Raw genomic sequence first — 82,722 nt, 5'->3', positions numbered from 1 at the left:
CTCCAGCGCCTAGCCCCTCGAGACGTTTCGGTCCGCCCAATGAAGTCAAAGAGCGACTTCACCGGTCGGCCCTCCAACGCTTGTCGGGGCTGACCAAGGCGCTTCCGCTTTTCTTATTCACTTCTACTTTGAACATCTCTTAAATCTTGAATCCTCTTTTTTTCCTCTTCAAAAAACTGGACCAGGTCCCCGATCCTGTCAATGGAGTCCCAGCTCAAATGATGTTCGATGCCTTCAACATCTTCATATATATGTTCTTCCTTTACACCGATTACCCGAAGGAATTGCTCAAGCAGCTCATGTCTGTATACTAAGCGTTTTCCAACTTTATTTCCTTTTGGAGTCAGTACGAGCCCACGATATTTTTCATATACCAGGTAGTCATCTTTATCTAATTTCTGCACCATTTTTGTCACTGAGGAGGGATGTACCGTTAAAGCTTCAGCTATATCGGATACTCTTGCATACCCTTTATTCTCAATTAACAAGTAAATCTGTTCTAAATAGTCTTCCATGCTTGGTGTAGGCATTCTGCACCCTCCAAATTCCCATAAATATCAATAAAAGTTTACTATAAGAACAGGAGGAATACAACCCGGGACTGCGTATCACTGTCCGGTCAGCCTTCTTTGATTAAGAAATTTAGAAATCAAGCCGTACTTTGGTGATACCATCCATACGATAAAAAACACAATGCCGGCCGCCACTGCCATCGCACCTGAAATGGATACGTCGAAAATCTTTGCGCCATAATATCCAGCTACACTGTCAAAGATCCCAATGCCACCACTCAAGAGTAGCATTACCTTATATCTGTCTGTCAATAAATAAGCTGTAGCCCCCGGTGCAATCAACATGGCAACAACGAGAATCGCTCCCACGCTGTCGAATGCAGATACCGTCGTCACGGAAACCAATCCCATCAGGATATAATGAATGACTAAAACTGGAATGCCAATTGCGGCTGCCATGTCGGGATCGAATGACGTTAACTTAAATTCTTTGAATAAGAGAAGAATGACTGTCACATCTATAATCAGAATAGATCCAAGCATGACAACAGACTTAGGTATGGGTCCCAGGAAAGGCAATGAGAGCGTGTTCCAAGGGACAAAAGCAATTTCACCCATCAATGCATGCTCAACATCCAGATGAACATTTTTGGCAAACAAGGAAATGAGAATGACCCCCAATGCAAATAGTGAAGTAAAAACAACACCGATGGATGCATCTTCCTGGATACCGCTCGAATTTAACAGTTGAACGATAAAAGTCGTGAGTAATCCGGCCGCTGCTGCACCAATCAGCATGTAAAACCCATTCATGCTTTGACTGATGATAAAAGCCATTACCAGCCCGAGAAGGACGGTGTGACTAATGGCATCAGCTAACATGGACATTTTTCTCAGAATCAGAAAACAGCCGATCACCCCGCACGACAACCCTACCAGGCTGCCTGTAAAAAGTATCCAAAGTTCATAGCTCATATCTCCGCCCTCCTTTTCCGGCAGTTACTTTTATGTTTAAAAAAGGATTTTGAGTATAAATCTCTGACATTTTCGATTGAAGCTTTTTTAGTTGATCTTTAGATAAGGCTTCTTCTTCTTGCTTCTCGATCCAGGTGATGTCAAGCGAACCCAATTCACTTGGGTACATTTCTTTCAATTCCACCATTTCATCTACAAACCTGAATTGCTCAGCTTTCATAGTACCTGAATCGGTTATAGAAATGATCCCGTCAGACTTTAAGATATAACCGTGTTTCATCAGATGGTTAATGACACGCGTAAACCTTATTTTTGAAATATTCGTTTCCTGAAACAGAAATTCTTCGCTTATAGACTTATCTCTCCATACATGGACTTTCTTTAAAACGAAGCGTACGGCCAGACGATCATCATTCCTGGCTCTTCTCAGAATTATTGAAAATAATCCTCTTTTGGGAGAAAATAGCAGGGAGACGATGAAAATCACTGTTGCACTCAACACAATGAAAGGACCTGTCGATAAACCTTTTCCCAAGGTGCTGATCAACGTTCCCGCTGCTCCTGATAACCCGCCCACTATTCCTGATATTAATACCATCGTACGCAGTGAATCCGTCCAGTATCTGGCTGATACTGCAGGTGTGATCAGCAAGGCTGCCATTAAAATGACCCCTACTGCCTGAATACCGATGACGACAGTAATCACTAAAAGGGAAACGAAGAAAAAATTCAATAAGCCCACAGGGAGCCCAATTCCCCTTGCGAATTGAGGATCAAATGTGCTCACTTTAAATTCTTTAAATAGCAAAGTTGTAATCACAATTAATGCGGCTGCCGTCAGACCCATCAGCTGGACATCCCTTCCGACAAGGGAAGCTGCCTGACCAAAGATGAAGTCATCCAATCCGCTCTGGTTTCCTGTCGGCATCTGGGCAACTTTTGTCAGTAGGACAATACCCAAACCGAAAAAAACCGATAGTACTAAACAGATTGCTGTGTCTTCCTTGATCCTCGTTGTATTGGTTATTAATTGTATCGTATAGGCTGCCAGCAATCCGGTTGCAGCTGCACCAATTAATAACACGAAGAAATTCTTTTCACCAATGAACATAAAAGCAAAGCAAATACCGGGAAGCGCTGCATGGGCCACTGCATCGCCTATTAAACTTTGTTTTCTCAATAGCGCAAAACTCCCTAATACACCACTTGCTATCCCCAATAATAACGTACTGAGCAGCACCCATTGCGTGTTGCCGTCTGTCAAGATCGATTGCCATAAATGACTCACCTTACTCACCCCTTCCTTATGGTTGAATCAGCATTTTATCCTTTTCAAGGAAAGATAATTTCCCGCCGTAGGTCAGTTGTAAATTATCGACATTGAATACATCTGCAGTCGGGCCATATGCGATTGTCTTTCTGTTTAGCAGAAGCGTCCAGTCAAAATATTCTGTAACAGTCTGCAGGTCATGATGAACGACCAAAACAGTCTTTCCCTGTTCCTTCAATTCATTCAATAAAGAGATGATGGCTTTCTCTGTTGCAGCATCCACCCCTACAAAAGGTTCATCCATAAAATAAACTTCTGCTTCCTGAGCAAGTGCACGTGCAAGAAAGACTCTTTGCTGCTGCCCTCCTGAAAGCTGGCTTATTTGTCTTGATGCATATTGAGTCATCCCGACTTTATCCAAACATTCCATTGCAAACGCAACATCTTTTTTAGAGGGTCTCTTAAACCATCCTAAATGCCCATATCTACCCATTAAAACAACATCAAGAGCATTTGTTGGAAAATCCCAATCAACAGATCCCCGTTGAGGGACATACCCTACCGTTTTACTTTTTGGCGAATACGATTTATCAAATATTTTGACATCTCCAGATGATCGCGGAATCAATCCTAAAACCGCTTTTATCAATGTGGATTTACCAGCTCCGTTAGGACCGACGATTCCGATCAGCTTACCTTTGGGAACAGAAAATGCAACGTCTATCAGGACTGGTTTTCTATGATAAGCAACTGTTAAGCCTTTTATTTCTACTGAATTCATGATCTATCCTCCTCACCCTTACTTTAATGCCTCGACAATTGTATCGACATTATGCCGATACATTCCGATATACGTACCTTCCTCTGTTCCTTCTTTCCCCATGGCGTCTGAGAATAATTCTCCGCCGATACTCACTTCATGCCCTTTATCCTTTGCACCGGCTATAACGGCATTAATCGACTTTTCTGAAATGCTTGATTCCACAAAGACAGCTTTGATATTTCTGTCAACCAATGTATTTACCAGCGATTGTACGTCTGCAAGACCATACTCTGAATCCGTACTTAACCCTTGCAGTCCCATGACTTGAAGATCATATTTAGCACCAAAATAGTTAAACGCATCGTGCGCTGTAACAAGAACCCGCTGTTCATCCGGGATCATAGACATTTCTTTGGCAGCATATGCTTTCAATTCATCCAATTCAGCAAAGTATTTTTCAGTATTTTTGATGTAATCTTCTTTATTATCGGGGTCTTTCTCAATTAAGCCATCACGTACTTGCTCCAATGCTATTTTCCATAAATCAATGTCAAACCACACATGCGGATCCATTGCTGTGTTATCCGCTGCATCTTTTCTAAGTTTATCTTTAGGAATGCTGTCTGATATCGCGTATGTCGGCTTTTCCTTATTCATTTTTTCAAATATTTCAAGCATCTTCCCTTCTAAATGAAGACCACTGTAGAAAATAATATCTGCCTCTTGAAGTTTCCCTATATCTGATTGCTTAGCTTTATATAAGTGAGGGTCAACACCTGGTCCCATTAAACTGTGAACTTCTACATGATCCCCTCCGATATTCTTTACTGCGTCCCCGATTTGGCCGATTGTTGTGGTGACGACTATTTTATCATCCGCAGATTCACTCACGGTTGTTCCGCACCCCGAAAGGAACAATCCTCCTATTAAAATGATGACCATTCCGATAAGTGTCACTAACTTTTTGTTCATGTTTAATCTCCTCTCTCACTTTTTCTCATGTTTATTCGATCCACTACCTCTAAACTATTCAATAAGTTTTTATATGTTTCACCTTTTTTTACATAAGCAACTTATTTTAATTAAAGTTATAAATTTTCACTTATGCAACAAAAGTTTCCTTAGTGCAAATTTTATTTCCTTATTCAATTTATGTCAACCTTTCATACGTAAATATTTGAATATTTAACTATCCATTGTTATATGAATTGCTACTCTCTTATGGCGATATAAACTTTTTAAAAATTTCCTTAAAATAAATTTTGGTGATGTTGACTCTAAAATCTGCATATTGTATAGTAAAGACATCATTGAAGTGGGTCGATTTTTAGTGCTTAAGCAGTAAGAGTCAACATTTCGTGATAAATTTTCCAGAAGCACAATTTTTGTGCTTGAACGATTTAGGAGGATAAGAAGAATATGCAAAATGGTAAAGTAAAATGGTTTAACAATGAAAAAGGATTCGGGTTTATTGAAGTAGAAGGCGGAGACGATGTATTCGTACATTTCTCAGCAATCCAAGGCGATGGATTCAAATCTTTAGAGGAAGGTCAAGAAGTTTCTTTCGAAATTGTTGAAGGTAACCGTGGACCTCAAGCAGCTAACGTAGTGAAAATATAATCAAACCCATAAATAAAAAGCGGACGATTCACGAAATCGTCCGCTTTTTCCATTTATTAAGATACTTTTGCTGCAACTACTTCAGTTTATCTCCGTAGTACTTAAGCTGTTCCCCGACTGTACACTCTTCGATACAGAAACGATGGGCCCTTGATTTACCAAACTCCTTACGAAAATATGCTTTAAGCAAACAGTCGCTGCAATAGGTGTCAATTAACTCATCCACTTTATCAACTACTTGTCTGCGTTCCATTTCATCACCTCTAAACTTCATCCATCTTTCGTTTGTATTTATAGGATATATGATCCTGACTGAAATTATTCTATCCGTTTATGACTGTGCACCTCAGTCCCTGATAGAGCCTGGTTAGCGAGTTTATCCGCTTCCTTGTTATCATTTCGGTTCAAGATGTCTACCGTAATCTTCAATTTCAACATATCGATCACAAGTTCAATTCGATCGAGCCATCTGTTTAACCCGTCATCAAAACAAGGCCATTCCCCTTCAAGCTGCTTCAGTACAACTTGTGAATCTCCTTTGATCGTGCAAGGTGCATTCTTCACACCGATTTCTTCAAGAAGGAGAAGAGCATTATGCAGAGCCGCATACTCTGCTTCATTATTATTTTCCAGTCCTTCGAGTTTTTCATTTTTCCGTATCCTGAAGCGGTCATCACCTTTCTCGTAATAAACAACAATCCCGATCCCTGAAAGGGCTTGCTCTTTATCAAAGCCGCCATCGAAAAAGACAACGATATTATCTGGTTCTTTATCCAATTCCTGATTTAACTTGATGAATTCTTTACGGGTCCAGGAATTTTCCATTTCATCGATGATTTCAAGTTCCACGACCCTTCCCGTCTTCATTAAATCATCGACATGAATCATTGTTTCCTTTCTTGAAAACCAAGAGGATTCGAACCAAATATCACTGCTTGTTTTACTTGCATATTTGAACTTGAGTTTCATCTTCATCGTGATCACTCACTTCCATCTGGAGTCTTCATATTGTTCAAGCTTACATTTATTTGTATAATGGAGATTATTGTTCATGCAAGAGGAGGATTTCCATGTTTAATATATGGTTCGGTCTATTGTTTGTCCTCTGTACATTCACGCTGATGCTCATAATGTATAGATTATTTGGACGAACCGGATTATTTGTTTGGGTGGGCATTGCAACCATCCTTGCCAACCTGCAAGTTGTCAAAACCATCGAGATATTTGGCTTAACAGCCACTCTGGGTAATGCGATGTACGGATCTGCATTCTTGGTAACTGATATATTAAATGAAAGGTATGGAAAAAAGGAAGCCCAAAAAGCTGTTTGGTTAGGCTTTTTCACATTACTCATTATGACTATTATTATGCAGCTGGCCCTGCTTTTTCAACCCCATCCTGAAGATATTGCCCAAGAAGCATTATCCACCATTTTTGGTTTGATCCCCAGAATTGCACTGGGAAGCCTGGCTGCATACTTAGTAAGTCAATTTGCAGATGTATATATTTTTTCATATTTAAAGAAAAAATTCCCGACAGACGCTCAGTTTTGGATTCGTAACAACGGAAGTACTATGATCAGTCAGCTTTTGGATACGCTTGTATTTACAAGCATTGCCTTCTTAGGCACATTTCCATTGGAAATCTGGTTAGAGATATTCATCACAACTTATCTGTTAAAATGGATCATTTCTTTATTGGATACACCTTTTGGGTATCTGGCTAAACGATTCCCTGACACTATTGATTAAACCAACCATTTATTCGAGGTGAAACCGATGTTTGAAGTAAATATTGATGGGGCAAGTGCGGGTAACCCTGGTCCCAGCGGTGCTGGAATCGTATTAAAACAAAACGGGAAACTGGAACATTTTTCATTCCCGCTCGGTGAAATGGATAATCATCTGGCCGAATTCACTGCCTGTATGAAAGCGTTGGAAATATGTATTGAAAATCACGCTCAAACAGTCTGGATCCGCAGTGATTCTCAAGCCCTTGTACAAGCGGTGGAGAAAGAATTCGTAAAGAGTGCTGCCTATAAACCTGTGTTGCAGGAAATCTTGGCTCTTTCACAACAAATCCCACTGTTCTTCATAAAGTGGGTACCGAGTAAAGAAAACAAAATGGCTGATGAGCTGGCCAGAAAAGCCATTCATCTAAATTAACGGCTTTTCTTATAGCTTTATGCACTGAATACAAAAAGGAGGCCTGTCGGCACTCCTTTTTGATTTCCGGCTCCAGCGCCCGGCCCTTCAGACGTTTGGGTCCCCAAATGAAGTCAAATAGCGGCTTCACCGGCCATCCCAAGACTGAGCGCTTATCGTATTTATGAGAGTCCCTGATGGACCATCCATTTCAACGCTTCTTTCCTTGATGTAATCTTCTGGGAATGAAGCCTTTCCAATATAGACATATAAAAGCTTGAGTCAAACTGCTTTTGAGCTTTTAATGTGATTTCAATCGCACTGTTGACCAATTCATCCGATGCATCCGTGTATTTTTTTCCAAAATAGATAAACCCGATTGCATCTTCCTGAAATTTAAATCCCCTGTTTTCCAAATCAATGAGAAAATCTTCTGTTGTCTTTTTCACTTTTCTCCTCACCCTAATTACAGCATTGTCTTCTTCATCTTACAAAAAATCTTTTTCTTTGCCTATCTTTTTTTGAGATTAAAAATCCCAAAGCCCCCATGACCAGCCCAAAAAGAGCACCTCCTACAACCTCTTGAGGATGATGTCCGAGCATTTCTTTAAGTGCTTTAGGCTTTTTCTCTTCAAACTCCACCGATTCCTTATCGTGCGCTTTTCTAACAAGCTCATCCAGACTGTTCACTTTAAGTGTCAATTCACCTGTCTGCCTTCTAATCCCCTGGGCATCATACATGACGATCAAACCAAAGACAAAGGATAGAGCAAAATCAATCGTTTTGACTCCTTTTTTCAATGCAATGAAAGTAGTTAAAGAAGCAACCCCTGCACTGTGAGAGCTAGGCATACCCCCTGTCTGAAAAAACAGTTCGGGTTTCCATTCCTTCTTTTTTATATAATGAAGAGGGATCTTGAAACCTTGAGCCAAAAAAATACTTAATAAGGCTGTCAGTACACCTTTATTCAACCCTATACACCTCCCTTGCCAATAGTCTGTCCTAAAATACTTGTTTACATAGGATATTTTAAGGAACAGGACGCAAAATAATACTGTATGTATCTTGTATGGGAGGCGTTATCATGAGCAAAAATAATAATAAGAATAAAGGAAAAGCAGCTGGCAGTGTCACTCCACAAGGAAATGCAGCGGATACAGAATTTGCCCAGGAACCAAAGAGCAAGCTGGAAAACGCTGCAAAAAAGCGGAATACAAAATAGTCTGCTGACATCAGAATACCAAATGAAATAAAGAGCCAGGTTTTTACAGGAACCTGGCTCTTTATTTGTTTAACTAGATGCAATTAATGATTCGGCGCTCAATAAGAATCTTCTCAGTACTTTTAATTCAAGTTCTTCGATATAAGATATGGAAGAATGCGATACATGACTCCAAGCAGCATTTTCAATCGAGAGAGGTAACGGTACCTCACAATGAATCTCTGCTAATTTTCTTGAAATGTGCAGCATATCAAGGTCCGCTTCGATTTTCTTTTGTTGAGACGGTGTTATTTTATCGAGATTATTTAATATACCGGAAATATCACCGTATTCCTGTATCAATTTCACGGCTGTTTTTTCTCCGATTCCTTTCACTCCGGGATATCCGTCGCTCGTATCACCCATTAACGCTTTAACGTCAATAAACTGCTCTGGTGTGATTCCGCGTTCTTCGATAAACAGGTCCTTCGTATACGTTTGATAATTTCCGAACCCTTTTTTCAATAACATGATTTCTAAATTTTCATCAAGTAATTGAAGTAAATCCTGGTCCCCGCTCAGAACCGTCACCTTGCGATCCTTATGGTGTGCCTTAGCAAGAGTACCGATACAGTCGTCGGCTTCATAGCCGGGCACCCCTACATTTGCCAAATTGAACCCTTCTGCCACTTCCTTGGCCAGATCAAATTGTGGAATCAGCTCAACCGGAGGAGCATTCCGGTTCGATTTATACTCTGTGTATACCTCATTGCGAAACGTTTGGCTTCCCATGTCCCAGCACACCAGGATATGAGACGGTTTGACATGATCGACCGCCATCAGGAGGTGCTTCATGAATCCTTGGACGCCATTGGTCGGCAGCCCTTTGGAATTCATCATAAATTGACCTGTTACCGCTGTAGCAAAAAAGGACCGGAATAAGAGCGCCATCCCATCTATTAGTAATAAGTGTTCATCTTTTTTCATTTCATCCACTCCCGACAATTACAAATTAGCACGATGCTTACTTATGTTAAAAGCAATCCTCTAAAAGTATAACATATTTTCAATTTCTCCCCATTGGTAAAGAAAACAAGCCTGTGAGTATACAGGCTTGTTCAGTCATTACTGCTTGTCTACTTTATGATGTTCATAGGATACCCAATCACTGTAACTGCCGGCGTACAATTTCACATCCTTAAATCCCGCCTCCAATAAGGCAAGAATGTTAGGTGTGGCAGTTACGCCAGAGCCACAATAAACAACAATGCGATCATCTTTGTCAAAACTTGCAAACCGATGTTTCTGCCTATCCAAATCGAGAAATAACCCTTTGTCCACGCCTTCGGTCCAAGGAGTATTGACCGCATTAGGGATATGACCTGGAATACGGTCAATCGGCTCCTCTAAGCCCAAATAACGTTCTTTACTGCGGGAATCAAGTAAAATTGCCCGACTCTTACCTTCCGAAATTCGTTCCACTTCTTCTAACGAAGCAAGCATGTCTTCTTTGAATGAAGGAGTATAGCTCCTTTCCCCATAGTCAGGGATAGTGGTTTGAGTTTCGAGTCCTTTTTCCTTCCAGGCTTTAAATCCACCGTTCAATACGTAGACTTGCTCATGTCCCAAATAGCGAAACAACCACCAGCATCTGCTTGCAAAAGCACCTTCCCCCTGGTCGTATGCAATAATCATTGATTCATTGTCGATGCCTGCGTTTTCTATTTTTCTGAGGAAGTTTTTCATATTGGGAAGAGGATGACGGCCTCCATGTTCTTTTACATGCCCTGATAGGTCCTTTCCAAGATCGAAATATACCGCACCCGGAATATGCTCTTTTAAATATGACCTCTTACCGGCTGAAGAATCACCCAATGAAAAACTGCAGTCGATCACTTTCACATTTCTATCGTTCAGATGATTCTTTAACCAATCCACGTGTTTAACGAAATGCATTAAGATATCCCCCTCTTTTTCATCAAGTCTTTTACAGCTTCCTTCGGTTCCCAGCAGGAAAATTGATATGAAGTCTTTGTCTCATAACCCAAGCGGGAACAAAAATAGGTGGTCTTTGAGTTATAAAATGATTTACTGGCCCGGATGTGGATGCAGGTGGCACAGCAGTGAAATGGATTGCCTGTCAACATGATCACCCTCTCCCATGATTTAGGTTGATTCCTCAAGCCACTTAAGTTCATTGCGAAGCTTCTCAATATCCTGAACGGTGCTCAATGCTTCGATATTTGCATTAATTTGTTCAAAGGCTTGTGCTTTTGCTTCTTCTTTCAGTTTTGCGAATCTCTCTTTAATATCCTTTTGACTCCAATCATTTAATCTTTCTTTTTCATGCCTCAAGTAATCATCTGCAGGGCCATGGAGTTTCTTCTCCAGCGCTTCCTGTATTTCTTTTTTTCCACCTTTCTCAAGGAATTGTTTAGGGTTCTTGAAAGTAGAAAAGGCTTCTTTATATCTCTCCAGGCCGCTATGTTTAAACGCTTGTTCAAACTCGATGGTTTCTTCATTTTCAAGATCAGTAGAAGAAAGTATAATCTCTTTATCCTTTTCCATGATGATTGATTCGAACTCTTTCCACTGGGCATCAAGCTTATTCCCGATAAATTGCTGTACTCTTAGCGATGTGGCTCTCAACTCCTGTGATAAATCAAACCCGACACTTGAGATGAATTCCTTCAAACCTTTTTGCAAGGCCTTGGAAGGGTTTGATTCATTCAAGAACAGGCCTGAATGAAAAGCCTCTTTATAAAAATCGGAAATCCTGAAAAACACCCGTTGTTTCAAGTAATAGATCAACTCATCCAGTTCCTGTTTGACTTCGGATTCCATGGCAGCGGAAGTTCTTTCATCCAGCAACTCATCCACCACGGATTTCGTATCCCGCAGCTCAGTCATCCGATGCTGTTTACTCGATTGGTCGCTTGAAGCTGCCTCAATATAGTTCTTGAATCGTTTGAGGCCCTTCTCCCATTCGTTCATTGCTGAATCTACACTCATACTGACAAGTTCATGCTGAATAAAGGAATCAAATTCCCCTCTGAAGATTCCCATTCCATGCGAATGACTATCCTGATTTCCCAAAGCAAGTAATGAGGAAACCCCAAAGATCCTCGGGAAGCGAATCCCATATTGAATCAACTGATTTTGAACATATTCTATAACTTCATTCTTTTCTTCTTCATTTTTGGCGAGGTCGATCGCGTTTACGATAAAAAACATCTTATCGAGTTCAAACGTATCCTTTACCCTTCCTAATTGAATGAGAAATTCACGGTCTGCTTTTGCAAACGCATGATTATAGTAAGTGACAAATAGGATAGCGTCAGCATTTTTAATATATTCGAATGCCACTCCCGTATGACGTGCATTGATCGAATCAGCTCCGGGCGTATCAACCAGCGTTATTCCTTTTCTTGTTACATCACAGTCATAATATAAATCAATCGATTCAACAAAGCAGGATTTGGTTTCATCGGCTACATACCCTTTATAATCCTCTAAACTGACAGTGATTTTTTCACCTAAACTATTTTTGAAATCATTAAAACCTTTATAAAATGCTGTGAGAAATGAAAGATGAATTTTTTCTTTCGCATCCCCTTCCACTTCGTCCTGCAGCCTCGGAATGATGTTCAATGCGTCCTCTATATTCGTGATACTCTTATCAAAAAACGACAGAGAATGGGAAAGATCCTGAAAAAGCTGTTCATGAGATTTAATCTGTACATCTGCTGTTTCATGCTGATTTCTATCGGTCACAGGCTTTATCCGGTTAATTGAAGCCGTTGTTGGATTTGGGCTGACTGGTAATACCTTTTTACCAAGAAGGGCATTTGCAAAGGAAGATTTCCCTGCACTAAATGCTCCGAACAAGGCAATTGTAAATGTTTGATGGGCAAGCCTTTCCTTTTTACCCTCCAATATCTCCGCAATTTTATTAAATCCTTGCAGACCATTAAACACATGTGACATACGCTCCAGCCTTTCTATCACATGTTCGACGGACACCTGAGAGTTCTTTCTGTCATCTTCCTGAGCTGGTCTGTGATTCACTTTTATCAAGGTTTCTGAAACTGGTGCAGCTCCATGTTCATGTATGTCGGATGCTTCAATAAACTGATCCTTGTCTTTCCACTCCTTAACCCACCTTTGAATCTTTTCATCTTTCTTATCTGACTCTGTAACATTTCCCAATTTTTCTATTTGCTGCAGCTTTTCCTCCTCCAGAAGCTTCCACTTATGAACATAGACTGTTTTTTGACGAAGAGCCTGCAGCATATCTTGAATGTGATGCTGCTTACTTTCTGTGTCATATCTTAGAACTTTTAAGCTGCTTTCAAATAATTCATTCGTTTTTTTCCTTGCATTCTTCTTTAAATCTTCAGAGAGGTTATCGCAATATTGCAGGACGTAATCCCCTGTAACCTTGGCACCCGGCTTTATCAATCCAATTAAATAATTCTCATCCACTTTCAGTGATAGCTTCTCCCAATCTTCCAAGAGAGTCCGGGAAGATCCACGACTTTTCTTTAGTAAAGATTTCCCGAGTGTCTTTAAATGCCAATTCAGCTGTGTTTCTATTCTGCTGTTCACTTCTTCTTTAAATATTTGAGCTCTTCTGTGCTGTTCCTCTTCTGTTTTTTGCTTGGAGAACAAGAAGCCGACTTTAAAATCAGACTGCTGGCTTTCTAAAAATTCCTTTGCAAGATTCCTTGTCTCAAAAGGCATTAAATACGCGTTCTTAAGAATTTTACTTCTCTCATCTTCAAAGTCCTGCTGAACCTCGCTGCTGTCGTTCAAAGATATTTCGTCTAACATTTTTTCTTCTTCCAAAAGCAGACTGTCTTTATTTTCCCACTCTTCTTGAGTAAGATGTTCTTCGCTCGCTTCAATGACTTGGTGCTGCTGTTCTTCGTACCAGTTTTCATGTTCATGGACAAGCTGCGACATCCCTGAGCGGGCGGAAGCTTTTATTAAGTCTTCCTTTTCTGCTACCTGATCCTTAATCAATTCACGCAGTGCATCAGCTTCATTATTTTCATGTTCCATATTTTTTAGACTGGTATAAAAAATCCTATCCGGGACCACTCCCCAGGAAGCAAAAGAATCACTGACACCTTCTTTGAAACTTTCGAAAGATAACTCTTCCTCTTGATGCTTATCAATTTGATTCACAACAAGATACAGCTTTACGCCATGCCGCTTCAGTTCTTTGGTGAATTGAAAGTTTACTTGAGATTGAACGTGGTTATAATCCATCACATAATAAACAGCGTCCGCTAAATGGATAGCTGACTCTGTGGAAAGCCTGTGAGCGTCATCTGTACTATCGACACCCGGGGTATCCAGGACGGACACTCCTTCCGGCAAAGAAGTCTCACTTCTGCCGATTTCAACTGAGTAAACATCTTCCCCGTTTTTGCAGAAATCTTTGATCGCGGAATACTCAATTGGTGCTCGAAAGTAAACCGGCTTCCCTTTGTGATAATGAATTTTTGCATAGTCGTCATTGGCCTGATGCACTTTGACCAGGTTAGCACTGGTCGGGATCGGGCTTGATGGCAGAATTTCTTCCCCCATCAGGTAATTGATCATGGTGGATTTCCCTGCAGAGAAATGTCCGCAAAATGCCAATATAAACTCTTGCTTGTATATTTTTTCTGCCAATCTTTCAACTTTCCGGGAACGTTCTTCATCCCCTTTACTGCGAAAGATGTCATCGTATCCTGCCAGCTGGTGAAGGATTGTATGTAAGTAGGTACTCTTTTGGTCAATGCGGCTCATATTCTGGATCCTTTCTGTTTCAAAAGATGATAACGCTTTTATTTTATCGCATTTAAATGGATTTCTCTATGGTTTGATATTTATCTTTGAAGAGAATGAATGATCTCAACTATCATATTCAATTTTCCGGAAATGGAGAGGAGGGTATTCACCGCTATTGATTTCCATGCAAGACTTCGCTTTCCGCGGATGACCCGTGAGCCTCCTCGTCGCTCCGCTCCTGCGGGGTCTCACATTGGCCACTTCTCCCGCAGGAGTCTTCGTCTTGCACTCCAATCAATAGCTAGATCCAGTTAAATATCTACAACAAGCTTTAACAAATACCTTTAAGAAATAATTGACTGTATCCTTTTCCACTGGAGGAACTTCCATTATGGAGGTTATTGAGTATTCATGAAATGATGCCGGACAATAAAAAAAGCCTTCTTCAATGGAAGAAGACTAGCTTGATGATTCTGTTGTTGTAATAAGGTTAGATGGGACAAATGATCGGGAACTATTTTGATAAGATGCTTCTTTCTGAATAGGCTGTCTATCTTTCATCACATTCGACAGGACGTACTTCATTATAAAGCCATATGTAACCACCGTAAGCAAAATTAGAAACCATACCATTTCTTTCCCCACCTTTTTCTATATTTGGACGAGCAATTGAGAATAATTTTCATGTTCAATTACATGGTATCAAAAACGATAATCATTTTCAATAAGAAATTTATTTTTCTTTTCTGACTATCCCCAGCCACCCAGGTGTCCTTACATGTATACGACCGTAATCTGTTTCATTTTTAAGGGCACCTTCTTCGACCGGTATCCTTGTCAATAGGATCAGCTGGTTAAGAGCGGCAAAAACGAATAACGTCCAATAAGCATTGAATAATAAGGGAACAATGATCAATTCCATTGTAACGATTAGATAATTAGGATGTCTGAACAATTTATATGGTCCGGTAGCCACTACTTCTGCATCCGGGAGAACGATGATTTTTGTATTCCAGTACTTTCCAAGGGAAGAAATGACCCAGATCCTTCCTGCCTGAGTGATCAGGAACAAAGCCAGCAGGTACTCCCATAAAGGATGAATGCCCGAATGGTAGATACCTCCCTCTAATAACAAGGAAAGAAAAAAAGCGAAATGGATCATTACCATTACATGATAATGTTTTTGACCGAATTCTTTTGCTCCCCGATCTTTCATCCATTTTTCATTTTTCTTTGCGATTACAAGCTCTACTAACCGCTGAATGACCAATACGGTAAAGAATAGGATAAAAAATTTCATCATTCCCACCTCATTAATACCAATTCTGAGCTGAATCCAGGGCCTAATGCAGCCCCTAAGCCGATATCACCTATTTGACAACGATCTTCCAGGAATTCCTTCAACACATAGAAGATAGTCACCGATGACATATTGCCGTATTTCTTCAGCACTCTCATTGCATGACGGGTCATCCTGTCATCAAATCCCAATGATTCCTGATAGGCCTCAATCACTTTCTTTCCCCCTGGGTGCGCAACGAAATGATTAATCTCTTCCATTCTTATTCCCTGTGAATGTATGAATTCTTCCACATTCGGCCTCAGCCAATTTTTCACGAGTGTTGGAATATCTTTTGAAAAAACAACATATAGCCCTTCATTCTTTATTTTCCATCCCATCACATCAAGGGAGTTCTTTAAAGTGGTGGATTGAGTGGCAAAGATAGATGGAAGCGGGCTGCTTTTATCTTTGATCGTTTGACTATCATCTCCACATACAATGGTACATGCCACCCCATCAGCAAATAAGGATGTACCGACTAAATTACTCTTCGAACGGTCGCCGTGCTGAAACGTCAAGGAACATAATTCAACGGAAAGTATCAGAACGTTCGATTTGGGAAATGCCAGGCAGTACTCATATGCCCGTGATAATCCTGCAGCCCCTCCTGCACATCCCAGACCCCATATCGGTATGCGTTTTACATGTGGGGGAAATGGCAGTACATTCATAATCCTGGCTTCAATGCTGGGAGTCGCCAGTCCCGAAGTACAAACAGTGAAAATGGCTTCAATTTCTTCAAATTTAAGATCATTCTTCTTCAGACACTTCTCTATTACTTCGCTCCCCATTTGTACAGCGTAACGGATGAACAGATCATTTTTTTCTTGAAAAGAATGAGAAGTAGAAAACCAGTCAAGATCATTAACAAAATACCGGCTTTCAATTTCTCCATTTTCGAAAATAGGGAGCAGTCGGTCAATGTCCTTGAAGCTTTCTGAGAACAAATTCCGGGCAAACTCGGCTGCTTCCGATTGAGTGATTTTAAAAGGCGGGGTTTCTGTTTCGACGGCTAGAATTTTTGGCATAACCATTCTCCTTACACTTTTCCATGTAAGGATAGTATTACCATTATGTAAAGATACATGTATGAAACTTCCCGCGAAGTTATTTATTTTCTGAACCTCCGAATGATATGGGCTATAAAATTCACACCAACCCAAGATTACAAGACTTTCATCCTAGGAAATATGATATAATAATTTTGACAAATTTCCGGAGGATTCGACATGACGTTAACAAGCAGTGTCACGGATTTATTAGATAACTTTATCACATCTTTAAAAGGGGTGATTCCGTTAGTAGTGACTGTCTATGAGCCAGTTTCATTAAGGGAACCCTATAACAAGCATAATATTGGTGTTTTAATAGGGATGACCGGAGATACCAGGGGCAGATTCGTCATTGATGGAGATGAAGAAAGTTTCCAGGCTCTGGCAGCTTCAATGTTCGGAATGCCATTGGCGGGTGAAATGCTTCAATCATTTGCCGGTGAATTAGGGAATATGATCGTCGGGAACCTCGCCACCTCTATCGCCCAAAGCGGGCACAATGTGGATATCACTACACCGACAGTCATTGCAGGAGAATCGAAGTTATACGGTTTTCATCAAGCTATACAACTTCCTATGACCATCGAAAATGTTGGGGATTTTCTCATCCTCTTCATGATCGAAGCATGAATGATTTAGAAAAGCGGACACTCGGTGTGTCCGCTTTCTTTAGGTCTTGCTCTCATCCAATATTTTATGGCAGATTAAAACCCTTGTATGGTCATGCCTCCGTCGACGAACAGCGTCTGACCTGTTACATAGTTACCCGCATCCGAGGAAAGGAACACTGCCGGGCCTACCAGCTCATCTAGTTCACCAATTCTTTTTAAAGGGGTGACCGCTAATATATCGTCTACATATTCCTTGTTTTTAAGAAGTTCCTTTGTCAAAGGTGTTTTGAAATACCAGGGACCTATACTGTTTACATTTATATTGTACGTTCCCCATTCGAATGCTAAAACTTTAGTCATTTGAATCATGGCTGCCTTAGTCGCTGCATAAACAACCCCCGTCCGAAGAGCAACGTGACCTGCCACAGAAGCAATATTGATGATCTTACCCTTTCTATTCTCTTTCATATGATTTCCTATTTCCTGACTCATCATGAAGGCGGATTTCAAATTGGTATCCATTATGGTCTTCCATTCTTCATCTGTCACTTCAAACGCATTCGATCTGATATTCATACCAGCGTTATTAATTAATATATCGATTGTCAAACCTTGTTTTTCTATGTATCTTACAGCCTCTTGAATTTCCTCTCTGGAAGTTACATCAGTGGGCACGATATATGCGTTCCTTCCCAATGCATGTATGCTTGCTGCCGTCTCTTCCAAGTCTGCTTTAGTCCTTGACAGCAAGACCACATCTGCTCCTGCCTCTGCCAATCCGATACTTAAAGCTCGTCCTATTCCTCGGCCTGCACCAGTGATGACCGCTGTTTTATTATTGAGTGAAAAAGAAGGTAAATACATGAAAGATAAACACTCCTGACTTCTTTATTTATTCTTTCTTGCTTTGTTGAGAATGGACCTGTATATGAATCTTTGTTTCAACCAGTGTACCACAAAACGAACATCTTCTTTTCTCATTATATATTTGACAGCATTTATCACAGTAATACTTTTCCACTTCTTCACCCTCCCGACAATTTATTCAATACAGTTTATGCAGCTTCTATCTTCAATGGAACAGGAGAATTCTCCTCATTAACCCCATAGCTCCATTATTCGTGTGACAAACTTCACATTTATTTCACATTTAATCCCCTAAGGTGTGATATTTGTCACAGATGGACTACTGCTCAGGGAATTATGATTAGGGTAATCCAGAATATCACCTGAAAGGTGAAAGGAGTGAGCATTATGGCAAATCCTGAATTGAACAGAAAAACTCAAACCAAGGTGGAAGATTCGTCCAGCTTGAAAGGAACTTTAACTTCTGTATTACTGCTGGGAGGCTTCTTGGTTCTTTCGTGGATTGGAGTATTTTTACTATTTATTAATCGTTTTTAATGGAAGAAGGAGTGATTGAACATGCATATGCATCGTTATGAAAAATGGTGGTTGACTCTCGGAACCGGCTCTCTTATTATCTTTTTAATTATTTTAGGTATCAGTGCTTTTCACCAAGGTCATCAGCCTCCAAGTGCGAAGGCTTATATTAATCCGGAACAAGTGGATGCGATTGCACCTTTTGATGAGCCAGGGCTAAAAAAAGTGGAAGGTAAAGAGTGGGATTACGAATTGGTATTGGTGGCTTCCACTTTCTTATATAACCCAGGCGAAGTAGAAGTTCCTAAAGGAGCAACGTTAAAAATAATCGCTACTACCAAAGATGTGATTCATGGCTTTGAAGTAGCAGGTACAAACATAAACATGATGCTCGAGCCAGGCTACATCAGTGAATATACAACAACATTAGATAAGACTGGCGAATTTTTAGTAGTATGCAATGAATACTGTGGAGTTGGTCATCATACGATGAAATCCATGATTAAGGTGGTGGACTAAAATGTCTGAACGTATTATTAAAATTGACCGCAAAGACGGCAAGCTGGCAATGGCTCATATATATGTAGGGTTTATCGCCCTGGCTCTTGGAGGACTGGCAGGTTTACTGCAGGTGCTGGTCCGTTCAGGAAGTTTCACTTTACCTGCAGGAATCGGCTATTATCAGGTTCTCACTGTTCACGGGGTACTACTTGGTCTTGTTTTGACTACGTTTTTTATCTTAGGTTTTCAACATGCAGCCATTTCAAGAACATCAGGCACTTATTCTCGTACTTCCCGTTTATTCGGCTGGCTCGGCTTCTGGGTAATGCTGCTGGGGACAGTAATGGCAGCAGTCATGATTCTGTTAAACGAAGCAACTGTCCTTTATACTTTTTATGCACCGCTTAAAGCGCATTGGATCTTCTATCTCGGATTGACGTTCGTGGTGGTCGGGAGCTGGTTAGGCGGAGCAGGTATGATCATGAAATATGTAGAGTGGCGCAAACAACATCCTGGTGAATCCAGTCCGCTCTTAACATTCATGGCTATCATCAATACTGTTTTATGGATTGTTGCTACTTTAGGAGTCGCGGGAACTGTTCTATTCCAGCTGCTTCCATGGTCACTGGGACTGGTTGAAAGAGTTGATGTGCTTATCAGCAGGACTTTGTTCTGGTATTTCGGACATCCACTGGTTTACTTCTGGCTGCTGCCGGCTTATATGGCATGGTATGTAATCATACCGAAAATCATCGGAGCTAAAATCTTCTCTGATTCCCTTGCGAGATTATCATTTATTTTGTTTCTCTTATTCTCTATTCCTGTCGGCTTCCACCATCAGCTTGTAGAACCGGGTATTGATGCATTTTGGAAGTTCTTGCAGGTAGTGCTTACATTTATGGTTGTCATCCCTTCGTTAATGACTGCTTTCTCTTTGTTTGCCACTTTTGAAATGTACGGACGCTCAAAGGGTGGTACAGGTTTGTTTGGCTGGTTTAAGAAGCTGCCTTGGGGCGATGCCCGTTTCACTGTACCGTTTATCGGGATGGTTGCTTTTATTCCCGCAGGTGCCGGCGGATTGATCAATGCTTCCAATCAGATGAACCAGGTTGTCCACAATACGATCTGGGTAACAGGTCATTTTCACTTGACACTCGCCACTTCAGTGGTGTTGACGTTCTTCGGGATTTCTTACTGGCTCGTCCCCCATTTGACAGGGCGTGTCTTAACGAAAGCAATGAATAAGATGGCGATCGTGCAGGCGATCGTATGGACAGTTGGAATGGGTATCATGTCCGGTGCTATGCATGCTGTAGGTTTATTAGGTGCCCCAAGACGTTCTTCCTTCTCTACTTATGGTGACGCACAGCAGGCACTTGACTGGATTCCATATCAGGTTGCTCAAGCAATCGGAGGTACAATTCTCTTTATCGGCATCATATTGGTCCTGTATATCTTTATTAATCTCGCTTTCTTCGCTCCAAAAGGAGAAGAAGAATTTCCGGTTGGAGAACAAGCGGAAGGTTCAGAAAAAACCCCTATGGTTCTTGAAAATTGGAAGATTTGGCTTACAGTCCTTGCGGCTCTCATTCTTGTAGCCTATACTGTACCGTTCATGGATATGTTCCAGAATGGCCCGCCACCTTCAAAAGGGTTCAAGGTCTGGTAGAAAGAAAAGCGCAGACGGCTTTGCACAATGCCGCCAATCATAAAAAAAGATCTCTAAAAGAATTAAACTTCTTTTAGAGATTTTTTATTGTTTGAAAATCGGTAGTTTGCACTTAAATTTGCGACTTCACACTTAGTTAGACAAAGATAGACCGCTCCCATACCCGGAGCGGTCTATCTATTATTTTTTCTTCACCGGAACATATAACTCCAACTTCCGTTTATCTTCAGTAAGATTGATCTCCCGGTCCTGCTCTAAATATTTTTCGATACTCAAGCGGGAATAATCTTTTTCATAACCATTTTCTTTAATCCAGTTAAAAATGGAAAAATAAGCTTCTTCCAACTCACTAGAACTGCCTTCATAAAGGGAATGAGCATATTCTCCTGCTGGTAGTGACAGCTCAATCAAATCAGGGTGAATATTTTCGACCCTCTCGACTTCCACTGTACAGTAATACGTGAAATCAGTGGCTCTGTCATGAAATGGTGCAATGATCGAGGAGCCATTACTGAGATGTCTGATGGTCGGGATCATTTCTGCAAATCTTGCAAACAACTCAGGAATTTCGGATCCTCTTCCATAAGGTCCCGTCCACCCCATGCCTACAAGCAGCTTATCTTCTAATGAAACGGTACGAATCTTCATCTCCATTGCCTCCTCTATTGTATTACAGTGAATATACTTTGGTATACTTTTCGATTAAATAATCTGAAAGATGCGAAGCATTTAACCCTTCGCCCGTCACATCCTTCAGGATCTCCAGCGGCTGTTTCATTTTGCCCCATCTGTGGACATGGTCTGTCAACCACTCTTTGATAAGTGTAAGATCGCCTTTTTCCAGAAGCTCATCAAAGTCGGGAATGTCTTTTTGCATCGCTTTTCTGAATTGGGCTGCATACATATATCCCAGTGCATATGAAGGGAAATACCCAAAGCTGCCGCCTGCCCAGTGAACATCCTGAAGGACACCTTCACCATTATGAGAAGGCTTGACTCCAAGGTACTCTTCATACTTTTGATTCCAGATCCGAGGTAAGTCCTTTACCTCAATTTCGTCGTTGAACAAGCCTTTTTCAATTTCATAGCGGATGATGATATGTAACGCATAGGTTAGTTCATCTGCTTCAATCCTGATTAATGAAGGCTTTGACTCATTGATCGCTTTGTAAAAATGATCAATATCCACTGAATCAAACTGCCCGCCAGCATGTTGTTTAAGCAGATCGTAATTTTGTTTCCAGAAAGAATAATTTCTTCCCACAAAGTTCTCATAGAATAAAGATTGTGATTCATGAATGCCCATTGACGTTCCCGAGCATAAAGGGGTGCCGACGAGATCCTCCGAGATGTTCTGTTCATAAAGGGCATGTCCCCCTTCATGGATCGTCCCGAATACAGCCGTTCTCCAATCACTTTCATCATACTTGGTTGTTACCCTTACATCACCGGGGTTTAAACCTATCGCAAAAGGATGAACGGTTTCATCCAGCCTCCCTGAATTAAAATCATATCCCATTTGCTCAAGGATTTTTAAACTGAATTCTTTTTGTTTTTCTTTTGAAAAATGTTCGAACAGAAAGGCGGTATTAGGTTTGTTCTCAGACTCAGAAATTTTATGTACTACCGGTACAATCTTATCTCTCAATTCTCCGAATACTTTATCCAGTACGTCTACTGTCACACCAGGTTCATACATATCGAGAAGGGTATCATATTTATTCTTATCATATCCCCAATAATGGATGAATCTCTTAGTGTAAGATACCAACTTTTCTAAATAAGGCTGAAACATCTCGAAGTCTGCTTTGGACTTGGCTTCTTCCCAAACATTTTCCGCCTTTGATTGCAGTACTACGTATTCTCTATATTCAGAAGCAGGAATTTTTTTATTTCGGTCATATTCCTTCTGACATTCTTCAAGCAATCTTTGAGTTCGTTCATCAAACTGACCTTTCTCTGGAGAAAGCTTTGCAAGATATGCAGCCATTTCATTGGAAGTGGACATTGCAAATAAATCGGATGACAGCATGCCGATAACCTCTGATCGCTGTTCTACTCCATTTTTTGGAGCACCGGTCCTTAAATCCCAGAACATCAATCCAAGTGCTTCATTATAAGCAGTCATTTTTTTTACATAATCGAGAAAGCTGTTTCTCATTTCTACTAATTCTTCTTTCATCTTAAAGCCCCCTTAGTAAACATCCCCTTTATTTTATCATATTTTTCTGACAAATACTTCTATAATGGATGAGAGTGAGACTTCTATAACAAAACTTTGGAAGAATGGATATTTAACATTCACAAATAAAGCTTAGAAAACATTGTAAAAAAGAGCCGCCAATCAGGCGACTCTTCTCAACTTATACCTTCATTGTATCCACTTTGACAGGCAGTATTGATTTCAAAAGATCACTGTATGCAGATTCTTCTTGATTTAATAAAATGTGTACTTTACCGTGATCTTCGCTTGTCCGGATCAGGCGTCCGATTCCTTGTCTCATGCGGAGCAGCATGTATGGTATATCCACATCCTCTATTGAATTCCCTGCATGCTTTCGCTTTGCATCGAACACTGGGTCTTTTGGAGGGAACGGCAGGGATACGATCACCACCTGCGTAAGGGATTCCCCTGGTACATCAAGTCCCTCCCATAAATGATAAGAACATAACACAGAAGAGTGGTCATTCTGAAATTCTTCTACTGTATGACTGATTTCTTTATCCCCTTCGAAGATGACCTTCCATTCTTGATCAGAATCGCTTTGATAATGGTCTCTGAACGCGTTCATCTCTTCCTTTGAAGAAAACAGCAAAAGAGACTTACCATTATTCTGTTTGAGATGTTCCATCGCATAATGGAATTTCGCTTCATTGCCGGGAAGATTCTCAGGTACAAATACTGTCATCATATCGTCGTAGTCGTAAGGAGACTCCACCGAAAATTTTTCGAAGTTCTTTATCCCAAGTGACTGAGCTACGTATGAAAAATCGCGATTATACGATAAGGTAGCAGATGAGAAGATGAAAGGAATGTTTTGAGAAAACACCTTTGTCCGGAGTATTTCTTCCACCAGTCTTGGCATGACGACGAAAGTATGCTCGTCTTCAGATGCCTCTAGCCAGTAAATCCCTTTTTCATCTTCCAGGAATAGCTTCAGCGAGTACTGAATCTGTTCTAAATATTCCTCCACTACTTTTAATAAATAATCATCCATTACATACATTTCCGATTCAAACACAAGTTCATTCAAAAGGTTTTCAATGCTTTCAGTTAACAGTCGTCCCTGCTCTATAATCGCTGAAGAGCGGGAGATATACTGTCGAACCGTTCCGACTTCAGTCCTTGATTCTTTTTCTAATAACGAAAACCATTTCTCATTCGCGAGCATAATATCTTCAATCTGGTAAAGTGTGGTTTCCCTCATGTCAGAAGCGGATAATCTTTCAAGCAGTCCTTCCAGTGTTTCCATTCTCATGCGATAGGTCATTGCCTTCTGAGAGGCAAACTCCAATAAGTGCCCTTCATCAAAAACGACCGAACTTGCTTCCGGTAATAATGGAAGCTGCCCTTCCCTTTTACGCGAGTCCTTCGTCCAAATATGTTCCATATAAAAGTCATGAGAACAAACGATCAGGTCCGCAGAATTTCTGTAATGTTCTCTATGAAGTGTCTGGCCGCAGCGGTGACGGTAAACACATGACATGCAATCCTGGAGCGAGTCCCAGCCGATTTCATTCCATTCTTCATCTGGCAGCTGGGCATAATCCTTTCGATCACCGTAATGGGTGAATCTGTTCATTGAATTTGTTTCGTGAACGAATGCGGGCAGCCCTTCCCAAATGTCGTGGAAGCCTTCATTCATATGAAGTTTTTCTTCAAGCTTTTTAATACACAGATATTGTTCTCTTGATTTGGCCAATCTTACATCTATATTTAAATCAAGTGCTTGTTCAAGTTTTTGAATGTCCCCGTCTTTTTTCACAAGTTGTTCAATCAGCGTTTCATCTGCGCACGCGATGATAGCAGGCTTACCTGTATAACGTGCATAAGACAATGCATATAGCAGATACACGAATGTCTTACCTGTCCCGACGCCAGCTTCTGCAAACATGACTTGTTTCTGTTTGTACGCCTGGTTTAGTTGAAATGCCATAAAAACTTGCTCATCCCGAAGATCGAATCCCTTTTCGGGTAGGATATCGTAAAAGACATCTCCGACCCAATCTGAAAGTGCTTCATAAAAGGATTGATCTTTTGATAAATTGAAAGGTAATTTTCTTTTCATTTTGACCTCCTGCATCCCGCATTACTGTTAATCTATTAGATTTTTTGCAGCGTAAACTCCGCTGGTGATTTACGGACAAAAAAAAGAAACACCCTATACAAAGGGGATATAGCCATTTGTATGGAGTGTCCCTGGGTTTAGTCGTATATTCTGTTTTGTCTAAGCAGTTCATATTGAAATGCTTTGTCTAAATTGATCTTTGCATTCATCAAACTTTCCTGAATGGTCTCAGTTCCTTCATGTTCCATTGAAATTGATGATAAAGAACCTTCCAGCGCCTGATAAATCTTGTGATAATCCGTTAGAGAATGTTCCATCCCCTATTCACTCCCCTGAAAAATGATAGCACTATTTTACGCAGGGAGTATGGGGAATATTCTTCTTTCGGTTAAATTTTTCTTATCAATCTTCGCCCTTATCTTTTCTCGGAGGACGCGGTCCCCAATATTGATAATAATCCGTCCTGATGAATCCGTTAAAGAGCTTTCGTTTCTTCGTAGCGGATTTACCATAAAACTGTTCGAACTCTTCATGGGATGTCAACATATATACAGACCAAGTATCCAGTTTCTCGAATGCCTGTCCCATTTCTTTGTACATCTTTTCAACTTCCGGCCTTTCCCCGAGTCTTTCACCATATGGAGGATTGCCGACTACCACTCCGTATTCCAAATCCGTAACAAAGTCCCTTACTTGCATCTGTTTAAATTTCACAAGATCCCCGAGTCCAGCTTCTAAGGCATTCTCTTTGGAAACGTTGATCATCCTGTGGTCGATATCTGTCCCGAATATTTCGAGGGGCTGGTCGTAATCCGCCAGGTCCTCTGCCTCCATACGGGCCTTATCCCAAGTATCGCCTGAGATAAAAGACCAATTCTCTGATAGAAATTCCCGATTGAAACCGGGTGCAATGTTTTGTCCGATAAGTGCTGCTTCAATGGGAATCGTTCCTGAGCCGCAAAATGGATCAAGGAAAGGACGATCGGGATTCCAAGTCGTCAATTTTATTAGCGCAGCAGCAAGGGTTTCTTTAAGAGGAGCCTCTCCTTGGCCGATTCTGTATCCTCTTTTATGAAGGCCCTGGCCGCTTGTATCCAAGGTGATGCTGGCTGTATCTTTATGGATGGCAACTTCAATTTTGTACAATGGTCCTGTTTCCTCCAGCCATGAGGTTCTCTTGTACGCTTTTCTTAATCTTTCTACAATGGCTTTCTTCACGATTGCTTGACAATCAGGCACACTGTATAGCTTTGATTTGACAGACTTCCCCTGAACAGGGAATTCAGCATCTTCCGGAAGATAGCTTTCCCAAGGCAGTTTTTTTGTATTTTCAAACAGTTCATCAAAGGAATAGGCCTTGAATTCTCCCACCAGTATTTTGATGCGGTCAGCGGTACGAAGCCACATATTCGCTCTAGCGATAGCTGTTTCGTCTCCTTTGAAGATGACCTTCCCGTTATCCACCTGGCATTCATACCCTAAATCCTTCACTTCTCTTGCTACGATTGCCTCGAGCCCCATTGCTGCAGTTGCAATTAATGTATATGTACTCATATGTTACACCTCGTTCGTCTCTATTCTCTATCTTATTATAGTCAATTTTATGTTAAAAATAGGCCTTAAGAAAAGATCTTAAAAATAAAAAGGACTGATACCTAAGGTAATGTCTTACCTGAATGTATCAGTCACTTGTGCTTGTAGTCAAAGAATTATTGTCTTCTCCTGAAATAGCGCTCTGTAAGCCATGTTTTGTTCCTTTGTACTGCAAGCGACTTGTCATCTCGTACTCAGGTGGTAATCATCTATCTACAAAGGTAAAAACCTTTGTCCCTTCCTTCGTTCGTTTCCTCCGAAAGGGTTCCCCTACCAAATTTGGGTTTCTCGCTCGTGGGGTTTACCTCGTTCCACTCCTGCCATTTCTAACAGGACTTCGTCACTGTGGCACTTTCAAGGTAGTCATACCATATCCCAAGGGACTTAGGTATTTTCCCTGCCGTCAACTCATTATGAGCTGCCCTAGCTTATGAATTGGCTAGGCACGAACACTACGGGCATCTCAGCACCGTGCGAGCATGGACTTTCCTCTACAGCAAAAGCTGCAGCGATTACCCAAACGCTATTAAGGATCAGCAATAACTAATTATATAGTAATATCTTACTCAAATCAACTGGAAATAGATGTCATTATCGATAGGGATATCAATCGTAAAGCTTATTTCCAAACACATGCTTTTCAAGATTTGATAAACGTTTAAGGATATCAAAATTAGTTGTGCCTGATGCTTGCGGCTGTGCAGCAGGACGCTTGTTCGCACCTTCAACCTGCTTTTTCAAGCGCATGTTTTCCTGTTGAAGTTCTTCTATTTCCTGATGAAAGGTTTCATAGTCTTTAATAATTAAATCAAGGAATTTATCTACATCTTCAGACTTATAGCCTCTCATTCCGCTTTTGAATTCTTTTTCGAGAATATCTTTAGCTGTTAACTTCACTTTATCTGAGATCATCGCATTCACCTCTATATTTATCTTTTTCATTTTTTCAAATTACTTTCATTTTGTCAAATAATTTTAAGGGGGAGCAGGCAGCAAACACTATAATAAAGCTTCTGACGTTTTAATGACTACTCATTTTTCCATTGTTCTTCTTCCACTACCCATTGCAGATCATTAAATGAGATCCCCCGTATTTGAAAATGAGGGTTACGTTCTTGATATTTTCTTGCATCCTGATAAAAATATTTTGGAGACCCCTCTTTTTCCTCATCGTATAAAATGACAAGAAATTGACTTTTATTTAGAAATAAATGATTTCGGTTTTTAAACTGTTGAGGACTTTTATAAGGCTCTTTCGACACTGAGTCTACAAAATCAGCCTGAGCAAGTATCATCTCATAGTATTCCTTGTTGGTTTCATTCCAGTTCTCTTCCTGGTTGAGGAATGGTGTCAGTACCGCGAGCTTAAGGTCGGGATGTTCTTCCTGAAGTTCAAAAACCACTTCAGCTCCCCAAAGCTCTACACCAAGCTGACCACTTATTGTTACCCACTCCAGGTCCTCATCCAATAGAGAAAGCAATTCTTTTTTTAATGCCTGTTTTATGTAGTAAATGGCTTTATCATCTTGCTTGAATATTCCGAGCTCAAAGGATTTATAACCTGTTAAGCATGCAACCTTGCTCAAAAAGCAAAACTCCCTTACTAAGGATCGTGATAAGTAAGCTAAGTTATTTATAGTCTGCCCTATTCTTCATACTTATTGTAACATATTTTAAGCAAATGAGGAGGGTGACCTCATACATCCCTTTACCCCGTTCAGCTGCATTTCCACCATTTCTCATGAAAAAAAGCCTTTTTGAAGGAATCTTGAAGTCACCCGAAATTTGAATATTTACCTCTAATTCAACTGATTAGTATAGTCCGAAAGGCGGTCGGGGGCGCGGGCCAAATCCTTGGCCGCCGGGTCCTCCTGGGCCAAATCCCGGACCCGGACCTCCTCCGCAGTTAAACTGCTGGTTCGTGACACTGTCAACTGCAGATTGAGTTTGAGGGAAGTAGTGTTTGTGCTGATATTGGATATTGTTTACTGTAGTTGTATGCTGCGGGTGGATATGCGGCACCTCGTAGGTAGTGAAAGTCTGGTTTACACAATTTTGTGTAGGGTGCATAACTGCTGGAAGCACGTTACTTGGTCTTGGTCTTGGTCTACAAAACATAGTCATGTTCTCCTTTCATCATCATGATATAGTTACATTAATAGCCTATGAAAGGGGTAGAGAACATGTACTAATGAAAATACCTATTTTTTTTATTGCTTACATGGGGAATGTTAAAGACTTTGGAAAAGGTCAATCACTTATCCCCATTACATGAAGCTGTATAAAGTTTCAGAATAATTAGTAAAGAAAAACGCCGTTAAACCAATGACGACAAAGAATAAGATTAAAATCGCACGGTTCATTTTCATCATCCTATCTAAACATAAATAATTTCCACACAATTATTCATTTTACAACTACTTGTGAAAATTCTCAATATATAAATAAGAAGAATGGACCATAAATTTACGTTATTTTACTAGATTCAAGAAAGTGATTCAAATCAAGTCAATTTCTTCCTCTGGATTTTTAAACTTACACGGTGAATCCGGGTATAAAGTTGCTTTAGCTTCTGGGCTTTTGACCCATCTTGCATTTCAACTTCATTCATAATAAGCCCCTCGAGTTCCCCGCACTTCTCAAGTGCCTTATCATAATCCTTCATTTTATGTTCATAGATTTTCGCCAATTCCTCAAGAGCGATGACTTTTATTCTGAATGGACAATCACTGCCTATTCCTTCCCATAGTTGTGCGGCTTTATCGAAATCCTTTTCCTTTTTATACCTGAAAGCTAAATGGTGAATGGATTCATGGTGCTGGTCCCCTCGATCATTAACGATATGTTCAAACCGTTGTTTAGCCATGTCCCCGTTACCTGTATATTCCAGCCATCTGCCTGCTTCGAATGTTTCCTGCTCTGTAGATGACTCAGATACTTCAAGCAGTTGAAAGGTTAAATGTGTATATAAAGTAATCAATGAAAGAATATCCAGTTCATTATGTTGCATCACCCTTAAAATACCTTCCGGATCCCTTCTCTCAATGAAATCGAAATAGATCATAGGGGCAAGATAACCAGGCACATCATCCACCCTTTCAAATTCAAGGACTTTCCTTTCAACGTTAATCAGTTTCACAGACTCCATTTTGTGTTTAAAAAGCCTTCGGGACCCGTGATATAAATCAAAATGCCCGAATGCAGGAAGTTTCGGCACATGGTCTTTAATCAGGGTATGTCTTGTTTTAACCTGGGGCCAATCAAAGGCTTTGCCGTTATACGTGACTAGCGTATTATAATCAACTTTCTTCAAAAAACTGTGATAGAGGGGAATCTCACTTCCCGGCTGTGGAAGGAAGTGCTGTGTCACCACCACTTCATCTCCATCGATCCTTCCATGACCAAGCAAAAAGATCGTGTTGCCGACCCCTCCTCCAAGCCCCGTTGTTTCCGTATCGAAGAAAAACAAGTCTTCGGGGGACAAACCTTTAGAAGAGAGTGGATGAGTGCCTTTGAAATCCTGCCACGCGGCAACCGAGCTGACGAGATCCTTAAATCTATATTTTCCATGTTTATGGTCAAGAGGATATCTTTTTTCCCTTACCAGACAAAAATCATCATCGACAAAATATGTCGTGGTTCCATGGTTTTTCCACGTTTCTTTATGAGGAAGTTCAGTATCGGTAATATCAAATGTTTCCCCTGCATCCTTGACCTTCTCTGCTTCTTCTCTCACAATGTGTTTTTTCATTCTGTTCAGTTTATTTTTAAGAGACACTTTCTCCCCCCTTTTATTCATCAGTGAATGAATAATTCAAGCAATTTTAATGAATCAGCTTTTGCTGTTTTCATGGAATGCTCAGTTCCGATACATGAAGGACAGCCCGTTTGACACGGACAACCTTCAATCAATCTTTTCGCCTCAGAAAGAACCTGTTCAATCTGTTCATATACTTTTTCACTTAAGCCGATTCCGCCTGGATATCTGTCATAGATAAACACGGTCGGTTTATCATTATGGGCCGCTTTCACCTGAGGTACGACAAAGATATCACTCGGGTCGCACATCACATAAAGCGGGATAATGGACTTTAAGCTTTGAGCAGCACCGATCAGACCTTCTTCCAAGCGTTCTTGTGTGAAAGAGGAGCTGTCGTTAAGGGAAATCCAACTGGAGTTGGTATGAAGTTCTTCCTCGGGAAGATGGATGGGACCGGAACCGATGTTTTCATGTGTATCGAACTTGATTTTTTTAAAGATTGTGGCCATCGCCTGAACGGTTACATCGCCATAGGCAATTTCACATGAGCCCGCACTTCGTTGTTTGTCCGTCTCCAACACGCGCAGCTGAACGGCCAGATTGGCATCGGTAAAGTAATCGACATCCACCTCCCGGACAAAGGCTTTCTTTTCTTCCCAATCCAGTTTCTCCACCTGAAATTGAATGCCCTGGTGCAAATAGATGGCTTCATCATGAAGAAGTGTCATCGCAGAAAACCGGTCCATTTCCCCAATGACTTTAACAGCTGCAATATCGGTTTGATCAATAATGATTACATTTTCCTGGGAAGCGGAACGAAGACTGATATTGTGGGCCGGAAAAACATCATTCATCCAATACCATTTATCCCCGTTCTTATGAAGAAGCTTCTCTTCTGCCAGAAACTCAAGAATATCTTCTACCTCATGTGAACCGAATTGTTCCCCATCTTTGAAAGGAAGTTCATATGCAGCACATTTAAGGTGATCAATCAGGATGATTAAGTTATCAGGATTGATCCTGGCTGTTTCCGGTGTTTGCTCGAAGAAGTAGTCAGGATGATCAATAATGAATTGATCGAGCGGACTGGAGCTTGCCACCATGATGACAAGTGACTCACCATGTCTTCTCCCAGCTCTCCCTGCCTGCTGCCAGGCACTGGCAATGGTCCCTGGATACCCTGTCATGATGCACACCTGCAGCTGGCCTATATCCACACCTAATTCAAGCGCATTGGTGCTGACGACGCCATAAATTTCACCTGAACGCAGCCCTTTTTCTATTTCTCTTCTTTGGGTAGGAAGGTAGCCGCCCCTATACCCGCGAATCGATTTTGCTCCTAATTGACTCTTTACTAGTTCCTGTAAATAGGTGAGGATGATTTCCACCCTTACCCGGCTGCGGGCAAATACAATGGTCTGTATTTTATTCCTTAACAGTTCACCGGCAATCCTCCTCACTTCCAGTGTAGCACTTCTCCTTATGTTCAGAGGTTTGTTGACAATAGGGGGGTTATAGAAAACAAAATGCTTTTTGGCGCTTGGGGCTCCATTATTGTCGATAAGTTCCATTTCAGAACCAGTAAGATGTTCAGACAATTCTTTAGGGTTGGCGATTGTAGCGGATGTACAAATGAAAACTGGTGAAGCCCCATAAAACTCACATATTCGTTTCAGCCTTCTGATGACGTTGCTCACATGTGAACCAAATACCCCTCTATAAATATGAAGTTCATCAATGATCACATATTTAAGGTTTTCAAATAATGAAACCCATTTTGTATGGTGAGGCAGGATGGCTGAATGTAGCATGTCTGGATTTGTAATCACGATATGCCCCGCTTTTCTGACCTTCTGCCTGATATTGGCCGATGTATCCCCGTCGTATGTATAACTATTGATGGAGGCACCCGCTTCAGCGATGATTTCATTGAGTTCGCTCTTCTGGTCCTGTGCAAGAGCTTTTGTCGGAAAGATATACAGCGCCCTGGCATTTGGATCCTTCATGATCGTTTGTAAGACTGGAAGGTTATAGCACAATGTTTTACCTGATGCAGTAGGAGTCACAGCAGTAAAACTCTTTCCTTTCACTGCAAGCTGAAATGCATCGTGCTGATGGCTGTAAAGTTTTTCGATTCCTCTTCCTTGCAGAGCTTTTTTTATCCGTGCGTCAATCTCATCCGGAATATCTGTATACGTTGCAGGTTTTTCATCTATTGTTTGCCAATGTATAATTTGTTTACTGAATTGTTCGTCTTTTTTGAAATGTTCTATTATTTCTTGAAGGTTGTTTTTTCTAAACATCTTCTTCACCTCTAGATTCTATTTTATCGAATCTATGTTCGAATGTAAAAATAAAAAATCCGGCCATGGATTCGCCGGATTTTTTGTTATTTCTTGTTTACATCCAATTATCAACTCCGCTGTTGATTTCCGTGCAAGAATTAACTTTCCGAGGCGGTTGGTGAGCCTCCTCGTCGCTGCGCTCCTGCGGGTTAGAAAAGCGGAAGGGCTTTGCTCAGAGGCGGGTGGCATAAGGCGAATCGACCACGAAGGCGTTCTTTGCCTTCTTGGTCGATTTGACTTATGACATGTGCCTCTAAGCCCTGGAGCTGGACAGGTCTCACCTAACTCGCTTTTCCCGCCGGAGTCTTCGTCTTGCACTCCAATAAACAGCTAGATACGTTTATGACAATAATTACAATAATCAGCTATATCAGCGCCTGTTTATAAATTCTTTCAGTGTATAAGCAAGCTGTTCAGGTTCCTCGAATAATCCCATATGGCCCGAGTCTGTCAGTACTTTAGTATGTGTATGGGATGATTCTTCCTGGAAGACTTTTTCTTTCGGTATGATCTGGTCATGTTCACCGGCTACTAGAAGTACGGGGATTCTGCTGTTCTTTACTATATCGGAACGATCGATTCTGTTCCTCATTGCCTTAAGGGTTTCAATGGCTCCTACCGGGCTGGTTTCATATCCAATATTTTTCGTAAGCCGGATTTCATCTGTCAGTTCTTGCTTTTTTGCAGGGTTGAACAATTTTGGAGCGAGTTCATCCACAAATGTATTAAGTCCACTCCCTTTGATCAATTCAATCGATTTTAATCGGTTTTCTTTTGCTTCTTCACTGTCAGGCAGTGCCGTTGAATGAATAAGTCCGTACCCTTTTAATTTCTCTCCATATAAATCCGCCACTGCCAGAGTCACATACCCGCCTAGAGAATGGCCGAATAAATAAACATTTTCCAACTGTTTTTGATCCATAAAATAATGAATGTCTTTCGCCAAATCTTCTATGCTGAAAGCAGAATCGCTTATTCCGGATTCACCATGTCCTCTAAGGTCAATTGTGATCACTCGGGAGGAATCCAGTAAAGGAACTACTTCCTGCCAATATGCAGAGCTCCCGCAAAATCCATGAAGAAGTATGACCGTCTCTTCCCCTTCACCGCGATCTTGAAAAGCTAAATCAAATTCTCCTACATGCTGCTTTTCCATCATTTCTCCCCCTTTTTGATTTTGTTTATATTTTTCCTCCCCCACAGATTTTTAAACAAAAGTGAGATAGGCACAAATACAATAAGAGTTCATACATTAATATGAAAAGATCTGTCCCGAAAGGAGATACCACCTATGACCAGTCATTTTTCAAATGATCCTTCCAGGAAAAAAGGTTTTGGAGACCTGATGCAGTCAATGAATGAATTCTTCCATGAAAAACCAATGAGGGGAATGCTGCAGAGTATAGATGATTTTTTCACATCTGCCTCCAACCCTTTTAATTCCTTCCCCGTCGATTTAAAAGAACATGCTGAATATTACCTGATAACCGCTGAACTTCCAGGAGTGAAAAAAGACCAGATCAACCTTGAAGTATTTCCTAATTTCATTACCATTACCATTATCAATAAGGAGATTTATTCTGAGGAAAATGAAAAAAATCAAACAATCAGAAGAAAACAATCCTTGAACAAAAGCAGCCGGACGATTCCGTTTCCATCCATTGTAAATGATAAAGATGTGAAAGCATCTTATAAAGACGGGATATTACAAGTAAAAGTGGAGAAACAATCCGGCAAGAAAATCAGTATTGAATAAAGACTTCTCCGGTTGACGTTTCAACAAGTCCCCAGCAAAAAGAGCAGCTTGATTCAGCTGCTCTTTTCTTATAGCTTAAACATTCCGCCAAGCCCTTTCACGAGTGAAGAGACCTGATTTACTGCACCCATCATTTGCCCTGCCGTGTTCATCACTTTATTGAAGTCAAATGAACCATCCTGGGATTTAAATGAGTTCATGATGCTTCCCATTCCCGAGTTAGTAGGTTTTGCCATGAACGATGCTTTTGGATAAGGATTTGCGTAGGACTGCTGCTGCATCGCCTTCATTTGATAAGGATTATATTCTTCGTGCTGAAGAGGATTTTCAAAATATGGATTCGTGTATCCTGCTTGATTTATTTGACTGTTTGGGCGAACGGGTGTCTGAGAATATTGGTATGGCGGCGGAAAATGCTGACCGTTTCCATGCATTGGGTAATTTTCCATTTGACCCATATTACTTTGGTGGTAGGGATTTGGATAAGGATAATAATTTTGATAGCGTTGACGATAATGACGTGAATTCATACTAAGCCCCCTTACTTTATTACGGTTACTACAAAGTATGAAATACTGGTTCATATGGTGAAAGGACCCAAAAAGCTTTTTCGACAAACCCTCAGAAATTGTCGGAAGTTACATTTTTCTAACAACTTAGAGAAAGGGCTTTCTATGGTAGGATAATCAGTAGAAGGTTGCCTTAGAATTAATGTATGAGGAGGAATTAGTATGAACTTTAGTGAATTGTTGAAAAAGTACGAGAATCAGAAGCAGTGCCAAGCCACCGACGGACCGGAACTTCTAATGTTAACAAAAAAACTATACATTTCAAATGAAATTTCTCTGCAAAACTATAAAGAACTTGTAAGGCAAATTAACCTCAGCGATAAGAGTACAGTTCCAACACTATAAGAATGAAATTTGAAGGGCTTCCCGAGGGAAGCCCTTTATTTAATCTTTTAACTCTTCGAGCAGAGTGCGAAGCACATATTGAACAGATTGGTGATGACTGATAAAGCGGTTATAACTCGACTCCGGGAAGAAGCAATGGACAGAAAGCATTTCAATATTATCATAAGTATTCATGACCTGTGGTAAGTGAAGATGTTTTGGACGCTCGGTTTTTATCCAATCGAGAGAAAGTTCTTTCCACTTGTCATTCATTTCTTTGATTCGATCTGCAAAAGGCTTTACTTCTTGATAAAAATCACCTTTTGCACCCGTTTCCCGTCTTTTTTTATATTCATTCATCATTATTTCCACCGATGCAGATAACTCTTCAGTCACATATATTAATTGTTCCAAATAAAAACCCCCAGGACAATGTTAGCCCAAAATAAAAAGTAGCAAAAATGCTACTTATAATAGTAAGTTTATGACGTCTTATATGATAATTCAAGCTTTTGGACAAGATAGGAATGTTCTCTTCTATTGATGATTGCTTCTGCCCTGCTTTCCACTATAGAGAGTCTATCTTCAAGCTCTTCAATTTTTCCAGAGAGTTTTGAACCCTCGACCTTTTCCTCCATTGAAATCCGATCATATACACTCTGTTCGAGCTGATTCAAACTTTCTTCAATTTCGGCTAACTTTAACATAATATCTTGTTTTGGAAGCATTCTTCTTCCTCCCGGCTTTTTTTGGATTTATATTAGGTATTCTATTTGAAAAATCCTTTCCCTTCCCTCCTGACAAAACTAGAAGTGTTTCGTCAAAGAAAGTGCATTTAGGACAACTACCCTATTATTTTTCGACAGCAGCCGAATAAAACAGGTCAAACCTCAAATAATAGTAGCGGAGGTGTCCATATGAAAAAACAAAACAACAAAAACTCAAAACAACCAACTGAATCAAACCAGCATCAAACAAAAGCATCAAAAGGCAACCCAAAACTAGAAGGCGAAAACAGACCTGCCACTTAACAAAAGCGGAGGCGGCTTGGGCAGGCCCGACAAGCATAAGACGAGTCTGCCGGAAAGGCGTTTTTTGCCTTTTAGGCAGACTTGGCTTATGACCTCGAGGGCCTAGCCGCCGGAGCTGGATGATAACAAAAGCGGAGGCGGCTTGGGCAGGCCCGACAAGCATAAGACGAAAGGAAAGAACTGCCGGCTTTCAATTGCCGGCAGTTCTTTCTTTATTTTTTATGACCATCGATTTCAACCACGCAACCTTCTTCAACTGTTTCTGTTTATGGAAAAACCACTTTGTCATACAAGGATCTTCCGGCAGTGAGGGTTTGTGATACCATGCTTTCTTTACATTGGTGTGATGAGACCAATCCTCTTCCAGCTCCCAATGATGATCCACTTTATCGTAAACACTAGTGAGTGATGGCGTGTTGGTCCTTGTAAGAGAAGACGCGCAAAAGCCTTCATAATCATTCCTTGATCCGGTAGGCTTTACCTTCCGGGCAAAATCATAAAATGACGGATAGTAATCATTGTGAAACAATATTTGATAAAGAATATTCCCTAGTTTGATGCGGTCATCCAATTTTCTGAAGTCGTGGACACTTGCTCCGATAAGTTCCCCATTCTGGGAAGGGAATACAACGGAACAAAAATGGAGATGATCCTCTATAAAAAATAATCCCGAACGGAATACCTTCTTTTTATAAACTGGATGATCAATCACCGGTTTCTGTATCAAGTTCTGCTCATTAATAATCTGGGATTGCACTAATCTATCCTCATTTCTATGCTCCCAAAAAAGATTCCATTCTTCCTGCATAAAAGAAGAAACCTGAAAATCCTTGAGCAGGTGAAACATTTCCTCCTTATATAACGTCGAATAGTGATAGATAAGAAGTTGAGGAAAAGCATCTTGAAATATGGACCAATTTGCTCTTTCATAGGTCATGAATAGATTCTTTCTGGTCTCGGAGGTTAACAAATTCCTGAAGGTTTCTCCTTCTAAATCAGTCATGTTCCAGCCTGCGTTTCTCGAAACCATCGATGCAAGAAACGACCATTTAATTTCCGGATGTAGAAGGTAAAAACTTTGATAAGCAATGGTTCTTGTAATATTATCTTGATTGTGATGACATACAATACGGTAAAGAAAATCGATCCAATCCCGTTTATGTTGTTTAAAGTCTGGTATATAGGGTAAAAAGCGATAGGTATTAGTGAATTCATCCATCGAATCCCCTTCTCTCTTTTATTCATATCTTAAGGAATTTGTAATGAATTATTCACACAAAATGGAGCGGTTTCTGTTATTATATAGTTTAGTCTGCGAGGTGTATTACCATGAAATTCCATTATCCCAATGGAAAACAGTATATGGAAACGAAATCATCTTCTAAAAAAACGAAAGTCAAACAAGTCTCTTACAGTAACCGCGGGATGACTTTAGAAGAGGATATTAATGAAACCAACCAATATTATCTGGTACACAAAACAGCCGTTATCCATAAAAAACCGACTCCAGTCCAAATCGTGGATGTTCATTATCCAACCAGGAGTGCAGCTGTAATCAAGGAGGCTTACTTCAAGCAGCCATCCACCACTGACTATAACGGGGTATATAAAAGCCGATATATTGATTTTGAAGCGAAGGAAACAAAAAACAAAACCTCCTTTCCGCTTCAAAATTTTCATGAACATCAAATCAAACATATGGAGAGTGTTTTTATTCAGGAAGGCATCACTTTCGTCTTGCTCCGGTTCTCGCTGTCGGAAGAAGTATTTTTACTTCCATTCGAGGCACTGAAAATATATTGGGAGCGGATGATCAGCGGTGGAAGAAAATCAATCAGAAAAGAGGAAATCGAAGAAGCGGGCTTTAGGATACCTTTAGGACTCCATCCGAGGGTCGATTACTTAAAAATAGTCCATCAGTTATATTTTTAGATATTCAATAATGAGCTATTCTAGAGTTTATCTCATTATAAGTAGTATAAATCAGAACTTAGATAATACTAAAAAGACAGAAGATTGAAAGCGAGGAAACAATATGGCTGGTCAATATAAGTCAAGAGAAGAAAAGCGCCTGGCCCAGCAGAAGTCTAAAACCCCGAAAACAAAAAAGGGCTCTATGGTGAAACGTGTCATTATTTCATTATTTATTATAGGAATTATAGGTATGTTAGCTGGTGCTGGATTATTTGCATACTATGCATCAAGTGCTCCGAAGCTCGACGAAAAATTGCTGAAAGACCCAGTAGCGTCAGAGATTTATGATATGAATGGCGAACTGATTACAACCGTGGGGAAGGAAAATAGAGAGTATGCCAACTTCGATGAAATTCCTCAAACCATGCAGGACGCAGTCTTAGCTACCGAAGATAATCGGTTTTATAAGCATAATGGGATTGACTTAATCCGTCTGGGCGGGGCTGTTATTGCCAATATTACAGGCGGATTTGGTTCAGAAGGTGCCTCCACCATAACCCAGCAGGTAATCAAGGGGTCATTCCTCAGCCCTGATAAGACGCTTAAGAGGAAAGCCCAGGAAGCATGGCTGGCACTTAAACTTGAACAGGAATATACCAAAGAAGAGATTTTCGAAATGTATTTCAATAAAGTATATATGTCTGCAGGTATCCATGGGATGGCAACTGCAGCTGACTATTATTACGGCAAGGAAATTAAAGATATTGAACTTCACGAAGCAGCTTTGATAGCAGGACTGCCTCAAAGTCCAAACAACTATAACCCTTTTAAACATCCTGAAAGTGCCGAGAAGAGACGAAATATCGTCCTTTCGCTGATGGCACAGCATGGAAAAATCAGCGAAAAAGAAAAAGAAGAAGCTCAAAAGATCCCAATCAAGGAAGGGTTGGTTTCTGAAGAAGAGCTGGAAGCAGAAAACGGAAATAAATACCCTGCGTATGTGGACGCAGTAATCGATGAAGTAGAAAAAATGGGCGACTTCAATCTATTCTCGGATGGTTTGAAAGTTTATACTACCCTCGATACGAATGCACAGAAGCGTGTTGAACAAATCCTTGCAGGAGAAGCCACAAGCTTCACTTACCCTGACCAGGAAGGTGGCATCATGCAGGCAGGTATCACACTTATGGACACTCAAACCGGTGAGATCCGCGCTATCGGCGGAGGCAGAAATACCGAGGAAGAAGTTCAACGCGGTTTCAACTATGCCATAGATACGAAACGACATCCTGGTTCTACGATCAAGCCGCTTCTTGACTATGGTCCGGCGGTCGAGTATCTGAAATGGTCCACGTATCATATCCTGAAGGATGAGCCATATAAGTACACAGATGGACCGGAAATAAATAACTATGATATGGAGCACAAAGGCGATATTACAATGAGAGAGGCTATATGGGATTCACGGAACGTCACAGCTTTGAAGGCTTTCCAGGAAGTCGGCCCTGAAAAAGCTGAAGAATTCGTGAACCGCCTCGGACTTGATTTCGATCATTATTACGAATCCGCCTCAATCGGAGCGGTTTCACCAGGTATGAACTCTGTTCAAATGGCCGGTGCCTATGCCCCATTTGGGAATGAAGGGATTTACAATAAACCGCATACAGTGAAAAAAGTCGTCCTTCGTGATGGTGAAACAGAAATCAAAAACGATAACAAACCTGAGCCTGCAATGAAGGAATATACGGCTTATATGATTTCTGATATGCTCAAAAGCGTGATCGACCATCCAAGAGGAACAGGTGCCCGTGCAAAAGTCTCAGGGCTCCCGATGGCAGGAAAATCAGGGACAACGAATTATAACGAAGATACACGGGAAGCAAATGGTATCCCTAAATCTCATGCTCCCGATTCATGGTTTGTCGGATATACAACAAACTACACCGCTGCAGTATGGACGGGATATGATAAACAAAATCAATTCTCGTTAAGTCCTACGGATAGACACGTTGCACAATATATCGTCAAAGACTTGATGAGCTATGTGCATGAAGGCGTCGACACAGCTGACTTTAAGAAACCAGGAAGCGTGGTTGAAGTTGAAGTTGAAGAAGGAAGCAACCCGGCAAAACTGCCGAGTGACTACACTCCGGATGACAAGATCATCACTGAACTGTTTGTAAAAGGAACGGAACCGACAAAGGTTTCTAAAGAATTCGATAAACTCGATGCACCAAAAGGCCTTAAAGGGAAATTCAATAAAAAAGACAAAACTATCACCCTGGCATGGGATTATGGTAAAAAGGAAAAAGACGTTCAATTCGAAGTATCCGTTTCAATTAATGGTGAGAATAAACAAGTCCTCACCACCACGGATAAAAAAGGCCTTAACGTTGAAAATATTACGTCCACAGGTACATTCACCTTTGAAGTTGTGGCCATCAAGGATGATCAGCGAAGCGATCCTGCTGCTGTGAATGTAAATGTGAAAGGCAATGAAGATGACGATGAACAAGAAAATGAAGATGACCGGGGTAATGGAAACGGTCAAGGTAATGGAAACGGTAATGGTGAAGGCAACACCGAAGAAGAAGAAGGAGATAACCCACCTTCAGATGATGAAGGAACCGGCGATGACGGTGACACTGGTGATGGCGGTACTGATGACGGCGGTACCGGTGATGGTGGTACTGGCGACGGTGGTACCGGTGACGGCGGTACTGGCGATGGCGGCACTGGCGACGGTGGTACTGGCGACGGTGGTACCGGTGATGGCGGTACTGGCGACGGCGGTACCGGCGACGGCGGTTCAGGTACTGATTCAAACTCGCCTGGTTTATTCAATCAATAGAAAAGTTAAAAAAGGCAGCTCGGGATTCTCCCGGCTGCCTTACTTTTTATCCTTTTTCAGTTTACTGATGGCCAAATGCTTCGAAAACTGCTTATGCTGCTCCTGGAATAATTCCCTCAGCTGAACAAAGGAATGATACAGTTTAGAGTTCTGCCTGATGAATGATAACCTCTCTTCTGCATTTATCGGTTTAAGAGAAAGAGTCGCGATATTATGCTGCCAATCACTTAATACCACCGGAGCTGAATTACTCCAGAACAGGAGCATATAGAATAAACAAAGCCCTCTTTTTACATACATATGTACATGTTTATTTCGGGATTTATGTAGTTCAGTAATCTTCTCTTTTTCCATTTCCCAGTATTCCATAACATCTTTGACGGCATTTTCACGATTACTCCAAGGTGAACCCTCCCCCTCTCCCCCATTGAAATACAGAATTTCATGAGAAAAGTAATAATCTTCTTCCAGGTATTTTTCAAGACATACCTGCACTTTTTTTTCTGTATAAAGATAAGGGTCATGAATTTGCTGAGGAACTACTTGGGATTCCAGTTTCATATCTTTTCCTTCTTTTTCATTCTTTTCTGACCTTCGCGGCACAAATCAAGCAGCGGGCAAATATCGCACTGCGGGGACTGGGCTTTACAATGGTATCTTCCAAAGAATATTAAACGATGGTGAGTTTCAGACCATTCATCTCTAGGAATCTTCCTCATCAATGTTTTTTCAACTTCAAGCACGTTATCCTTCCATCTGCAGATCCCCAGGCGCTTGCTTACCCTCTCCACATGCGTATCCACAGCCAGTGCAGGTTCCCCAAAAGCTACAGACACTACTACATTTGCCGTCTTTCTACCAACTCCAGGAAGTTTAACAAGTTCAGAATGCTGTTCAGGGACTTCTCCATCGTGCTCCTCCAAAATAATCTCACACAGCTTCTGGATATTCTTTGCTTTATTGCGGTATAGTCCAATGGAACGTATATCCTGCTGCAGTTCTTCTAAAGTGACATTTAAGTAATCCTGAGGCGTTTTGTACTTTTCGAATAAGCTCTTCGTTACTTTATTCACTAACGCATCTGTGCACTGTGCGGATAGCAATACTGCAATCACCAATTCAAATGGATTTTCATGGCGCAATTCACAATGTGCATCCGGGAACATCTTTCTCATTTCATCTAAGCAAATCTGTATTTGTTTTTTATTCAGCACTCTATCTACTCCTCACTCTGTTTACCTTTCGTATGTAGTATACACTATTAAAGGGACTGACCCTAAAGATGGGCGCAGTCCCCTTACACTTTCATTATTGTTCCAGCCAATTATAGAAAGGAACCGATTTCCTCTTAGCTATGGGAGTGTCATTTTGAGCAGCTGATTTTTGATGGGGTCTGAACTTTTGACTTTGGCTGCGTGCATCCTCAATCGTTTTCACACCATTCTTCTTCCATTCAAATAAAATCCGGTCAATGTACCTGAAATTCAACTTACCCGAAATAACCGCCTCCCGCAAAGCAGCTTTGATAATCGTGGAATTATGTTCATCCTGATCAAGCCACATGGAAAGAGTCTCACACTCAAGCGGTGAAAGAGGACGGCCGAATTCCTGCTCGAAAATCGAATAGATGTCGGCTTCTTCTTCCATGGATTTTTGCATTTGTTTCATCTTGGAAGATTGGATGACAAAGTCTGCAAGTTTCTCCCATAAAGGGGAAAGTGAGTATCTCTCGAATAATATCCCGTCTGGTGATGCACCTTCTTCAATGGTTAAAAATTGGTGCTGCATCAGCTTTCTTAAGATGGAAGAACAGTATTCCGGAGATATACTCATATGTTCAGAGAGTTCCTCTGGAGTCGGAAAATAGTTCCCTTTCTCTATCTTTCCATAGATTTGCAGCAGAAGGACAAATTCAGATTCATTTAACCCAAGCGTATGATAATTCGTTAATAATAATTGCGGAATGTTAAGCGTCCCTTCTTCAATCCAGGACACCATTAATTCTTTATAATCCATATTCGGCACACCTCACCATTTAGTATATCATGCTTATTATCTATGTCGATATGGATGTGTTCAGAAGAATTATTTAACACTTATTATCATGGAACATTGAATACCGCAGTTGATTTCCGTGGAAGACTTCGCTTTCCGCGGGCGGCCGGTGAGCCTCCTCGGCTTCGCCTGCGAGGTCTCACCTGTCTCGCTTTTCCCGCAGGAGTCTTCGTCTTCCACTCCAATCAACCGCTAGAGACAGTTCATGACAAAAACATTGTTTCTAACCCCTAAAATGAAAATTACAGGAAATAAAAAGCTGACTTTTCGATGCATTTCTGCAAATAAAGTCAGCTTTCTTGTTAAGACATTATGGGTATAGACGATTTAGCAGGCGTGGGAATGGGATTGTTTCTCTTACGTGTTCCACTCCGCTGATCCATGCAACTGTTCTTTCCAGACCAAGTCCAAAACCTGAGTGAGGGACAGAACCGTATTCTCTTAGTTCCAGATACCACTTATACGCATCAGATGCCAATTCATGTTCTTCGATACGCTTTTTCATGAGTTCTGCATCGTGGATACGCTCAGAACCCCCGATAATTTCACCGTAGCCTTCAGGAGCGATCAGGTCGGCACAAAGCACTACGTCATCGCGAACCGGATCAGGCTGCATATAGAATGGCTTCAAAGACGTTGGGTAATGAGTGATGAATACAGGTTTATCATATGTTTCAGCTATCGCTGTCTCATGTGGAGCCCCGAAGTCATCTCCCCATTCGATATCATCGAAGCCTTTTTCGTGTAGTAACTTAACCGCATCATCGTATGTGATTCTTGGGAATGGCGCTTTGATTTGTTCCAATTTAGAAGTATCTCTTCCCAAACGATCCAATTCAAGCTTACAGTTTTCAAGAACTGATTGGACGATATAAGAAACGTACTGTTCCTGAACCTCTAAATTCTCCTTGAATTCATAAAAAGCCATCTCGGGTTCAATCATCCAAAACTCGATCAGGTGGCGGCGTGTTTTGGATTTTTCTGCTCGGAACGTAGGTCCGAATGAAAATACTTTACCAAGAGCCATCGCTGCAGCTTCCATATATAGTTGTCCACTTTGAGAAAGATATGCATCTTCGTCAAAATACTTTGTTGCAAACAATTCTGTCGTTCCTTCAGGTGCACTGCCAGTAAGGATTGGCGGATCGACTTTAACGAATCCCTCTTGGTTGAAGAATTCATAAGTAGCTCGAATGATTTCATTACGAATCTTCATGACCGCATGCTGTTTACGGGAACGGAGCCATAAATGACGGTGGTCCATAAGAAATTCAGTACCGTGCTCCTTAGGAGTGATTGGATAATCAACTGCTTCATGTATGACTTCCACTGATTTCACTTGTAGTTCATATCCAAAAGGTGAACGTGAATCTTCTGAGACGACACCTGTCACATATAAAGAGGTTTCCTGTGTCAGCGATTTTGCTTTTTGAAAAATTTCTTCTTCGACTTCACTCTTGACTACAACTCCCTGAATGAATCCTGTTCCATCACGGAGCTGAAGAAATGCAATTTTACCACTTGAACGCTTGTTGGCAAGCCAGGCACCGATCGTAACCTCTTCACCAACAAACTTACTAACTTGAGAAATTGTTGTTTTCACGATTTTTTCCCTCCAAAAAAACTAAGACGCTATATGTATCGTACTATATTATACATTTCGAGTGTCATTGTCGCAATAGATAGAAAAGCGGAGGCGGCTCGTTCAGCCCCGACAAGCATAAGATGAATGGGCCGGGAAGGCGTTCTTTGCCTTCTTGGACCATTTAGCTTATGACCTCGAGGGGCTAGCCGCTGGAGCTGGACAATACCCTAAGAAAGGGCAGAACGTGAGATACGGCCTGCCCCCAGCTGTGTTATTGACTTTTCTTCACAACGAATTCATGTATTCTTTCTATTGCCTGCTCCATTGAATCAAGACTTGTCGCATAGGACAAGCGGATATTATCTTCTGAACCAAATCCTGATCCCGGAATCACGGCAACTTTTGCATCTTCTAATAGTGCTTGAACAAATATGTCAACATTTTCATAACCTGTCAGACGAGCCGCTTCTTTTACATTCGGGAACAGGTAAAATGCTCCTTGAGGTCTAATGCAATCAAAGCCTGGGATATTGTTTAATTTTTCAAAGACAATATTCAAGCGCTCCTCAAATGATTTCCTCATGTCTTCCACCGGTTGCTGATCCCCCATGTACGCGGCTACTGCACCGTATTGGGAGGTGGTTGTAGGGTTTGATGTGGAATGGCTTGCCAGGTTCGTCATCGCTTTGATGATCGTTTCGTTACCTGCCGCGTAGCCGATTCTCCATCCTGTCATCGAATGGGACTTCGATACTCCGTTAATGATGATTGTCTGTTTCTTAAGTTCTTCAGAAAGTTCAGCAATCGAAGTGTGACTATTCCCATCATAAACAAGCTTTTCATAGATTTCATCGGAAACGATCAAGATATTATTTTCCAAACACACTTGACCGATCGCCTTTAGCTCATCAGAAGAATAAATCATTCCCGTCGGATTGCTCGGGGAGTTGATGATGACAGCTTTTGTTTTCTCCGTAATGCAGTCGGCCAATTGTTCCGGTGTGATTTTATATGAATTCTCTTGTTTCCCCTCCACGATGACAGGATTGCCGCCTGCAAGTTTTACCTGTTCTGGGTAGCTTACCCAGTACGGGGTAGGAATGATCACTTCATCGCCTTCATCCAATAGCACTTGAAACAGGGTATAAAGAGCATGCTTTGCTCCGCTGGTCACGATGATTTCTGAAGGGCTATAAGCAAGGTTTTGATCTTGCTTAAATTTATTGATGACAGCATCTTTCAGCTGGGCAGTACCGCCTGAAGGTGTATATTTTGTGTGTCCTTCCACAAGTGAATCATATGCCGCCTGGATAATATGCTGCGGGGTATTAAAGTCCGGTTCTCCTGCTCCCAAAGCGATCACATCGATCCCCTGTGCTTTCATTTCCTTTGCTTTTGCTGTGATTGCCAAGGTTGTAGAAGGTGTTAATGCACTCACTCTTTTAGATAAAGATAAATTCATCGATGGGTTCCTCCTAATAACTTATAGGTTTTCGATTTTCTTCCACCATTCCCCGTTGGAGAAAAGAAGATAAAAATAATTTAAATTTCTTTGTTTATCCAAGTAGGTGATTTCCCAAACAGGACCTACTGATTCATGCCCTAATCTCACTGATAATATTTTATCGGGCTGCTTTTCATCTTTTAGTTTATTAATTGCCTGCTCTTTCGAAATACCATCTGCCCATTTTTTGACGATTATACCTTCTTTTTTCTCAGGCACGAAGGCAACTACCTTTTCATTGTTATCGTCCTTGCCGGTAATCACTGTATAAGCTTTGGCTCCGTGGTACATGGTTGTGTTCTCTATTTCTTTCATAGGGGTCTCATCCATCACACGTTTGGACGCCTGATCAAATTCTTCTTTCACCGGCCCTCTTGCAGTTTGATAGAGAAGAACAGAAGCTGTACCCATCACAATGACAGCTGCCACTATAATAATTGTAATCCACTTTTTCATAATGATCCTCTTTATGTACGATAAATGGTCAGTACAGCCTGACTTTGATCCTCGGGATCAAGGGCTAAACCAAACATGTAATCATCTTTTTTTAATGTTCTATTTAAGGCATCCACTATTTTGTACAAATCATCTGTATAAGAAATTCGAACAGTGGAAAGAATTTCAATTTTGCTCTCCAATTCAGCTTCCTCCTCCAACTTCTGACTGTTTTCCATGATGCACGCAGTTTCTTTATAATACGCGACATCATTCACCGCTGTCCTTCAAGAAACACTACACACATTATAACAACATTCCCCTCGGATATGGTAGACAGAAACTTAAAAAACTTTATCATTGTTTCTCATTTCATAAAGGCATGATGTAACGGAACTGTTAATCACTAACACGTGATAAATTCATCTGCACAAACTTTCAAGAGAGGAGAACAAATGAAGCTTTCATTATTCCGGTTGTTCATTAAAAGCACCGTCGTCTTGTTCGAATGTAAGTACTTCATAGTTATTTTTGTTGAATTTTATCGATATCAATCCATGCTGGCCAGTTAAGTAAAGGTCGATCCACGCTTCATTTATCGCTTCAAGCAAGTCTCCATTTAATAATTTCTCTTTAGACCGGTAAAGGAGTGCCGTCTGAGGATCGATATGTTTGATTAAGGGATCTGAAATACACTCTGTCCTTGAATGCAGGGGGATTTTCACAATGTTCACATTTTTTAAAGGCTTAGTCAGGAATACATCTTCTGCATGCTTGGATTGTGAGCTCAGCCAAAGAAAACGATGCTGGAAAAATGTAAGAGAAAAATCCAATCCCTCCTGCTTTTCATTTCCTTCATGAATGACTTCCATTGCAAGTTCTGAGGATAAAGGATAGGTGTCTCCTTCTTTCAGCCTCTCTACTTTTGCTTCTTTATTCTTTACAAGCATGCCGGTAAATGAATCGCCGGATATGAGATGGTCTGTCGAATATTTCTTCATAAGTTCAGTAAGTGTATCTGTATATATTTCAGCTTCCTCCGTGAGGATGATTGCTCTGATTTCTTTGATATTTATTTGATTTAAATAATAGAACAACTCTTCAATTTGGGAAAGAGGTCCAGTGTTGATGAGAAAGTTCTCACCAGAGGGCAAATGAAGAACTGCCACTTCTCCTCTCTTAAGAGGCAGAAAGCTGATGGCATATTCATTTTGTGATAAATTAAGATCCAGATCGGGTACCTTCACCCCGTAACTAACCGGAATAACTAAAATAAACAACAGTATAGCCCAGATTACCACTCTCATATTCCTTGCCTCCAGTTTTCATCTATCCTTTATCTTGTGTTAAAGAATGAAAAATAACCAGAACTGAGGAAGTGGTTTTTGCTGACTCAGAGAGTAAAAGTTGACTACTTCGTCTGTTGGGATGAGGGAGCTTTTCTTGGGAAGTTGAGGTGAAGGAGAATTGGCCAATACACTCCATAGATGTAGAGGAAATTCGACAAGAGGCGCAATAATTAGGATAGTGGCTTAATTATCAGGAAAGTGGAGCAATTATTTGGACTCCGGCGCAATTATTAAAAAAGTGGCTCATTTATGGGGGAATCTGACGCAATTATCCCTTCAGAGCTGCTGCTTCTCATTTAAGAAGGCCCTTCCATCTGCTTTAGCCTCTAATTTTTTACAAAACATCCCCAATTTAAAGAATTAATTGTTATTTTCTCTTTAATTCAATATATATCACAGCTTTTTTGACCAAATTTATGATTCACCACACACCTTTATACAAAAACCTTAAAATACTTCTTTGCCATCTTATATTTATAATTACTAACTCATAGAGATAGACGTAAAAAAGACGAACCGGCATCATTCATACGCATAGCCTGGTTCGTCCCATAGATTTTCTTACAACCAATCTTCTATCCACTCGATCAAATCGAAGAGGTCTCCTTCTTTTACGTTCATGGACGGAATGGATTGTATGAAAGCATTGCCGTAGCGAGTTGTTTTAATCCGTCTGTCGTATACAATCACAATGCCTCGGTCACTGCTTCTTCTGATCAATCTCCCGACACCTTGTTTGAAGCGGATAATCGCTTCCGGTAATGAATGACTAGAAAAAGGATTCTTGCCCTGCGCTTTGAGAATTTCAGATTTAGCCTGAGTCACCGGTTCGTCAGGCGGGGAAAAAGGTAATCTGACTAACGCTAGGCACGACAAGTCTTCACCTGGTATATCCACGCCTTCCCAGAAACTGCTTGTGCCAAAAAGGATGGCTTTATCAAATCGTTGAAAGTTTTTCGTCAATCGCGTCCTGCTGCCCGAGGTGATTCCTTGTGCCATCAGAACATAATCTTCAAGCAGTCCGCTTTCTTTCATCAATTCATAGGTTTTTCGCAGCATATCATATGAAGTGAACAAAATCAGCATTCTTCCTTTAGTCGCCTGAGCCACTCCGATCAGATGAGAACTTATTGCTTCTATATACTCCTCATTCGAAACATGCCCTATCTCCGGTACATCATTCGGGATGAATAAAGTAGCTGACTGATCATAATCAAAAGGTGAAGAAAGTTGAAGCTCTTTTATCTCGTCCCTGGCTAAGCCGACTTCGTTCAAGAAGTAATTGAATGAATCACTGACAGTCAACGTTGCTGACGTAAGGACGACGCCCTTCTTCTTTGCGAACAGTTCTTCTTTAAGATTTTGTGCGACAGCGACTGGCTGTGCCTGAATGACCAGACTATTTGGCAATGACCGGGTATCACCATCCAGCCACAGGACAAAATCGTTCATCTCCTTAAGAAACACTGCCCGGAACTGCTCATTTAGTTCATTCCATTCAACTAAAAAACTGTAGAATTCTTCGACAAGCGCTTTCTCACTGTCTTCCAGTTTTAGTTTCTTCGATTTAATCGTATCCAGGATCGCTTGAAATTCCTTATCGATTAATTTCATTCCTGATATGACTCGTTCCATTGCCATCTGAACAGGCTGCCAGCTTCTGCTTTTTCTCATCTCTTCGGATATTCTGAGTTGTATTTTCTGTGCACCCGTCCTTTTTTTGGCATTTTTAAAAAATGCATTTGTAAGGACATTCATCGCCTCTTCCAGGTCGATGTAAAATTGCTGCACATGAGTATCAAGTTCAAATGAATGGAGATTTCCCTCGACTCCATAACGATTCATGAGCCCATACAAACGGTTGTAAAGCTGTTTTTGATCAAGAGTCCCCAATTGGGAAGCAGTGAACTTAATTGAGAGATAATCGAGTACGATTCCTAGGTGCTGCCTTGCGGATTTTTCCAAGTGATGAGCTTCATCTATCACTAAATAGTCGAAGGCAGGGATTAAATTTCCTTTATTGATGATATCTGAAAGCAGCATCGAATGGTTTGTTATGATGATATCCGCGGATTGTGCACGTTTTCTGGCATGCAGGTAGAAATCCTTAGACACCCACGGATCCTTACTGTGAGGCAGGTGCCAGCCATCGTGGCGCAGACGGTTCCAAAACAATTGGCCGCCTGACGTAAGATTCAGTTCATCCACGTCACCAGTTTCAGTTCTTGTTAACCATACTAAGATTTGCATTTTCGTCAATACGACATCATATTGAGATTCTGCCTCACGCAGGGACTGCTCAAACTTAAATAGGTTTATGTAGTGATTTTTCCCTTTTAATAATACTGTCTGAAAAGGGACCGGACAGATATTTTCAAGCAGCTTGATTTCCTTTTGCAATAATTGTTCCTGAAGCTGGGTAGTAAAAGTGCTTATCACTACTCGTTCCTTGTGCTGTTTAGCAAATTGCAGCGACGGCCATAAGTACCCGAGTGATTTCCCAACACCTGTACCCGCTTCTATCACAAGGTGGCTGCCCGTCAGAAATGATTCCAGAACTTCATCCATCATCTGAATTTGTGCATCTCTTTTTTCATATGTGGAAATGTGCAATTCCAAGTTTTTTGAAATGTCTAATTCAATCTCATCACCTATGGATGGTAATGGGGCGTCATCCGTTTTCTTACGCAGTGCAATCCCTCTGTATACTTCCAGATCAAAGGAAAGATCTTCAACATGCCTTTGTTTTTGTGAAACAATCTCATCAAAAAGTAAAGATAAGTCACTTTTCAGATGTCCAGAGAGGATTTGAAGTTTCTCCAGAGTAACGAGCGGCAGAACTCTAAGCTTATTAATGAAATGAAGCAGAAGCTCCGCAGTAACATAGGCATCACTATCAGCCTGGTGGGGTCTGACATGACTCAACGACAGCGTATTAGAAAGCTCCGTCAGCTTAAAGCTATCTGCAGAAGGCATCGCAATTTTTGCTAATTCGACTGTATCGAAAGCCGGACCGTTAAATGGGTTATAGCCTGCTTCTTCAAGTTCCGCCTGTAAGAAAGAAAGGTCGAACGTTACATTGTGAGCAACAAACACACCATTATCCAATATTTCAAGTATTTTAGGAGCGATCTCATGGAACTCAGGAGCATCCTTGACCATCTCATCATTGATCCCCGTTAATTCTTCAATGAAAGGAGGAATGGGCTTTCCCGGAGACACAAATGAGGTGAATTGATCGATAATTTCTCCATTTTCTATAATGACTGCTGAAATTTGAATGATTTTTTCTCCTTTTCTAGGAGAATTCCCTGTTGTTTCCAAGTCCACAACTATTATTTTAAATGGTAACATTATTCTCACTGCCTTTATCTATCCATCTGATTCGCTTATACAAAATTATTTCTAAATAAGTGTACCATAATTTAAATTAGAAGGCTCATAATCTCATTACTCGCATTAATGCTTCTAGTCCAGTCGATCCGTCACACCAAATAATGATAGGCTATGTTAAACACCGCAGTTGATTTCCGTGCAAGACTTCGCTTTCCGCGGGCGGTTGGTGAGCCTCCTCGTCGCAGATGCTCCTGCGGGGTCTCACCTAACACGCTTCTCCCGCAGGAGTCTTCGTCTTGCACTCCAATCAACTGCTAGAACAAGTTAAAAACAAAAATAATCTACTAATAAAACGGCTATTTTATAATAAAATGTCAATGCCAAGAGTCAACACAGGTCCTTCCCTTCCGCTGAATCCACTCTCTGTATTCACATTTGATCGAAGAAAAAAATTTACGAAAAGAACATAAAAAAGAACGACCCTCAAAGAGTCGTTCGTCCACTAGTCATTAATAGATAGTCGCTTCCGGCTCGGTTCCGAGCATTTCCACGATTTGATTGTGTTCATTCATGATTGCCACTTTTGGTATATGCCTGCTGAGCATTTCCTCGGCCACCAGTTTATATGAGATGATAATGACGACATCTCCTTTTTGCACGAGCCTTGCTGCGGCTCCATTAAGACAGATCACACCGCTCCCTCTTTCACCCGGTATGATGTAAGTTTCGAGTCTTGCTCCATTGTTATTATTTACAATCTGTACTTTTTCGTTTGCCATCATATCCACCCGGTCAAGGATATCCTGGTCTATTGTAATACTGCCTACATAATCCAGATTTGCCTCTGTGACACGGGCTCTGTGAATTTTACCATTCATCATTGTTCTATACATGCTGATTCTCCTTTATGTCCAATGAAATGATTATATTATCGATTAACCTTGCTTTTTGGAATTGGACGGCAATGGCTAATATAATTTCACCTTTTAGGTCTGCTAAAGGGGTCAACTCTGGAAAAGAATAAATTTCCACATACTCAACCCTCCCTGAAGTTTCCCTGTGAATGAAGTCTGTGACTTCTGAAATGATAGAATCCCCGTTCAAATCCCCTGACTCTATCTTTTTCTTCGCATCTTTCAGACTCTTATAAAGAGCAGGCGCTTCAATTCTTTCTTTTTCGGATAAGTAAACATTTCGAGAGCTTTTTGCCAGACCGTCTTCTTCCCTTACAGTAGGCACTCTCACAATTTCCACCGGAAAGAAATAATCTTCTACGAGCCCTTCCACTACTGCTATTTGCTGTGCATCCTTCATCCCGAAATAAGCTCTTTCAGGCTGCACTAAATGAAATAGCTTAGTCAATACAGTAACGACACCGTCAAAGTGTCCCTCCCGTTTTTTTCCACAGAGTACATGTACCCTTTCCTTTACATTCAACACAACCGATAACGGTCCCTGATACATTTCTTCAGCATCCGGCATAAATAAGATGTCGACTTCAGCATTTTCTGCCAGTTTCCTGTCACGTTCCAGGTCTCTTGGGTAACGATCGAAATCTTCATCCGGTCCGAACTGCAACGGGTTCACAAAAATGCTCATAACGACGATATCATTATGTGTCCGTGCTTCCTTTATCAAAGAAAGATGCCCTTCATGCAGATATCCCATCGTAGGGACAAATCCTATTGAGTCACCTGATTGTTTATGATGATGTATCTCTTCATGGAGTGTTTTCAGCTTCGTTATGATTTTCACTTTTTACTTCCTCCATAAAGCATTTGTAATTCCTCTTCACGCATAGTAAATGAGTGCTTATCTTCTGGAAAGCTTCCTCTTTTTACCTCTTCAATATAGTTCCCTATGCTGGAAGTGATGGTTTCAGAGATGTTGCTGTATTGTTTGACAAACTTCGGCACTCTGCCGACTCCGTATGTGACAAGGTCATGGAAGACGAGCACCTGACCGTCGGTTTCATTGCCGGCTCCGATTCCGATTACAGGGATGCTGACCGCTTCCGCCACCTCTTTAGCCAGTTGTTTAGGCACACATTCCAGCACGATTGAGAATGCTCCCGCTTTTTCACATTTTATCGCATCGTCAAGCAGAGTTTGCGCTGATAGGGCAGTCTTCCCCTGTACTTTGTAACCTCCTAAAACGCCTACGGATTGCGGGGTCAATCCCAGATGAGCCATCACAGGAATACCTGCGTTCGTCATCGAATGGATACCCTCGATCACGATTCCGGCTCCTTCTACTTTAACTGCATTTGCACCGCTTTCCTGCATGATTCTTGCGGCCGTTTTTAATGTTTCTTCACGGGAAAGGTGATAGGTCATAAAAGGCATGTCGGTGACGATAAAAGTATGGGGTGCGCCTCTTTTGACTGCTTTCGTATGATGAATCATATCTTCTACCGTCACAGGAACAGTTGAATCGTAACCGAGAACTACCATACCCAGCGAATCACCGACCAATATGAGATCGATTCCGGCTTCTTCCGCTAACTTCGCACTAGGATAATCATATGCCGTCAGCATCGTCAGCTTTTCATTTTCTTTTTTCATCTTTGAAAAATCAGTTGTCTGTTTCATGGTTTCCTCCTTCTTTGCAGTCAGAGGTGACGAAACAAAATGTAAGCACTTACATTTAGGTAAAAGGCTGGTAGTTAATAGATCACTGACGCCTAATAAAAAAACCTTCTGAAAAATTGACAGAAGGATCCTAAGTGTCTGAATATGATTGTTTCGACCCTCTGTCCCAGTCCATTATGGATCAAGGCAGATTATTTGGTATTCATCTGATTTGTTACTAAAGGGGTGCAGTTCATACGATACTGCCCACTCAAAATTATAACACAAAAAAACGAGATGGAATAAAGAATATCTTTATTTCACATCTCGCTTACAATACCTAAATATTCACTTCGATATCTGCAGAATAGATTTGATGTACGATTCCCTCTTGATCCTCTATCTTCAAGACCCCATCAGCTGTAATTCCCAGCGCTGTACCCTCTATTGTACCATTTATCGTCCGTGCCCGTATTCTCTTTCCGATTGAAACAGCATAGCTTTCCCACAGAAGTTTAATAGGGGTGAATCCTTCTTTCATATAGAGAGTATACAGTGATTCCATTCTTTCCAATATGGTTTGTACAACTTCCGCCCTCGACAGCTGCGCTCCCTGTTCAATCGCAAGGGAGGTAGCAATGGATTGAATGTCATCCGGAAAATGTTCAATCGAATGATTCACATTCATCCCTATCCCAATTATGATGGAATTGATCTTGTCTGATTCCGCCTGCAATTCAGTCAGAATCCCGGTAACTTTCTTTCCGTTAATCAGGATGTCATTCGGCCACTTTATTTGAGGTTGGAGCTCAGTGACTTCCTCGATTGCCTGGACGACCGCTACTGCAGTGATCAAAGTGAATTGCGGTGCTTTCTGCGGCGGCAAATGCGGTTTTAATATTAGACTCATCCAAACCCCATTCCCTAATGAAGAATGCCATTCTCTCATCAGCCTGCCTCTTCCTGCAGTCTGTTCGTCTGCAATGACCAGGGTGCCTTCAACTGCTCCATTTCCTGCTAAGTCGTGGGCGATTTTTTGAGTGCTTGGTACAGATTCTTCATAATGGATAACTTGTCCCAATGTTGAAGTTTGCAAGCCCAGGCGGATTTTATTTTCGGTGACGATGTCAGGTGTATTGACGATTCGATAACCTTTCTTCCGAACAGCCTCCAATACAAAGCCTTCTTTGCGGAGCTCCTCGATATGCTTCCAAATTGCTGTTCGTGAACACCCTGCAATATCCGCCAGCGCCTGCCCTGATAAAAATTCACCTTTGGATTCTGAAAAAGCCTGAATCAGTTTTTTTCTGATCGACTGCATTTTTCAAGCCACCTCCTTATCGTTTCTTGATCGTTTATTATCTCTCCATTTAAAATGGCCTTCTCCACATACTCGAGAGTTACTTTGACCCATGGCCCTCCCTTGCGTCCTGTCCACTTCATAAGGTCATTGCCTGTCACCGTTAATTCCTGCCGGTTCTTAATAGGTAAAGCCTTATAATCCTTAGTTAATTCGTCAATTGCCGAAGATGAAATAGAATGAATGCATTCATATACTTTTTCAACATTACACACTCTTTGCAAACCTGAGTAGTAGAGTAGTTCCTTACTCCAGCCGCCTTTTGTTCGGAACGATAATATCTGCTTTTCTTTCGTTCGCTCTTTGATCATCTTTGAAGGCAGTTTCCACAATCTTAAGAATTCTGCAGGACTGTCATTTATATATGTTAATAATAGGAGCCAGGTTTGATCGGTATTTAACCGCTTCAACATAGGAAGGCCGGCGATTTCCTGGATCGCTTCCTTCTGCTCGGCAAGCCCTGGGAGCTGCTTGAATAATGTGGAATGCAGAAGCAGCTGCATGGCTTTCTCCCTGAAATCTCCACCTATCATTTTTTCGAATTCCATCGCTTTCCGTTCAACTGCTATATGAGAAAGCAGACTTGAATGCGATTTCAGTGACATTAAAGTCGAAGGTTCAAGCTCAAATCCCAGCTGACTGACAAACCGGATCCCTCTCAGCATTCTTAATGCATCCTCGGAAAAACGATCGGATGGTTTCCCTACTGTTCTAATGATCTTATGTTTGATATCTGCCTGTCCTTCAAATGGATCATAAATGACACCTTCTGCATCCATTGCCAAGCTGTTCATGGTGAAATCCCTTCTCCTGAGATCATCTTCCAACGAACGAATGAATTCCACTTTATCAGGCCGCCGGTAATCGCCATATCCTGATTCTGTCCTGAAGGTGGTGATTTCATATTCACCAGTCTCCTCGATAACCAGTACGGTGCCGTGCTCGATACCGATATCGGCTGTTCTGGGGAAAATGTCCTTTATTTCGCCAGGATAAGCTGAAGTTGCTATATCAACATCATTTATTGGTCTCCCTAGCAGGTAATCCCTTACAGACCCTCCTACGAAATAAGCTTGAAATCCTGCTTGTTCGATTCTTTTTAAAAGAGGAATCGCATCCTGGAAGATCGTTGGCAACATATAAAACACCTTCTCCTCTATAAATCGAAAGTATATACCCTACATTAATTCTCTGTATATCAGTTCATATTGCTCGAGAATTTTCTTTGAATGGAATTTCGTTCTGGCTGTCTCAAAGGCATTCGCGGCAAGGGTGCTGTGAAGTTTCTCATCCCCCAACAAGGTGATCGCTCTTGATGAAACAGCTTCTATATCACCAACCTTGCAGATATACCCGTTGAAGCCTTCTTGGATCACTTCGGGTATTCCTCCGATATCCGTTCCAATCGCCGGTACTCCGCATGCCATGGCTTCAAGGGCGACTAATCCGAAGCTTTCTTTCTCTGACAAAAGTAATTTCAGGTCGCTGATCGAATAAAGTTCTTCAAGATTATCCTGCTTTCCTAGAAACAACACACGGTCCTTCAATCCTAAATCCTTCACCTGCCTGCATACAACAGTCATTTCGGGGCCGTCACCTACTAGGAGAAGTTTTGCCGGTATTTCTTTTTGTATCAAGTTAAAAGAAGAAATAACATCCTTCACCCTTTTTACTCCCCGGAAGTTGGATACATGAATGACAACTTTTTCATCTTCATGTATACCGTATTCTTTTCGCAAGTGACTGGAATCAACATGGCGATACACTCGTTCGTCGATGAAATTATATACCGTTTTTATCTCCTTATCCGGACGGATCAATTCAGTCGTCTGGTCTGCCAGTGCTTTTGAGACAGCTGTTACCACATCCGATTTTTCAATACCGAACCGAATTGCACCTGTCAGTGACGGGTCATAGCCTAGAACGGTTATGTCCGTCCCATGAAGAGTGGTCACGATCTTCACGTCCCTATCAGCCATCTGCTTTCCTAATATCGCACATACTGCGTGAGGAATCGCATAATGCACGTGCAGGATATCCAGATTCTCGCGTTCGATGATTTCAGCCATTTTATTAGCAAGAGCAATATCATATGGAGGATATTGAAATACTGAATATTGATTGACTTCTACTTGATGAAAATATATATTATGATACATTTTGTTAATCCTGAAAGGGATACTGGACGTTATAAAATGAATTTCATGGCCATTTTCAGCCAGCAGTTTTCCAAGCTCTGTTGCGACTACCCCAGACCCCCCCACTGTTGGATAACATGTTATTCCTATTCTTAGTTTCATTTGTCATTCTCCTAACAAGTCTTGATTCAGAATGAGCGTGTTATAGGAGAAGAACCCTTCAGCAAAACGAACTCCAGCGTCTTTTCCCATCATTCTTTCCCTTGCTTCCACTGCCTCTATGTAATCTTCGGTCAGCGGTGTCGAAACACCGTCTTTTCCTTGTTCAAATTGACTTTCATAAGCACGCAAGCTAAGCAGCTTAGCTTCTATAAAATTTTCGATATTCACGACAAAATGAGGTCTATGAAAGCCGTTAATGATATAAAAATATAATTTCCCCGCTTTATGAACGGGTGATGAAGGGTTGAATTTTCGTATTCCAGAAGAAAAATAAGCTTCTTTCACAAGCCTCGAAGCATTTCCGTGATCAGGATGCCGATCCTGCTCAAAAGGGGCAAATACTGCTTTAGGCTTGTATTTTCTAATGACCTCCACCACTTTTGTTATATTTTCATCACTGAGGTAAACACCACGGTCCGGGATATCAAGTGTCACTCGTTCTATAACACCCAGATGCCTTGCTGCTTTCATGGCTTCATGTTTCCTTATTGAGACAGAGCCGTTCGATGAAAGCTCTGCTTCAGTCAGGTCGCATATGACAATCTTCTTCCCTGCCTCTGCATATTTAGCCAGTGTCCCCCCCATACCAATTTCCACATCATCGGCATGCGCACCAAAGGCAAGGATATCTACATGCTCTTCTGCCACTTTAATACTCCCTTTCTTTTTTGACGCTTCTCCAATGAATATCGCCTCTTTCCAACCCTTTCACCAATACTTCTGCTGTTCCCATGTTAGTCGCCAAAGGGACAGAATATACATCACATAGTCTTATCAGGGCCGATACATCCGGCTCGTGGGGCTGAGCGGTTAATGGATCTCTGAAAAAAAGGACAAGGTCCATTTTATCATTTGCGATATAGGAACCGATTTCCTGATCCCCTCCTAATGGACCTGAGCGGAAACGATGAACTGACAACCCGGTTTCTTCGGAAATTCTCTTTCCAGTTGTACCTGTGGCAAATAGAGAGTGTTTCTCAATTATCGGCTGATAGGCCAAAACGAAGCGGATTAAGTCATCCTTTTTTTTATCATGAGCAATCAATGCGATATTCATCAGGTTCACCCTCTAATCCAAAATATTTTCCAATCCATATACTAACGTATCAAGCTTCATGACCGTCTCAACCGATACCTTGACTCCTGACATGAAGCTTGCTCTGTTATAGGAATCATGCCGCACGGTCAGCGTCTGCCCCTCGGCTCCGAACATTACCTGTTGATGTGCAATCAAACCCGGAAGTCTGACACTATGAATATGCATTCCGTCAATAGTGGCTCCTCTTGCCCCTGAATGGGTTTCCTTTTCATTCGGATGTCCCTGTGTTTTTGCTTCTCTTACTTCTTTGATCATTTCAGCTGTCTTTACCGCAGTCCCTGAAGGCGCATCGAGTTTTTGGTCATGATGCAATTCGATAATTTCAATATCATCAAAGTATTTAGCCGCCATCTGCGAAAATTTCATCATCAATACCGCTCCGATGGCAAAATTCGGTGCAATGATGCAGCCGAGTTTCGTCGATTCAGCGAGGTCCTTGAGCTCATTCAGTTCCTCTGGTGTAAAGCCGGTGGTTCCCACAACCGGTCTTACACCATATTCCAATGCTGTCTTCGTATGCAGGTAACCGACTTCAGGTGTCGTCAGATCGATCAATACATGTGGTGTTTCAGTTCGGAAGCATTCTTCTATATCTTTATACACCGGAACGTCCAGACTTGCTTCCCCTTTATGATCAATGACACTTATCAATGTGAAATGCGGAGTATTTTGAACCAGTTCAACTGCTTCTTTCCCCATTCTTCCCCTTGGTCCTGCAATGGTGACCTTAATTTGTTCCATTACTTTCACCGCCTTCTTTTCTTGTCCAACGATCTTTATCCCGGGTATTAAATTTATGCATAACCCGCTCATGCGCTTCCTCTAGACTGATTCCCAAGGAATTAGCCAGGCAGATGAGCACAAATAAGACATCACCAAGTTCTTCTTCAACCGTTTTTTCTTTTTCTGTATTTTTCTTCGGCTTTTCACCATAATAATGGTTAATTTCGCGGGCAAGCTCACCCAACTCCTCGGTTAACCTTGCCATCATTGCCAGCGGGCTGAAATACCCTTCTTTGAATTGGCTTATGTATTCATCAACTTCAGACTGCAGTTGATTCATGGATTTTTCGTTCGCCATACTGAAAGACACACTCCTTCATCATCTTTTATCATGTTAGCTAAATCTTATCACATTTACAAATATTACGTTTAAAGGATTGCCACTTTAAAACACTTCCTATATAATGTCTCTGTCAATGAGACATCACTCATCAAAGGAGGGACATCATCAATGCGGGAATTACGTATAAAAAATATCTTTTTTATTCTTTTAGGTTCAGCTATCTTTGCCTTCGGCCTTGTTCACTTCAATATGCAGAACGAGCTTGCAGAAGGCGGATTCACAGGCATTACTTTAATTCTTTATTTCCTTTTGAATATCGATCCTTCCTATTCTAACCTTGTCCTCAATATACCGCTGTTTTTTGTGGGTTGGAAACTCCTCGGAAAGAAAGCTTTTTATTACACGATTATAGGAACGGTAAGTTTATCTGTATTTCTATGGATCTTCCAACGTTATCAAATGAAAATACACTTGGAGGATGACTTGTTTCTCGTAGCGCTATTTGCCGGTGTCTTCATCGGAATCGGCTTAGGGATCATTTTCAGGTACGGGGGCACAACTGGCGGTGTGGATATTATCGCCAGATTGGTACATAAGTACGCAGGCTGGAGTATGGGAAGAACGATGTTTATGTTCGATGCAGTTGTTATCATCGCATCTCTTATCACCTATTTGGAATATCGAGAAGCCATGTACACATTAGTAGCGGTATTTGTCGCTGCTAAAGTAATAGATTTCATGCAAGAAGGTGCATATTCTGCACGTGGTGCCATGATCATTTCTGATCATCATGAAGAAATCGCCGCAGTGATTAATGAAAAGATGGACCGTGGAGTAACTGTTTTAAGAGGTCACGGCTCCTTTACAAAACAGAATCGTGAAGTGCTCTACTGTGTGGTTGGCAAAAATGAAATTGTACGCCTGAAAAATATCATTACAGGAGTAGATCCCCATGCCTTTGTTTCGGTCACGGTCGTACATGATGTACTCGGGGAAGGATTCACTTTGGATGCAGACAAAAACCCGCTGCATGATTAATGAAGGATGAACGGTATATACTAATATTTCATGAAAAAGAGGCTGGGACAAAAGTGTTTTAGTCTAAGTAAAACCCGAACTAATTTGCATTCTAGGAAGCAAATTAGTTCGGGTTTTTAATTTATTCAAATGTACAGTTAGATTTAGCTCTTTCCAGCGGTTGATTGGAGTGCAAGACGAAGACTCCTGCGGGAAGAGTAGCTTATGTGAGACCCCGCAGGAACGAAGTGCCGAGGAGGCTCACGGGCTACCCGCGGAAAGCGAAGTCTTGCACGGAAATCATTAGCGGTATTAAGAGTCTACAATGAAATTGTTTCTCTTTATATGGTGTTTTTTCAGTTTTGTCCCAAGCTCTTTTTAGTATATAAATGAGAAAAGCCAGGCAAACAGCCTGGCTTTATGAAAGTTATATGAATGATTAATCTTCTCCCTGCATACCAGTAAAGATTAATACAAGTCTTAACAATTCAATTACCGCTACCGCAGCTGCTGCTACATATGTCATTGCGGCTGCATTTAATACTTTCTTCGCATGACGCTCTTCTTCATTGCGGATCAGACCCAGTGAAACGATCTGATTCATTGCACGGGATGATGCATTAAATTCAACAGGAAGAGTGATTAATTGGAAGACCACACCTGCTGCCATCAAAATGATACCTAGAAGGAACATCCCTGTCATTTGGGTAAACATACCGATCAGCAGGAAGATCCAAGACATGTTGGAACCAATATTTGCAACCGGCACCAAAGCATGGCGGAAACGGAGGAATGCATAGCTTTCAGCATCCTGTATCGCATGACCCACCTCATGGGCTGCCACTGCTGCACCAGCTACTGAATGACCATGATAATTATCCGGTGATAAAGCCACAGTTTTTGACATCGGATTGTAGTGATCACTCAGGAATCCTCTTCCCTCCACTACTTTCACATCAAACAGGCCATTTTCATCGAGTATTTTTCTTGCCATTTCCCTGCCGGTCATACCCGAGGTCGTAGCCACTCTCGAGTACTTTTTAAACGTACTTTTCACACGCATTTGAGCCCAGATCGGTATAAGGGCAATGAGTAAAAAGTATATAATAAAACTCATCATTATCACAAAAACCTCCAGCTGTTCAGATACTTAAATTTTATATTGCAATAAAGATTCTGTCAATTTTTTTGCCGCTCTGAGGTACGAGCTTCTCCCTGTCCCCTATATTTTCTCCAACCTACATAAGATAATGTAGAAACAATGATACTGCCGGTTGAAATTATCACCCACCATAATGATGGATCTGCTTCATCTTCCTTTTTATTTTCAAAAAGATGTTCAAGATCGGTTTGAAGGGTTGATAACTCAGCCATTGCCTCAGTGCTTTCCAGAACTTGATGCCTATAGTGATCCAGATATGAAATTCTTGCATCCAGTGCCTGAGCCTGTTCTACAGGTATATCCAGCTTGATGCTGGGCTGGATGATGTTGTATTTGGCTAAGAACATATTCAGCTCCATATGATACTGTTTGCTATTCCCGCTCTCTGCTGCTGTTTTCACACCTTTAAAAGCTTCCATGATGGGATCTTCCATTTCGACCCACAAAGGCTGGTAATGACTGGATAACGCATCCATTACTAACCGAAACCTTGTGACAGCATTCACTTTTTGCTCAATACCGGCACTCGCTTGGTTAATGGTTTCCAATGCAAGATTATGTGAGATCGTCAGGATCCTCAATTCATCCATAGAAAACGATTGGTGCATACTTTGCGCAGTAAACTCTTCTGAAAAGTAATTCAGTAACTGCTTTGCTTCTTCGTATTTACCGGCTTTAGTCAATTGAAGTGCCTGATCGGCTATATCATCAAGTTCATTCACTGGAGACGGAGCGTGTTCTGCTAGAGAAAGTTGCGGTACGGATAATAAAAAGAATACGATAAGCACTGCTTTCAAGAATTTCATACTTGTCCCCCCTAAAACTACTAATAAAGTGTATGAAAGGGTGGACAAGAGTAGACCAAAAAAAGGTCTACACGTTTGGATTCAAACCGAAACGCGGCGTTTTTTGGGTGAAATAATACGCAAGTGCAATAGAAAGGATGCTTAGCCAGAATGTGAAATATCCTATATTCTGTATGTACAGAAATAGTTTTGAATAAACAGGGAATTGCATATATACATAATCAATAAAATCATTATGTAAAGTCCATAAAGCCCCTGCAGCCAGATGCCATAATTTCACCCGGTAAAATGATGAATACAAGATACCCTGTATCGCCATTGCACCATGGGAAACCATTAACATATATCCTTCCCATGGCAGATCACCGCTAACCCATAGCGTAAGCAGATTCATGACGACTGCCCAGACTCCATATTTAAATAGAGTGATGATTGCCAGCACTTCCAAGAGCGGCCAATTTCTATTCATTAAAAATGCAATCAAGACAAAACAAAAAAACAAGCTTGCCGTAGGACTGTCTGGTACAAAAACCATAAAATGCTCCGGGGTATTCCTTAGTTGGGGGATGTACCAGATATAACCGTAAATGGTTCCTAATAGATTGACGATGAGCAGCATCCATAAAAATGTTTTATTTACCAATATGGAGAAAAGCCAAGAAATCATGTTTCTTGCCCCTTTCTTGAGTGGATAATTGTAGAAAAAAAGAGCCAACGGATGCTGGCTCTTTTTTCATATTATTCTGCTTTTAAGCCGGAAATGAATTCAGCCAGTTTATCCAGCTCTTCATCCGTTCCTTTGAATAAACCTGCCGGCATGCCAGGAGGCTTACCATTTTTAGCGATGTCTTTAACTTCTTCAGGCGTTAATCCTGTTCCAACTAAAGATGGCGCTGCTGCTCCACCTGTCATGTTTTCACCGTGACAAGTGATACAGCTGTTTTTCGCATCAGCGTATATTTTGTAGCCTTCAGCTTCTTTATCGATCTCTGCTTCAGCAACGATCTTACCCTGCTCTTTCGCTGCTTCCCAGTCATGGTGGGCAACAGATTCCCAAGTCAGGAAGTAAGTAGCTGCAAGTGCTAACAACATAAACCCTGTAGCAAATGGACGTCTAGTAGGACGGCGTTCAGGTCCTCTGTCAATGAAAGGTGCAAGAAGAAGCGCACCAAAAGCAATTCCTGGTATGATGAATGCTCCAATCACGTTATAAGGTCCAGATGCATATGTGTATTTAAGTAATTGGTATAAGAATAAGAAATACCAGTCAGGTAATGGAATGTATCCAGTATCTGTGGGATCGGCAACACGTTCTAACGGCGATGGATGCGCAATCGTTAAACATAGATAACCGATAAGGAAAACAGCTCCCACCAGCCATTCTTTTAATAAGAAGTTTGGCCAGAAAGCTTCTGTTTTTCCAGGGAACTCCGAATAGTCTTTAGGAATATTCGGTTTTCTGTCTGCAGGTACACGAGAATCACCAACAAACTTCATCCCTTTTCCTCGATGCATAGTGTCCCCCTCCTTCTAATTTAGGTTTATTAAGGTTAAATCGTATCTTATAGAGGCCCTGAAATCCCCTGCTTACGGATCATCAGGAAGTGAGCTCCCATTAATCCAAGTAGTGCTGCAGGCAGGAAGAAAACATGGATAGCGAAGAAACGTGTCAGCGTCTGTGCACCAACAATAGAAGAATCCCCTGCTAATAAGATCTTCACTTGCTCACCGATAAATGGTGTAGCAGCTGCGATTTCAATACCAACCTTCGTTGCGAAAAGCGCTTTCATATCCCATGGTAATAGGTATCCAGTGAATCCAAGCCCTAACATAACGAAGAAAATAAGTACTCCTACAACCCAGTTTAATTCACGAGGTTTCTTGTATGCACCTTGGAAGAATACACGCAAAGTATGTAAGAACATCATTACAATAACCAAGCTCGCTCCCCAGTGATGCATCCCGCGGACAATTTGTCCAAATGCAACTTCATTTTGTAAATAATAAACCGATTCCCAAGCGTTTTTAATATCAGGTACATAGTACATTGTCAGGAACATCCCTGATAAGATTTGAATCACGGTTACGAAGAATGTCAAACCTCCGAAACAGTAAACAAACGCAGAAAAATGATGCGCAGGGTTTACGTGTTCAGGAACTTCGTGATCCGCAATATCGCGCCACATAGGCGTAATGTCCAAACGCTCGTCAACCCAGTCATAGATTTTGTTCAGCACAGATTACGCCCCCTTACTTAACATATTTATTTGGTTCAGGTTGTCCAAGGTATAAAATACCGTCTTTCTCTTTTGTCGGATATGTATCCAACGGTGCTGTCGGTGGTGTACCAGGAACATTTTTACCGCTTTTTTCGTACAGACCACCATGACAAGGGCAATAGAACATATTCGGGTTATTCTTGTCTCCGGCCCAGTTGACTGTACATCCAAGATGCTTACATACTGGTGAAAGAGCAATGATTTTACCTTCCTTGTTCTTATAGACCCAAGCAGTTTGAGTTACTTCTGATGTGTACCACGCATCTTTTTGTTCATAAGAATAGTCGACACGAACAGGTTCATTTGTTATCTCTGAAACTTTTTGCTTCGTCGCTATAAAGTCACCGGCTGCTGAAGTTTTCAACACTGGATCTACAGCAAAACGAACCATTGGCATTAGCATTCCTGCTGCCATGAAACCGCCTACACCCGTAAGTGTATAGTTAAGGAATTGACGTCTCGATACACGATGCTTGCTCATCCTTTTCCCCCCTCTATCGTAAGGTAAGTCCATCGGACATATTTCGCACAAATATAAAACTAGGACATAACTATGATATATTAAAGTTATTACAAGGTCAATAACTCAATAAACTAAAAGATGGATACAATGTGAAGTTTTTATGAATTTTTTTGCCATTTTTGTACAATGACATTTAAGAGCTGTTTCACCTGATCTTCCATGATCGAATGTTTGTATTGTTCTTCTAAATGATCAAGTGGTATTGATGGAATCCAGATTAGTTGATCTTTTAAAGCCTGTTCTGATTTTTTCCACCCGCTATCGGAAGTAAGAAAGAAAACATGCTTTACACCGCTCTCCTTCATACTGCTATCCCACTCCTGCAATTCTCCGATTTTATCTTCACTTTTCCCCATCAGATACGTAAATGGAGGAGTAATGATCATTCGTCCCTTGAATTGTCTTTCCAAATGGAAGGTCAGTAATGAAATGAATTCACTCTGGGCCGCCGAGGATTTGATTTCCTTTTTGAAATCTATCGGAATAATGGGTATCACCGCGGTATCTATGTATTCTTTCTCAGTCTCAAAAACTTCAATGTCTTTTACATTCCAATTCATCTTTTTCCCTCACTTTTTTCTATCTTTTCACACCTCCCATCATATCATTTATTCCTCTTTCATTAAATGATAATTCACTTATTCTGTAGTATGTACAAAATAATGGAAGGTATGAACGGCAAAAAAAAAAGAATGAAGGAATCCTCATTCTTTTTTCTCGAGCTTATTCAATTCTTTCGTTAATTTCTTGAAGGTATTTTTATCACCTTTATCCAAAGCACGATCAATCGCTTCTAATAGTCGATTTCTTTGAAAGGAGTGCAGACTTTCTTTTAAGAACTGTTCTGCAACGATGCGGTCCTTTTCATTTATCAACAGGTATTTCGGCATAAATGGATTTTCTTCGAGTACCGCGGCGAATTGATAGCTTGAGTTGGATTTACTGAAGTTTAATTGAATATAGATATCTTCATCTTTATTTAAACGTATATCATGAAATGATTTTTCAGCATCAGTCGTCATGATGTTTTCTTTATAGAAGCGGAACGGCACATCTTCAACACAATGGGTCGACATGACTAAGCCTCTCGGACAGTATTGGGATTCTTCCACAAAATGCACTTTTTTCATTAGCTGATCGTGGCTCATTAAATAATTTAATATCCAGACACATTCTCTTCTTTTTAGTTGATAGCGATTTAAAAACCAGCGGATAAATTCTTTCTTCTCGTTGACAGAAACAGGGGTGGTCATAGGTTTCCCTCCTCTGCGAAATCCATTTTATTTAATATACGGAGTCTCATGCTCGATTTCCAACATTCATTTTCAGCTTTTACCGGCAATCATCACATTCATCGTAGTCAGTCTTGCAATCTTTCGATCAAGTCCTGCCATTCGTCATTTGAAGGATCCATATCAAGGAGCTGTTTATATATTTCTATTGCGTCTGCCCTAAGTCCTTCTTCCACCAGGATTTGACCATACTCTGTCAGGAACTCTTCGTGATTCTTAAAATAAGTATATGCAGCCCGGTATTGTTTTAATGCATGATTATATTGTTCAAGTCCTTCGTATGCTTTTGCCAGATCCCAGGTCAACTGAGGTTCCTCTTCACCCTCTGCTGTCAGCATCTGGGCGATTTCATGGACATCTTCATAACGATCCTGGGTAAAGAACAGTTTATTGATGAGGAGAGCCGCTTCAACATAGCCTGGGTCAAGCGCCAATGCATCCCTTAGGAATTTTTCTGCTTCTTTATCCAACCCCAGCTTCAGAGAGATTTTCCCTCCGAACAAGCTTAATTCCTTGTTGAATTCATCTTGCTTAATCCCTTCACGAATCACGTTCAAGCTTTCATCCAGCTCTTCTTCATGCTCATAAGCCTTGGCTAGCAATAAATATACGGAATGATAATCAGGGTCAAGTTCTTTTACAGAAACTAGTTTTTCGATTGCCGTCTCATAATAGCCGGCCTGATACGCTGTAAATGCATAACCGAATAACGTATTGATTTCCAGGTGTTCTTCGAGTGCTTTCTCATAGTGTGCTAAAGCTTCTTCAAACGAACCTCCCACACTATAAGCTTCGGCGAGCCGCTGATGAATATAGGTACCGCCGATTTCAGTGGTGCCGTTTTCTATTAATTGTTGATAAAATCTGATTGCTTCCAAAAATCTGCCTGTTTCGGAGTAGAGCTCGCCCAAACCGAACTGAATGACTGGCTCGTCAGGAAGCAGGTTCTTTGCCTTCAGTAGTTTCTGTTCACTGACCTCGAACAAACCCTGCATTTGATACAAATCTGCCATCAATAATAAGGCACGCGGAAAGGAAATGTCATTTTCTTCTATATGAGAAAGCTGTTCAATGGCTTCTTCCTCCAAATCCATTTCCACCAGCACCTCGGCCAGTTCGATGATCAATTCTCCTTCGCCTGGGTAATACATAAGCAAGTTTTCATATAACTCCCTTGCTTCCTCTAGAAAACCCAAATGATGAAGCTCTTCTGCCAAACTGAATTTTTCTTCATGACTTCCGAACTTCAACGATTCATTAAAGTGTTTTTTTGCTTCTTCTAAATGACCTTCTTGTAAAGAAGTTAACATTCTTTCACCGTGTGACATGCCTAATTCCTTTCTATACTGCGTAGTTTTCTATCTGATCCTATGAGGTAAAAAAGCCTGGGGTTTGTATTCTGAGCTCTTTACCTGCTCCAGGATAAAAGTAGCTTTGATCGTTTAAATAGTTATACTTCCCTCTATTCATTGTACATTTTAGAACATGACTTTCATAATGAAATGAACTGCCGTCTGATAACGGGTAGTCATCATTTTTCATATAGAGGTTATAACTTATTTCTCCACCCGACAGAAAATTCCCTCTATGAGGATAGATTCCAATTTTTTTCAATTGATCTAAAGGTAATGGAACTTTTTGCTGGATTTCTTCGGAAAAGTGGGGAATTTTCTCGGTTTTCATCGTTTTTTGCCAAATCTTAAGATGCTTTATTTTCTCCTTTTTGTCCAGTTTTGTCGTAAAAAAGGGGACAAAAGTAATGGGATAATCATATAACAATCCTTTTATCCATCCCCACTTTACAGATTTAAATACAGTTATATCATCCATTGAAATCCATATGACCGGCACTTTATTACGTTTACAAATCCGAATGACCTCCGGCTTGATCAAATGCGCAGGAGACATCAATCCTAACGTATAATCAAGGGGGCTGCATAAGAGAGACGTTTTTCGTTCTTCCAATTTTTCCATGAATTCAAATTCGTACGTAATCTTGAAGGAGGTCAGAATGGTTGTACATCCTTTTGAAATAAAATGGTTCAAAAAATAGGCTTTAAACGAGGAAAATTCATGATTGAATGGAAGGTCAATGTCACACATGACATGAGTCGGGGTCATGATGAAAGGTGTGACATTTAATCGAATGTAATTGTAATAGGAAAAACTCTTCCGAATTGCCGCTATTCGATTATCTTCAACTAACAATGATATCTTGTTCATGGAATTATGCCTGGCAATGTCTGCATTTTCTATTATATATTTACTCATCTCTTCACCTTCCTTTATAGACAAGCTATGAAAAAAGGCAAAGAGAAATGACTTAATAGCATAATTTAACGGAGGAAGAGCTATCCTCCCTCCGTTAAAGAGCAGTAATTATTCCACTAACTTCCTAAGATCTTCGAAGAAACGCGGATAAGAAATTTTTATGGCATCTGCATCCTCAACATAAACAGGCGAATCGGTAATTAAAGACGCGACAGCAAGAGTCATACCAATTCTGTGATCTCCCCACGAATGGACCTCGGCACCTCGAAGGGACTTCTTGCCTTTAATAATCATTCCGTCGTCTGTAGCTTCTATATCTGCACCTAGCTTCTTCAATTCCCGTACCACTGCATCAATTCTATTTGTTTCTTTTACTTTTAATTCTTCTGCATCTTTTATGACGGTTGTACCTTCTGCTTGGGTTGCCAATAGTGCAATGACGGGTATTTCATCAATAAGGGAGGGAATCAGATCGCCGCCTATCTCGATGGCTTGAAGTTCGGAGGTTTCGAGCATGATATTACCGATTCTTTCTCCAGAACCCGGTGTTTCCATAACTTCCATGCTTGCACCCATCCTCTTCATGACCTCGATGATGCCGGTTCTTGTGGCATTTAATCCAACATTCTTTAACGTAATCCTGCTATCCGGAACAATCGCGGCAGCTGTCATAAAGAATGCCGCACTGGAGATATCACCGGGCACATACACTTCGGCCCCTCTAAGAACTTGCCGGCCACGAACTTTGATGGTGTCGTCTTCCCTTTCTATTTCTCCTCCAAATTCAAGGATCATCTTTTCAGTATGATCTCTTGTTCGCTGCGGCTCGATGACTTCTGTCATGCCGTCTGCCTGCAGTCCCGCAAGCAGGATGGCGGATTTCACTTGTGCGCTTGCGACAGGAAGTTTATATCGGATCGCTTTTAAGCTTCCTCCGCGTATGGACAACGGAGTAAAATTACCTTCATCACGTCCATCAATGGCTGTTCCAAAAAGCTTTAAAGGATCAGTGACTCTTTTCATTGGACGTTTTGCAATGGATTCATCACCAATCAAGACAGAATGAAAGGGCCTTCCTGACAATATTCCCATCATCAGTCTGGTGGTGGTTCCTGAATTACCTGTATCCAATACTTCAGTAGGTTCTTTCAAAGAGTCCCACCCATTTCCTTCCACAGTGACTTTATCTGTATGTATGTCGATATTCACACCTAACTTACGGAAACAGGAAATAGTGCTTAAACAATCCTCCCCCATTAGAAAGTTATGTATCGTTGTTCTTCCTACTGCTACGGATCCGAACATGACTGCCCGATGAGAAATGGATTTATCTCCGGGCACTTGAAGTTCCCCTTTTAATCCTTGTTCGGGTTTTGATAATTTCAATTTATTCCCCATTGTTCTCCTCCTTATTCAAAGATTTATTTATGATCAGTACCTATTCTAAGAACAGATCATAGTCAGTCTTCTCTTTAAGACATTCTGCAGCCTTTTCACGATCTTCCATCGTTTGAAAGCTAATGACTAAAACTCCATACAGATCTTCACGCGTTTCAAGGATACGGATATTCGTCAAGCTTATACGCTCTTCTGCTAAATAGGCTGTCACTTCAGAAATGACACCAGGATAGTCAGGAACATCGATATATAAATCATAAAATGCCGGAATGGCTCCTTTCTCGAGGACTGGAAGCTCATCACGGAATATTTTTGCTTCATTGAAATAATTGTAAATTCTCTCTGAATCATTGTCACTGATCATGCTTATTACTTCTTCCATTTCTACTTTCCACTTTACCATAATGTCCATTAATACTTTTTTATTCTGCAGAGTAATATCTTTCCACATCACTGGATTGGATGAGGCAATTCTGGTTATATCACGGAATCCTCCGGCTGCAAGCCTTCTTAAATATGGATGATCCCGGGATGAACCCTTTGCTTGATGGACAAGTGAAGCTGCGATGACGTGCGGAAAGTGGCTGATCATGCCCGTTAACTCATCATGTTCTTCAGGACGAACAATCAAAAACTTCGCACGTGTTCCTTTCAGCCATTTCTTAAGTATTTCAATATCGTGGTCATCACCGCCATCCAGGGGTGTGAGCATGTAAAAAGCATTTTCAAATAATATCTTCTTCGCAGCAGTAACACCGCTCTTATGTGATCCAGCCATAGGATGACCGCCAATGAACCTGAGCCCTTTGGCCTTTAAGGGCATAGAGGCCTCCATTATTTGTTCTTTGGTGCTTCCGGTGTCTGTAATGATAACATTCGATTTTAGATCTGCATTATTTAATATTTCAAGTATTTTTTCAGTTTGGGTAACCGGGGTCGATAGAATGATGAGATCTGCCTTTTCGGCTCCTTGCTCAAGTGTCATCGACATTTCATCAATCACACCAAGGGTTTTCGCAAGCCTTAACTCTTTATGATTCACATCGAACCCGATAATGGCTGCTTCAGGATGTTCATCTTTTATACAAAGAGCAAGTGAACCGCCTATAAGTCCCAACCCAATAATCAATACATTGCCTTCCATATCATTTCTCTCCCTTACTTGCGACTCACTATGTCATTCCGAAAATACTACTTTGAGTTAGGGTATTTTGAAAAAAGCCGGACAGGCTCATCAACTTTGTGATACCTTCCGGCTGTTTATCATTCATTTTTCAAATCTATCATCAAAATTGTTTGGGAAGTGCAAGAAACTCTTTCATTAATGAGATTAATTCTTCGTTTTGTTCAGGGGAGCCGACCGTTATTCTTACTGATTCGGGATATCCAAGTGCCTGCCCGGAACGAACAATGTATCCCTTACTCATTAGGTATTGGAAGACTTCGTCACCGCTTATTCCAAAATCAATCAGGATAAAATTCGCTTGGGACTTCATATACTTTAGCCCGCTGCTTTCACAAAACTCATAAAACTGCTGAAGTCCTTTCCGGTTCTGCTCTCTGCATTCGTCAATGAATGCCTGATCATCAATTGCAGCAGAAGCAGCTCCCTGACCTAAAGAATTATTGTTGAAAGGTTCTCTGATCGGCTCCAATTTACTGATTACATCGATGCTTCCAACCCCATAACCAACCCGGAAGCCTGCTAATCCATATGCTTTAGAAAAGGTCCTGGTCACTACTAACTGCGGGTAGGTTTTGAGCAATTCTATAGAATCATAATAATCTTCTGCGGTGACATACTCATAATAAGCTTCATCCAAAACGACCAATACATGAGAAGGGACATCGTCAAGAAAGTGCAATAGTTCATCTTTACGGATGTATTCTCCAGTAGGGTTATTGGGAGAACACAGCCAGACAACTGCAGTGGTCTCATCTATGCTGTCAAGCATTTCGGAGAGCTGATGCCTCCCTTTCCCGTCGAGGGGTATCTCCCTTACTTCTGCTCCTTCGACAATCGCATTATGTTTATATTGAGGAAAAGTAGGTGCAGCCATCACAGTGCTTTTTGTACGATCGAGCAATGCTCGGGAAATCATTTGAATCACTTCATCAGAACCATTTCCAAAGATCAGCTGCTGAGGTTCCACCGCTAATTGACCGGCAACTTTCATTCGCAATTGCTTTGCATAACCGTCAGGATAGATAGCATGTGAAAGAGCTTCAGAAGAAATAAATGATTGTACGTTGGATGAACATCCAAAAGGATTTTCATTCGAAGCAAGCTTCACTACCTTTTCAAGATTAAACTGTTCTTTTACATCTTCCATCGTCTTACCTGGTTGATATGCTTTAAGATTGTGTAATTGGGATTTCCATTGCATATACAAAACTTCCTTTCAATCCGCCGTGTATCAGCTAAACTTATAGATATACTTATTCCTCATTGATCAAATCGGGTCTTAATGAGACTGCATTTTTCAAATAAATGTGTTGGATATCTTTTTGAGAGGCTGTTGTATTATAATGCATCATCACTCTAATGCAGCATTCCAGCCCTCCGGGAACATCGAGTTCCTGCATACACATGACCGGGACAAACTTCCATTCTTTAAATCCCCTCAATGCTCTGGCAGGAAATGCTTCTGTAATATCTCCAGTAGTGGATATGAAGACGGATGCCACTCTATCCGGTTCAATCTGGTTATGTAAAATCATCTGATTCAGCAGTTCATGAGTTGCAAGGAGAATTTCCTTTTCGCTATTCTCTTCAACGGTAATCGCTCCTCGGATTCCCCTTATCATCTTCTTCACTCTCCCTTTGTTTATTTCTAAATATGACCGGTCCATTTAGGGATTTCACGAATAAACAGGTCGGCCTCGGCAAGTCCTTCTTCAGGCACAACCATTAGGACGGGGTCACCTATATCTTTTAACAGTACAAAGACCGGCATTTGATCTTTTGATTTTTTATCGCTTCTCATCTTTTTCAATAAATGATCGAATGTAAGATCTTCAGGGATAGTCAAGTCGTATCCTAATGAAATCACCCAGTCGGCAAACTCTTTAATGTTAAATGAAAGTCCGCAGTATTTTTTACTGAGATATAGAGCGTATACCATCCCGATCATGACCGATTCACCGTGTGTTCTCATTCCATACCCGCAGCCACTTTCAACAGCATGACCATACGTATGCCCGAAATTCAAAAATGCCCGGATGCCTTGTTCTTTTTCGTCTTTAGACACAATTTCCCCTTTGACTTTGATTCCTTTGAGCAAACAATCCAGGACAAAGTCCTCTTGCAGACCGCTTACAGATACGAAATTCATTTTTAAGTACTCCAGGAATGAAGCATCTGACAAAAAAGCATGCTTGATCACTTCTGCATAACCTGAGAGAATTTCTTTAGCTGGTAAACTGTTAAGATAGTCCAGGTCAAAAAAGACGCCTTCTGGCTGATAGAATTGGCCGACCATATTTTTCCCTAAAGGATGATTGATTGCAACCTTCCCCCCCACTGCACTATCGTGGGCAAGTATGGTAGTAGGTACACCGATGAAAGGAATGCCTCTCATAAATGTTGATGCCACAAAACCTGCAAGGTCCCCGATTGCACCACCGCCGAAAGCGATCACAATAGACTTTCGATCAACTTGGTTACTGAGTCCATGTGTTATTGCCTCGTGATAAACATCAAAGCTCTTTGCACGCTCTCCTGAAGGAGCCGTATAGACCTTTACAGGAAAAGATTGCTTAAGTTCTTCAGCAAACGGCTTTCCGTAAATAGAAAAGACTTTTTCATCTGCAATGATCCAGACAGTAGAAACATTCGGAAATTCAGCGGAAATAAACGCGATGATTTCCTTTGTCATCTCCTTCCCAAGCAGCACTTCATATGACTTCGAGGAAGTGTTCACACTGATTCTTTCCATTTAATATTCCATCGTTTCTTTTCGAAGGGTTTCAATATCATGATGGAGCTTATCAAATTGGTCGCTGTGAAATTGATCTGTTATCGCTGACGCCAGCTCCCATGCCACTACAGCTTCCGCGACTACACTCGCCGAAGGAACAGCACAGCTGTCAGACCGTTCAATACTTGCTTTAAATGGCTCCTTTGTATCAATATCGACGCTTTGAAGCGGCTTATACAGTGTAGGAATAGGCTTCATTACACCTTTAATATGAATTGGCATTCCTGTTGTCATTCCGCCTTCAAATCCACCGAGTCTGTTTGTTTTTCTGTAATATCCTTTATCCTCGTTCCACATGATTTCATCATGCACTTCACTGCCTGGTTTTCGGGCCATTTCAAATCCAAGTCCGAATTCCACCCCTTTAAATGCATTTATGCTCATGATTGCCATTGCCAGTTTTGCATCGAGTTTTCTATCATAATGCACATAACTCCCGACACCGGCAGGCATTCCTTCTACAATCACTTCTACGACTCCGCCAATCGAGTCACCGTTCTTCTTTGCCTCATCTATTAAATTCATCATTTTACCCGCTGCTTCTTCATCCAGACAGCGCACCGGCGACTCTTCTGTTCTCTCTTTTACATCATCTATCGATTCATAGTGGACATTTTCAGCTTTTATACCGCCGATTTCAAGTACATGCCCTACTACTTCTATGCCTAAAAGCCTTAATAATTTCTTGGCAACCGACCCTGCTGCAACCCGCACAGTCGTCTCTCTTGCAGACGATCGTTCCAGGACATTCCTAAGATCACGGTGACCATACTTCATACCGCCAACCAAGTCAGCGTGACCAGGTCTGGGACGCGAAATTTTCCTTTTCACTTCCTCTTCCTCTCCGGGGGATAAAGGCTCGATTCCCATCACTTTAGTCCAATGAGTCCAATCTTTATTCTCCACTACAAGTCCCACAGGAGAACCAAGCGTATATCCATGTCTGACTCCTCCGACGATGGAAACGCGGTCTTTTTCTATTTGCATTCTCCTGCCGCGGCCATAGCCTTTTTGTCTTCTTGCCAGGTCCTCGTTGATGTCTTCTGCTTTAATCGGCATTCCAGCCGGCAGCCCTTCAATGATTGTGGTCAATTGAGGACCATGAGACTCACCTGATGTTAAATATCTCATAACACTTTCCCCCTTCAACTCGTTAAAGAATTATGTACCAATATAACATAAGTTTTATATCCATTCCTAGTACTATGTTAAAAAATTTAGAAGATACCGTCTATAATAACACTGAACGCTACTACAGCCATAAATTAAAAACGATGAAACAACAGCTTCTCAGGCTGACCCTGAAAAACTACTATTTCATCGTTCATTCAATCAATTTTTCTATAGAAAAAAGTATCCTCAGACTGGAATCCGTATTGACCAGGATTGAAAATCTGCTCCGTACTGCCAACGAAAAATACCCCTTCCGTTTTCAGGGATGCATTGAATTTTTTGTACAAGAGATCTTTTGCTTGTTCTGTAAAGTAAATCAATACATTTCTGCATACGATTAGATCAAAATCTTTGTTAAATGAGTCGGCCAGCAGATTTTGCTGCTTGAAGGTCACAGTATTCTTAATCTCTTCATTCACTCTGTAAAGAGAGCCTTCAACAGTGAATAACGTATCCTTGATCTCAGGAGGGACTTCAGCTAATGAACGTTCCGGATAAACCGCATGCTTCGCTCGTTGAAGTGCGTTTTCATCCAAATCAGTCGCCAGGATGTTAAACTGGGCTAATGGAAGGTGTTTTGAAAGCATCATGGCTAAAGTGTAAGGTTCTTCCCCAGTTGAACAAGCTGCACTCCAAACCTTCAAGGGCCGATTCTCCTTCAATAACCTCGGCAGGATCCGGGTCTCGAGCACCTCCCACCTTTTATAATTCCGGTAGAATTCAGAAACATTGATCGTCATCCTGTCCAGGAATTCAGCCATTTGCCCACCATCCGAGCTGATGATCTTATAGTATTCGTGGAAGCTTTTATACCCCTTTTTTTCATACAGCGACGTTAGTCTTCTTTTCATCTGAGCTTCTTTATAAAGAGATAAATCAATTCCTGTCTTCCTTTTTATTCCATTAATAAAATCACCATAATCATTTATCATTCTTACTCACTCTCTCTGCAACTTAAATGACTTATTTATGTATATAAGATATATCGAACGGAGATGGAAATTGTTAATATCAAAGACAGTTTTCAAATAAATTTTATGCAATTATAGAGAGTAGCAAATGACTGTTAAAATCTATTTGTTTATTACCACTTGTTCTAGCTGTTTATTGGAGTGCAAGACGAAGACTCCTGCGGGAGAAGTGACTTATGTGAGACCCCGCAGGAGCGCATGCGACGAGGAGGCTCACGGGTCACCCGCGGAAAGCGAAGTCTTGCACGGAAATCAACAGCGGTGTTCCAAGCCTCGATTAGCCATACAAAAAGACAAGCCATTTCTGGCTTGTCTTTTTATCCTTATATAGGAAGTGCGGATTAGTAGATCCACTCGTTCATTAGTTTTGAATATTCGACAAGCTCTTCTTCTTTGAAGAATAAGCCGATTTCTCTTACAGCGCTTTCAGGAGAATCAGAACCGTGGATGATGTTCTTCCCGACTGTCAGACCAAAGTCACCGCGGATTGTACCTGTAGCAGCATCTTTAGGATTTGTAGCACCCATCATGCCACGCGCTGTAGAAATGACATTTTCTCCTTGCCATACCATTGCAAAAACAGGACCAGAAGTAATAAAGTCGACAAGTTCCCCAAAGAAAGGTCTTTCTTTATGCTCACCGTAGTGCTCTTCAGCAAGCTCATTGGAGATGCTCATAAGCTTAGCTCCGACTAATTGGAAGCCCTTTTTCTCAAAACGTGATACGATATCACCGATTAACCCTCTTTGTACGCCGTCTGGCTTTACCATTAAAAACGTTTTTTCCATCTTCCCCACTCCTAATTATGTATGTATAGTCTGTCCGAGGACGTCCCACGAAAATATTAACACTGTTTAGGGGTTTTGGCAACGTTTCCATTTTAAATTTTCTTAATATTTTCTCTTGCCGATAAAGTTTGCGATATTCTTCAGAGTCTTCTTGACCCTGTTCTGAGGTAAGAACTCTAAATCTCTTAAGGCTTTATCAAGATACATCCTACTGACTCGATGAGAGCGTTCAATCGCCTCGGAAGATAGTATAGATGATATCACCGATTTCATTTCTTGGGCGGACGTGTTTTCCGAAACACGTTCTATTTCTGCCCTGAGCTTAGGGTTTTCCATCGCATACAAAATCGGTAGCGTGATATTACCCTGCGATAAATCACTGCCCGCAGGCTTTCCTAATTCTTCTTCGCTTGCTGTCAGATCTAAAATGTCATCCGTAATTTGAAAACTCATTCCAACGTTATATCCAAAGCGGAACAATCTTCTATGTACTTCTTCCGGGGCACCTGAAGAAATTGCACCCAATTGACAACTAACGGCTATCAATAAAGCAGTCTTCCGTTTAATTCTCAATAGATAATCCCTCAGGTTTTGATCGTACCGGTACTTATCTTTGATTTGGGCAATTTCACCCTTGCAAAGTTCGACGATGGTACGGGAAAGGATTTGATGTGCTTCAGGATTTTGTATATGCGTCATATATTCCAGTCCGCGTGCAAAAATATAATCACCGGTATACATGGCAATCCGGTTATCCCATTGCGCCTTTATCGTCGGTTTTCCTCTTCTTAATTCTGCATCATCAATCACATCATCATGTACCAGGGAGGCCATATGAATCAGCTCCAGGGCAACAGCTGCATTTTTCACGGAGTCGATATTATAATCACCGAATCTCGCTGAAAGCAAGACAAAAACGGGCCGGATGCGTTTTCCACCCGCTTGTAAAAGGTGCAGGGATGCTTGATTCAAGAGTCTTGAATCCGATTCGATGGCTGATTCAAGTTCCTTTTCAATCTGGTCTATGTCTGTTTTTAGAAAGGAATAAATCCTGTTTAGCTTCATAGTTAATCCACCCAGTTTACTGATTTACGATTTTTCTATTGCTTATACCCAACATGCATTGCAGCTACTCCGCCGCTATATGGCTTAAAATATATATCTTTGAAGCCAGCTTCTTTAAACAAATCTGCAAGTTCCTTCATTCCAGGGAAATCCCGTGCAGATTCCTGCAGCCAGGAATACTCCGAAAAGCTCTTTGCAAAGATCCTTCCGAACACCGGCATGATAAATCTGAAGTACATATAGTAAAGCTGTCTGAATCCAAACATGGTTGGCTGTGACGTTTCAAGGCAAACAGCCATTCCACCCGGTTTCAACACACGATTCATTTCCTTTAAGACTTGTAGGTAATCCGGCACATTCCTTAATCCGAATCCGATCGTGACATAATCAAATGTACCATCTTCAAAAGGCAGTTCCATTGCATTCCCGTGAATTAGCTCGATATTGTTTAAGGGTGATTCTTTTACTTTCTCTTCTCCAATTGACAGCATATTCTGACTGAAATCCAAGCCGAATACTTTTCCTTCCTCCCCTACTTCTTCACCTAGGGCAAGTGTCCAGTCCGCCGTTCCGCAGCATACATCCAAAGCTTTGGCGTTTTCTTTCACACTCATATGCTTCATCGTTTCTTTGCGCCATTTTTTATGCTGTTGGAAACTGATAACAGAGTTCATTTTGTCATAGTTAGAGTAGATCTTTTCGAAAACGCCATGAACCTTTTGTTCTTTCGACTGTTGCATAACATTTACCCTTCTTCCGCATATAATTTCGTAGTAGTAAGAGGCTCAGTGAAAGGAAGGAATTCCATAAATAATTCTCTGACAGCAGGCGGTACCGGCTTTATCCTGTCTAACTGAACTTCGATGTTTTTTTGAATCTTTTCCAATGTAGTGTCAATGGCAGACAATATGAGATGCTCATCCGCCGGCTCTTCCGATTGTTTCAAAATAGAAGCTAAGGCATTGATGAAAATGGTGTCCTGCGTATTCTTCAGTGCAAGGCGCTCTTGTAAAAGTCTATTATATAAAAATGTGTCCGAAAGAAGAGGAACCCACTCTTTCTGATGAAAAAATTCATAGAAATGGGCAGCGATTGACGTTTCGATGATTCTTACATCCTCCATCAATTCTTCAATAGAAGTGTATTCTTCTTTATACATCGATATCTTACACTCGTTAATTTTTTTGATTGCACTCGATAATACTTCGATGAGTCCTACATCTTCTGACTCCGCAAGGGTTTTATAATAAAGGCTGCTAAAGTATACTCCTGCAAGCACAGTTAACTGTCTCTCCTTTAGAGAATCCTGTTCAGAAATCGTTACCTTCTCGTGGGTCTCAAGGGCAACATGTAAAAACATAGCAGTAGAAATCCACTTCATTTCCTGTTGTGTAACCATTCGCTGTCCATTCATGAATGGAAGGAGAAGAAAGTTGATCCGATTACGATCAATATAAGGCTGATCAATAAACTCCTTTAAATACGAATGATGAAGCTGTTCTTCTATGTAATGATGAATGATATTCGCTTGATGATTGTAATCAGTGAATTTCATACCCTATTTCCCCATTTCTACTATGTTTCACACGATAAATTTCAGCAATAAATATTATACCATAAAACTCTGATGAATAGGGAATGAACGACCATCCCCCTATCTCATCCTGTGTATGTTTGTAACCAGCCAGTTTTTTTTGAGACTGTGGGCTCTCCACTCTCATATAACAAAGGGGACGACTAAGAGTGAAAGTTCTTGGTTCGTCCCGCGTGTCGCATCCTATTTTTTGTTTTCACTTTCCATTTCCCCAAAACTGGTCAGTATCGTAGCTTTCCCTCTCACCTTGATGGCAGAAGTGTGATCAGTGAATTGAGCAATCATGACTTCCCCTTTATCAAGCTTTTCCGAATGGTGAAAGCGTGTATCCGTACCTCTTGTTAGACCAATTACGTTAACGCCGTCTTCTGCTGCCTTAATGACCACATAATCATTTGAATTCATAAGAACCACTCCTGTACTTTTACTTTTTAATAAATGAAAGCACTTCGTTGCGGGCTTGAGCATCCTCTTTGAAGGTACCGCGCACTGCAGTCGTCACTGTGCTTGAACCGGGTTTCTTTACCCCTCTCATCGTCATGCACATATGTTCCGCCTCCACAACCACCATGACACCATAAGGTTCAAGAGTCTCCATAATGGATTCAGCTACGGTTGAAGTGATTCTTTCTTGCAGCTGAGGTCTTCTGGCTACAGATTCGACCGCTCTTGCCAGTTTACTAAGACCGGTAACCCTTCCGTTCCGGGGAATATACGCAACATGTGCACGGCCGTAGAAAGGAACTAAGTGATGCTCACACATTGAATAAAAAGGTATATCTTTAACAAGGACCAGCTCTTCGTGGTCTTCACTGAAAATGGTTTCAAAATATTCTTTAGGGTCATGATCTATTCCCGAGAAAACTTCTGCATACATCTTAGCGACTCGCTTGGGTGTATCCAACAGTCCTTCTCTATTAGGATTTTCTCCTATTGCCTCAAGTATTAAACGCACTGCTTCTTCTATTTGGCTATGATTGACTTCTGCCATTGTGGTGTCCTCCTACTATCTCTTAAAGAAATAAACTAACATTGTTAATATTAGCATAAGCCAATAATCTCATCAAAGCCTAGTGTTTTAGAAGTTCATAAAAAATCCTGAAACACCGCTGTTGATTTCCGTGTAAGACTTCGCTTTCCGCGGGTAGCCCGTGAGCCTCATCGGTCGTACCTCCCTGTGGGGTCTCACATGTCTAGCTGCAGGGCTTAGAGGCACAGGTCATAAGCCTCTGAGCAAAGCCCCCTCCGCTTTTCTTATTAGCTGCTCTTCCCGCAGGAGTCTTCGTCTTGCACTCCAATCAACAGCTGGAGCCTTTAAAATTGAAACATGCATTTTAATAAAGTGAAAATCAATTAAGTTTATCAACATAATGTTAATGATTATGAACATACTAGTTTAAGACTAGTTTTACAACAAAGAAAAAAAGACCGCATAGAAATGCGGCCTTTCTTAACGCTCAAAGTATGTAATTATTTTACAGCTTCTTTAAGCGCTTTACCTGGTTTGAAAGCAGGTACTTTGCTTGCTGAGATTTCGATCTCTTCACCTGTTTGTGGGTTGCGACCTTTACGGGCTGCGCGCTCACGTACTTCGAAGTTACCGAATCCGATTAATTGTACTTTATCACCGTTTGCAAGTGAATCTTGAATTGTATCGAAAACAGCGTCAACCGCTTTAGTAGCGTCCTTCTTAGATAGCTCAGCAGCTTCTGCAACAGCATTGATTAATTCTGTCTTGTTCATGCCATTCACCTCCTCCCAAGGAAATGTCTCAGTCATGATTCATTTACTTTAATATCATTAGTAAACAACTTTAGCGTTTTCTATACATGAAGTAAAGAAAAATCGCTTGAAAACGTTGCTGAATCAATATTCAACAACAATTCTGTTAAAAGATTATCACAATAGAATGGGCTTAGCAAGAATAAATCAAGAAATAATGGGAATCTTTTCTTATTTGATACATAAATGTAATAGAATCTCCTCTTTTTCCCTTTAAATTGCTATTTCTTCAATATTCTTTAGCGCTGCCGTCATCCATTGCTCTTAAACAGTTCCCATTCTTATAAGTAGTTAAACATGGCGAGTGAAAAAGTTTATCAACTTTAAGTGCGTACTTTGATCACCGCTATTGATTTCCGTGCAAAACTGCGCTTTCCGCGGGCGGTTGGTGAGCCTCCTCAGTCGTACCTGTGCTGCACCCCTATTGTTGGACACCTAACCAACAATAGGAGGTGCCCGCACCAATGGCTAAGTTTCCCCAAGAATTTAAGCTTCAAGTTGCCAAGCGTTATCTTAATGAATTAGTCAGTTATCGAGATCTAGCGAATCAAGTAGGTGTTCATGATTCCATTCTCCGTTACTGGGTGATGTTAGTTCGTCACCACGGGGATCAAGCTTTTACCTTTCCCTATACAAACTATCCTT

The 82,722-nt window shown here is 41.1% G+C and carries 89 protein-coding genes, 1 other RNA gene and 1 pseudogene; 16 read left to right on the top strand and 75 right to left on the bottom strand.

Annotation, left to right across the window (positions count from 1 at the left end; genetic code table 11):
* Positions 1–113: 113 nt before the first annotated feature.
* The 5 genes from mntR to AAEO50_RS10495 form a co-directional block, all read right to left on the bottom strand.
* Positions 114–530, bottom strand: a complete 417-nt coding sequence (mntR, locus tag AAEO50_RS10515; protein WP_341983277.1) for a transcriptional regulator MntR — start codon at positions 528–530, stop codon at positions 114–116.
* 78 nt (positions 531–608) lie between these two features.
* Entirely contained in the window at positions 609–1,487 is an 879-nt protein-coding gene (locus AAEO50_RS10510) for a metal ABC transporter permease (protein WP_341983275.1), read from the bottom strand.
* Positions 1,477–2,775 (bottom strand): metal ABC transporter permease, encoded by a 1,299-nt coding sequence (locus AAEO50_RS10505; RefSeq protein WP_341983272.1) that lies wholly within the window; start codon positions 2,773–2,775, stop codon positions 1,477–1,479. Before AAEO50_RS10505 ends, AAEO50_RS10510 begins: the two co-directional genes overlap by 11 nt.
* Positions 2,776–2,791: 16 nt before the next feature.
* Positions 2,792–3,538: a metal ABC transporter ATP-binding protein gene (locus AAEO50_RS10500; RefSeq protein ID WP_341983269.1), complete on the bottom strand. Its 747-nt coding sequence runs from the start codon at positions 3,536–3,538 to the stop codon at positions 2,792–2,794.
* Between the two features lie 18 nt (positions 3,539–3,556).
* Complete coding sequence (locus AAEO50_RS10495; RefSeq protein ID WP_341983267.1) at positions 3,557–4,492, bottom strand: metal ABC transporter solute-binding protein, Zn/Mn family; 936 nt, start codon at positions 4,490–4,492, stop codon at positions 3,557–3,559.
* A 447-nt stretch (positions 4,493–4,939) separates the two neighbouring features.
* On the opposite strand from AAEO50_RS10495, the gene cspD reads away from it, so the two are divergent.
* Entirely contained in the window at positions 4,940–5,140 is a 201-nt protein-coding gene (gene cspD / locus AAEO50_RS10490; RefSeq protein WP_341983265.1) for a cold-shock protein CspD, read from the top strand.
* A 76-nt stretch (positions 5,141–5,216) separates the two neighbouring features.
* Here the strand turns inward: cspD and AAEO50_RS10485 are convergent, their stop codons facing one another.
* Positions 5,217–5,414, bottom strand: coding sequence for a zinc-finger domain-containing protein (locus AAEO50_RS10485; protein WP_425383181.1), 198 nt, complete (start codon positions 5,412–5,414; stop codon positions 5,217–5,219).
* A gap of 44 nt (positions 5,415–5,458) precedes the next feature.
* Positions 5,459–6,115: a reverse transcriptase-like protein gene (locus AAEO50_RS10480; protein ID WP_341983263.1), complete on the bottom strand. Its 657-nt coding sequence runs from the start codon at positions 6,113–6,115 to the stop codon at positions 5,459–5,461.
* A gap of 95 nt (positions 6,116–6,210) precedes the next feature.
* Between AAEO50_RS10480 and AAEO50_RS10475 the strand changes: the two genes are divergently transcribed.
* A complete protein-coding gene (locus tag AAEO50_RS10475) occupies positions 6,211–6,891 on the top strand; it encodes a queuosine precursor transporter (protein ID WP_341983261.1) in 681 nt (226 codons plus the stop codon).
* 27 nt (positions 6,892–6,918) lie between these two features.
* Positions 6,919–7,305 carry a reverse transcriptase-like protein gene (locus tag AAEO50_RS10470; protein WP_341983259.1) on the top strand — a complete coding sequence of 129 codons (387 nt, stop codon included), beginning with the start codon at positions 6,919–6,921 and terminating at the stop codon, positions 7,303–7,305.
* A gap of 161 nt (positions 7,306–7,466) precedes the next feature.
* On the opposite strand, the gene AAEO50_RS10465 is transcribed toward AAEO50_RS10470, so the two are convergent.
* Positions 7,467–7,733 (bottom strand): DUF6123 family protein, encoded by a 267-nt coding sequence (locus tag AAEO50_RS10465; protein ID WP_341983256.1) that lies wholly within the window; start codon positions 7,731–7,733, stop codon positions 7,467–7,469.
* 34 nt (positions 7,734–7,767) lie between these two features.
* The gene (locus AAEO50_RS10460; protein ID WP_341983254.1) at positions 7,768–8,256 is read right to left on the bottom strand and encodes a divergent PAP2 family protein; all 489 of its coding nucleotides are present in this window, start codon (positions 8,254–8,256) and stop codon (positions 7,768–7,770) included.
* Between the two features lie 113 nt (positions 8,257–8,369).
* Here AAEO50_RS10460 and sspL point away from each other — a divergent pair, with 113 nt between their 5' ends.
* Positions 8,370–8,507 carry a small, acid-soluble spore protein L gene (sspL, locus tag AAEO50_RS10455; RefSeq protein ID WP_341983252.1) on the top strand — a complete coding sequence of 46 codons (138 nt, stop codon included), beginning with the start codon at positions 8,370–8,372 and terminating at the stop codon, positions 8,505–8,507.
* Positions 8,508–8,576: 69 nt separating this feature from the next.
* Here sspL and AAEO50_RS10450 read toward each other — a convergent pair whose 3' ends face one another.
* The 6 genes from AAEO50_RS10450 to AAEO50_RS10420 form a co-directional block, all read right to left on the bottom strand.
* On the bottom strand, positions 8,577–9,473 hold the full coding sequence (locus AAEO50_RS10450) for a 5'-3' exonuclease (protein ID WP_341983249.1): 897 nt from the start codon (positions 9,471–9,473) through the stop codon (positions 8,577–8,579).
* 138 nt (positions 9,474–9,611) lie between these two features.
* Complete coding sequence (locus tag AAEO50_RS10445) at positions 9,612–10,442, bottom strand: sulfurtransferase (protein ID WP_341983247.1); 831 nt, start codon at positions 10,440–10,442, stop codon at positions 9,612–9,614.
* Between the two features lie 210 nt (positions 10,443–10,652).
* Positions 10,653–14,285: a dynamin family protein gene (locus AAEO50_RS10440; protein ID WP_341983245.1), complete on the bottom strand. Its 3,633-nt coding sequence runs from the start codon at positions 14,283–14,285 to the stop codon at positions 10,653–10,655.
* Positions 14,286–14,726: 441 nt separating this feature from the next.
* The gene (locus AAEO50_RS10430) at positions 14,727–14,900 is read right to left on the bottom strand and encodes a hypothetical protein (RefSeq protein ID WP_341983243.1); all 174 of its coding nucleotides are present in this window, start codon (positions 14,898–14,900) and stop codon (positions 14,727–14,729) included.
* A gap of 100 nt (positions 14,901–15,000) precedes the next feature.
* Positions 15,001–15,567: an isoprenylcysteine carboxyl methyltransferase family protein gene (locus AAEO50_RS10425; RefSeq protein WP_341983241.1), complete on the bottom strand. Its 567-nt coding sequence runs from the start codon at positions 15,565–15,567 to the stop codon at positions 15,001–15,003.
* Positions 15,567–16,637 carry a type III polyketide synthase gene (locus AAEO50_RS10420; protein WP_341983239.1) on the bottom strand — a complete coding sequence of 357 codons (1,071 nt, stop codon included), beginning with the start codon at positions 16,635–16,637 and terminating at the stop codon, positions 15,567–15,569. The genes AAEO50_RS10425 and AAEO50_RS10420 overlap by 1 nt, the downstream gene beginning before the upstream one ends.
* Before the next feature lie 201 nt (positions 16,638–16,838).
* Here AAEO50_RS10420 and AAEO50_RS10415 point away from each other — a divergent pair, with 201 nt between their 5' ends.
* Positions 16,839–17,291, top strand: coding sequence for a chemotaxis protein CheX (locus AAEO50_RS10415; RefSeq protein ID WP_341983237.1), 453 nt, complete (start codon positions 16,839–16,841; stop codon positions 17,289–17,291).
* A 74-nt stretch (positions 17,292–17,365) separates the two neighbouring features.
* On the opposite strand, the gene AAEO50_RS10410 is transcribed toward AAEO50_RS10415, so the two are convergent.
* Positions 17,366–18,136, bottom strand: coding sequence for a glucose 1-dehydrogenase (locus tag AAEO50_RS10410; protein WP_341983235.1), 771 nt, complete (start codon positions 18,134–18,136; stop codon positions 17,366–17,368).
* Positions 18,137–18,526: 390 nt separating this feature from the next.
* On the opposite strand from AAEO50_RS10410, the gene AAEO50_RS10405 reads away from it, so the two are divergent.
* From AAEO50_RS10405 to AAEO50_RS10395, 3 genes are read left to right on the top strand one after another with little or no spacing between them, the layout of a single operon-like run.
* The gene (locus AAEO50_RS10405; protein WP_341983233.1) at positions 18,527–18,676 is read left to right on the top strand and encodes a cytochrome c oxidase subunit 2A; all 150 of its coding nucleotides are present in this window, start codon (positions 18,527–18,529) and stop codon (positions 18,674–18,676) included.
* 21 nt (positions 18,677–18,697) lie between these two features.
* Positions 18,698–19,174: a cytochrome c oxidase subunit II gene (locus tag AAEO50_RS10400; RefSeq protein WP_341983231.1), complete on the top strand. Its 477-nt coding sequence runs from the start codon at positions 18,698–18,700 to the stop codon at positions 19,172–19,174.
* A gap of 1 nt (position 19,175) precedes the next feature.
* On the top strand, positions 19,176–20,825 hold the full coding sequence (locus tag AAEO50_RS10395) for a b(o/a)3-type cytochrome-c oxidase subunit 1 (RefSeq protein WP_341983228.1): 1,650 nt from the start codon (positions 19,176–19,178) through the stop codon (positions 20,823–20,825).
* A gap of 180 nt (positions 20,826–21,005) precedes the next feature.
* Here AAEO50_RS10395 and AAEO50_RS10390 read toward each other — a convergent pair whose 3' ends face one another.
* The 12 genes from AAEO50_RS10390 to AAEO50_RS10335 all read right to left on the bottom strand — a co-directional run bounded on the left by AAEO50_RS10390 (position 21,006) and on the right by AAEO50_RS10335 (position 33,968).
* A complete protein-coding gene (locus AAEO50_RS10390; RefSeq protein ID WP_341983226.1) occupies positions 21,006–21,473 on the bottom strand; it encodes a GyrI-like domain-containing protein in 468 nt (155 codons plus the stop codon).
* A gap of 22 nt (positions 21,474–21,495) precedes the next feature.
* Positions 21,496–23,007, bottom strand: a complete 1,512-nt coding sequence (locus AAEO50_RS10385) for a carboxypeptidase M32 (protein ID WP_341983224.1) — start codon at positions 23,005–23,007, stop codon at positions 21,496–21,498.
* Positions 23,008–23,188: 181 nt separating this feature from the next.
* Positions 23,189–25,114 (bottom strand): ATP-dependent DNA helicase, encoded by a 1,926-nt coding sequence (locus AAEO50_RS10380; RefSeq protein ID WP_341983222.1) that lies wholly within the window; start codon positions 25,112–25,114, stop codon positions 23,189–23,191.
* Positions 25,115–25,251: 137 nt separating this feature from the next.
* Positions 25,252–25,431: a hypothetical protein gene (locus AAEO50_RS10375; RefSeq protein ID WP_341983220.1), complete on the bottom strand. Its 180-nt coding sequence runs from the start codon at positions 25,429–25,431 to the stop codon at positions 25,252–25,254.
* Positions 25,432–25,516: 85 nt separating this feature from the next.
* Positions 25,517–26,668 carry a class I SAM-dependent RNA methyltransferase gene (locus AAEO50_RS10370; protein ID WP_341983218.1) on the bottom strand — a complete coding sequence of 384 codons (1,152 nt, stop codon included), beginning with the start codon at positions 26,666–26,668 and terminating at the stop codon, positions 25,517–25,519.
* Between the two features lie 179 nt (positions 26,669–26,847).
* An RNA gene (gene rnpB / locus AAEO50_RS10365) (RNase P RNA component class B) lies at positions 26,848–27,231 on the bottom strand.
* A gap of 82 nt (positions 27,232–27,313) precedes the next feature.
* Positions 27,314–27,619, bottom strand: coding sequence for a cell division regulator GpsB (gene gpsB / locus AAEO50_RS10360; protein WP_341983290.1), 306 nt, complete (start codon positions 27,617–27,619; stop codon positions 27,314–27,316).
* A 116-nt stretch (positions 27,620–27,735) separates the two neighbouring features.
* Positions 27,736–28,293, bottom strand: a complete 558-nt coding sequence (locus AAEO50_RS10355; protein ID WP_341983216.1) for a DUF1273 domain-containing protein — start codon at positions 28,291–28,293, stop codon at positions 27,736–27,738.
* 226 nt (positions 28,294–28,519) lie between these two features.
* The gene (locus tag AAEO50_RS10350; RefSeq protein WP_341983214.1) at positions 28,520–28,825 is read right to left on the bottom strand and encodes a CotD family spore coat protein; all 306 of its coding nucleotides are present in this window, start codon (positions 28,823–28,825) and stop codon (positions 28,520–28,522) included.
* A 385-nt stretch (positions 28,826–29,210) separates the two neighbouring features.
* On the bottom strand, positions 29,211–30,458 hold the full coding sequence (locus tag AAEO50_RS10345) for a ribonuclease H-like domain-containing protein (RefSeq protein ID WP_341983212.1): 1,248 nt from the start codon (positions 30,456–30,458) through the stop codon (positions 29,211–29,213).
* 47 nt (positions 30,459–30,505) lie between these two features.
* Positions 30,506–32,770 (bottom strand): DEAD/DEAH box helicase, encoded by a 2,265-nt coding sequence (locus tag AAEO50_RS10340; RefSeq protein ID WP_341983210.1) that lies wholly within the window; start codon positions 32,768–32,770, stop codon positions 30,506–30,508.
* A gap of 412 nt (positions 32,771–33,182) precedes the next feature.
* The gene (locus tag AAEO50_RS10335) at positions 33,183–33,968 is read right to left on the bottom strand and encodes an alpha/beta hydrolase (RefSeq protein ID WP_341983208.1); all 786 of its coding nucleotides are present in this window, start codon (positions 33,966–33,968) and stop codon (positions 33,183–33,185) included.
* A gap of 135 nt (positions 33,969–34,103) precedes the next feature.
* Between AAEO50_RS10335 and AAEO50_RS10330 the strand changes: the two genes are divergently transcribed.
* Positions 34,104–34,568: an Hsp20/alpha crystallin family protein gene (locus AAEO50_RS10330; protein ID WP_341983205.1), complete on the top strand. Its 465-nt coding sequence runs from the start codon at positions 34,104–34,106 to the stop codon at positions 34,566–34,568.
* Between the two features lie 68 nt (positions 34,569–34,636).
* On the opposite strand, the gene AAEO50_RS10325 is transcribed toward AAEO50_RS10330, so the two are convergent.
* Positions 34,637–35,098 carry a YppG family protein gene (locus tag AAEO50_RS10325; protein WP_341983203.1) on the bottom strand — a complete coding sequence of 154 codons (462 nt, stop codon included), beginning with the start codon at positions 35,096–35,098 and terminating at the stop codon, positions 34,637–34,639.
* A 201-nt stretch (positions 35,099–35,299) separates the two neighbouring features.
* On the opposite strand from AAEO50_RS10325, the gene yppF reads away from it, so the two are divergent.
* Positions 35,300–35,482 carry a YppF family protein gene (gene yppF, locus AAEO50_RS10320; protein ID WP_341983201.1) on the top strand — a complete coding sequence of 61 codons (183 nt, stop codon included), beginning with the start codon at positions 35,300–35,302 and terminating at the stop codon, positions 35,480–35,482.
* 39 nt (positions 35,483–35,521) lie between these two features.
* On the opposite strand, the gene AAEO50_RS10315 is transcribed toward yppF, so the two are convergent.
* The 3 genes from AAEO50_RS10315 to AAEO50_RS10305 form a co-directional block, all read right to left on the bottom strand.
* On the bottom strand, positions 35,522–35,875 hold the full coding sequence (locus tag AAEO50_RS10315; RefSeq protein WP_341983199.1) for a YppE family protein: 354 nt from the start codon (positions 35,873–35,875) through the stop codon (positions 35,522–35,524).
* Between the two features lie 68 nt (positions 35,876–35,943).
* The gene (locus AAEO50_RS10310; protein WP_341983197.1) at positions 35,944–36,189 is read right to left on the bottom strand and encodes a hypothetical protein; all 246 of its coding nucleotides are present in this window, start codon (positions 36,187–36,189) and stop codon (positions 35,944–35,946) included.
* A 493-nt stretch (positions 36,190–36,682) separates the two neighbouring features.
* On the bottom strand, positions 36,683–37,711 hold the full coding sequence (locus tag AAEO50_RS10305) for a DUF2515 family protein (RefSeq protein ID WP_341983195.1): 1,029 nt from the start codon (positions 37,709–37,711) through the stop codon (positions 36,683–36,685).
* Between the two features lie 110 nt (positions 37,712–37,821).
* On the opposite strand from AAEO50_RS10305, the gene recU reads away from it, so the two are divergent.
* Both recU and AAEO50_RS10295 read left to right on the top strand, forming a co-directional pair.
* Positions 37,822–38,424, top strand: a complete 603-nt coding sequence (gene recU, locus AAEO50_RS10300) for a Holliday junction resolvase RecU (protein WP_341983193.1) — start codon at positions 37,822–37,824, stop codon at positions 38,422–38,424.
* A 103-nt stretch (positions 38,425–38,527) separates the two neighbouring features.
* Positions 38,528–41,257: a PBP1A family penicillin-binding protein gene (locus AAEO50_RS10295; protein ID WP_341983191.1), complete on the top strand. Its 2,730-nt coding sequence runs from the start codon at positions 38,528–38,530 to the stop codon at positions 41,255–41,257.
* Between the two features lie 39 nt (positions 41,258–41,296).
* On the opposite strand, the gene AAEO50_RS10290 is transcribed toward AAEO50_RS10295, so the two are convergent.
* From AAEO50_RS10290 to AAEO50_RS10200, 19 genes are all read right to left on the bottom strand, one after another.
* The gene (locus AAEO50_RS10290; RefSeq protein ID WP_341983189.1) at positions 41,297–41,818 is read right to left on the bottom strand and encodes a YpoC family protein; all 522 of its coding nucleotides are present in this window, start codon (positions 41,816–41,818) and stop codon (positions 41,297–41,299) included.
* Positions 41,815–42,471: an endonuclease III gene (gene nth, locus AAEO50_RS10285; protein ID WP_341983187.1), complete on the bottom strand. Its 657-nt coding sequence runs from the start codon at positions 42,469–42,471 to the stop codon at positions 41,815–41,817. The genes AAEO50_RS10290 and nth overlap by 4 nt, the downstream gene beginning before the upstream one ends.
* Before the next feature lie 94 nt (positions 42,472–42,565).
* Entirely contained in the window at positions 42,566–43,273 is a 708-nt protein-coding gene (locus AAEO50_RS10280) for a DnaD domain-containing protein (protein WP_341983185.1), read from the bottom strand.
* A gap of 349 nt (positions 43,274–43,622) precedes the next feature.
* Positions 43,623–44,915 carry an asparagine--tRNA ligase gene (asnS, locus tag AAEO50_RS10275; protein WP_341983183.1) on the bottom strand — a complete coding sequence of 431 codons (1,293 nt, stop codon included), beginning with the start codon at positions 44,913–44,915 and terminating at the stop codon, positions 43,623–43,625.
* A 253-nt stretch (positions 44,916–45,168) separates the two neighbouring features.
* Positions 45,169–46,359, bottom strand: coding sequence for a pyridoxal phosphate-dependent aminotransferase (locus tag AAEO50_RS10270; RefSeq protein WP_341983181.1), 1,191 nt, complete (start codon positions 46,357–46,359; stop codon positions 45,169–45,171).
* A gap of 21 nt (positions 46,360–46,380) precedes the next feature.
* Positions 46,381–46,857: a DUF5590 domain-containing protein gene (locus AAEO50_RS10265; protein WP_341983179.1), complete on the bottom strand. Its 477-nt coding sequence runs from the start codon at positions 46,855–46,857 to the stop codon at positions 46,381–46,383.
* 11 nt (positions 46,858–46,868) lie between these two features.
* Positions 46,869–47,039 carry a YpmA family protein gene (locus AAEO50_RS10260; RefSeq protein ID WP_341983288.1) on the bottom strand — a complete coding sequence of 57 codons (171 nt, stop codon included), beginning with the start codon at positions 47,037–47,039 and terminating at the stop codon, positions 46,869–46,871.
* A gap of 264 nt (positions 47,040–47,303) precedes the next feature.
* Complete coding sequence (locus tag AAEO50_RS10255) at positions 47,304–48,143, bottom strand: hypothetical protein (RefSeq protein WP_341983177.1); 840 nt, start codon at positions 48,141–48,143, stop codon at positions 47,304–47,306.
* Positions 48,144–48,746: 603 nt separating this feature from the next.
* Positions 48,747–51,539: an ATP-dependent DNA helicase DinG gene (gene dinG / locus AAEO50_RS10250; RefSeq protein WP_341983175.1), complete on the bottom strand. Its 2,793-nt coding sequence runs from the start codon at positions 51,537–51,539 to the stop codon at positions 48,747–48,749.
* 491 nt (positions 51,540–52,030) lie between these two features.
* Positions 52,031–52,414: an aspartate 1-decarboxylase gene (panD, locus tag AAEO50_RS10245; RefSeq protein ID WP_341983173.1), complete on the bottom strand. Its 384-nt coding sequence runs from the start codon at positions 52,412–52,414 to the stop codon at positions 52,031–52,033.
* Positions 52,407–53,276: a pantoate--beta-alanine ligase gene (gene panC, locus AAEO50_RS10240; protein WP_341983171.1), complete on the bottom strand. Its 870-nt coding sequence runs from the start codon at positions 53,274–53,276 to the stop codon at positions 52,407–52,409. Before panC ends, panD begins: the two co-directional genes overlap by 8 nt.
* A complete protein-coding gene (gene panB / locus AAEO50_RS10235; protein ID WP_341983169.1) occupies positions 53,273–54,112 on the bottom strand; it encodes a 3-methyl-2-oxobutanoate hydroxymethyltransferase in 840 nt (279 codons plus the stop codon). The genes panC and panB overlap by 4 nt, the downstream gene beginning before the upstream one ends.
* Before the next feature lie 319 nt (positions 54,113–54,431).
* Complete coding sequence (locus tag AAEO50_RS10230; RefSeq protein ID WP_341983167.1) at positions 54,432–55,412, bottom strand: biotin--[acetyl-CoA-carboxylase] ligase; 981 nt, start codon at positions 55,410–55,412, stop codon at positions 54,432–54,434.
* A complete protein-coding gene (locus AAEO50_RS10225; RefSeq protein WP_341983165.1) occupies positions 55,388–56,590 on the bottom strand; it encodes a CCA tRNA nucleotidyltransferase in 1,203 nt (400 codons plus the stop codon). The genes AAEO50_RS10230 and AAEO50_RS10225 overlap by 25 nt, the downstream gene beginning before the upstream one ends.
* 39 nt (positions 56,591–56,629) lie before the next feature.
* The gene (gene bshA, locus AAEO50_RS10220) at positions 56,630–57,751 is read right to left on the bottom strand and encodes an N-acetyl-alpha-D-glucosaminyl L-malate synthase BshA (RefSeq protein WP_341983163.1); all 1,122 of its coding nucleotides are present in this window, start codon (positions 57,749–57,751) and stop codon (positions 56,630–56,632) included.
* A 3-nt stretch (positions 57,752–57,754) separates the two neighbouring features.
* Positions 57,755–58,459, bottom strand: coding sequence for a bacillithiol biosynthesis deacetylase BshB1 (bshB1, locus tag AAEO50_RS10215; RefSeq protein ID WP_341983161.1), 705 nt, complete (start codon positions 58,457–58,459; stop codon positions 57,755–57,757).
* Position 58,460: 1 nt separating this feature from the next.
* Positions 58,461–58,868 (bottom strand): methylglyoxal synthase, encoded by a 408-nt coding sequence (gene mgsA / locus AAEO50_RS10210; protein ID WP_341983159.1) that lies wholly within the window; start codon positions 58,866–58,868, stop codon positions 58,461–58,463.
* Between the two features lie 12 nt (positions 58,869–58,880).
* Entirely contained in the window at positions 58,881–59,651 is a 771-nt protein-coding gene (gene dapB / locus AAEO50_RS10205) for a 4-hydroxy-tetrahydrodipicolinate reductase (RefSeq protein WP_341983157.1), read from the bottom strand.
* Positions 59,638–59,973, bottom strand: a complete 336-nt coding sequence (locus AAEO50_RS10200) for a nucleotide pyrophosphohydrolase (protein WP_425383182.1) — start codon at positions 59,971–59,973, stop codon at positions 59,638–59,640. Before AAEO50_RS10200 ends, dapB begins: the two co-directional genes overlap by 14 nt.
* Before the next feature lie 171 nt (positions 59,974–60,144).
* Here AAEO50_RS10200 and AAEO50_RS10195 point away from each other — a divergent pair, with 171 nt between their 5' ends.
* Both AAEO50_RS10195 and AAEO50_RS10190 read left to right on the top strand, forming a co-directional pair.
* Positions 60,145–61,014, top strand: a complete 870-nt coding sequence (locus tag AAEO50_RS10195) for a YitT family protein (RefSeq protein WP_341983153.1) — start codon at positions 60,145–60,147, stop codon at positions 61,012–61,014.
* A 160-nt stretch (positions 61,015–61,174) separates the two neighbouring features.
* Positions 61,175–61,386 (top strand): annotated as a pseudogene (locus AAEO50_RS10190) (hypothetical protein).
* Positions 61,387–61,432: 46 nt separating this feature from the next.
* Here AAEO50_RS10190 and AAEO50_RS10185 read toward each other — a convergent pair.
* The 17 genes from AAEO50_RS10185 to AAEO50_RS10105 form a co-directional block, all read right to left on the bottom strand.
* On the bottom strand, positions 61,433–62,110 hold the full coding sequence (locus AAEO50_RS10185) for a zinc metallopeptidase (protein ID WP_341983151.1): 678 nt from the start codon (positions 62,108–62,110) through the stop codon (positions 61,433–61,435).
* Positions 62,111–62,172: 62 nt separating this feature from the next.
* Entirely contained in the window at positions 62,173–62,961 is a 789-nt protein-coding gene (ypjB, locus tag AAEO50_RS10180) for a sporulation protein YpjB (RefSeq protein ID WP_341983149.1), read from the bottom strand.
* Positions 62,962–63,028: 67 nt separating this feature from the next.
* A complete protein-coding gene (locus AAEO50_RS10175) occupies positions 63,029–63,625 on the bottom strand; it encodes a DUF1405 domain-containing protein (RefSeq protein ID WP_341983286.1) in 597 nt (198 codons plus the stop codon).
* A 74-nt stretch (positions 63,626–63,699) separates the two neighbouring features.
* Positions 63,700–64,476: a menaquinol-cytochrome c reductase cytochrome b/c subunit gene (locus tag AAEO50_RS10170; protein WP_341983148.1), complete on the bottom strand. Its 777-nt coding sequence runs from the start codon at positions 64,474–64,476 to the stop codon at positions 63,700–63,702.
* A 47-nt stretch (positions 64,477–64,523) separates the two neighbouring features.
* Positions 64,524–65,198 carry a menaquinol-cytochrome c reductase cytochrome b subunit gene (gene qcrB, locus AAEO50_RS10165; protein WP_341983146.1) on the bottom strand — a complete coding sequence of 225 codons (675 nt, stop codon included), beginning with the start codon at positions 65,196–65,198 and terminating at the stop codon, positions 64,524–64,526.
* A gap of 13 nt (positions 65,199–65,211) precedes the next feature.
* Positions 65,212–65,721, bottom strand: a complete 510-nt coding sequence (locus tag AAEO50_RS10160; RefSeq protein ID WP_341983144.1) for a ubiquinol-cytochrome c reductase iron-sulfur subunit — start codon at positions 65,719–65,721, stop codon at positions 65,212–65,214.
* Between the two features lie 140 nt (positions 65,722–65,861).
* Entirely contained in the window at positions 65,862–66,323 is a 462-nt protein-coding gene (locus AAEO50_RS10155) for a YpiF family protein (protein ID WP_341983142.1), read from the bottom strand.
* A gap of 144 nt (positions 66,324–66,467) precedes the next feature.
* The gene (locus AAEO50_RS10150) at positions 66,468–67,016 is read right to left on the bottom strand and encodes a ReoY family proteolytic degradation factor (protein ID WP_341983140.1); all 549 of its coding nucleotides are present in this window, start codon (positions 67,014–67,016) and stop codon (positions 66,468–66,470) included.
* A 107-nt stretch (positions 67,017–67,123) separates the two neighbouring features.
* A complete protein-coding gene (locus AAEO50_RS10145; protein ID WP_341983138.1) occupies positions 67,124–68,365 on the bottom strand; it encodes a tetratricopeptide repeat protein in 1,242 nt (413 codons plus the stop codon).
* Positions 68,366–68,423: 58 nt separating this feature from the next.
* A complete protein-coding gene (locus tag AAEO50_RS10140) occupies positions 68,424–69,326 on the bottom strand; it encodes a hypothetical protein (RefSeq protein WP_341983136.1) in 903 nt (300 codons plus the stop codon).
* A 108-nt stretch (positions 69,327–69,434) separates the two neighbouring features.
* Positions 69,435–70,724: a 3-phosphoshikimate 1-carboxyvinyltransferase gene (aroA, locus tag AAEO50_RS10135; protein ID WP_341983134.1), complete on the bottom strand. Its 1,290-nt coding sequence runs from the start codon at positions 70,722–70,724 to the stop codon at positions 69,435–69,437.
* 40 nt (positions 70,725–70,764) lie between these two features.
* Positions 70,765–71,868, bottom strand: coding sequence for a prephenate dehydrogenase (locus AAEO50_RS10130; RefSeq protein ID WP_341983132.1), 1,104 nt, complete (start codon positions 71,866–71,868; stop codon positions 70,765–70,767).
* Positions 71,869–72,010: 142 nt separating this feature from the next.
* On the bottom strand, positions 72,011–73,111 hold the full coding sequence (gene hisC, locus AAEO50_RS10125) for a histidinol-phosphate transaminase (protein WP_341983130.1): 1,101 nt from the start codon (positions 73,109–73,111) through the stop codon (positions 72,011–72,013).
* Positions 73,112–73,163: 52 nt separating this feature from the next.
* Complete coding sequence (aroH, locus tag AAEO50_RS10120; protein WP_341983128.1) at positions 73,164–73,532, bottom strand: chorismate mutase; 369 nt, start codon at positions 73,530–73,532, stop codon at positions 73,164–73,166.
* 26 nt (positions 73,533–73,558) lie between these two features.
* Positions 73,559–74,662, bottom strand: a complete 1,104-nt coding sequence (gene aroB, locus AAEO50_RS10115; RefSeq protein ID WP_341983125.1) for a 3-dehydroquinate synthase — start codon at positions 74,660–74,662, stop codon at positions 73,559–73,561.
* On the bottom strand, positions 74,663–75,835 hold the full coding sequence (gene aroC / locus AAEO50_RS10110) for a chorismate synthase (protein ID WP_341983123.1): 1,173 nt from the start codon (positions 75,833–75,835) through the stop codon (positions 74,663–74,665).
* A gap of 197 nt (positions 75,836–76,032) precedes the next feature.
* A complete protein-coding gene (locus tag AAEO50_RS10105; RefSeq protein ID WP_341983284.1) occupies positions 76,033–76,806 on the bottom strand; it encodes a protein-glutamate O-methyltransferase CheR in 774 nt (257 codons plus the stop codon).
* A gap of 177 nt (positions 76,807–76,983) precedes the next feature.
* Between AAEO50_RS10105 and AAEO50_RS10100 the strand changes: the two genes are divergently transcribed.
* Positions 76,984–77,193, top strand: a complete 210-nt coding sequence (locus AAEO50_RS10100) for a hypothetical protein (RefSeq protein WP_341983282.1) — start codon at positions 76,984–76,986, stop codon at positions 77,191–77,193.
* Here AAEO50_RS10100 and ndk read toward each other — a convergent pair.
* From ndk to AAEO50_RS10065, 7 genes are all read right to left on the bottom strand, one after another.
* Complete coding sequence (gene ndk, locus AAEO50_RS10095; RefSeq protein WP_341983121.1) at positions 77,190–77,636, bottom strand: nucleoside-diphosphate kinase; 447 nt, start codon at positions 77,634–77,636, stop codon at positions 77,190–77,192. The genes AAEO50_RS10100 and ndk overlap by 4 nt on opposite strands.
* A 102-nt stretch (positions 77,637–77,738) precedes the next feature.
* Entirely contained in the window at positions 77,739–78,701 is a 963-nt protein-coding gene (hepT, locus tag AAEO50_RS10090) for a heptaprenyl diphosphate synthase component II (RefSeq protein ID WP_341983119.1), read from the bottom strand.
* Positions 78,702–78,736: 35 nt separating this feature from the next.
* On the bottom strand, positions 78,737–79,441 hold the full coding sequence (locus AAEO50_RS10085; RefSeq protein ID WP_341983117.1) for a demethylmenaquinone methyltransferase: 705 nt from the start codon (positions 79,439–79,441) through the stop codon (positions 78,737–78,739).
* Positions 79,442–79,446: 5 nt separating this feature from the next.
* Positions 79,447–80,256, bottom strand: a complete 810-nt coding sequence (locus tag AAEO50_RS10080) for a heptaprenyl diphosphate synthase component 1 (protein ID WP_341983115.1) — start codon at positions 80,254–80,256, stop codon at positions 79,447–79,449.
* Between the two features lie 222 nt (positions 80,257–80,478).
* Complete coding sequence (gene mtrB, locus AAEO50_RS10075; RefSeq protein ID WP_341983113.1) at positions 80,479–80,700, bottom strand: trp RNA-binding attenuation protein MtrB; 222 nt, start codon at positions 80,698–80,700, stop codon at positions 80,479–80,481.
* Between the two features lie 19 nt (positions 80,701–80,719).
* Positions 80,720–81,286, bottom strand: a complete 567-nt coding sequence (gene folE / locus AAEO50_RS10070; RefSeq protein ID WP_341983111.1) for a GTP cyclohydrolase I FolE — start codon at positions 81,284–81,286, stop codon at positions 80,720–80,722.
* 479 nt (positions 81,287–81,765) lie between these two features.
* On the bottom strand, positions 81,766–82,038 hold the full coding sequence (locus tag AAEO50_RS10065) for an HU family DNA-binding protein (protein ID WP_169213765.1): 273 nt from the start codon (positions 82,036–82,038) through the stop codon (positions 81,766–81,768).
* A 503-nt stretch (positions 82,039–82,541) separates the two neighbouring features.
* On the opposite strand from AAEO50_RS10065, the gene AAEO50_RS10060 reads away from it, so the two are divergent.
* Positions 82,542–82,722: transposase (locus AAEO50_RS10060; protein WP_341983109.1), on the top strand; the 181-nt coding region annotated here is incomplete at its 3' end.

Source organism: Rossellomorea oryzaecorticis (assembly GCF_038405515.1).
Lineage (GTDB): Bacteria > Bacillota > Bacilli > Bacillales > Bacillaceae_B > Rossellomorea > Rossellomorea oryzaecorticis_A.
The sequence above is the reverse complement of the archived record's forward strand: the minus strand, read 5'-3'. Positions and strand labels throughout refer to the sequence as shown.

What these genes read in the sequence shown, in the direction of transcription:
- mgsA (WP_341983159.1), bottom strand. Translation starts at nt 58,868, where the DNA reads ATGAATATCGCATTGATTGCTCATGATAAAAAAAAGGATGACTTAATC.
- yppF (WP_341983201.1), top strand. Translation starts at nt 35,300, where the DNA reads ATGAACTTTAGTGAATTGTTGAAAAAGTACGAGAATCAGAAGCAGTGC.
- AAEO50_RS10450 (WP_341983249.1), bottom strand. Translation starts at nt 9,473, where the DNA reads ATGAAAAAAGATGAACACTTATTACTAATAGATGGGATGGCGCTCTTA.
- AAEO50_RS10335 (WP_341983208.1), bottom strand. Translation starts at nt 33,968, where the DNA reads ATGGAAAAGCAGCATGTAGGAGAATTTGATTTAGCTTTTCAAGATCGC.
- sspL (WP_341983252.1), top strand. Translation starts at nt 8,370, where the DNA reads ATGAGCAAAAATAATAATAAGAATAAAGGAAAAGCAGCTGGCAGTGTC.
- AAEO50_RS10410 (WP_341983235.1), bottom strand. Translation starts at nt 18,136, where the DNA reads ATGTATTTACCTTCTTTTTCACTCAATAATAAAACAGCGGTCATCACT.
- AAEO50_RS10395 (WP_341983228.1), top strand. Translation starts at nt 19,176, where the DNA reads ATGTCTGAACGTATTATTAAAATTGACCGCAAAGACGGCAAGCTGGCA.
- AAEO50_RS10160 (WP_341983144.1), bottom strand. Translation starts at nt 65,721, where the DNA reads ATGAGCAAGCATCGTGTATCGAGACGTCAATTCCTTAACTATACACTT.
- ypjB (WP_341983149.1), bottom strand. Translation starts at nt 62,961, where the DNA reads ATGAAATTCTTGAAAGCAGTGCTTATCGTATTCTTTTTATTATCCGTA.
- aroA (WP_341983134.1), bottom strand. Translation starts at nt 70,724, where the DNA reads ATGGGGAATAAATTGAAATTATCAAAACCCGAACAAGGATTAAAAGGG.
- dapB (WP_341983157.1), bottom strand. Translation starts at nt 59,651, where the DNA reads ATGGAACAAATTAAGGTCACCATTGCAGGACCAAGGGGAAGAATGGGG.
- AAEO50_RS10230 (WP_341983167.1), bottom strand. Translation starts at nt 55,412, where the DNA reads ATGCAGTCGATCAGAAAAAAACTGATTCAGGCTTTTTCAGAATCCAAA.
- AAEO50_RS10130 (WP_341983132.1), bottom strand. Translation starts at nt 71,868, where the DNA reads ATGGAAGGCAATGTATTGATTATTGGGTTGGGACTTATAGGCGGTTCA.
- AAEO50_RS10475 (WP_341983261.1), top strand. Translation starts at nt 6,211, where the DNA reads ATGTTTAATATATGGTTCGGTCTATTGTTTGTCCTCTGTACATTCACG.
- AAEO50_RS10170 (WP_341983148.1), bottom strand. Translation starts at nt 64,476, where the DNA reads ATGCATCGAGGAAAAGGGATGAAGTTTGTTGGTGATTCTCGTGTACCT.
- dinG (WP_341983175.1), bottom strand. Translation starts at nt 51,539, where the DNA reads ATGTTACCATTTAAAATAATAGTTGTGGACTTGGAAACAACAGGGAAT.
- AAEO50_RS10425 (WP_341983241.1), bottom strand. Translation starts at nt 15,567, where the DNA reads ATGAAATTTTTTATCCTATTCTTTACCGTATTGGTCATTCAGCGGTTA.
- AAEO50_RS10380 (WP_341983222.1), bottom strand. Translation starts at nt 25,114, where the DNA reads ATGAAAAGAAAATTACCTTTCAATTTATCAAAAGATCAATCCTTTTAT.
- AAEO50_RS10420 (WP_341983239.1), bottom strand. Translation starts at nt 16,637, where the DNA reads ATGCCAAAAATTCTAGCCGTCGAAACAGAAACCCCGCCTTTTAAAATC.
- AAEO50_RS10140 (WP_341983136.1), bottom strand. Translation starts at nt 69,326, where the DNA reads ATGAGTAAATATATAATAGAAAATGCAGACATTGCCAGGCATAATTCC.
- AAEO50_RS10510 (WP_341983275.1), bottom strand. Translation starts at nt 1,487, where the DNA reads ATGAGCTATGAACTTTGGATACTTTTTACAGGCAGCCTGGTAGGGTTG.
- AAEO50_RS10145 (WP_341983138.1), bottom strand. Translation starts at nt 68,365, where the DNA reads ATGTTAACTTCTTTACAAGAAGGTCATTTAGAAGAAGCAAAAAAACAC.
- AAEO50_RS10345 (WP_341983212.1), bottom strand. Translation starts at nt 30,458, where the DNA reads ATGAAAAAACACATTGTGAGAGAAGAAGCAGAGAAGGTCAAGGATGCA.
- AAEO50_RS10290 (WP_341983189.1), bottom strand. Translation starts at nt 41,818, where the DNA reads ATGAAACTGGAATCCCAAGTAGTTCCTCAGCAAATTCATGACCCTTAT.
- ndk (WP_341983121.1), bottom strand. Translation starts at nt 77,636, where the DNA reads ATGGAAAAAACGTTTTTAATGGTAAAGCCAGACGGCGTACAAAGAGGG.
- AAEO50_RS10305 (WP_341983195.1), bottom strand. Translation starts at nt 37,711, where the DNA reads ATGGATGAATTCACTAATACCTATCGCTTTTTACCCTATATACCAGAC.
- hisC (WP_341983130.1), bottom strand. Translation starts at nt 73,111, where the DNA reads ATGCAATGGAAATCCCAATTACACAATCTTAAAGCATATCAACCAGGT.
- AAEO50_RS10445 (WP_341983247.1), bottom strand. Translation starts at nt 10,442, where the DNA reads ATGCATTTCGTTAAACACGTGGATTGGTTAAAGAATCATCTGAACGAT.
- AAEO50_RS10440 (WP_341983245.1), bottom strand. Translation starts at nt 14,285, where the DNA reads ATGAGCCGCATTGACCAAAAGAGTACCTACTTACATACAATCCTTCAC.
- AAEO50_RS10500 (WP_341983269.1), bottom strand. Translation starts at nt 3,538, where the DNA reads ATGAATTCAGTAGAAATAAAAGGCTTAACAGTTGCTTATCATAGAAAA.
- AAEO50_RS10065 (WP_169213765.1), bottom strand. Translation starts at nt 82,038, where the DNA reads ATGAACAAGACAGAATTAATCAATGCTGTTGCAGAAGCTGCTGAGCTA.
- cspD (WP_341983265.1), top strand. Translation starts at nt 4,940, where the DNA reads ATGCAAAATGGTAAAGTAAAATGGTTTAACAATGAAAAAGGATTCGGG.
- AAEO50_RS10385 (WP_341983224.1), bottom strand. Translation starts at nt 23,007, where the DNA reads ATGAAAGAAGAATTAGTAGAAATGAGAAACAGCTTTCTCGATTATGTA.
- AAEO50_RS10325 (WP_341983203.1), bottom strand. Translation starts at nt 35,098, where the DNA reads ATGAATTCACGTCATTATCGTCAACGCTATCAAAATTATTATCCTTAT.
- AAEO50_RS10485 (WP_425383181.1), bottom strand. Translation starts at nt 5,414, where the DNA reads ATGAAGTTTAGAGGTGATGAAATGGAACGCAGACAAGTAGTTGATAAA.
- AAEO50_RS10370 (WP_341983218.1), bottom strand. Translation starts at nt 26,668, where the DNA reads ATGAGTACATATACATTAATTGCAACTGCAGCAATGGGGCTCGAGGCA.
- AAEO50_RS10330 (WP_341983205.1), top strand. Translation starts at nt 34,104, where the DNA reads ATGACCAGTCATTTTTCAAATGATCCTTCCAGGAAAAAAGGTTTTGGA.
- recU (WP_341983193.1), top strand. Translation starts at nt 37,822, where the DNA reads ATGAAATTCCATTATCCCAATGGAAAACAGTATATGGAAACGAAATCA.
- panB (WP_341983169.1), bottom strand. Translation starts at nt 54,112, where the DNA reads ATGAAACAGACAACTGATTTTTCAAAGATGAAAAAAGAAAATGAAAAG.
- AAEO50_RS10155 (WP_341983142.1), bottom strand. Translation starts at nt 66,323, where the DNA reads ATGAATTGGAATGTAAAAGACATTGAAGTTTTTGAGACTGAGAAAGAA.
- gpsB (WP_341983290.1), bottom strand. Translation starts at nt 27,619, where the DNA reads ATGATCTCAGATAAAGTGAAGTTAACAGCTAAAGATATTCTCGAAAAA.
- AAEO50_RS10470 (WP_341983259.1), top strand. Translation starts at nt 6,919, where the DNA reads ATGTTTGAAGTAAATATTGATGGGGCAAGTGCGGGTAACCCTGGTCCC.
- AAEO50_RS10195 (WP_341983153.1), top strand. Translation starts at nt 60,145, where the DNA reads ATGCGGGAATTACGTATAAAAAATATCTTTTTTATTCTTTTAGGTTCA.
- bshA (WP_341983163.1), bottom strand. Translation starts at nt 57,751, where the DNA reads ATGAAACTAAGAATAGGAATAACATGTTATCCAACAGTGGGGGGGTCT.
- AAEO50_RS10185 (WP_341983151.1), bottom strand. Translation starts at nt 62,110, where the DNA reads ATGAGTTTTATTATATACTTTTTACTCATTGCCCTTATACCGATCTGG.
- AAEO50_RS10200 (WP_425383182.1), bottom strand. Translation starts at nt 59,973, where the DNA reads ATGAATCAACTGCAGTCTGAAGTTGATGAATACATAAGCCAATTCAAA.
- AAEO50_RS10350 (WP_341983214.1), bottom strand. Translation starts at nt 28,825, where the DNA reads ATGTTTTGTAGACCAAGACCAAGACCAAGTAACGTGCTTCCAGCAGTT.
- AAEO50_RS10150 (WP_341983140.1), bottom strand. Translation starts at nt 67,016, where the DNA reads ATGACCACCCCTGTTTCTGTCAACGAGAAGAAAGAATTTATCCGCTGG.
- panD (WP_341983173.1), bottom strand. Translation starts at nt 52,414, where the DNA reads ATGTATAGAACAATGATGAATGGTAAAATTCACAGAGCCCGTGTCACA.
- AAEO50_RS10495 (WP_341983267.1), bottom strand. Translation starts at nt 4,492, where the DNA reads ATGAACAAAAAGTTAGTGACACTTATCGGAATGGTCATCATTTTAATA.
- AAEO50_RS10405 (WP_341983233.1), top strand. Translation starts at nt 18,527, where the DNA reads ATGGCAAATCCTGAATTGAACAGAAAAACTCAAACCAAGGTGGAAGAT.
- AAEO50_RS10390 (WP_341983226.1), bottom strand. Translation starts at nt 21,473, where the DNA reads ATGAAGATTCGTACCGTTTCATTAGAAGATAAGCTGCTTGTAGGCATG.
- aroC (WP_341983123.1), bottom strand. Translation starts at nt 75,835, where the DNA reads ATGAGATATTTAACATCAGGTGAGTCTCATGGTCCTCAATTGACCACA.
- mtrB (WP_341983113.1), bottom strand. Translation starts at nt 80,700, where the DNA reads ATGAATTCAAATGATTATGTGGTCATTAAGGCAGCAGAAGACGGCGTT.
- AAEO50_RS10295 (WP_341983191.1), top strand. Translation starts at nt 38,528, where the DNA reads ATGGCTGGTCAATATAAGTCAAGAGAAGAAAAGCGCCTGGCCCAGCAG.
- AAEO50_RS10430 (WP_341983243.1), bottom strand. Translation starts at nt 14,900, where the DNA reads ATGGTATGGTTTCTAATTTTGCTTACGGTGGTTACATATGGCTTTATA.
- AAEO50_RS10415 (WP_341983237.1), top strand. Translation starts at nt 16,839, where the DNA reads ATGACGTTAACAAGCAGTGTCACGGATTTATTAGATAACTTTATCACA.
- AAEO50_RS10265 (WP_341983179.1), bottom strand. Translation starts at nt 46,857, where the DNA reads ATGAAAAAGTGGATTACAATTATTATAGTGGCAGCTGTCATTGTGATG.
- AAEO50_RS10340 (WP_341983210.1), bottom strand. Translation starts at nt 32,770, where the DNA reads ATGTTTAGAAAAAACAACCTTCAAGAAATAATAGAACATTTCAAAAAA.
- hepT (WP_341983119.1), bottom strand. Translation starts at nt 78,701, where the DNA reads ATGAAGCTAAACAGGATTTATTCCTTTCTAAAAACAGACATAGACCAG.
- AAEO50_RS10375 (WP_341983220.1), bottom strand. Translation starts at nt 25,431, where the DNA reads ATGGAACATTCTCTAACGGATTATCACAAGATTTATCAGGCGCTGGAA.
- AAEO50_RS10225 (WP_341983165.1), bottom strand. Translation starts at nt 56,590, where the DNA reads ATGTTGCCAACGATCTTCCAGGATGCGATTCCTCTTTTAAAAAGAATC.
- AAEO50_RS10400 (WP_341983231.1), top strand. Translation starts at nt 18,698, where the DNA reads ATGCATATGCATCGTTATGAAAAATGGTGGTTGACTCTCGGAACCGGC.
- AAEO50_RS10085 (WP_341983117.1), bottom strand. Translation starts at nt 79,441, where the DNA reads ATGCAACAGTCGAAAGAACAAAAGGTTCATGGCGTTTTCGAAAAGATC.
- aroH (WP_341983128.1), bottom strand. Translation starts at nt 73,532, where the DNA reads ATGATAAGGGGAATCCGAGGAGCGATTACCGTTGAAGAGAATAGCGAA.
- AAEO50_RS10310 (WP_341983197.1), bottom strand. Translation starts at nt 36,189, where the DNA reads ATGCTTCCAAAACAAGATATTATGTTAAAGTTAGCCGAAATTGAAGAA.
- AAEO50_RS10080 (WP_341983115.1), bottom strand. Translation starts at nt 80,256, where the DNA reads ATGAAATTCACTGATTACAATCATCAAGCGAATATCATTCATCATTAC.
- AAEO50_RS10270 (WP_341983181.1), bottom strand. Translation starts at nt 46,359, where the DNA reads ATGAATTTATCTTTATCTAAAAGAGTGAGTGCATTAACACCTTCTACA.
- mntR (WP_341983277.1), bottom strand. Translation starts at nt 530, where the DNA reads ATGCCTACACCAAGCATGGAAGACTATTTAGAACAGATTTACTTGTTA.
- folE (WP_341983111.1), bottom strand. Translation starts at nt 81,286, where the DNA reads ATGGCAGAAGTCAATCATAGCCAAATAGAAGAAGCAGTGCGTTTAATA.
- AAEO50_RS10480 (WP_341983263.1), bottom strand. Translation starts at nt 6,115, where the DNA reads ATGAAGATGAAACTCAAGTTCAAATATGCAAGTAAAACAAGCAGTGAT.
- AAEO50_RS10255 (WP_341983177.1), bottom strand. Translation starts at nt 48,143, where the DNA reads ATGAGAGTGGTAATCTGGGCTATACTGTTGTTTATTTTAGTTATTCCG.
- AAEO50_RS10280 (WP_341983185.1), bottom strand. Translation starts at nt 43,273, where the DNA reads ATGGATTATAAAGAATTAATGGTGTCCTGGATTGAAGAAGGGACGCTT.
- aroB (WP_341983125.1), bottom strand. Translation starts at nt 74,662, where the DNA reads ATGGAAAGAATCAGTGTGAACACTTCCTCGAAGTCATATGAAGTGCTG.